The sequence below is a fragment of the Ruegeria sp. YTSC325 genome (assembly GCF_059609525.1).
In genome coordinates this window covers 55129-169572 of sequence record NZ_JBXWLY010000007.1, presented here as the reverse complement: position 1 = coordinate 169572, position 114444 = coordinate 55129, and the positions used below count along the sequence as shown (strand labels likewise).

At 57.7% G+C, this 114444-nt stretch carries 112 protein-coding genes (2 of these 112 cut by a window edge); 49 read left to right on the top strand and 63 right to left on the bottom strand.

What is annotated here, in order from left to right:
* Window positions 1-815: the 5' portion of a 5-aminolevulinate synthase gene (gene hemA / locus AC2FF7_RS12320; RefSeq protein ID WP_496905711.1), read on the bottom strand. It extends 409 nt beyond the left edge of the window; 815 of the gene's 1224 nt are visible here — the first part of the coding sequence; the start codon lies at window positions 813-815; its stop codon lies off the left edge, out of view.
* A 311-nt stretch (window positions 816-1126) separates the two neighbouring features.
* Between hemA and AC2FF7_RS12315 the strand changes: the two genes are divergently transcribed.
* Window positions 1127-2512 carry a M20/M25/M40 family metallo-hydrolase gene (locus tag AC2FF7_RS12315; RefSeq protein ID WP_480865766.1) on the top strand — a complete coding sequence of 462 codons (1386 nt, stop codon included), beginning with the start codon at window positions 1127-1129 and terminating at the stop codon, window positions 2510-2512.
* Window positions 2513-2649: 137 nt separating this feature from the next.
* Here the strand turns inward: AC2FF7_RS12315 and lpdA are convergent, their stop codons facing one another.
* Window positions 2650-4044, bottom strand: a complete 1395-nt coding sequence (lpdA, locus tag AC2FF7_RS12310; RefSeq protein WP_480865768.1) for a dihydrolipoyl dehydrogenase — start codon at window positions 4042-4044, stop codon at window positions 2650-2652.
* A 217-nt stretch (window positions 4045-4261) separates the two neighbouring features.
* Between lpdA and AC2FF7_RS12305 the strand changes: the two genes are divergently transcribed.
* Window positions 4262-4696 carry a hypothetical protein gene (locus tag AC2FF7_RS12305; RefSeq protein ID WP_170752621.1) on the top strand — a complete coding sequence of 145 codons (435 nt, stop codon included), beginning with the start codon at window positions 4262-4264 and terminating at the stop codon, window positions 4694-4696.
* Here the strand turns inward: AC2FF7_RS12305 and AC2FF7_RS12300 are convergent.
* The 4 genes from AC2FF7_RS12300 to AC2FF7_RS12285 all read right to left on the bottom strand — a co-directional run bounded on the left by AC2FF7_RS12300 (window position 4693) and on the right by AC2FF7_RS12285 (window position 11254).
* A complete protein-coding gene (locus AC2FF7_RS12300; protein WP_170354496.1) occupies window positions 4693-5268 on the bottom strand; it encodes a DUF924 family protein in 576 nt (191 codons plus the stop codon). The two genes, AC2FF7_RS12305 and AC2FF7_RS12300, sit on opposite strands and share 4 nt — an antisense overlap.
* A gap of 109 nt (window positions 5269-5377) precedes the next feature.
* A complete protein-coding gene (locus tag AC2FF7_RS12295) occupies window positions 5378-6661 on the bottom strand; it encodes an MFS transporter (RefSeq protein ID WP_170354497.1) in 1284 nt (427 codons plus the stop codon).
* A 109-nt stretch (window positions 6662-6770) separates the two neighbouring features.
* Window positions 6771-7820 (bottom strand): tRNA preQ1(34) S-adenosylmethionine ribosyltransferase-isomerase QueA, encoded by a 1050-nt coding sequence (queA, locus tag AC2FF7_RS12290; protein ID WP_480865770.1) that lies wholly within the window; start codon window positions 7818-7820, stop codon window positions 6771-6773.
* 44 nt (window positions 7821-7864) lie between these two features.
* Window positions 7865-11254 (bottom strand): YhdP family protein, encoded by a 3390-nt coding sequence (locus AC2FF7_RS12285; RefSeq protein WP_480865772.1) that lies wholly within the window; start codon window positions 11252-11254, stop codon window positions 7865-7867.
* 68 nt (window positions 11255-11322) lie between these two features.
* On the opposite strand from AC2FF7_RS12285, the gene AC2FF7_RS12280 reads away from it, so the two are divergent.
* The 6 genes from AC2FF7_RS12280 to aqpZ all read left to right on the top strand — a co-directional run bounded on the left by AC2FF7_RS12280 (window position 11323) and on the right by aqpZ (window position 16329).
* The gene (locus AC2FF7_RS12280; RefSeq protein WP_170354500.1) at window positions 11323-11784 is read left to right on the top strand and encodes a peroxiredoxin; all 462 of its coding nucleotides are present in this window, start codon (window positions 11323-11325) and stop codon (window positions 11782-11784) included.
* Window positions 11785-11867: 83 nt separating this feature from the next.
* Complete coding sequence (locus AC2FF7_RS12275; RefSeq protein ID WP_480866641.1) at window positions 11868-12683, top strand: ferritin-like domain-containing protein; 816 nt, start codon at window positions 11868-11870, stop codon at window positions 12681-12683.
* 181 nt (window positions 12684-12864) lie between these two features.
* Entirely contained in the window at window positions 12865-14187 is a 1323-nt protein-coding gene (locus AC2FF7_RS12270) for a DUF5930 domain-containing protein (protein WP_170354501.1), read from the top strand.
* Window positions 14177-14677, top strand: a complete 501-nt coding sequence (locus AC2FF7_RS12265; protein ID WP_170354502.1) for a bactofilin family protein — start codon at window positions 14177-14179, stop codon at window positions 14675-14677. The genes AC2FF7_RS12270 and AC2FF7_RS12265 overlap by 11 nt, the downstream gene beginning before the upstream one ends.
* A gap of 89 nt (window positions 14678-14766) precedes the next feature.
* Window positions 14767-15576 (top strand): M90 family metallopeptidase, encoded by an 810-nt coding sequence (locus AC2FF7_RS12260; protein WP_496905692.1) that lies wholly within the window; start codon window positions 14767-14769, stop codon window positions 15574-15576.
* A gap of 66 nt (window positions 15577-15642) precedes the next feature.
* Window positions 15643-16329, top strand: coding sequence for an aquaporin Z (gene aqpZ, locus AC2FF7_RS12255; RefSeq protein ID WP_170354504.1), 687 nt, complete (start codon window positions 15643-15645; stop codon window positions 16327-16329).
* 48 nt (window positions 16330-16377) lie between these two features.
* On the opposite strand, the gene AC2FF7_RS12250 is transcribed toward aqpZ, so the two are convergent.
* Both AC2FF7_RS12250 and AC2FF7_RS12245 read right to left on the bottom strand, forming a co-directional pair.
* Complete coding sequence (locus tag AC2FF7_RS12250; RefSeq protein WP_480865776.1) at window positions 16378-16926, bottom strand: peptidylprolyl isomerase; 549 nt, start codon at window positions 16924-16926, stop codon at window positions 16378-16380.
* On the bottom strand, window positions 16919-17425 hold the full coding sequence (locus tag AC2FF7_RS12245; RefSeq protein ID WP_496905691.1) for a peptidylprolyl isomerase: 507 nt from the start codon (window positions 17423-17425) through the stop codon (window positions 16919-16921). The genes AC2FF7_RS12250 and AC2FF7_RS12245 overlap by 8 nt, the downstream gene beginning before the upstream one ends.
* Window positions 17426-17557: 132 nt before the next feature.
* On the opposite strand from AC2FF7_RS12245, the gene AC2FF7_RS12240 reads away from it, so the two are divergent.
* The 6 genes from AC2FF7_RS12240 (at window position 17558) to AC2FF7_RS12215 (ending at window position 23398) form a co-directional block, all read left to right on the top strand.
* Window positions 17558-18748, top strand: a complete 1191-nt coding sequence (locus AC2FF7_RS12240) for a phosphoglycerate kinase (RefSeq protein WP_480865779.1) — start codon at window positions 17558-17560, stop codon at window positions 18746-18748.
* A gap of 123 nt (window positions 18749-18871) precedes the next feature.
* The gene (locus AC2FF7_RS12235; protein ID WP_170354508.1) at window positions 18872-19171 is read left to right on the top strand and encodes an FtsB family cell division protein; all 300 of its coding nucleotides are present in this window, start codon (window positions 18872-18874) and stop codon (window positions 19169-19171) included.
* A 149-nt stretch (window positions 19172-19320) separates the two neighbouring features.
* Complete coding sequence (gene pdhA, locus AC2FF7_RS12230; protein ID WP_170752606.1) at window positions 19321-20310, top strand: pyruvate dehydrogenase (acetyl-transferring) E1 component subunit alpha; 990 nt, start codon at window positions 19321-19323, stop codon at window positions 20308-20310.
* A gap of 15 nt (window positions 20311-20325) precedes the next feature.
* Window positions 20326-21696: a pyruvate dehydrogenase complex E1 component subunit beta gene (locus AC2FF7_RS12225; protein WP_170752604.1), complete on the top strand. Its 1371-nt coding sequence runs from the start codon at window positions 20326-20328 to the stop codon at window positions 21694-21696.
* 12 nt (window positions 21697-21708) lie between these two features.
* Entirely contained in the window at window positions 21709-23007 is a 1299-nt protein-coding gene (locus tag AC2FF7_RS12220; RefSeq protein WP_496905690.1) for a pyruvate dehydrogenase complex dihydrolipoamide acetyltransferase, read from the top strand.
* Window positions 23008-23161: 154 nt separating this feature from the next.
* The gene (locus tag AC2FF7_RS12215; RefSeq protein WP_480865783.1) at window positions 23162-23398 is read left to right on the top strand and encodes a hypothetical protein; all 237 of its coding nucleotides are present in this window, start codon (window positions 23162-23164) and stop codon (window positions 23396-23398) included.
* A 6-nt stretch (window positions 23399-23404) separates the two neighbouring features.
* On the opposite strand, the gene cysE is transcribed toward AC2FF7_RS12215, so the two are convergent.
* A complete protein-coding gene (cysE, locus tag AC2FF7_RS12210) occupies window positions 23405-24214 on the bottom strand; it encodes a serine O-acetyltransferase (protein WP_170354513.1) in 810 nt (269 codons plus the stop codon).
* An 84-nt stretch (window positions 24215-24298) separates the two neighbouring features.
* Here cysE and AC2FF7_RS12205 point away from each other — a divergent pair, with 84 nt between their 5' ends.
* Window positions 24299-24637 (top strand): TraR/DksA family transcriptional regulator, encoded by a 339-nt coding sequence (locus tag AC2FF7_RS12205; RefSeq protein WP_496849008.1) that lies wholly within the window; start codon window positions 24299-24301, stop codon window positions 24635-24637.
* Here AC2FF7_RS12205 and AC2FF7_RS12200 read toward each other — a convergent pair.
* The 3 genes from AC2FF7_RS12200 to AC2FF7_RS12190 form a co-directional block, all read right to left on the bottom strand.
* Window positions 24618-24866, bottom strand: coding sequence for a DUF7742 family protein (locus AC2FF7_RS12200; RefSeq protein ID WP_462362596.1), 249 nt, complete (start codon window positions 24864-24866; stop codon window positions 24618-24620). The two genes, AC2FF7_RS12205 and AC2FF7_RS12200, sit on opposite strands and share 20 nt — an antisense overlap.
* A 3-nt stretch (window positions 24867-24869) precedes the next feature.
* Complete coding sequence (locus AC2FF7_RS12195; protein WP_496905710.1) at window positions 24870-27137, bottom strand: phage tail protein; 2268 nt, start codon at window positions 27135-27137, stop codon at window positions 24870-24872.
* Window positions 27138-27800: 663 nt separating this feature from the next.
* Window positions 27801-28682 (bottom strand): DMT family transporter, encoded by an 882-nt coding sequence (locus tag AC2FF7_RS12190; RefSeq protein ID WP_496848992.1) that lies wholly within the window; start codon window positions 28680-28682, stop codon window positions 27801-27803.
* 372 nt (window positions 28683-29054) lie between these two features.
* Here AC2FF7_RS12190 and AC2FF7_RS12185 point away from each other — a divergent pair, with 372 nt between their 5' ends.
* Window positions 29055-30311, top strand: a complete 1257-nt coding sequence (locus tag AC2FF7_RS12185) for a DEAD/DEAH box helicase (protein ID WP_496905689.1) — start codon at window positions 29055-29057, stop codon at window positions 30309-30311.
* 631 nt (window positions 30312-30942) lie between these two features.
* A complete protein-coding gene (locus tag AC2FF7_RS12180; protein ID WP_496905688.1) occupies window positions 30943-32232 on the top strand; it encodes a hypothetical protein in 1290 nt (429 codons plus the stop codon).
* Window positions 32233-32328: 96 nt separating this feature from the next.
* On the opposite strand, the gene AC2FF7_RS12175 is transcribed toward AC2FF7_RS12180, so the two are convergent.
* The 10 genes from AC2FF7_RS12175 to fabD all read right to left on the bottom strand — a co-directional run bounded on the left by AC2FF7_RS12175 (window position 32329) and on the right by fabD (window position 41921).
* A complete protein-coding gene (locus tag AC2FF7_RS12175) occupies window positions 32329-33186 on the bottom strand; it encodes a DUF302 domain-containing protein (RefSeq protein ID WP_496720793.1) in 858 nt (285 codons plus the stop codon).
* 9 nt (window positions 33187-33195) lie between these two features.
* Window positions 33196-33579 (bottom strand): DUF4345 domain-containing protein, encoded by a 384-nt coding sequence (locus tag AC2FF7_RS12170; protein WP_496720795.1) that lies wholly within the window; start codon window positions 33577-33579, stop codon window positions 33196-33198.
* 135 nt (window positions 33580-33714) lie between these two features.
* Window positions 33715-35277: an arylsulfatase gene (locus AC2FF7_RS12165; RefSeq protein ID WP_496720797.1), complete on the bottom strand. Its 1563-nt coding sequence runs from the start codon at window positions 35275-35277 to the stop codon at window positions 33715-33717.
* Window positions 35278-35597: 320 nt separating this feature from the next.
* Entirely contained in the window at window positions 35598-36758 is a 1161-nt protein-coding gene (gene mltG, locus AC2FF7_RS12160) for an endolytic transglycosylase MltG (RefSeq protein ID WP_496905687.1), read from the bottom strand.
* Window positions 36759-38024 carry a beta-ketoacyl-ACP synthase II gene (gene fabF, locus AC2FF7_RS12155; RefSeq protein WP_209194334.1) on the bottom strand — a complete coding sequence of 422 codons (1266 nt, stop codon included), beginning with the start codon at window positions 38022-38024 and terminating at the stop codon, window positions 36759-36761.
* 195 nt (window positions 38025-38219) lie between these two features.
* Window positions 38220-38963 carry a 1-(5-phosphoribosyl)-5-[(5-phosphoribosylamino)methylideneamino]imidazole-4-carboxamide isomerase gene (locus tag AC2FF7_RS12150; protein ID WP_170752567.1) on the bottom strand — a complete coding sequence of 248 codons (744 nt, stop codon included), beginning with the start codon at window positions 38961-38963 and terminating at the stop codon, window positions 38220-38222.
* A 117-nt stretch (window positions 38964-39080) separates the two neighbouring features.
* The gene (locus AC2FF7_RS12145; protein ID WP_496905686.1) at window positions 39081-39620 is read right to left on the bottom strand and encodes a GNAT family N-acetyltransferase; all 540 of its coding nucleotides are present in this window, start codon (window positions 39618-39620) and stop codon (window positions 39081-39083) included.
* A gap of 141 nt (window positions 39621-39761) precedes the next feature.
* Window positions 39762-39995 carry an acyl carrier protein gene (locus AC2FF7_RS12140; RefSeq protein ID WP_008756330.1) on the bottom strand — a complete coding sequence of 78 codons (234 nt, stop codon included), beginning with the start codon at window positions 39993-39995 and terminating at the stop codon, window positions 39762-39764.
* 208 nt (window positions 39996-40203) lie between these two features.
* Window positions 40204-40941 (bottom strand): 3-oxoacyl-[acyl-carrier-protein] reductase, encoded by a 738-nt coding sequence (gene fabG / locus AC2FF7_RS12135; protein ID WP_480865793.1) that lies wholly within the window; start codon window positions 40939-40941, stop codon window positions 40204-40206.
* A gap of 41 nt (window positions 40942-40982) precedes the next feature.
* Window positions 40983-41921 carry an ACP S-malonyltransferase gene (gene fabD, locus AC2FF7_RS12130; RefSeq protein WP_496905685.1) on the bottom strand — a complete coding sequence of 313 codons (939 nt, stop codon included), beginning with the start codon at window positions 41919-41921 and terminating at the stop codon, window positions 40983-40985.
* Between the two features lie 171 nt (window positions 41922-42092).
* On the opposite strand from fabD, the gene AC2FF7_RS12125 reads away from it, so the two are divergent.
* Complete coding sequence (locus tag AC2FF7_RS12125) at window positions 42093-43319, top strand: cytochrome b/b6 domain-containing protein (RefSeq protein ID WP_480865797.1); 1227 nt, start codon at window positions 42093-42095, stop codon at window positions 43317-43319.
* Window positions 43320-43387: 68 nt separating this feature from the next.
* Here AC2FF7_RS12125 and AC2FF7_RS12120 read toward each other — a convergent pair whose 3' ends face one another.
* Together AC2FF7_RS12120 and AC2FF7_RS12115 are read right to left on the bottom strand one after the other, a co-directional pair.
* Window positions 43388-43960, bottom strand: coding sequence for a YceI family protein (locus tag AC2FF7_RS12120; protein WP_170770485.1), 573 nt, complete (start codon window positions 43958-43960; stop codon window positions 43388-43390).
* 126 nt (window positions 43961-44086) lie between these two features.
* Window positions 44087-44605, bottom strand: a complete 519-nt coding sequence (locus AC2FF7_RS12115; protein WP_170724420.1) for a hypothetical protein — start codon at window positions 44603-44605, stop codon at window positions 44087-44089.
* 286 nt (window positions 44606-44891) lie between these two features.
* Between AC2FF7_RS12115 and rpsF the strand changes: the two genes are divergently transcribed.
* The 6 genes from rpsF (at window position 44892) to AC2FF7_RS12085 (ending at window position 48625) form a co-directional block, all read left to right on the top strand.
* On the top strand, window positions 44892-45245 hold the full coding sequence (rpsF, locus tag AC2FF7_RS12110; RefSeq protein WP_170354526.1) for a 30S ribosomal protein S6: 354 nt from the start codon (window positions 44892-44894) through the stop codon (window positions 45243-45245).
* Window positions 45246-45273: 28 nt separating this feature from the next.
* A complete protein-coding gene (rpsR, locus tag AC2FF7_RS12105) occupies window positions 45274-45501 on the top strand; it encodes a 30S ribosomal protein S18 (RefSeq protein ID WP_005982441.1) in 228 nt (75 codons plus the stop codon).
* 12 nt (window positions 45502-45513) lie between these two features.
* On the top strand, window positions 45514-46137 hold the full coding sequence (gene rplI / locus AC2FF7_RS12100) for a 50S ribosomal protein L9 (RefSeq protein WP_170354527.1): 624 nt from the start codon (window positions 45514-45516) through the stop codon (window positions 46135-46137).
* Window positions 46138-46286: 149 nt separating this feature from the next.
* A complete protein-coding gene (locus tag AC2FF7_RS12095) occupies window positions 46287-46763 on the top strand; it encodes a transglycosylase SLT domain-containing protein (RefSeq protein WP_170354528.1) in 477 nt (158 codons plus the stop codon).
* A gap of 212 nt (window positions 46764-46975) precedes the next feature.
* Complete coding sequence (locus tag AC2FF7_RS12090; protein ID WP_170354529.1) at window positions 46976-47677, top strand: helix-turn-helix transcriptional regulator; 702 nt, start codon at window positions 46976-46978, stop codon at window positions 47675-47677.
* A 96-nt stretch (window positions 47678-47773) separates the two neighbouring features.
* Window positions 47774-48625, top strand: coding sequence for an acyl-homoserine-lactone synthase (locus AC2FF7_RS12085; protein ID WP_480865800.1), 852 nt, complete (start codon window positions 47774-47776; stop codon window positions 48623-48625).
* A 95-nt stretch (window positions 48626-48720) separates the two neighbouring features.
* On the opposite strand, the gene tig is transcribed toward AC2FF7_RS12085, so the two are convergent.
* Window positions 48721-50052: a trigger factor gene (tig, locus tag AC2FF7_RS12080; protein ID WP_170752995.1), complete on the bottom strand. Its 1332-nt coding sequence runs from the start codon at window positions 50050-50052 to the stop codon at window positions 48721-48723.
* A gap of 204 nt (window positions 50053-50256) precedes the next feature.
* Window positions 50257-51924: an NAD(P)H-hydrate dehydratase gene (locus tag AC2FF7_RS12075; RefSeq protein WP_480865801.1), complete on the bottom strand. Its 1668-nt coding sequence runs from the start codon at window positions 51922-51924 to the stop codon at window positions 50257-50259.
* A 170-nt stretch (window positions 51925-52094) separates the two neighbouring features.
* Here AC2FF7_RS12075 and AC2FF7_RS12070 point away from each other — a divergent pair, with 170 nt between their 5' ends.
* The 5 genes from AC2FF7_RS12070 (at window position 52095) to AC2FF7_RS12050 (ending at window position 56562) form a co-directional block, all read left to right on the top strand.
* Window positions 52095-52433 (top strand): P-II family nitrogen regulator, encoded by a 339-nt coding sequence (locus AC2FF7_RS12070; RefSeq protein ID WP_170354532.1) that lies wholly within the window; start codon window positions 52095-52097, stop codon window positions 52431-52433.
* A 30-nt stretch (window positions 52434-52463) separates the two neighbouring features.
* Window positions 52464-53870, top strand: a complete 1407-nt coding sequence (gene glnA, locus AC2FF7_RS12065) for a type I glutamate--ammonia ligase (RefSeq protein ID WP_170354533.1) — start codon at window positions 52464-52466, stop codon at window positions 53868-53870.
* A 99-nt stretch (window positions 53871-53969) separates the two neighbouring features.
* Window positions 53970-54599: an MSMEG_1061 family FMN-dependent PPOX-type flavoprotein gene (locus AC2FF7_RS12060; protein ID WP_480865803.1), complete on the top strand. Its 630-nt coding sequence runs from the start codon at window positions 53970-53972 to the stop codon at window positions 54597-54599.
* Window positions 54600-54656: 57 nt separating this feature from the next.
* Window positions 54657-55448: a lytic murein transglycosylase gene (locus AC2FF7_RS12055; protein WP_480865805.1), complete on the top strand. Its 792-nt coding sequence runs from the start codon at window positions 54657-54659 to the stop codon at window positions 55446-55448.
* A 199-nt stretch (window positions 55449-55647) separates the two neighbouring features.
* Window positions 55648-56562: a hypothetical protein gene (locus tag AC2FF7_RS12050; protein WP_496905684.1), complete on the top strand. Its 915-nt coding sequence runs from the start codon at window positions 55648-55650 to the stop codon at window positions 56560-56562.
* Window positions 56563-56597: 35 nt separating this feature from the next.
* Here the strand turns inward: AC2FF7_RS12050 and AC2FF7_RS12045 are convergent, their stop codons facing one another.
* A complete protein-coding gene (locus tag AC2FF7_RS12045) occupies window positions 56598-57338 on the bottom strand; it encodes a heme-dependent oxidative N-demethylase family protein (protein WP_480865809.1) in 741 nt (246 codons plus the stop codon).
* 123 nt (window positions 57339-57461) lie between these two features.
* On the opposite strand from AC2FF7_RS12045, the gene dddP reads away from it, so the two are divergent.
* Window positions 57462-58817 carry a dimethylsulfonioproprionate lyase DddP gene (dddP, locus tag AC2FF7_RS12040; protein WP_480865811.1) on the top strand — a complete coding sequence of 452 codons (1356 nt, stop codon included), beginning with the start codon at window positions 57462-57464 and terminating at the stop codon, window positions 58815-58817.
* Here dddP and AC2FF7_RS12035 read toward each other — a convergent pair.
* Window positions 58814-58996: a hypothetical protein gene (locus AC2FF7_RS12035; RefSeq protein WP_170752544.1), complete on the bottom strand. Its 183-nt coding sequence runs from the start codon at window positions 58994-58996 to the stop codon at window positions 58814-58816. The two genes, dddP and AC2FF7_RS12035, sit on opposite strands and share 4 nt — an antisense overlap.
* A gap of 239 nt (window positions 58997-59235) precedes the next feature.
* On the opposite strand from AC2FF7_RS12035, the gene AC2FF7_RS12030 reads away from it, so the two are divergent.
* Window positions 59236-60450 (top strand): bifunctional alpha/beta hydrolase/OsmC family protein, encoded by a 1215-nt coding sequence (locus AC2FF7_RS12030; RefSeq protein WP_496905683.1) that lies wholly within the window; start codon window positions 59236-59238, stop codon window positions 60448-60450.
* 6 nt (window positions 60451-60456) lie between these two features.
* Here the strand turns inward: AC2FF7_RS12030 and AC2FF7_RS12025 are convergent, their stop codons facing one another.
* The 5 genes from AC2FF7_RS12025 to AC2FF7_RS12005 form a co-directional block, all read right to left on the bottom strand.
* Window positions 60457-60813 carry a hypothetical protein gene (locus AC2FF7_RS12025; RefSeq protein ID WP_170354539.1) on the bottom strand — a complete coding sequence of 119 codons (357 nt, stop codon included), beginning with the start codon at window positions 60811-60813 and terminating at the stop codon, window positions 60457-60459.
* A gap of 11 nt (window positions 60814-60824) precedes the next feature.
* Complete coding sequence (locus AC2FF7_RS12020) at window positions 60825-61373, bottom strand: hypothetical protein (protein ID WP_480865814.1); 549 nt, start codon at window positions 61371-61373, stop codon at window positions 60825-60827.
* 132 nt (window positions 61374-61505) lie between these two features.
* The gene (locus AC2FF7_RS12015) at window positions 61506-62093 is read right to left on the bottom strand and encodes a biotin transporter BioY (protein WP_170354541.1); all 588 of its coding nucleotides are present in this window, start codon (window positions 62091-62093) and stop codon (window positions 61506-61508) included.
* A 77-nt stretch (window positions 62094-62170) separates the two neighbouring features.
* The gene (locus tag AC2FF7_RS12010) at window positions 62171-62593 is read right to left on the bottom strand and encodes a DUF6314 family protein (RefSeq protein WP_480865815.1); all 423 of its coding nucleotides are present in this window, start codon (window positions 62591-62593) and stop codon (window positions 62171-62173) included.
* Entirely contained in the window at window positions 62590-62922 is a 333-nt protein-coding gene (locus tag AC2FF7_RS12005) for a hypothetical protein (RefSeq protein ID WP_496905682.1), read from the bottom strand. Before AC2FF7_RS12005 ends, AC2FF7_RS12010 begins: the two co-directional genes overlap by 4 nt.
* 89 nt (window positions 62923-63011) lie before the next feature.
* Here AC2FF7_RS12005 and purB point away from each other — a divergent pair, with 89 nt between their 5' ends.
* The 5 genes from purB to AC2FF7_RS11980 all read left to right on the top strand — a co-directional run bounded on the left by purB (window position 63012) and on the right by AC2FF7_RS11980 (window position 67413).
* On the top strand, window positions 63012-64316 hold the full coding sequence (gene purB, locus AC2FF7_RS12000) for an adenylosuccinate lyase (RefSeq protein WP_170752536.1): 1305 nt from the start codon (window positions 63012-63014) through the stop codon (window positions 64314-64316).
* Between the two features lie 121 nt (window positions 64317-64437).
* Window positions 64438-64590 carry an adenylosuccinate lyase gene (locus AC2FF7_RS11995; protein WP_170752535.1) on the top strand — a complete coding sequence of 51 codons (153 nt, stop codon included), beginning with the start codon at window positions 64438-64440 and terminating at the stop codon, window positions 64588-64590.
* A 103-nt stretch (window positions 64591-64693) separates the two neighbouring features.
* The gene (locus AC2FF7_RS11990) at window positions 64694-65236 is read left to right on the top strand and encodes a tetratricopeptide repeat protein (protein ID WP_480865819.1); all 543 of its coding nucleotides are present in this window, start codon (window positions 64694-64696) and stop codon (window positions 65234-65236) included.
* Between the two features lie 68 nt (window positions 65237-65304).
* Window positions 65305-66396, top strand: coding sequence for a flagellar motor switch protein FliG (locus AC2FF7_RS11985; RefSeq protein ID WP_496905681.1), 1092 nt, complete (start codon window positions 65305-65307; stop codon window positions 66394-66396).
* Window positions 66397-66489: 93 nt separating this feature from the next.
* Complete coding sequence (locus AC2FF7_RS11980) at window positions 66490-67413, top strand: lysophospholipid acyltransferase family protein (protein ID WP_480865823.1); 924 nt, start codon at window positions 66490-66492, stop codon at window positions 67411-67413.
* Here the strand turns inward: AC2FF7_RS11980 and AC2FF7_RS11975 are convergent, their stop codons facing one another.
* Window positions 67414-68115 (bottom strand): DUF1223 domain-containing protein, encoded by a 702-nt coding sequence (locus AC2FF7_RS11975; protein ID WP_480865825.1) that lies wholly within the window; start codon window positions 68113-68115, stop codon window positions 67414-67416.
* Between the two features lie 246 nt (window positions 68116-68361).
* Here AC2FF7_RS11975 and acnA point away from each other — a divergent pair, with 246 nt between their 5' ends.
* Window positions 68362-71052: an aconitate hydratase AcnA gene (gene acnA / locus AC2FF7_RS11970; protein ID WP_496905680.1), complete on the top strand. Its 2691-nt coding sequence runs from the start codon at window positions 68362-68364 to the stop codon at window positions 71050-71052.
* Window positions 71053-71161: 109 nt separating this feature from the next.
* Here acnA and AC2FF7_RS11965 read toward each other — a convergent pair whose 3' ends face one another.
* From AC2FF7_RS11965 to yajC, 10 genes are all read right to left on the bottom strand, one after another.
* On the bottom strand, window positions 71162-71701 hold the full coding sequence (locus AC2FF7_RS11965) for a DsbE family thiol:disulfide interchange protein (RefSeq protein WP_170752530.1): 540 nt from the start codon (window positions 71699-71701) through the stop codon (window positions 71162-71164).
* Window positions 71694-71852 carry a heme exporter protein CcmD gene (gene ccmD / locus AC2FF7_RS11960; protein WP_170354552.1) on the bottom strand — a complete coding sequence of 53 codons (159 nt, stop codon included), beginning with the start codon at window positions 71850-71852 and terminating at the stop codon, window positions 71694-71696. Before ccmD ends, AC2FF7_RS11965 begins: the two co-directional genes overlap by 8 nt.
* A complete protein-coding gene (locus tag AC2FF7_RS11955) occupies window positions 71849-72622 on the bottom strand; it encodes a heme ABC transporter permease (RefSeq protein ID WP_480865829.1) in 774 nt (257 codons plus the stop codon). Before AC2FF7_RS11955 ends, ccmD begins: the two co-directional genes overlap by 4 nt.
* Before the next feature lie 61 nt (window positions 72623-72683).
* The gene (ccmB, locus tag AC2FF7_RS11950) at window positions 72684-73340 is read right to left on the bottom strand and encodes a heme exporter protein CcmB (RefSeq protein ID WP_170354554.1); all 657 of its coding nucleotides are present in this window, start codon (window positions 73338-73340) and stop codon (window positions 72684-72686) included.
* Complete coding sequence (ccmA, locus tag AC2FF7_RS11945) at window positions 73337-73951, bottom strand: heme ABC exporter ATP-binding protein CcmA (RefSeq protein ID WP_170354555.1); 615 nt, start codon at window positions 73949-73951, stop codon at window positions 73337-73339. The genes ccmB and ccmA overlap by 4 nt, the downstream gene beginning before the upstream one ends.
* Before the next feature lie 146 nt (window positions 73952-74097).
* Complete coding sequence (locus AC2FF7_RS11940; RefSeq protein WP_480865830.1) at window positions 74098-74451, bottom strand: Mth938-like domain-containing protein; 354 nt, start codon at window positions 74449-74451, stop codon at window positions 74098-74100.
* Window positions 74452-74461: 10 nt separating this feature from the next.
* The gene (locus AC2FF7_RS11935; protein ID WP_170752526.1) at window positions 74462-75220 is read right to left on the bottom strand and encodes a TSUP family transporter; all 759 of its coding nucleotides are present in this window, start codon (window positions 75218-75220) and stop codon (window positions 74462-74464) included.
* The gene (secF, locus tag AC2FF7_RS11930; protein ID WP_170752525.1) at window positions 75201-76169 is read right to left on the bottom strand and encodes a protein translocase subunit SecF; all 969 of its coding nucleotides are present in this window, start codon (window positions 76167-76169) and stop codon (window positions 75201-75203) included. Before secF ends, AC2FF7_RS11935 begins: the two co-directional genes overlap by 20 nt.
* A 2-nt stretch (window positions 76170-76171) precedes the next feature.
* Entirely contained in the window at window positions 76172-77833 is a 1662-nt protein-coding gene (gene secD / locus AC2FF7_RS11925) for a protein translocase subunit SecD (RefSeq protein WP_496905679.1), read from the bottom strand.
* 33 nt (window positions 77834-77866) lie between these two features.
* Entirely contained in the window at window positions 77867-78154 is a 288-nt protein-coding gene (gene yajC, locus AC2FF7_RS11920) for a preprotein translocase subunit YajC (RefSeq protein ID WP_170325331.1), read from the bottom strand.
* A 202-nt stretch (window positions 78155-78356) separates the two neighbouring features.
* On the opposite strand from yajC, the gene AC2FF7_RS11915 reads away from it, so the two are divergent.
* Both AC2FF7_RS11915 and serS read left to right on the top strand, forming a co-directional pair.
* Entirely contained in the window at window positions 78357-80018 is a 1662-nt protein-coding gene (locus AC2FF7_RS11915; RefSeq protein WP_480865835.1) for a mechanosensitive ion channel family protein, read from the top strand.
* Window positions 80019-80090: 72 nt separating this feature from the next.
* A complete protein-coding gene (gene serS / locus AC2FF7_RS11910; protein ID WP_496905678.1) occupies window positions 80091-81383 on the top strand; it encodes a serine--tRNA ligase in 1293 nt (430 codons plus the stop codon).
* Between the two features lie 55 nt (window positions 81384-81438).
* Here the strand turns inward: serS and AC2FF7_RS11905 are convergent, their stop codons facing one another.
* From AC2FF7_RS11905 to AC2FF7_RS11885, 5 genes are all read right to left on the bottom strand, one after another.
* Window positions 81439-82014: a helix-hairpin-helix domain-containing protein gene (locus AC2FF7_RS11905; protein WP_496848967.1), complete on the bottom strand. Its 576-nt coding sequence runs from the start codon at window positions 82012-82014 to the stop codon at window positions 81439-81441.
* A 78-nt stretch (window positions 82015-82092) separates the two neighbouring features.
* Entirely contained in the window at window positions 82093-83079 is a 987-nt protein-coding gene (locus AC2FF7_RS11900; RefSeq protein ID WP_170752519.1) for a fatty acid desaturase, read from the bottom strand.
* Window positions 83080-83244: 165 nt separating this feature from the next.
* The gene (gene der / locus AC2FF7_RS11895) at window positions 83245-84708 is read right to left on the bottom strand and encodes a ribosome biogenesis GTPase Der (protein ID WP_480865840.1); all 1464 of its coding nucleotides are present in this window, start codon (window positions 84706-84708) and stop codon (window positions 83245-83247) included.
* A 48-nt stretch (window positions 84709-84756) separates the two neighbouring features.
* Complete coding sequence (locus AC2FF7_RS11890; protein ID WP_480865842.1) at window positions 84757-86079, bottom strand: PQQ-like beta-propeller repeat protein; 1323 nt, start codon at window positions 86077-86079, stop codon at window positions 84757-84759.
* Window positions 86080-86120: 41 nt separating this feature from the next.
* Window positions 86121-86792 (bottom strand): hypothetical protein, encoded by a 672-nt coding sequence (locus tag AC2FF7_RS11885; protein WP_170354566.1) that lies wholly within the window; start codon window positions 86790-86792, stop codon window positions 86121-86123.
* 225 nt (window positions 86793-87017) lie between these two features.
* Here AC2FF7_RS11885 and AC2FF7_RS11880 point away from each other — a divergent pair, with 225 nt between their 5' ends.
* Both AC2FF7_RS11880 and AC2FF7_RS11875 read left to right on the top strand, forming a co-directional pair.
* Window positions 87018-88250: an efflux RND transporter periplasmic adaptor subunit gene (locus tag AC2FF7_RS11880; protein WP_170752513.1), complete on the top strand. Its 1233-nt coding sequence runs from the start codon at window positions 87018-87020 to the stop codon at window positions 88248-88250.
* Entirely contained in the window at window positions 88247-92008 is a 3762-nt protein-coding gene (locus AC2FF7_RS11875) for an efflux RND transporter permease subunit (protein ID WP_496905677.1), read from the top strand. Before AC2FF7_RS11880 ends, AC2FF7_RS11875 begins: the two co-directional genes overlap by 4 nt.
* A 33-nt stretch (window positions 92009-92041) precedes the next feature.
* Here AC2FF7_RS11875 and AC2FF7_RS11870 read toward each other — a convergent pair whose 3' ends face one another.
* The 3 genes from AC2FF7_RS11870 to AC2FF7_RS11860 all read right to left on the bottom strand — a co-directional run bounded on the left by AC2FF7_RS11870 (window position 92042) and on the right by AC2FF7_RS11860 (window position 95777).
* Entirely contained in the window at window positions 92042-92440 is a 399-nt protein-coding gene (locus tag AC2FF7_RS11870; RefSeq protein ID WP_170354569.1) for a DUF2147 domain-containing protein, read from the bottom strand.
* 40 nt (window positions 92441-92480) lie between these two features.
* Window positions 92481-94286, bottom strand: coding sequence for an ABCB family ABC transporter ATP-binding protein/permease (locus tag AC2FF7_RS11865; protein WP_496905709.1), 1806 nt, complete (start codon window positions 94284-94286; stop codon window positions 92481-92483).
* A 78-nt stretch (window positions 94287-94364) separates the two neighbouring features.
* Entirely contained in the window at window positions 94365-95777 is a 1413-nt protein-coding gene (locus AC2FF7_RS11860) for an Ig-like domain-containing protein (RefSeq protein WP_496905676.1), read from the bottom strand.
* 126 nt (window positions 95778-95903) lie between these two features.
* Here AC2FF7_RS11860 and AC2FF7_RS11855 point away from each other — a divergent pair, with 126 nt between their 5' ends.
* Window positions 95904-96467, top strand: a complete 564-nt coding sequence (locus AC2FF7_RS11855; protein ID WP_480865849.1) for an LOG family protein — start codon at window positions 95904-95906, stop codon at window positions 96465-96467.
* Window positions 96468-96502: 35 nt separating this feature from the next.
* Here the strand turns inward: AC2FF7_RS11855 and AC2FF7_RS11850 are convergent, their stop codons facing one another.
* Entirely contained in the window at window positions 96503-96955 is a 453-nt protein-coding gene (locus AC2FF7_RS11850) for a host attachment family protein (protein ID WP_170354573.1), read from the bottom strand.
* Between the two features lie 570 nt (window positions 96956-97525).
* On the opposite strand from AC2FF7_RS11850, the gene AC2FF7_RS11845 reads away from it, so the two are divergent.
* A complete protein-coding gene (locus AC2FF7_RS11845) occupies window positions 97526-98272 on the top strand; it encodes a calcium-binding protein (RefSeq protein ID WP_480865851.1) in 747 nt (248 codons plus the stop codon).
* 199 nt (window positions 98273-98471) lie between these two features.
* Here the strand turns inward: AC2FF7_RS11845 and AC2FF7_RS11840 are convergent, their stop codons facing one another.
* Window positions 98472-99071: a superoxide dismutase gene (locus tag AC2FF7_RS11840; RefSeq protein WP_170354575.1), complete on the bottom strand. Its 600-nt coding sequence runs from the start codon at window positions 99069-99071 to the stop codon at window positions 98472-98474.
* 100 nt (window positions 99072-99171) lie between these two features.
* Between AC2FF7_RS11840 and AC2FF7_RS11835 the strand changes: the two genes are divergently transcribed.
* Window positions 99172-99933, top strand: a complete 762-nt coding sequence (locus AC2FF7_RS11835) for an FkbM family methyltransferase (protein WP_480865852.1) — start codon at window positions 99172-99174, stop codon at window positions 99931-99933.
* 1184 nt (window positions 99934-101117) lie between these two features.
* Here AC2FF7_RS11835 and AC2FF7_RS11830 read toward each other — a convergent pair.
* The 4 genes from AC2FF7_RS11830 to AC2FF7_RS11815 all read right to left on the bottom strand — a co-directional run bounded on the left by AC2FF7_RS11830 (window position 101118) and on the right by AC2FF7_RS11815 (window position 106400).
* Window positions 101118-101684 carry a sarcosine oxidase subunit gamma gene (locus AC2FF7_RS11830; RefSeq protein ID WP_480865853.1) on the bottom strand — a complete coding sequence of 189 codons (567 nt, stop codon included), beginning with the start codon at window positions 101682-101684 and terminating at the stop codon, window positions 101118-101120.
* On the bottom strand, window positions 101677-104706 hold the full coding sequence (locus AC2FF7_RS11825) for a sarcosine oxidase subunit alpha family protein (RefSeq protein ID WP_480865855.1): 3030 nt from the start codon (window positions 104704-104706) through the stop codon (window positions 101677-101679). Before AC2FF7_RS11825 ends, AC2FF7_RS11830 begins: the two co-directional genes overlap by 8 nt.
* A gap of 43 nt (window positions 104707-104749) precedes the next feature.
* Window positions 104750-105079 (bottom strand): sarcosine oxidase subunit delta, encoded by a 330-nt coding sequence (locus tag AC2FF7_RS11820; protein WP_170756359.1) that lies wholly within the window; start codon window positions 105077-105079, stop codon window positions 104750-104752.
* A 76-nt stretch (window positions 105080-105155) separates the two neighbouring features.
* Window positions 105156-106400, bottom strand: a complete 1245-nt coding sequence (locus AC2FF7_RS11815; protein WP_170752492.1) for a sarcosine oxidase subunit beta family protein — start codon at window positions 106398-106400, stop codon at window positions 105156-105158.
* A 196-nt stretch (window positions 106401-106596) separates the two neighbouring features.
* On the opposite strand from AC2FF7_RS11815, the gene ccmI reads away from it, so the two are divergent.
* Genes ccmI through AC2FF7_RS11800 form a run of 3 tightly spaced genes read left to right on the top strand, consistent with a single transcriptional unit; the run spans window position 106597 to window position 108528 of the window.
* On the top strand, window positions 106597-107817 hold the full coding sequence (ccmI, locus tag AC2FF7_RS11810; protein WP_496905675.1) for a c-type cytochrome biogenesis protein CcmI: 1221 nt from the start codon (window positions 106597-106599) through the stop codon (window positions 107815-107817).
* The gene (ruvX, locus tag AC2FF7_RS11805; RefSeq protein ID WP_170354583.1) at window positions 107814-108278 is read left to right on the top strand and encodes a Holliday junction resolvase RuvX; all 465 of its coding nucleotides are present in this window, start codon (window positions 107814-107816) and stop codon (window positions 108276-108278) included. The genes ccmI and ruvX overlap by 4 nt, the downstream gene beginning before the upstream one ends.
* Before the next feature lie 16 nt (window positions 108279-108294).
* Window positions 108295-108528 carry a DUF1289 domain-containing protein gene (locus AC2FF7_RS11800; RefSeq protein WP_170354584.1) on the top strand — a complete coding sequence of 78 codons (234 nt, stop codon included), beginning with the start codon at window positions 108295-108297 and terminating at the stop codon, window positions 108526-108528.
* 243 nt (window positions 108529-108771) lie between these two features.
* On the opposite strand, the gene AC2FF7_RS11795 is transcribed toward AC2FF7_RS11800, so the two are convergent.
* From AC2FF7_RS11795 to AC2FF7_RS11775, 5 genes are all read right to left on the bottom strand, one after another.
* Window positions 108772-109500: a SpoIIAA family protein gene (locus AC2FF7_RS11795; protein WP_496905674.1), complete on the bottom strand. Its 729-nt coding sequence runs from the start codon at window positions 109498-109500 to the stop codon at window positions 108772-108774.
* A gap of 35 nt (window positions 109501-109535) precedes the next feature.
* On the bottom strand, window positions 109536-110318 hold the full coding sequence (locus AC2FF7_RS11790) for a hypothetical protein (RefSeq protein WP_496905673.1): 783 nt from the start codon (window positions 110316-110318) through the stop codon (window positions 109536-109538).
* Window positions 110315-111139 carry a sulfite exporter TauE/SafE family protein gene (locus tag AC2FF7_RS11785; protein ID WP_480865861.1) on the bottom strand — a complete coding sequence of 275 codons (825 nt, stop codon included), beginning with the start codon at window positions 111137-111139 and terminating at the stop codon, window positions 110315-110317. Before AC2FF7_RS11785 ends, AC2FF7_RS11790 begins: the two co-directional genes overlap by 4 nt.
* A gap of 31 nt (window positions 111140-111170) precedes the next feature.
* Complete coding sequence (gene dusA / locus AC2FF7_RS11780; RefSeq protein WP_496905672.1) at window positions 111171-112202, bottom strand: tRNA dihydrouridine(20/20a) synthase DusA; 1032 nt, start codon at window positions 112200-112202, stop codon at window positions 111171-111173.
* 106 nt (window positions 112203-112308) lie between these two features.
* On the bottom strand, window positions 112309-112911 hold the full coding sequence (locus AC2FF7_RS11775) for a TetR/AcrR family transcriptional regulator (RefSeq protein WP_170752481.1): 603 nt from the start codon (window positions 112909-112911) through the stop codon (window positions 112309-112311).
* 142 nt (window positions 112912-113053) lie between these two features.
* On the opposite strand from AC2FF7_RS11775, the gene AC2FF7_RS11770 reads away from it, so the two are divergent.
* Window positions 113054-113518, top strand: a complete 465-nt coding sequence (locus tag AC2FF7_RS11770; protein ID WP_170752479.1) for a (2Fe-2S)-binding protein — start codon at window positions 113054-113056, stop codon at window positions 113516-113518.
* Window positions 113519-113521: 3 nt separating this feature from the next.
* On the top strand, window positions 113522-114444 hold the 5' end (the start) of the coding sequence (locus AC2FF7_RS11765) for a xanthine dehydrogenase family protein molybdopterin-binding subunit (protein ID WP_496905671.1). Its footprint extends 1264 nt past the window's final position; only the first 923 of its 2187 coding nucleotides appear in the window; it begins with the start codon at window positions 113522-113524; its stop codon lies beyond the right edge, outside the window.

The following is a 114444-nucleotide window of genomic DNA, read 5'->3' as shown; positions in this document are numbered from 1 at the left end:
GGCGCGTAAGAACGCACTGCGTCACACATTTTCGCGCTTGCCGCGATATAGCCGCCCATGACGCCAAAGGCTTTTGCCAGCGTGCCGTTGATGATGTCGATCCGGTGGGCCAGACGGTCCCGCTCGGTCACGCCACCACCCCGATGGCCATACATGCCCACCGCGTGGACCTCATCGATATAAGTCAGAGCGCCAAACTCATCGGCGAGATCACAGATCTCTTCGATAGGACCAAAGTCACCATCCATCGAATAGACGGATTCGAACGCGATCAGCTTGGGTGCGGCAGGATCGTCGGCTTCAAGCAGTTCGCGCAGATGCGCAACGTCATTGTGACGGAAAATACGTTTCGCCCCACCATTGCGGCGTACGCCTTCGATCATCGAGGCGTGGTTCAAAGCATCCGAATAGATAATCAGCCCGGGGAACAGTTTGGGCAAAGTGCTCAGCGTCGCGTCGTTGGCGATATAAGCAGACGTGAACAGCAGCGCGGCTTCCTTGCCGTGCAAATCGGCCAGCTCGGCCTCAAGCTGTTTATGGTAAACTGTTGTGCCCGAAATATTGCGTGTACCGCCCGAGCCGGCACCGGCGGACTCCACAGCCTCGTGCATGGCGTTCAGGACAACAGGGTTTTGCCCCATGCCAAGATAGTCGTTGCCGCACCACACCGTGATGTTTTGCTGGGACCCGTCTGGGCGGGTGTGAACCGCATGCGGGAAATGACCATTGCGACGTTCAATGTCGATGAAGGTCCGGTAGCGTCCTTCGTCGTGCAGCATGGCAATCGCAGTATCGAGCTGAGCAGTATAGTCCACCGGTTTCTCCTTAACAGCCCAGCCAATCCACATTGACCGGACATATTCCACGACCCCGTTTTCGAACGACGCCGATGTGTTCCCAAGTGCTCGGACCATATAACCGAGTCCGGGAATGCTTATTTGATTTGCATCAAATATCGCTTCACTTGTGACGCGACAAGTAAAGTTACGGCTATCGGACGTGGGGAAACGACGCAGGGCAGCGCGCCATGTTTCCGATATTACCCAATATTCGCCGGCATATGGGCTGGACGGCGCCATCCGCGCTGATAGGGTTCGGCCATCAATCCCATTGGCAGGAGCCTTCCATGACGCTTGACGCAGTTCTGAACCGTATCGACGCCGATTTGCAAACCTCAATCGACCGCCTGATGGAGCTGTTGCGCATCCCCTCCATCTCGACGGATCCCGCGTTTGACGCTCAGGTCAGCCAGGCCGCCGATTGGTTGGTCGCCGATCTGAAAACAATCGGCATTCACGCCGAAAAGCGCGAAACCACAGGTCATCCGATGGTAGTTGGTCACATCGGAGAAGACAGCGACGCCCTTCATGTTCTCTTTTACGGGCATTATGATGTACAGCCGGTGGACCCGTTAGACCTGTGGAACCGTGATCCGTTTGACCCCGCAATCGAGGACACAGAAAACGGCCCTGTCATCCGCGGTCGCGGATCATCTGACGACAAGGGCCAATTGATGACCTTTGTCGAAGCTTGTCGTGCGTGGAAAGCAGTGCACGGTACCCTGCCCTGTCGCATCACATTTTTCTTCGAAGGCGAGGAAGAGTCTGGCTCACCTTCTCTGGTGCCTTTCCTGCGCGAGAACGCCGCCGAATTGAAAGCCGACTTGGCTTTGGTCTGCGATACTTCGATGGTGTCACGCGGAGTGCCCTCGATTGCCTCGCAACTGCGCGGGATGCTCAAGGACGAATTCACCATCATTGGTCCGCGTATCGATCTGCACTCGGGGCATTACGGCGGCCCCGGTCTGAATCCACTGCGCGAATTGTCAAGGATCGTTGCTTCTTTCTATGACGACGCGTCCGGCCGCGTTGCTGTCGAAGGCTTTTATGATGGCGTCCACGAAGTTCCAGCTGACCAACTTCGTCAGTGGCAAGGCTGCGGGTTTGACGAGGAAGACTATCTTAACTCCGTGGGCTATTCTCAACCGCACGGTGAAAAAGGGTACTCAACACTCGAACAGCAATGGGCCCGGCCAACGCTCGAAGTCAACGGCCTGTGGGGGGGATACAACGGCGCAGGTTCAAAAACGGTGATTCCGTCACGCGCGCACTGCAAGATTACTTGTCGTCTGGTTGGCGACATGGATCCTGATGATTTGCGCAACAAAATCCGCAAACATGTCGAAGACCGTCTGTCCGCCGACGCAAATGTCGAATGGGACAATGATCTGGAAGGCTCTCCAGCCTCGGTCATGAATCTAGAACGGCCTGAATTCGAAGCCGCCCGCGGCGCATTGTCTGATGAATGGGGCCGCGAAGCCGTGTTCACTGGTATGGGCGGCTCAATCCCTGTGGTCGGATATTTCAATACCGAGCTGGGTTTGGACTCGATGCTTGTCGGCTTTGCCAACGATGATGACGCAATTCACTCGCCGAATGAGAAATACGACGTCAAAAGCTTTCACAAAGGCATCCGGTCCTGGGCCCGCATCCTGGACGCGCTAACGCGCTAGGTTTTCAGCGAGGCTCTGCCTCGCGCTCCGAGGTATTTTTGGCCAGATGAATGAAGGATTCGTCTCTTCATCTGGCCGGAAATACCTCGGGGGAGTCGCCCAAAGGGCGGCGGGGGCAGCGCCCCCACCCTGGTCGATCACATGTGAATGACCTTGCCATAAGCGTCCAACACGCTTTCGTGCATCATTTCCGACAGGGTTGGATGCGGGAAAACCGTGTTCATCAGATCCTCTTCCGTGGTTTCCAACTGACGTCCGACCACGTAGCCCTGAATCAACTCCGTGACTTCTGCGCCGATCATGTGCGCGCCCAGCAATTCACCGGTTTTGGCGTCAAAGATGGTTTTGATCATCCCCTCTGGTTCACCTAACGCGATTGCTTTGCCATTTCCGATAAAGGGGAAGCGACCCACTTTGACGTCATAGCCCAGCTCTTTCGCCTTAGCTTCGGTATAGCCGACCGAGGCGACCTGCGGCTGGCAATAAGTACAACCCGCGATGCTTTCCGGTTTGACCGGATGCGCATGTTTGCCAGCGATCAACTCAGCAACCATGACGCCCTCATGGCTTGCCTTATGCGCCAACCAAGGCGCGCCCGCGATATCCCCGATCGCGTAAAGACCATCGACCCCGGTTCGGCAGAATTCATCCGTCACAACGTGGGTTCGGTCGATTTTGACACCCAAAGCCTCCAGCCCGAGATTTTCGACGTTACCAACGATTCCAACGGCCGAGATCACGGTGTCGAACTCGTGTTTTTCGACTTTACCTTTGACCTCAATATGCGCGGTAACCTTGCCCTTGGCGCGATCCAACTGCTTAACCATCGCTTTTTCCATGATGGTCATGCCCTGTTTGGTAAAAGCTTTCTTGGCAAAGGCGCTGATTTCCGCGTCCTCGACAGGCAATACGCGATCCATCACCTCGACCACGGTCGTATCAGCCCCAAGCGTGTTATAGAAGCTGGCGAATTCGATACCGATCGCGCCCGAACCGATAACCAAAAGCTTCTTCGGCATCCGTGGTGGCTGCAACGCGTGCTTGTAAGTCCAGACCAGATCACCGTCTGCTTCAAGCCCCGGCAGCTCGCGCGCGCGGGCGCCGGTGGCCAGAACGATGTTCTTGGCCGTCAGTTCTTCAGTTCCCTTTTCGGTTTTTACCGAAACCTTGCCCTTGGCGGGGATCGTCGCCTCGCCCATCACTACGGTCACTTTATTCTTTTTCAACAGGTGGCCAATGCCACCCGACAACTGGCCCGCGACTCCGCGTGATCGTTTAACCACCGCATCCAGATCATAGCCAATCTTCTCGGCCTTGAGGCCGAAATCCTTTGCCCGCTCCATCAAATGGAACACCTCAGACGAGCGCAGAAGCGCCTTGGTCGGGATGCATCCCCAGTTCAAGCAGATGCCGCCCAGATGCTCGCGCTCTACCACAGCAGCCTTCAGCCCAAGCTGCGCCGCACGAATGGCGGCCACATAGCCGCCAGGGCCGGCGCCAATTACGATAAGATCAAAAGATTTTGCAGCCATGTTTCCCTCTCGGCGCAGGTCGATGCAGAAATTAGTTCACCATTAAACTATATTTAGACATGCATCAACGAAATTGCCCGCGACATTACTAACGGCGGGTCAATTCGCGCTCATCGCGCATTTTTCAGCCTATACCGCACAGTTGCTAATGGCTAGAACATAGATACCGGGGCAACCCGACCCATTATTTTTTCACGACGAATTGGAATGACTTGTCATGGCCAGAACACTCTCCGACCTGTTGCTTGCTATGTTGAACGCAACGCTGATCCTGGTGGCTTTGTGTCTGTTTTTGGGCTGGAAACTAGCATCGACCGTCGAAGGCGTCACGACAGCCTTCGCAGAGAACCTTCACATCGTTGCCCCGCTTAAAGACGAGGTTCAGGGCGTGCGCGGAGAATTGACGGCCTTGCGCAGCGAGCTTTCCTCGCTGCGAGACAATACAATCCTTTTCGACAGCGCCACAGCGCAACAGATTTCAGCGGCACTAGGTAAACTCGACGGGCTCGAAACTAAACTGCAAGCAGCTCAGACACGCATCGCAGACCTGACCGAAGCACCGGATGAGCTGATACAAACCGCTATTACAACCACGGCCGACGTTGCCGCCGACCGAATTATCGCTATCCGTGGGTGCGTACCGGGTAGTTAACCAGCAGCCTGCAATTCCCGCACCGTCGCCCCATAGCCACCCATGTCCACATAGGCTGCTTCGTGTTCGGTCATGGGGCGCGACAGCGCCTCGTTCCTATAAGGGAAACGACCGAATTGGCGGATCACCTCACGATGGGCTCGGGCGTGCAACAGATTGCTGGCGTCGCCTTGGATGTTTTGACACATCAGTCGCACACAGCGTTCCTGATCACACAGGTTCTCAGAGTGCATCAGTGGCAGATAAAAGAACTGCCTGGCGGGTTCGTCGATCCTAAGATCCCAACCCTTGTCGACGGCACACTTCGCGGCCGACAACGCCGCACGATCAGACGCAAACGCCTTGGCGCTGCCTCGGAACATGTTGCGCGGAAACTGATCCATCAGAATGATGTAGGCCAGCGCGCCGCTGGGATAGGTAAGCCAAAGTGAGAACTTGCCCTCATTCGCGGCTTCCCACGTGGTCAGGAATTTTTCCCGGATTTCAGCATCCAGTGCCTCATCCTGCAGATACCAACCCTTGGGGCCGACTTCATCCAACCAAAAACTCAGTACGTCTTCAGGCCCTGCCATTGCCCTTAACTCCGTATGTTCGCCTCCCCAGGGACGTAACGTCATTTAAGGGCGTTTTACAGATTTGTGACAGTAACATATTGCAACATTTGCGCAATAATTCCGTGTTTTAGGCAACATTCTGCGTATCCTGCTCGGCCTCTGCCGCTTCCTCGGCAGCTTCGATGGCTACTTCCTGCGCGACCTCGAAGGCAACGGGCGAGGATGTTGGATAGATCGGAGACATTGTACCGGTCTCGTCGACGGGAATCGCAGCGCGCTGTGTCATGCGGTACATCGCATAAACAGCCGTCATGGCCAGCAACGCAGCAATGATCAGGAAAAAGCCCGGCGGTCCCAAGACTTTGTCCCCCATCAACCAACCTGTAATCAGCGGCCCCGAGATTGCGCCCATACCGTTAATGAACACCAGCCCTCCGGACGCAGCTGCCATATCTTCATGCTCCAGAAAGTCGTTCGTATGGGCGATCAGCATCGAGTAAAGCGGGTTAGACATGCCGCCAATGACAAAAGCCGAGACCAACAGGATCGGGAATGACACGCCGAACAGCATGCCACAGACCGCCCCGGCAGCCCCAGTGATCGCCACCAGCATGATCAGAAATCGCCTGTCCATCCGGTCCGAGAACCATCCCAGAGGGTATTGCAGCAGCACCGCTCCGACATAGAACGCAGCCACGAAGGTCGAGATTTCGGCCAACGACAAACCCGCCCGCGCGCCATAGACCGAAGCCATGCCAAACTGCGCCGAGAACACGCCGCCCAGAAGGAACATCCCAACACATCCCAACGGAGATTTCCCCATCAACTCGCGCAGGGTCATCGGTTTGGTGGTATCGAAGGCCGGTGTCGGCGAGATCGACAGCAGGATCGGTGCAAAAGAAACCGAAACCAGAATCGAGGCGATCACGAACGTCTCATAGCCGGACGGGTCACCAATCAGAACAAGCCCCTGCGCCGAGATGATCCCGGTCATCTGCACAATCATGTAAAGCGACAGTGCTTGCCCGCGGTTTTCGTTGTTGGCCGCATTGTTCAGCCAGCTTTCAGCGGTGACATACACGCCAGAAAAGCAAAACCCGATCACCACCCGGCCCAGAATCCACGCAATCTCGTTGGTGAGCAGTGGATACATGATCATCACTGCCGAAATGAATGAGGCCAGCGCAGCAAAGACACGGACATGTCCGACGCGCCGGATCATCTCGGGCGCAAGGCGGGATCCGCCGAGGAATCCCACGAAATAGGCCGACATCACGAATGACATTTGGAGGGTCGAAAACCCCTCGATCTCGCCACGGACACCGAGGATCGTCCCCTGCAGGCCGTTGCCGATCATAAGAAGACCCATCCCAAGAAGAAGCGCCCATGCGCTGGAAAGGACCTGAATCATTGGGGCCTCCGAATTGTGCCGACCTGACGTTTAGGTTCGTTTTGATATGAAAGCGGGTATCCGTCGTGTTTGTCTACGACATTACGATGACGTGATCCCGACACTTACGTCACTTTGGGACCAGCAGCGACGCATCCCCATACGAGAAGAAGCGATATTTCTGTTCAATCGCATGGGCATAGACGTCGCGCATCCGATCTTGCCCCATCAATGCCGATACCAGCATCAACAATGTTGATTTCGGCAAGTGAAAGTTCGTCATCAACGCGTCGGTCACGTTGAACTGAAATCCTGGGTAGATGAAAATGTCTGTCTCACCTTCCCATGCCTGAATGTCGCCACCGCGCGCCGCGCTTTCGATCAGTCGTAAAGCCGTTGTGCCGACCGGGATCACCCGGCCACCAGCAGCCTTGGTGTCACGGATTTCTTGCGCGGCCGCTTCGCTGACCCGGCCCCATTCCGCATGCATCTTGTGAGTTGTTACATCCTCGACCTTGACCGGCAGGAAAGTCCCCGCCCCGACATGCAATGTAACATGAGTGATCGCCACGCCCCGCGCTTGAAGTTCCTGCATCACCGCCGAGTCGAAGTGCAACGATGCCGTAGGGGCCGCGACTGCGCCAGAATTGCGCGCCCAGATGGTTTGATAGTCGGTCTTGTCCTGTTCATCTGCCGGGCGCTTGGCAGCGATATAGGGCGGCAAAGGCATCGCTCCGGCCTGCTCCAGTGCGGTGTCGAAATCCTCACCCGTCAGGTTGAACCGCAGGTGGGCCTGCCCGTCTTCGACCCGGTCCAGCGTCGCGCTCAACTCATCCGAAAACCTGATATCCTCACCGGGTTTGACCTTTTTCAACGGCTTGATCAAAGCGGTCCATGTCCCGTCCGCCTGCGGCTCCAGCAGGGTCGCCTCGATCGCGGCTGAGACCGGCCCCTGCGCACTGTCCCGATGACGGCGGCCGCTCAACCGTGCGGGGATCACGCGGGTGTCGTTCAGAACAAGGCGATCTCCGGGTTGCAGCCAGTCGGGCAGATCGAAAACATGCGCATCCGAAGTCACGTCACCGTTTGCAACCAACAGACGCGCCGATGACCGAGGAGTCGCAGGCCGCGTGGCAATCAAATCTTCAGGTAGGTGGAAATCAAAATCGCTCAGTTTCATGCGCGCGCCTTACAAGGCCACAGTGGATTCAGCAACAGCCCAATTTACCGATCGCCGGACGGAGACCCAAAGGTCTTTTTCGGCTTGTCGGGTCGAACGGGTTGCGCATTCGGGCCATCTGCCACGGTCGGCGCCGGTGCACGTAACAGATTACGTAAAAACAAAGGGGCCAGACCGGACAGTGGATTGACCGACACTTTAGGCGCACTCAACGGGCCGGTCAGCGTATAGTTAAAGCCGATCACCCCTTCCCCCTTCTTGGTAAAAACACTGCCGATCGCGTTGACCAAGTAGATCGGCGAGATCGCCCCCCGCAGATTCAGAAGCCCGTTTGCCAGATCAACCGTACCGTCGAACGACAGCCCCATTGAGGGACCAACGGCGCTGCCACTTAAGACCTTGATCTCGGTCGGCGTAATGCGCATCCGACTTTCGATAGTCGAGAAAAAGATGCCTTGCCCGGCCATTTCGTCGATCAAACCGACAAGGCTGATGGCGTTCAGCAGCGCCGCCATCGCCGGAGCGTCGGTTATGCGGGTGTTCGAAATTTTCAGGTTGGCGTCGTAGTCGCTGCCGTTGCCTACTGGTTCCAATGTCATGGTCAAGGTCCCGCCGCGGGCCTGCGTAATCACCCCGGCAGATCGCAACGCCTCACCGGCATCTTCTGATGTCAATTCGACCGCGCTGCGTGCACCTCTGGGCGTGATAGTACCTCGAACCGGCGCAGCACCGTTGATACGTGCCGTGAACGCACCGGCGACGCCGCCCGTGGTTCGGAAATCGCCTTTGAAACCCGTCAGGGCGATGCTGTCTGTCACTTGCAGGCGGTCCAGTACCACATCCAGGTTAGGCCCGTTTCCAGCCCCTCCGCCACCACTGCCGCCACTTCCTCCGAAGGTGGCCGCCCCAAGATTCATCACCCCGCCCTGTACCCGGATATCGGGCACGGATGCGCCGCGGCTGACCAGTTCCGCCGGAACTGCAAGCCAGTTGCCCAGATCGAACGAGCTGAATTCGACCTTATCGAACTCACCACCCTCGCGGAACGAAATCGACGCGGTGCTGCGAAGTCCAGCCGCATCCAGTTTCAACGAGTTGACCCGCAGCTGATCGCCCAAGGTCGCGTCGAGGGTCATTGCGCCTTCGATCCGACGGCCTTTGCTCCAACCCAGTTCGGGGATCGACAGGCCCACCCCCACCAGATCAGAAGTCGCGGTGAGTTCTATGGGCTCGCCCGCGCCGATGCCCAATGTGATGTCAGCCGTCCCTTCTCCGGTCAGCATCCCTTGCGGCAGCCCGGCCTTCAACTCGGTCATCAGACGTGGAGACAGCTCGATTTCGCCTGAGAGTTCGCTGCGTTGCGGAGCTGCCCCTCCGATGGGCTGTCGCCATGTTGCATGCATTGGAACGTCGCCAAACAGGCCGTACCCTCCGATCTCGACGGCAGTCTGATCTCCGGACAGGGTCAGCCGGTCGGAGCTGACGACGAACCCCGGAACCAGACGATCGCTTTCCACGTTGTCTATGTCACCGGTAAAGTGGAACTCGGTGTCTTCGAACTTTAGCCCCTTCTTCATCGGCAGCGACAGCGTGCCTGAAAGGCTGACATCTCCTGCTGCAAGGTCTATCGGCAACCCGGCTTTACTCAGCAACTCCAGTGGCGGCAGATCCAGCAGCGACAGCGCGGCAGTGGCTTTACCCTTGGCCTTGATCCGCACAATCGCGGGCGAGTTCTTTTTAAGTGTCGTGTCAGGGATGATAAACGACGTCCCCGACGCATCCACGGCGCCACCCTGATCGGCGATCACAACGCCGCTTTCTGCCGAGGCCGTAAACCGGTTTTCCAACAAACTCACCCGCCCTTGCGCGTTCTGGATGGGCGGCAAGGTCTTGGCGTATCTTATCTTTGCGTTATCGAAACCGAACCCCAAATAGATATCTGGCTTGGTTTCAGGGCGCAGGCGCAGCGAGAGTTCTACGCCCGAAAAATCGCCTTCGTACAGGTTCTCAGACACCCACAAGCGCGGCTTAGGAGCCAGAATTTCGGGCCAATAGTTTAGCAATCGGTCCGCGGTCATATTGTCCAGATCAGCATCCAGCGCCGCCACCCATCCGTCCGGGCGACCCAGCAAGCGCCCCGAGGCCCGCAGCGTATGACCAGCTTCGACAAGCGTCATTTGCCCCAGGCGCAATTCGAAAGGCAGGAGCTTCATCTGAAAGTCCAACTCAGCTCGGGCTGATTCCAACGATTCCGGGAAAAGACCACCGGGATAGATGTCGATGTCGTTCAGTTTCAACTGAGCGGTCAGGCTCTCTAGCGTACCATCTTCGATGCCCTCCAGAAACGCTTTGCCTTCAGCTTGAACCGCCCCGAGATCCGAGACCACGGATGCTTCGTTGAAGTCCAGTACGTGCTGGCTCGGGTCATAGGTGAAATATGTACGGGCCGAGTCGAACCGTATTGGGCGCGTCTCGGGCGTCGGCTGAACTGCACCCGCACCAAGGTTCAGTGTCGCGAATAGTGGGCCCAGAGACGCCTGGTCATCGACGCTGCCACGCAAAGATCCTGAAATCGGGGCTTTCAGAACCTGCAACCACGACAGGGCGAGGCTTTGCCCCGCTATATCTTCAGCTGGTAAGTCTGTGATCGAAAACCCGAAACTCGCCTGTGGGCTGCCTAGAAGGCTTGTGTAGTTTGCCTCAATCGAACTGGCATAGTCCCGCCCCGTCAGAACCGAAAACCCCGTGGCAAGGCGCATCTCGTCCCCATCGCGCGTTACGTTGATATGACCGCCATCAAACACCCAAGCCCGTCCCAGCCGCAGGTCTTGATAATCCAACGTCAGCGATTGCAGCTCGACCGAGCGCAAACCGGACAAGATCGGTGACAAGAACACGTCATCCGATTCTTCAATCAACTCGGCCAGCGTCGGCGCTTCTTGCACCGGAGAGCTGCCGGACCCGACCGTCAGCGACAGCGCTCCGTCCTTGTTACGCGTCAGCGCGATCTGCGCATCTTGCAGGATGATGCGGCGGGGCCGGATTTGCCCACGCAGAAGGCCCCGCATTGACAGGCGCGTGCGCAGATCTCCGACCTGAGCGATCTGTTGCCCGGTCGCGTCGCTGATCGTCACGTCACTTAATTTGAGGCGAGGAAGCCACTGCTCATTGACAAAAAACGTCGCCTCTCCAAACCTGACCTTCAAACCGCCCAACGTCTGATCCAGCCGATTTTCAGCCTGAGTGCGCATCCATTGCGGCGCGTGCAACTGGTGACCGATCAGAAAGAACCAACCGGCAACAGCCAACCCACCGAGTGTCAAAGTAACGCCAAGGGTCACATAGGCGGCCAACCGACGACGCGACCTGCGACGCCGAGGTGTCTGGCTCTGGTCTGCACTTTTTTCGTCGTGCTGCACCAAATTGCTATCCACGCCTTTCAACCCGCTCGTGCCGCCCTATGATCCCGAGCAGCACATAAAAACCTTTAACGGAGTTTCCAATGCCCGACGTTACAGACATCGCCCCTGATTTCACTTTGCCCCGTGACGGCGGTGGCGAGGTCACGTTGTCGGATCTGCGCGGAGGTGCCGTCGTTTTGTTTTTCTATCCCCGTGATGATACGCCGGGCTGCACCAAGGAATCCATCGGTTTCTCGGAACAACTTCAGGCCTTTGCCGATGCCGGGGCTCACGTTTTCGGCATTTCGCGCGACAGCGTCGCCAAGCATGACAAATTCGTCGCCAAACACAGCCTGACCACACCGCTTTTGTCCGACGAAGGATCAACCGTATGCGAAGACTATGGCGTCTGGGTCGAAAAGAACATGTATGGCCGCAAGTCGATGGGGATCGAACGGTCTACATTTCTGATCGACGCCGAGGGCAAGATTGCCCGCGCTTGGCGCAAAGTCAAAGTGCCCGGTCATGTGGATGAGGTGCTTGAGGCGGTGCGCGCGCTCTGACGGCTCTTTCCTGCGGTTGCCATCCGGTTTAAGACCCGCCCAAACCTGAACGGAGCGGACCTGTGCCCAAAACACTGACCCTGATGGCAACCGAAGTTCTGACCACGGCGGATGGGCGGGCCAAGACCGCCCTGTCCAAACGCTATGCTGCCGAATGGTTCGCTGCGCGAAAAGGCGATGCACCCGAGATCAAGGTCGGTACCTCGACGCCTCCGCTACAACCGGCGCGGCCGGAACGGCCTGAACTGCTGTCTCCCCGCGAAGTACCCAAACGCAAACCTGGCACCGTAGCTGGACGGATCGCGTTGTTGCACGCAGTCGCCCATATCGAGTTGAATGCGGTTGACCTGCATTGGGACATCATTGCGCGGTTCGGTCATGTTCCCATGCCAATTGGTTTCTATGACGACTGGGTCAAATGCGCCGAAGAAGAATCGCGCCATTTCGAAATGGTTTGCGATTGCCTTGAACGCATGGGCAGTCACTATGGCGCCCTGCCCGCCCATGCCGGCATGTGGCGTGCCGCTGAAGACACGGCCGAGGATCTGATGGGGCGTCTGGCCGTTGTCCCGATGGTGCTTGAGGCGCGCGGGCTGGACGTTACGCCGGGCATGATCGACATCTTCCGCAAAGCCAACGACGACCACGCCATCGCCGCGCTTGAGGTCATCTATGCCGAAGAGGTGGGACATGTCGCCTATGGATCAAAATGGTTCCACTTTTTGTGCGGAAGAGAGAATGCAGATCCCAAGGATGTGTTTCATGAGCTTGTACGGCGCTATTTCCACGGGGTCCTTAAACCTCCGTTCAACGAGGAAAAACGCGCTGAAGCCGGGTTGCCACCCGACTTTTACTGGCCTCTGACCGAAGACCTGCCTGCGCCAGGACAAGCCCATTAAACATGCGCAAGTTGACGCTATCGGCAACTTCCCGCCTAAAACTGGCGGGAAAAAACCGGTTTCATGTGTGAACTGGTTAACAAACTTGCCCAAATCACATGTCCCCTCTATGCAGTTGCCTCAAGGGACGGAGATCACTCACAACCGGTCCCGAATTTGGGGATGGACAGAGGGAAGACGCGTGCGAACACGTCTGGCAATCAAACTACACTCACTGCTCGAGCGGCACTTTCCGGAACGCCGGGTTTTTCTGAAATCTGACAATGATACGCGGTTTATCCGTCTCAGTTCCGAGACGCAGGTGATTGCCGTTGCGGGCGTCGCCGTCTTCGTTGGCTGGACTGCCGTCGCAACCGCAATCCTGCTGATGGACAGCATTGGATCAGGTAATTTCCGCGAGCAGGCCAAGCGGGATCAGGCAACCTATCAGGAACGTCTGAACGTACTTTCAGCCGAGCGGGATATGCGTGCCTCTGAGGCGCTAATGGCGCAGGACCGTTTCAACACGGCGCTTGAACAAATTTCGACGATGCAATCCGAGCTTCTGGCGTCGGAAAACCGCCGCCGCGAGTTGGAAACGGGCATTGAAGTCATTCAAACCACTCTGCGTGCGACGATGAAGCAGCGCGAAGACGCGCGGCTAGAGTTGGCCAGCCTCAAGCAGGAGGATGGCGCGGACGCTTACATGGCAAACGTGAGCAACCCGGCTCAGATGGATTTCATGACCCAGGCTTTGGCCCGCACGGCCTTGGAACGGGACCAGATCGCAGCCGACGCCAAGGACGCGCTTGAACAGCGTGATGACCTTGAGCTGGAAATCCGGCTCATGCAGGAACGAAGCGACGAAATTTTCCGTCAGCTGGAAGAGGCGATGGTTATCTCGGTCGAGCCGCTCGACAAGATGTTCCGTCAGGCAGGAATGCCCACAGACCGTATCATTGAAGAAGTACGGCGCGGGTACAGCGGCATGGGCGGCCCCCTAACCCCCATATCCTTCAGCACGCGCGGCGAGGAACTGACCCCCGACGAAGTCCGCGCGAATACTCTGCTGCAGCAGATGGACCAGCTGAACCTCTATCGCATTGCCGCCGAAAAGGCGCCGTTTGCAAGCCCTGTGAACGCGGTCGTGCGTTACACCAGTGGCTTCGGCACCCGCCGGGACCCCAAGACCGGTGGCCGGCGCATGCACAACGGTGCCGATTTCGCTGGTGCGCATGGAACGGATATCTTCGCGACCGCCGATGGTGTGGTCACCCATGCTGGCTGGCAATCAGGGTTCGGACGATTGGTAAAAATTAAGCATGCCTTTGGAATTGAGACACTTTATGCTCATAACACCAAGATACGCGTAAAGGTTGGTCAAAGGGTCTCGCGCGGGGATCATATTGCTGATATGGGTAGCACCGGACGGTCGACCGGCACGCATCTTCATTACGAGGTACGCGTGAATGGAAAACCTGTTAACCCAATGACTTACATCAAGGCTGCGAGAAATGTTTTCTAAGAGCAAAATCAACGAGCCCGGAACCAAAGACACAGAGGCCGCAAAACCGGCTGCCCCCGCGACGCCTGCCGCGCCTGCGCCGTCAGAAGCCAAGGCCAGCACTGCGCCCAAGCCCAAGCCCCCGGCATCGGTTCTGTCGTCAGATCTGCACATCACCGGCAACCTGAAAACATCCGGCGATATTCAGGTGGAAGGCACTGTCGAAGGTGACATTCGCGCCCATCTGCTGACCATCGGTGAAACTGCGACCATCAAGGGTGAGGTCACCGCAGATGATGTCGTGATCAACGGCCGCATCGTAGGCCGCGTGCGCGGTCTGAAAGTCCGCCTGACCTCGACCGCACGTGTCGAAGGCGACATCATCCACAAGACCATCGCGATCGAAAGCGGCGCGCATTTCGAAGGTTCGGTTCAGCGTCAGGACGACCCGCTGAACCCCGGCCGCAGCGCCAAGGGTGGTGCAAACCCGGCTGCAGAGGTCAAACAGTAAAGCAGGCTCTGCCTTATTCTATGAACGCCGCGGGGAAACCTGCGGCGTTTTTGGTTTCAAGCCCCGGCTGCGCATAGTAGTCTTTGCGAATGCTGATTTTTTTCTCGGTTCTGCTGTTGGTCATCGGCTTTTTTGCCTATCGTCATTGGTCCAAGACTCAGGCGCGCAATGCGCTGCTGGCCGCCCCGCTGTCCGATCATCAGCGTCGTGTGATCGACGCTCAGGTGCCTCTGATACGCCGCCTACCGAAAGATCTGAGGGCCAAGCTGGACGGCAAGGTCAATCTGTTCCTAGACCAGGTCCGCTTTTTTGGTTGTGACGGGCTGGACGTCACCGAAGATATGGAATTGGCCATCGCCGCACAGGCCAGTCTGTTACTGGTCAATCGGGATATCTGGTACGACAACCTGACCACCATTCTGATCTACCCCACTGCATTTAAGTCGCGTCAGCGCAGGCAGGATGGCTACGTTATCAGCGAGAAAGAGATCGTGCGCACGGGCGAAAGTTGGGATCGCGGCCCGGTGATCCTGTCTTGGACGCACAGTCAGCAAGGCGCGCTGAATGATCGCGACGGGCAGAATGTCGTGTTGCACGAGTTCGCGCATCAAGTCGACGACCTCTCGGGGGGCACAAACGGAGTGCCAATCCTCAGCAACGGTCAGAGCTTTGCAGAATGGGAACGGGTGTTCCTGAGCGCCTACGACGCGCATGTCAGCGCCGTCGAACATGGTCGACACACCGTTATCGACCCCTATGGCGCTACCGGGCATGAAGAGTTCTTTGCAGTCTCGGTCGAAGTTTTCTTCGAGCGGCCCGTCGCGCTCAAGTCCAAGGCGCCCGAGGTCTACGAACAACTGGCCAAATTATTCCAACTGGACCCTGCAAGCTGGGCCTGACAGTACAGTTTCACAAAAATTCATTTTTGAATTATAGTGAACCCATTGTTTTTGGGAGGGCTTTTCATGTCATCAAAACTCATGGCCGAATTCTTCGGCACGTTCTGGCTGGTTCTGGGCGGCTGCGGCAGCGCCGTTCTGGCAGCTGGTGTGGCCGATGTGGGCATCGGCTGGCTGGGTGTATCCTTTGCCTTTGGCCTGACGGTTCTGACCATGGCCTATGCGGTCGGTCAAATCTCGGGCGGGCACTTCAACCCGGCAGTCAGTCTCGGCCTTGCGGTTGGTGGCCGGTTTTCACCAAAGCTTCTCATCCCGTATTGGATCGCTCAGGTTGCGGGCTCTGTCGCTGCCGCTGCCGTCCTATACGTGATCGTCAGCGGCGCGCCGGGTTTCGAAGGGGTCGGCAGTTTTGCCACCAACGGTTTCGATGAGGCCTCGCCACAGGGATATTCGATGGCATCGGCGCTGGTGATCGAAATCACGCTGACCGCTTTCTTCCTGTTGATCATTCTGGGTTCGACGTCGAAATTTGCGCCTGCCGGGTTTGCGCCGATTGCCATCGGGCTTGGCCTGACACTGATTCACCTGATCTCGATCCCGGTGACAAACACTTCGGTCAATCCGGCCCGATCAACCGGAGTTGCCCTGTTTGCCGAAGGCCCCGCGATGGAGCAGTTATGGCTGTTCTGGGCGGCCCCATTGGCGGGGGGCATCATTGGCGCAATCATCTGGAATGTGATCGGCGACGATTGAGCCATTCAAAGAAAAGCCCCGAAGCGCATTGCCACGGGGCCTTTTCTGTTAATCGGTCACTGTGACCTTTTTCATTACATCAGGCTGTCCGATCACTGCGCCGTTAGGTCCGTCACCACGCTTGATCGCATCGACGACGTCCATCCCGCCGGTTACCTGACCTACAACCGTGTATTGGCCGTTCAGGAACGGCCCCGGCGCAAACATGATGAAGAATTGCGAATTTGCACTGTTAGGGTCCTGGGCTCGCGCCATACCGATCACGCCACGATCATAATTGTAGTCCGAAAACTCGGCTGCCAGATCGGGACGATCCGACCCGCCTGTCCCGGCGCGGCGCAGGTCACTGCCCAGACGGCCATGTTCAACATCGCCGGTTTGCGCCATGAACCCCTCGATCACGCGGTGGAAGACCACCCCGTCATATTTGCCTTCAGCCGCCAGAGCGCTGATCTGCTCGACATGTTTCGGGGCAAGGTCATCAAACAGATCGACAGTCACGGTGCCATTGGCGCCCTCACCTTCAATCTCGATCTCAAGGCCAGTGGCCAGCGCGGGGCTGGCCAAAACGGCAAAGGCGGCGGCTAGCTTATACATCGGCCGCCACCTTGACGCTGATCATCCGGTCGGGGTTCATCGGCGGCTCGCCGCGAACAATCGCGTCTACATGCTCCATCCCGTCGATGACGCGCCCGTACACGGTGTATTGGCCGTTCAGGAAGTGATTGTCCTTGAAGTTGATAAAGAACTGAGAGTTGGCTGAATCCGGGTTCTGCGACCGCGCGGCACCCAGCGTGCCCCGGTCATGCGGCAGTTTCGAAAACTCAGCCGGAACGTTGGGCAGCGACGACCCACCTGTGCCTGCCATACGGATGTTGAACCCGTCTTCCATGTCGCCGTGCTGAACGTCGCCGGTTTGCGCCATGAAACCGTCGATCACACGGTGGAAGGCCACGTTGTCATACTCACCGCCACGGGCCAGTTCCTTCATCCGGGCCGAGTGCTGAGGGGCCACGTCGGGCTGCAGCTCGATGACGACATTGCCGCCTTTGAGTTCGATGATGATGGTGTTTTCGGGATCCTTGATCTCGGCCATGAGGCCCTCCTGTCGTTTGTCTTGCGCAAATACCTATGCGGCATGGGCGTGAATGCCAAGTGACGCATTGACCTGAGGGCAAAATGCAGGAAAAGAACCGCCTAAATCGTATTTAACGGCAAGGATGGAACGATGGGCTGGAAAACGCTGGACGATATGGACCTGAACGGCAAGCGCGTGCTGGTGCGCGTGGATATCAACGTGCCGGTCGTTGACGGCGTTGTGACCGACGCCACCCGTATTCAGCGCATCGTACCCACCGTGCGCGATATCCTTGCGGCGGGCGGAAAGCCGATCCTGCTGGCGCATTTCGGCCGTCCGGGTGGCGAGCGCCGCGAGAACCTGTCGCTGAAACAGCTGATCCCCACCCTGACCACCGCTTTTGACGCAGATGTTCTGTTCGCGGCCGATTGCGTCGGGACCGAGGCCGAACTGGCCGCTGAACAACTGCAGCCCGGCCAGGTGCTGCTGTTGGAAAACACTCGCTTCCATGCGGCTGAAACCAAGAATGACGCCGATCTGGCCGCAGGTATGGCGCGTCTGGGCGATGTCTATTGCAACGACGCGTTTTCCGCCGCGCACCGCGCCCACAGCTCGACCGAGGCCATTGCCCGGCTGCTGCCCGCCTGTGCAGGTCGCCTGATGCAGGCCGAGCTTGAGGCGCTCGAGGGCGCATTGGGCGCACCGAAACGCCCGGTGACGGCCGTGGTGGGCGGGGCCAAGGTCTCGACCAAGCTGGAGCTGCTGGGCAATCTGATCACCAAGGTGGATTATCTTGTGATCGGCGGCGGCATGGCCAACACCTTCCTCGTGGCCAAAGGCGTGAATGTCGGCAAGTCCCTCGCCGAAACCGCGATGAAGGGCACCGCGGCCGAAATCATGGCCAAGGCCGACGGCGCGGGCTGCACCATCGTTCTGCCCACTGACATCGTTGTCGCCGAAAAGTTTGAGGCCGGTGCGCCGCACCAGATCCTGCCTGCGGACCAGTGTACTGACGAGGGCATGATCCTAGACGCAGGCCCCGACAGTGTCGCAGCGATCTCGGATATCTTCGACCAAAGCCAGACGCTGATATGGAACGGCCCGCTGGGCGCATTCGAGATCGAGCCCTTTGACGCCGCCACCAATGCATCCGCCCTGAAAGCCGCCGCCCTGACCCGCTCGGGTAACTTGGTATCAGTCGCTGGCGGAGGCGACACGGTCGCGGCGCTGAACGCTTCGGGTGCCGCCAAGGACTTCTCGTATATCTCGACCGCAGGCGGCGCGTTTTTGGAGTGGATGGAAGGCAAAACCCTGCCGGGCGTCGCCGCGCTGGACCAATAAAAACTCGACCTCTGACGCATTTTTGCGAATCAGGGGATTCACAACCCGAATCGCCTGTGACATAGTACTTTCAGAGGTCCAAAAGGGCCCGTTATTGAGGCGTTTCATACGGCGGTAAACAGAGTGTCCCGTTCCCATCGGCCCGGTTTGGGCGCAGTCGCATTCTTTATGGTAGCTTTTATGCTGGGTGTGTATTTCACCTTTGCTGCCGTTCAGGGTGACTATGGCCTGTTCCGACGGGTCGAGATTGCAGCGGAACGGGACGCCCTGTCGCGCGATCTTGGGAAGCTAGAAGCCGAGATTGCTCAGATGGAAAACCTCACACGCCGTCTGTCAGATACATATCTGGATCTGGACCTTTTGGATCAGCAGGCGCGTTCAGTATTGGGCATGATCCGTTCGGATGAGATCGTTATTCAGTGACCCTTTCTACTGAGTAAACCCAAAATACCTTCGCGACGATTTCCGCAGGTTTCGACGCTGCGTCACATTTCTCCTCGCCACAAAGCGACAAATGCTTTATTGAATAGTTTAACGCTAAACTATCTTGCCGAGAGGGGGAGATCGCCGATATGGCTGCGCGAAAAACCACAAAGAAACCAAATGTTTCTGCGGAAGAGCTTACCACATATTACCGGGAAATGCTGCTGATCCGCCGATTCGAGGAGAAGGCTGGTCAGCTATATGGCATGGGCCTGATCGGTGGGTTCTGCCACCTGTATATCGGGCAAGAGGCTGTTGTCGTCGGACTTGAGGCGGCAGCCGAAGAAGGCGACAAGCGGATTACTTCCTATCGCGACCACGGCCACATGCTAGCCTGCGGCATGGATCCGGGCGGCGTGATGGCGGAACTCACCGGACGTATTGGCGGCCTGTCCAAGGGCAAAGGTGGTTCGATGCACATGTTCTCGAAAGAGAAGCATTTCTATGGCGGCCACGGCATCGTTGGCGCGCAGGTTCCCTTGGGGGCAGGTCTGGCTTTTGCCGACAAGTACAAGGAAAACGGCGGCGTCACCTTCACCTATTTTGGCGACGGCGCGGCTAACCAAGGTCAAGTTTACGAGACGTTCAACATGGCTGCCCTGTGGGACCTTCCGGTGGTTTTCGTGATTGAGAACAACCAATACGCCATGGGTACAGCGCAAGCGCGCTCCACCTCTTCAGCGGATATCTATCACCGCGGACAAGCATTCGGAATCCCGGGCGAAATGGTCAACGGTATGGACGTGCTTGCGGTCAAAGCCGCTGGTGAGAAAGCCGTCGCACACTGCCGCTCCGGAAAAGGCCCTTATATCCTTGAGGTCAAGACCTACCGCTATCGTGGCCACTCGATGTCCGACCCGGCAAAATACCGCACCCGTGAAGAGGTTCAGAAGGTCCGCGAACAAAGCGACCCCATTGAGCATGTGCGCGAACTGCTGCTGACCGGCAAACACGCGACCGAGGATGACCTGAAGGCGATCGACAAAGAGATCAAAGAGATCGTCAACCAGGCCGCCGAATTCTCGAAAGAAAGCCCCGAGCCTTCCGTCGAAGAGCTCTGGACCGACATTTACGCCTGAGAGGACGACTAAGACATGGCAACCGAAATTCTCATGCCCGCCCTTTCGCCCACAATGGAAGAGGGTACGCTGGCCAAATGGCTGGTCAAAGAAGGCGACACCGTATCATCCGGCGATATCATGGCCGAGATCGAAACCGACAAGGCGACGATGGAGTTTGAGGCCGTCGACGAAGGCATCGTCGGCAAGATCCTGATCGCTGAAGGCACCGAAGGCGTAAAGGTCAACACGCCTATCGCGGTCCTTGTGGAAGAAGGCGAAGACGCTTCCGCCCTGCCCGCGGCTGCGCCCGCAGCAGCAGCGGTGACCGAGGCCGCCCCTGCGGCGGCCCCGGCCCCCGCTCCCGCCGCCGCACCAGCGGCACCGGTCGTTGACCTGTCGCCCGATTGGCCAGCCGATGCCGAGATGAAGTCCGAAACCGTCCGCGAAGCACTTCGCGATGCGATGGCAGAAGAAATGCGCGGCGACGAAGACGTCTATCTGATGGGCGAAGAAGTCGCCGAATATCAGGGTGCCTACAAAATCTCCCAAGGTCTGCTGGACGAATTCGGCAGCAAGCGCGTCATTGACACCCCCATCACCGAACATGGTTTTGCCGGTATCGCCGTGGGGTCTGCCTTTGGCGGCTTGAAACCAATTGTCGAGTTCATGACCTTCAACTTCGCCATGCAGGCGATTGACCAGATCATCAACTCCGCCGCCAAGACGCTCTATATGTCCGGCGGCCAGATGGGCTGCCCCATCGTATTCCGCGGCCCCAACGGTGCCGCTGCCCGCGTGGCCGCGCAGCACAGCCAAGACTACGCCGCATGGTATATGCAAATCCCCGGCCTGAAAGTCGTCATGCCCTATTCGGCTGCTGATGCCAAAGGTCTTCTGAAATCGGCCATCCGCGACCCCAACCCTGTGATTTTCCTGGAAAACGAAATCCTCTACGGTCGCTCCTTCGACGTGCCTCAAGTGGATGATCTGACCATCCCACTGGGCAAAGCACGCATCTGGCGTGAAGGCTCGGACGTGACCATCGTCAGCTTTGGCATCGGCATGCAATACGCGCTGGAAGCCGCCGACAAGCTGGCCGAAGAAGGTATCAGCGCCGAGGTCATAGATCTGCGCACCATCCGCCCGATGGACACAGGCGCGATCATCAACTCGGTGATGAAAACCAACCGTCTGGTGACGGTCGAGGAAGGCTGGCCGCAAGGCTCGGTCGGTAGTTACATCAGCTCGGTCGTGATGCAGGAAGCGTTCGACTATCTCGACGCTCCGGTCATCAACTGCACCGGTAAGGACGTTCCGATGCCCTATGCTGCGAACCTCGAAAAGCTGGCGCTGATCACCACGGATGAGGTGATCGCGGCCGTCAAACAAGTGACCTACCGGTAAGGAGCGACACAGATGCCCACAGAAATTCTGATGCCCGCCCTGTCGCCGACCATGGAAGAAGGCACACTTGCCAAATGGCTGGTCAAAGAGGGCGACACCGTGTCGTCTGGCGACCTGCTGGCCGAGATTGAAACCGACAAGGCTACGATGGAATTCGAAGCCGTTGACGAAGGCACCATTGGTAAAATCCTGATCCCCGAAGGATCTGAAGGGGTCAAAGTAAACACCGCCATCGCGGTTCTGCTGGAAGATGGCGAAAGCGCTGACGACATCAGCGCAGCACCTGCCGCAGCGCCCGCGGCTGCCCCGACAGTCGCCGCGGGTAACGAGGCCGCCCCAGCGGCGTCCGAGGCACCCGCCCCTGCCCCGGCTGCTCCGGTCAAGGCCGATGGCGGTCGTATCTTTGCCTCGCCTCTGGCCCGCCGGATTGCCGCGCAAAAGGGTCTTGATCTGGCGCAGATCACCGGCTCGGGTCCGCATGGACGTATCGTCAAAGCAGATGTGGAAGGCGCAACGGCGACGGCCCCAACGGCAGCGCCCTCAGCTGCAGCAGCGGCTCCGGCGGCGGCAGCTCCGGCTGGCCCGTCGGCAGATGCCGTAGCCAAGATGTACGAAGGCCGCGACTACGAGGAAATCAAGCTCGACGGCATGCGCAAAACTATTGCTGCACGCCTGTCCGAGGCCAAGCAGACGATCCCGCATTTCTATTTGCGTCGCGATATCAAACTGGACGCGCTTCTCAAATTCCGTAGCCAGTTGAACAAACAGCTGGAAGGTCGGGGCGTCAAGCTCAGCGTCAATGACTTCATCATCAAAGCCGTCGCCAACGCGCTGCAACAGGTTCCGGCCTGTAACGCGGTATGGGCCGGTGATCGGGTGCTGCAACTGAAACCCTCGGACGTGGCCGTCGCTGTCGCGATCGAGGGCGGGCTGTTCACCCCGGTTCTGCAGGACGCCGACACCAAATCGCTGTCGGCGCTATCGACCGAGATGAAAGATCTGGCCGGTCGCGCGCGCGAACGCAAGCTGGCGCCTCATGAATATCAAGGTGGCACCTTTGCGATCTCGAACCTGGGTATGTTCGGCATCGACAATTTTGACGCCATTGTGAACCCGCCTCACGCCGGAATTCTGGCTGTGGGCTCGGGCGTCAAAAAACCGGTTGTCGGAGACGACGGAGAGCTGACCGTAGCAACCGTTATGTCCGTCACCATGTCAGTGGATCACCGGGTTATCGACGGTGCGCTTGGGGCTGAATTGTTGCAGGCCATCGTGGAAAACCTTGAAAATCCTATGGTTATGCTGGCTTGATTCCCGCAAACTTGCAGAGGCCGCGTCGGGCAACCCCGGCGCGGTTTTTCATGGCCTGACGGGATGTGAGCCGACGTGATCAGGCGTACTATTGCTCGGGGACCTGTGGGGCTCCAGATTGGTGGCACGACATTCAAGGACGCACAGGTGCCATATGACCATCACTCAAATTACACGCACATTTCTGGTTCTTCTGATGCTGGCGGCGCTTGCCCCTGCGGACGCCTACGCCAAACCAAACAGCTATCCAGGAGAGAACTCGAAGTTCAATTCCAAGAGTGCGGTTGGCAAATGGGAGGCCGAACGTGCCAAACGCATTGAGGATCGTAAAAAGCGCAGGGAAGAACGTCGTCTCAAGCGGTTGAACGAAAAGAACAACCGCTCGAACTAAGACTGTTTACTGGTTTTTACCCAGCATGTGGTCCATTGAGATCGAGGGCTGATCGCACCCGGCCTCGCCCACGATCTTGGCAGGAATACCCGCAACGGTTTTGCAGGGGGGGACCTCCTGCAGAACAACCGAACCGGCCGCTATGCGGCTGCAATGGCCGACTTCGATATTCCCAAGCACCTTGGCACCCGCACCAATCAGAACTCCGTTCCCGATCTTAGGGTGACGCTGTTCCTCTTCTTTGCCGGTTCCGCCCAGCGTCACCGAGTGCAACATCGAGACGTTGTCGCCCACCACGGCAGTTTCACCGATCACTATGGAATGCGCATGGTCGATCATGATCCCCTTGCCAATCTTCGCTGCAGGGTGAATGTCGATGCCAAAAATCTCAGATGAACGCATCTGGAAGAAGTAAGCCAGGTCATAACGACCCTTACGCCAAAGCCAATGCGCCACACGATAGGCCTGCATCGCCTGATAACCCTTGAAATAAAGAATTGGCTGCAGCAACCGGTGGCAGGCCGGATCACGTTCATATACGGCCATCAGGTCTGCGCGCGCGGCTTCGATCAGTGATGGGTCGTCGGCATAAGCCTCGTCCACGATTTCACGCAGAACCATCATCGACATCTCGTTCGAGCACAGCTTGGCGGAAACACGATATGACAACGCCCGCTCAAGACTTTTGTGATGAAGGACACAAGCATGGACAAGCCCGCCCATCAGCGGTTCATTCTCCACGGCCGCCTGAGCTTCGGTCGTGATACGATCCCAAACGGGATCGACGGGGGTCACGTGACTGCGCTTTTCCAACATGGCTTTTCATCCTTTGCTGCGCCTAAGATGCCATTTAGTGGTAAAAACGCCAAACGCAAACCCGTGATCCGCACGATAACGAAAATGAATGACTCGGAACTGGCACATTTTAGCGCTTTGATCCTCGCTCGTCTGGACGAGTTGGCAGACAGCACTGCATCGGGCAAAAGCGCGCAGGCTGTGGTTGAGTTGGATCAGCAGGCTGTTGGCCGCCTTAGCCGGATGGACGCGTTGCAAAACCAGGCTATGGCCAAAGCACATCAAGCCAGTCGCGATCTGGAACGGCGCAGACTGACCGCCGCCCTGAACCGGATTCGGGACGGCGAGTATGGTTTCTGCGAAGATTGCGGAGAAGAGATTCCTGCAGGTCGGCTAAAACTGGATCTGGCGGCCACAAAATGCGTCAGCTGCGCGTCTGGCTAAGATGAAGCCGTACCAGACTGTTCAAAACCATCGCGAAACACTGACAGTATTGTAGATCGTCAAAACTGGGTTCAACGTCCAAGGGACGGATACATGCTGCGGTTGCCAGCAATCCATTGCTGAATACCGGATGAAGATGACCGGTTCGACGCATGTACCGATCTGCCAACTCGGCCTCGGTAAGCATGCGCGCCGCAGCACTTACATCTCTGTGAAGAGCCGGACGTATGACTTAGCTTACGTCAAGGCTGACAGGTAGACCCGGACCATAACTGGCCGAGACCTGCGCAACCTGCACGGTGTATCCTGCGCTTACACCGTCGGCTGATTTCATTGCGGCCGTGTATATCCAACTTGGATTGGCTGAGATCAGTTCGCGCACCAACTCGCCTTCGGCGCGCACTTGCACCAGATAGGATTCCGTTTCTTCGCCTAATGGCACGTCGATACCCGACCAATCATCACCGTCGATGCGCGTGCGACGTATCCACGACAGCTGATCGTCACTCGCAGATTTGGCAACACGCAGGTGGGATGGCGCATAAGGGCGTAGACCATTGCCGTTGAATGCCTCGACCCTATGTACAAAGGACGGATCGTCATAACTGCGCGCCGCAGGGCCTATCCGGTAGTGCTTGGCGACACGGCGCTCAGACCTCAGCAGGTTGGTTTGATACACCCGTTGGTCCAAAAGCACAAAAGTCGAGCCTTCAGGCCATACCTCCGGGATTTTGGCGTCTGTCCCCAGTTGTCCGCGAAGACGGCCTGACAGAGTGTATACACCGCGTTCTTGCAGAGTGGCGCGTTCAAACTGAAAGAGTTCCCAGTTATCCGGTGATCCATCGCCGATTGCCGCAAGGTTTGCGCCGTTCAGCAACGCGTCGCGCGGTCGGGATTCCAGAACACCCGTAATCAGTTCGACAGTCAGGGGTGCCCCCTCATCCCACAGCCCGGCACCTGCCCGGCGCATCGGCGACTGCGTGAATCCGACAACAGCTTGCCCGCTGACCACCTCTTGCAAAGCATAGTCCTCATCAGTCGCAGAGGAGTAGACCGCTGCACTTCCCGGCCATGGATCAGCCGAGATCGCCAGATAAGGTGCGTGGGGCACCTCGGATCCTGTGATAAGCGGCAAGTCCAAGAAAACTGGAAATACGGGGACTGGTGCCACAAACGGGTTTTCCGAGACGTCGTCGTCTGGCAAATCGGAAGGCGTATAAACACCCGGTTCAACGCGAACAGCGTCAGCCATCTGCATTTCGGCCTGTTCGAGCCGGTCGATACGATACCGCGCGCCCTGTTCGCCGGACAGGGTGATGATATCACCCGCACCGACATTCAGCATCGAAGGCGGCAATGCAAACCGGACGCTCTCTCGCGACACGCGGGATTCGCTCAGCCACCGCTCGGCGGTTTGACGGCCTTCGGCGCGTGTCATCGACAACGGCATCTCATTGACGGAAACCGAATGGGTACTGGTATCCGGCAAAACGGCCTCTTCCGAGACGATATCATGATCCGCATCAGACTGGACAAATCGAAGTCGGACACGACCGGTCATCTCCGCCTCGGCTTCGCGGCGATGTTCGATGGTGCCATCGATCTCAGAACTGGTTGCAAGCAGGTCGCTATCAAGCTGAACCGGAGCCCGCCCGTTACGCATCTGAAAACGCAACACACCGTCGCGTTCGATAGCGTCAAAGCCATACCGAAGCATCAGTGGCTGCAACGCGGCGCGCCCGTCCGAAACCTGTTCGATCACGTATCCACGCACGATCCCGTGCAACTCCGTGGTGTCGATATCCGTGACGCCCGCGCCATGACAGATCTCGGCGACCACAGAGGCCAAAGTTCGCGATCCCGAGCGCCCATTCAGCCAATGGCCGCGGGCATAGTTTTCGCCATCGCTCCATTGACTGCGCTGGTTCGGAAAGGCGGGAAATGGGCGCGCGTCCCAGGCCCAGACATAGGCATTGGACATGTCCACCATCGGGCCGCCATACACGTCTGAGATCGGGTTGATCTTTGGGTCGGACCAATACCCCAGAACCGCTCGTAGGTATTGAACTTGCATAAAATCGTCACGCTGGCCGTTGGAATACACGGGCAAGCTCGACTCCGACGACTTTGGGTCCAGAAATTTGTTCGGCTGGTTTGTTCCTTTGTCTATCGCGGCACAACCCAATTCATCCACCCAGGCCGCATCGAATTGCGGGCCACGCAGCCCCTCGGGATCATGCGCCGAAAACGCCTGCGCCTCGGCCCCGTTGGGCCAGATCAGCTTGCGTTCCGATGCCTTCCAGACCGGCCGGCGGTCCGGGGGCGAGCATTGCAATATGCCGCTGTCGCCAAAAATCATCACGTCGCGCACCTGATCGAAGGTCTCACCCACCAGCGCCACCCGGCTAGCCTCACCGCGATCCAGCGGCTTGGGCCCTTCGACCATCGACCGCACCCATTCGGACCCTGCGCGCGTCTTGCCTGCGCCGCGCCCGCCCATGATCACCCAGGACCGCCAGTCGCCCTCGGGCGGCAGCTGGTGCGGCAGCGCCCAGAACTCGAAGAGGAAAGGGAGGGCACACAGCCCCCCCTCCCCGATGTCACTCAGAAACCTGTCCCGCACCGCAGCATCGGCGGAGGCGAGCCAGCCTGCACCCGATTTCAAATCGAGCGCGCTCAAGGTCGAGCGCATATCCCCCTTGGGCAATTCCGGCTTGTCTGTGATGTTGTTCGACAAAGCTTGTCTCCACTTTCTGACAACTTCGGATCAGCCCCTCTAACTGACCCAGTTGCTTGCCTGCTCCGGCAAAGTCTGCATCCTCCCCGGCGTCGATCTGCCTGCGCAGTTCTTCCGCTGCTTGGCGCAGATCGCGAATGGATCGCTCGAGCGACTGCAACAAGTCAGCCGTCTGGGAAATCCGCTCTTCCGGGGTAATCAAAGTCATGTGTGCCTGTGACCTCATGCGTGAGTTTTCTCCGCACGATAGAAACAAAAAACGGCCACCGGGGTTAACCCGGGGCCGTCGCCCATTTCTCCTAGCATGACACAAAACTACGGCATAAAGCGCGCAAAGTCAATATGTTGCGCAACACCCATGCAACGGGAACCGCACTGCCTGTTAAGACTGTTGGCGTCTGATCTGTCTACCCACCGATAACTCGCTCAGCCCCGAGCGATCTCCAGCACAGCGGCACTCACAATCAGTACCGCCCCCGCGGCCTCGCGCAGCCCAAAGGGCTCGCCCGAAAACACAGCAGCCGAAATTAGGCCGACCACAACCTCGCTCATCAATAACAACCCCACCCGAGCCGGTGTCAGTAAAGTCGCGGGCCAGATCGTCAGAAAGATCATCGGCAGAGTGTACAGCACCGACAGCATCGCAATGGGCAGCACACCGACAACAATCGCGCTTTGCTGTTGCAAGCCGCCTGCGCTGAACACCAGGCTGATCAGCGACAGCAGCAGAGCCCCGGCAATAAACGCAAAAACCTGCCCCGGAACCGAAATGCCCGAGGAGCGATACAAACCCAGCGTGCCCACCGCCCAAGCCATGCCGGACACCAGCGCCGCCCAATCTCCGACATTGCTGGGCCAAGGGATGCCGTGGCCGCTGCCAAGGACGATCGCCATGCCTCCAAGGCCACATATCAACCCCAAAACGCGGGCTCTGGTCAGACGCTCGCCAAGAAAAACCCGGCCTAAGATCGTGCCCCAAACCGGCGTCAGGTAGAACAACAGGATGGCTCGAACGACATCCGTGTAGACCAGACTGATCGTGAACAGACCAAAGGCCGCACCGGTAAACATGCCGCTGAACATCAAATCCTGCCAGCGCCGTGCCAGATCGTGCCTGTCGCGCCACAAAAGCGGCAAAAGGCCAAGCAGCGCGACCGAATACATCACAATCCCCGGCCAAGCCCCGTCCAGCCCCTGATCCACGAAGTAGCGGACAGGGATCCAGTACAGCCCCCACATCATACCGCCCAGAACCAGGGCACCGCTGGCGAGTTTCAGGCTATCGCCCTGCTGTGCACTTCCTTTCATTCCCTACCCCAAACTTCGCCCCGTAGTGTTACGAAGCGCTAAACCGCCACTCGGAAATCGATGGCTCAAACTGATTGAGAACGCCAGCAGAATTTAGAACTCCGACCGCCAGTCCATCAGACAAATACTTGACAATGCCCGCGCCAACCCTCATGTGCACGCCATCAGCGCCGCCGCGTGAGCATTCGGGCCTTAGCCCCACCGGCGCACCATATCTCTCCTGGTTCCCCTTCACGCAGGGTTCTTGATGCGACGACCGGACGGTGCAGGATACGCCTGTGCGTCCCGAGGTCTCGCTAAACCCTGCCTGTCGCGCTTTTGCGCGGCAATAAGCATCCGCGCTCAAAGTTGCGGATATTAAAGGATTATTACGTGTTCGACTTCGACATGCTGGGCCTGGCTCCGGCTTTGAACGACGCCCTGAAACGGGCGAACTTTACCCAACCCACGCCGATCCAAAACCAGGCCATCCCGATGGCGCTGAATGGACATGACATTCTTGGTCTGGCCCAGACTGGCACCGGCAAAACGCTGGCTTTTGGCCTACCGCTGATTGATCACCTGCTTGCGCAACCGGCCAAACCTGCACCCAAGACGGTCAAGGCTTTGATCCTTGCTCCGACGCGCGAACTGGTCAACCAGATCGCGGACAGCCTGCGTACCCTCACGCAAAAGACAAAACTACGCGTCGCCACCGTTGTCGGTGGCCAATCCATCGGTAAGCAGATTTCCTTCCTATCGCGCGGCACCGATATTCTGGTCGCCACCCCCGGTCGTTTGATAGACCTGATGGAGCGCGGAGCCGTCGACCTTGGTTCAGTGCGCCATCTGGTGCTGGACGAGGCCGACCAGATGCTGGACATGGGCTTTATCCATGCGCTCCGAAAAATCGCACCCGCATTGGGCACGCCGCGCCAGACGATGCTGTTCTCGGCCACCATGCCGAAACAGATGGAAGAGCTGAGCCAATCTTACCTCACCAACCCGCAGCGCATTCAGGTGTCGCCCCCGGGTAAAGCAGCGGACAAGATCACTCAGTCCGTTCACTTCCTGTCGCGGGCGGATAAGCCTCGCAAGCTGCGTGAAATCCTCTCCGCCGATATGGACGCTCTGACGTTGGTCTTCTCGCGCACCAAACACGGGGCCGAGCGGCTGATGAAAGACCTCGTCAAAGACGGGTTCAACGCGGCTTCAATCCACGGCAACAAAAGCCAAGGTCAGCGCGACCGGGCCATCAAAGCCTTCCGCGCTCGCGAGGTCAATGTGCTGGTCGCAACCGACGTTGCTGCGCGTGGCATCGACATTCCAGGCGTCGCTTACGTGATCAACTATGACCTGCCCGAAGTGCCTGACAATTATGTCCACCGCATTGGCCGCACGGCCCGCGCAGGGCGCGAGGGCGAGGGCATCGCTTTCTGCGCCCCGGATGAGTTGGACCAGCTGAAGCAAATACAAAAGCTGATGAAAATCGACATTCCGGTCGCCAGCGGAACTATGCCTGAATTCGCCGAGCCCAAGAAGCCTCGCAAACAGGGCGGCTTCCGGGCGCGTAAGCCACAAGGGGCCAAGTCCGGGCCCAAACCCGCCGCCTCTAAAAGGCGCCGCCCACGCAGGCGTCCAGCAGCATAATAAAAAAGGGCCGCGTTTCGGCAAGCCACTATAGGTAAATGTTGACGATCTATCGACCAGCAGCTAACCTGCTGGTCGTTTTCGTTTAGAAATAAGAGCTTGTGACGTGCTGGAACCCAAGAAGGCTTCGCAAAAATCTGCGAACAAAATGAGAACTCGGCTTCCTCGCCTACCTGGAGGTTTCTCAGTCAATTTTTGCCGCAATCCACTTTGTGACCTTTACGGCGTGTTACCTGACCCACGAGATGGGCGCGGCCGACCAGCTAACCCTGGTTCGAACTTGGCGCGGGGCAAGGTCTCCGGGTCTGGAGGTGAGCGCACCTATGTTTGCCCAAGTTGTGGACGGTCTAGCATCCTCAAATCCAACAGGGCATTGGCGGAAGAATACGCAAGGCTCTCCCGCCTGAATAGAAGAACAAAACGTGAAAGTTGTCCGAGTGTTGCATGTATCAATCATGGAGCGACCGTTGGGCTCATGCCGAGCCGGTATCGAAAGTTTGGTAAGACGGCCAAAGGAGATCCAAGATATCAGTGCAAAGCGTGTAAGAAGACCTTTTCGATTGGTCGGTCGACGAGGCGACATAAGCGTAGCGACCTAAATGGTAAAGTCTTTAGATCGCTGGTTAATGGCGTGACGCTTTCAGCTATCTCACGATTGCTCGATACATCACTTCCGGAAGTCTATTCGAAGATCGACTTCATCCACGAGCAATGCCAAGCCTTTGCAGCAGATCGGGAGAAGCGACTGCCCGAAGTATTTGAAGGTGACTGTCCTCACTTCGCCACGGACACACAAATCCTTCAGGTGAACTGGCCCGACAAAGGTATTCGTAAACTGGTAGAAGTGCGCCACATGTGTACCGTCCACAGCGACAGCAAGTATGTCATTGCGTCTACAACAGATGTTGATCCTGACATTCACCCGCTTGCCGTCGAAAAGGCGATGGATATCGTCGGAGACAAAGAAAAGCCTCGTTCTATGCGGGAGAACGCTCGGATTTGGTTTGCCAGTGAGTACATCGAGTACATTTGCAAACGACACGAGGCGACCAATCCAAAATCAAGTAGGTGGCACCGTAACAAAAAACCGAGAGAGCTTGATGACGATATCAGGCTCCTTGAGATGGCCGCTAGGGTTCGACAAGACGCGGCCGAGTTTGCGCATATCATGCTGCTCAAGAAGAAGATCGGTCGGAAGTATCGACTGCTGAACTTTTCAGTCGACCGCGATACGGGTGTCTCTTCAGCCTTTTTGGCAGTGTTCAAAAATGAAGTGCAGAAGAGAGTGGTACGGATTGCAGACGTCACCATGGCAAAGAATGAAAGCCATCCGCGGCGCCTGGGGTTTGTGGCTGATGGTAACAGGGAATTAGAGCGCGTGGAGTATTTGATGCGTCAGGCAGGGTTCTTGCCTGGAGACGGTGATCAGGCTGTCCCCAGACCACAGGACGGCGCCATGGAGTACCTTTTGGAAGCTTCCTTTGGCAATATGGCACGCTCCGATATCAGGGCGCTCCTAATGGATCATACCGGTCAGTCTGAAACGGCCGGCATTCACTATCCGTTCCACTTCGTCAACGAGCCGCATAAGCGGGTGATTTTCCGCACTGACCCAACACGATTAGATTTTGCCCAGATGGCCCAGTTCGCAGTTCGGGCGGGAACACATCCGGTGGACATGTATCACGCTCGGGCACGGACCAAGGTCATGGGATTTGAGCGTGGCTTGTCAACCTCGGGCCGCAAAAGCCTGTGGTACTACAAGCAGTACTACAATCCTGTCATGGTCATGAAGCTGGTGGATATCCTGAGGTTTGCCCATAACTACACCGACCTCATGGTAAAAGAACACAAGAGCCCAGCTATGAAGCTCGGTATTGCGAAAGGCTTTGTGTATGATCGGGATCTCTTCAGTTTTTGAACTCGGTAAGCAAAAAACCCGCCGTTCTTTTTTGCGTTACGCTAAGGCTGCTCTGCGGTACAAAGCTGCCTTTGACCCCGCATTTGACGAAAGCGCCTAAATCGCGTTTCTGAATGTTTCTGTCAATCGCTCGTTAAGCATGTGATGCGGTTTAGCACTTTTGCCATAGTGAAGCTCAGCCAATGCCGCGATGTCATTAAACAGAATGACGGACCCATCGTTGCCATCCGAGATAACAAGCAATTTTTGACAGAAGGCATCTAACCCGATGGCCGGAAAATCTGCCATCGCTACGCCTCCAGGTGCGGGGCCACCAAACAAAAGCAGCACGGCTTCTTCGATTTCGACACCAAGCTCTGCGGCTTCCAAAGCGAAATTGATTTCGCCGAACCAAACTGTGTCACTCTGTGATTTTATGGTCTTGGTCAAACTCGCAACCGCATCTGCTACGTTCAGCTTCGACTGAAACTCAATAATTCCAAAGTTCAAACTTAGGTCGGCGGCAGGAGCAGATTGAGCGGGTAATTCATCCAAAATTCTTGCTTGAAGATCCGCAAAGGCCCCCAAAGCGTTTGTATCTTCTAACCCATGTCGCGCCTTCAGAAATTCAGCATCGGTAAAGGAGACTTGTGCTTCCCCGCCTGCATCGTACGAGAGTACTCGGAAAGGTAAGTCCAAACCTGCCCGAACATTTTCTGAGAGTATCGCAGAGTTGACCGCCGGGTCCGAGTAAATCAGCACTCGGGAGGCGGGCATCTCCACGCCTTCAGCCAGTGCGAGACGAGAATGATCAATTGAGGCTATTGCAGGCAAACCGGCTGCTTCGACCGTCTCCGCCACAAGCGCAAAATTTGAATCGACCTCTTGCTGCACGGTTTGAGTCAGAGCAGCTTCAGCATTCACCACAAAAATGAATAGGGCAGAGAAAACTGTTGAGATTGATCGTCTAAGCATGGCCTCACCTCATTCTGCGTCCGATTTTCCAAAAAGCAAGAGAGCTGCCATGACACCAAATGCAAGTTCGGCCAAAAGGTAGAGCACCAGAACAGTATTGGGCATGCCGTCTACAAGAATGCTCAAAATGCGGCCCGCCGCTAACCCAACCATGAACAGGAACAGAACCCACAGCGCCGCATATTGCAGTTCTGGTTTATTGGCTGCGATGAGCCAAAACGCTGCATTTGCAAGGTAAAGGCCCATTATCGCGCGAAAAACGTGTGTTTGATTAGTACCTTCGACAGGAAAGCCAAGCAGGTATGAAATAGACGCGCTGGGTACGACGCCGTAGGACAAAGCAATTGGAACAAGCCCAAAAGCAGCAAGCAGAAGCAGTAGTCTGGCGGTCATCTTAATTCCTCACAAAAGAAATGGCTTCACCAATCGGCCCGAGTGCATTGAAACTTGGCAAATGGACCACCCGACCCTCAAGGTCGGATGTCCATTGGCATATTGAAGTGAGCGAAACTGGTTGCACAGGTGCCTTTACTGGGAGAGGCCGCCCTCGGTCGAAGTCTGTTCTTCGACATGTTCTTGATTTGAGACAGAAGCGCCACGCGATGGATAGGCCTCAAACGTCGCAAGATGTTCTCGTACCAAGTTGAACGCCGGGCCGAAGGCCCACATTTTTTGCCCCATCCAGCGAACATACATGCCGCTTTCATGAGCCGCCTTCTCATAAGGATCGCGACGCAGGTTGATCAGCAGTGGGGCAGTACGCTCTTCCTTAGCGCCAGCCCATCCGTGGTTTTGCACAACGAAATGCGCTTTCCAGTCCCTATACCGAACTGCTTGCAGATCTGTGCCCTCATAGTAGATGATTTCGTCACGGTTACTCTCATCCGTTTCGCCACTAAGGTAAGGAAGTTGGTTGTAACCATCCAAGTGCACATTGAAGCCTTGGTAACCTTCCAGCAACTCGGCCGGAAGATCATCTGGCCCACCAGCTGCTGCAACAATCGTAGGCATCCAATCCATGCCACTGAAAATTCCGTTCAAAACTTGGCCCTCAGGAATTTTTCCAGGCCAACGAATGATTGCCGGAACTCTGAAACCGCCTTCCCAGGTGGTTCCTTTTTCTCCATAAAAAGGCGTCGTTCCACCATCCGGCCAAGTTATGGTTTCAGGCCCGTTATCAGCGGTGAAGACTACGATGGTGTTGTCTGATACGCCAAGCTCATCAAGATGGTTGAGTACCTTGCCGACATTGTTATCTAACTCTTTCATAACGACATCTTGCAAACCGCGCCCGTCGCCTAACATCGCCTCATATTCTGGGCTGAGATGGGTCCACACATGAGCTCTGGCTGGGGCCATCCACACAAAGAACGGTGTATCCGCTTCGACTGCTCTTGAGATGAAGTCCTTGGTGTGAGCTGTTACTTCGTCATCAAGCGTTTTCTGACGTTCAGGCGGAGCCGGACCATCATCGACAATGCGCTGTTTGCCAACTTTACCAAACCGTGGGTCCACGGTTTCGTCGTCTACGTCTGTCGCAAACGAATGTATGATGTTGCGCGGCCCGTATTGCGCGTCGAATTCCGGGTCATCTGGCCAATCTGGGTCATCGCGGTACTCCATCGCGTTTAGGTGATACAGCCACCCCCAATACTCATCAAAGCCTTTGACGGTTGGGAGGAACTTGTTCAGGTCGCCCAGATGGTTTTTTCCAAACTGGCCCGTGGTATAACCCAGTTCTTTCAAGAACATTGGCAAGGTTGGGTCTTCAGGGTGCAGACCGATGGGACCGCCAGGAAGCCCGACCGTATGCATCCCGGTTCGGATCGGCATTTGGCCGGTAATGAATGCCGATCTACCGGCCGTACAACTCGGCTCGGCGTAATAGTCGGTCAATCTTGCACCGTCGGCTGCCAACTGATCCAAGTTTGGGGTCTCGATGCTCTTTACTCCACCGTGATACGCACCAAGGCTGGCCCAGCCAACATCGTCCGCCATGATGACGAGAATGTTGGGGCGTTCATTGGTATCGGCGAAAGTTGCACTGGCCGTTAGGCCAATTGCAGCAATAAAGGTATACGCAAATTTCATATGGCAGTCCGTTCAGAAAAGTAGTCTATCTCCGGAAATGACCGTAGGCCTTCTGAAATCTGAGTGTCAAATTTTTTTGGTCCACCTATGCTAACGCGTTCAAAATACCCGAAAGTATAGGTGCAATGCGCTAGATAAAGCGCAACTAAAAAAGTCTATCTTTGGTTGGTTGCGGTCTTTTGCTGCACCAAAATCGAACATCCGGAAATTGGCGCCAGTTTTCGAACGTCTCAACCTGAGTACATATGGAAGGAGGCTGAACTCTCAGCCTCCTTCAACATTTACCTATAGGGCCTTGGCGTTTCGGACGCGGCTCTTTTTTAGTTGCCCGAGCTGTTCCTCTGGGCTTCAATCTCGCGCCACTTGGCGACGTTTCGGTTGTGCTCGTCCAGCGTTTCCGCGAAAGCGTGCCCCCCTGTTCCGTCCGCCACGAAGAACACATAGTCTGTCTCCTCCGGTGCCACGGCCGCCTCAAGACTGGCCAACCCCGGATTGGCAATTGGTGTCGGCGGCAAGCCGTCAATCACATAAGTATTCCAAGGGGTTGCCCGACGAAGTTCACTCCTACGCAATCCGCGTCCCAACGTGCCTTGTCCCTTGGTAACGCCATAGATCACCGTCGGGTCGGTTTGCAGCTTCATGCCGCGCTCCAAACGGTTGACGAACACACTGGCCACCTGCCCACGCTCATGTGGAACACCGGTTTCTTTTTCGATGATCGAGGCAAGGATCAGCATTTCTTCGGGGTTCGAGATCGGTAGATCATCTTGACGGCTTTCCCAGATCGCGTTGATCCGAAGTTGCTGCTTGTCCTGCATCCCCTTCAGCACGGCCATCCGATCAGTTCCGCGCGCGATGTCGTAGCTGTCAGGCGCCAACATCCCTTCGGCAGGAATCTCAGTCACTTCGCCGGTCAAGGCGCCAATCTGTTTCAAACCTTCAACCACCTGCCACGAAGTCACGCCCTCGGCAACTGAAACGCGATAGCGCGTGTCCGCATCTTCGCTTTTCTCAGTATACGCGGCGGGCACGTCTTCATCGGTGACGTCAAAAGATGCAATTTCGTCAAAGGCCAGAGTGGCAGGATTCAGTTCACGTACACGGGTCTGGATACGGGTCACACCGATGCGATATTCGATCTCAGACCCGCAGGTACTGGCGCCACTGCTGGTGATTTCGTCGATGATCTGTTCCATCGACGCGCCTTCGCGCACCAGAAAGCTGCCAGCCTTCAACTGCTGGGACCGGTCAGTGTAATCCGCCGCCATACGAAATACCGTGGCACTACTGATTGCACCCTGATCCTGCAAAAGCTGGCTGACCTCGCCCATATTCGATCCGCGTTCGACCCTCAAACAGATCGCCGTTTCCAACGGGCCTTCGCTTTTGTACCGCGACTGCCCCCACAGGATCAGACCACCCATCAAGAACAAGCCGACCACTAGAATGGTCAGCATGTTAGATGCCAGGGCCCGCCACATTTAGCTGACCTTTCCGAAGATCACGCTGGCATTGGTGCCGCCAAAGCCGAAAGAGTTTGAAAGCGCCACATCGATCTTGCGTTCGCGCTTGGCGTTAGGGGCTAGGTCGATCGGAGTTTCAACCGCCGGGTTATCCAAGTTGATCGTCGGAGGCGCAACCTGGTCACGGATTGCGAGGATCGAGAAGATCGCCTCGATCGCGCCCGCAGCACCTAACAAGTGGCCCGTCGCGGATTTTGTCGAGCTCATCGTGGCATTCGCCGCATGATCGCCCAGCAAACGCTCGACCGCGCCCAATTCAATGGTATCCGCCATGGTCGATGTGCCATGCGCGTTGATATAGTCCAGATCCTTGGGCTCAAGGCCCGCGCTGCGCAGCGCGGCCTGCATCGAGCGTTCAGCCCCATCGCCATCTTCGCTAGGCGCGGTGATGTGATAGGCGTCACCAGACATGCCATAGCCCAGAACCTCGGCATAAATCTTTGCACCACGCGCCTTGGCGTGCTCGTATTCCTCCAGGACCACGATCCCAGAGCCTTCACCCATGACAAAACCGTCACGATCAATGTCATACGGACGGCTGGCTTTCTTGGGGTCATCGGCAAATTTAGTGGAAAGCGCCTTGCACGAATTGAAGCCCGCGATGCCGATCTCGCAGATGCAGCCTTCGCCACCGCCAGCAACCATGACATCCGCATCACCTGCACGGATGATGCGGCTTGCATCACCGATGGCATGCGCACCAGTCGAACAGGCCGTTACAACCGAATGGTTTGGCCCCTTAAACCCACGTCGGATCGACACTTGCCCAGAGGCCAGGTTGATCAGTGCACCCGGAATAAAGAATGGTGAGACGCGGCGCGGACCCTTGTCGCGGATCAGATTGGCTGTTTCCGCAATGGACCCAAGACCGCCAATCCCGGAGCCGATCAGGACTCCGGTGCGTAAGCGCGCTTCTTCATCTTCGGGCATCCAACCCGCATCTTCGCAGGCCATATCGGCCGCTGCGATGGAATACAGGATGAAATCCTCGATCTTGCGCTGCTCTTTCGGCGGCATCCAATCGTCAGGGTTAAACGTCCCATTGGTGCCGTCCCCGCGCGGGACTTCGCAGGCGTAGGTCGTTGTGACCCCACTGCCTTCGGCATCAAACTGAGTGATCGGACCAGCGCCGGATTCTCCATCCAGCAGCCGCGACCAGGTTTCCTCGACCCCGCTGGCCAACGGAGTGACCAATCCCAGACCGGTTACAACGACTCTGCGCATGAAGTGCCTCTTGCCTGCTTCGTGTTTAAGAAACGCTCATACCCCGGCCCGGGGTGTGGGGGCAAGAGCAAGGGTACATTCCGCCGGAAAGCTGTTCGCGCCATCTTGGTATCGGCACACTGGCAAACAGCATAAAAGGCGGAAAACCGCCCTTGCTATAGCTTGAAAGGGCGGCGTCCTTGGGTTGGTCTTCGATTATTGGAACTCTGCGACCGGTTCATGCGCAGCGGTCGCAACCTCCAACGCATCGGACAGTTCCAATGTCTTACGGAATAGCGCGCGCCCAACCAGCGCACCCGAGATATTCGGGATGTAGGCCAGCCGTGAGATATCGTCGGCAGAGCGCACCACGCCACTGGCAATAATCGGCGTGCGTGACTTTTCTGCCAACCCGGAAATCAGACCCAGCTGAGCTTCGACATCGTTCATATCGCTATCAATATCGGTCACCAGAATGGCCGCAAAAGGCGTGTCTGCAAATGCTTCGACAAATGCGTCCGGCGTAAAGGCGCTTTGGCTGCGCCACCCCTCTGTCATGACGAAGCCCTGCCAGACATCAACAGCCAGAACGATTTGATCCGGATACAGCTTGGCCAATTCCTTCACCAGATTGGGGTCCCAGGCAGCTAACGTCCCGATGACGATCCGGCCCGCTCCCTTGTCAATCCAGCGTTCGACCTGTTCGCGCGTGCGCATACCGCCAGCCAACTGCACCGGGATTTCGGCTGACCGGATGATCTCTTCGACCAGTTCCGAATTGGTATCACGCCCTTCGATGGCGTCGAAATCCGTCAGGTGCATCCATTCCGCCCCTGCGGCCGCCCAGCTGCGGGCTGTTTCGGCAGGGTTCACATGCCAGATCATAGCTTCGTCCAGACGGCCCTTGTCCAGCGTGACACACCGGCCGTTCTGCAATTCCATAGTGGGGTAAATCCTCATGAGCCTGATCCTCCGCTCAATCCTTTGCACATGAGATCAGCATACACGCAGTACCGGTCCGCGAAATTACCAGTTTCGGCAAACTGCGGACTTTTTGCGGCATCGCAAACCGCACTGTCAGTGCCGCGTCGGAGGACCGTTTCGCCGCAACAGGCACACGCGAGACCCCTGATAATCATCCTCGCGCATTTCGACATATCCCAACCGCGCCGCCAGTTTTTGCGAAGCCAAGTTGTCGGAATTTACCATTGCAACCAATGGACCGGGCATAATCCGGTCGAACCAGTCATGGGCGGCCTGCGCGGCCTCAAGGCCCATGCCCTGCCCTTGGGCTTCTGGGGCAAGCACCCAACCCGCTTCGGGAAAGTCGTCGAAATCCTCGCCCAGCGCGCGATTGCCATAGAAAAACCCGGCCTGTCCGATCATCTGCCGATTCGATTGCTGAATTACAGCCCATTGGCCGAATCCGGCCATCTGCCAATGCCCCGCATTGCGCAAGAACGAATCCCAGGCTTCGCCGCGCGACCGTGGCTTGCCCCCGGTATGCCGCACGACACACGGATTGCGCCAGATCTCGGCGAACCGGTTGAAATCCTCAGGCCGCATGGCGCAGAGCGTCAAGCGTGCCGTGTTTATCATCGGGGTGGATCGTATCATGCCCTGCCCGCTCTGAATTTTTTGCCTCAGTGGAAAGGGTGCGGACGAAAACAACCTCTGACAAGCCCGAATAGCGTCCACGCAACAAAAAACGGCGCCTCCGTTGCCCGGAAGCGCCGCTTTTTAGGATTCTCTAAGGTCTTAGGACGCTTCAGAGATGAATTTGACGGCGTCGCCAAAGGTCTGGATGGTCTCGGCTGCGTCATCGGGGATCTCGATGCCGAACTCTTCTTCGAAGGCCATGACCAGCTCAACAGTGTCCAAGCTGTCTGCGCCCAGATCGTCGATGAAGGAAGCGTTTTCCGCTACTTTATCTTCTTCAACACCCAGGTGCTCAACAACGATCTTCTTAACGCGATCTGCGACGTCGCTCATGTCTATTCCTCATTCCATTTCAGGGCATAGTGCCCGGTTCTGCCCTTGCCCGCTCAGGCTGGCCTTGATGTGCCCGTCTGGGCGGTTTGGGTTCCCGATTGCCGGGAAACTAGAAGGCCGACCCTACGGCCGACCCCCGAATTGATGCGCCGCCTATAGCACAGACAACGCCCAAGGCAAACGCTTTCGCGCCTGCCCCGACAGGTGGTCACAACATGGCCATACCGCCGTTTACATGCAAGGTGGTTCCGGTCACATATCCGGCCTCGGGGCTGGCAAGGTACAGAACTGCCGCGGCAATTTCCGACGCGTCCCCCATACGTCCGGCCGGAACCTGACCCAGGATGCCCGACTTCTGATCGTCAGTCAGCTTGTCGGTCATCGCCGTGGTGATAAAGCCGGGCGCCACCGCATTGGCCGTGATTCCGCGGCTTGCGACCTCGTATGCCAGCGACTTGGTCATCCCGACCATCCCCGCCTTGGACGCGGCATAATTCGCCTGACCGGAGTTGCCCGTCGCGCCCACCACGGACGAGATGTTGATGATCCGGCCCCAACGCGCCTTCATCATGCCGCGCAGCACGCCTTTGCAGAGTTTCGCGGTCGAGGTCATGTTAACGTCGATTACGCTCTGCCATTCGTCATCCGACATGCGCATGAACAAGTTGTCACGCGTGATACCCGCGTTGTTGACCAGAATATCGACCGACCCCATCGCATCCGTCGCCTGCTTTGGCAGGGCGACCACAGCCTCAGGGTCGCTCAGATTACAGGGCAGCACATGGGCACGATCGCCGAGTTCGGCGGCTAGCGCCTCCAGCGGTTCAACACGCGTGCCCGAAAGCGCCACCGTAGCGCCTGCAGCATGCAGAGAGCGCGCGATCTCACCACCGATCCCGCCCGAGGCACCGGTGATCAGTGCGTTCTTACCTGTCAAATCAAACATTCTCTTATCCTTTAGCTACGCGCCACGCGACGCGCGGTATCTTACGATTCGGCCTGGGTCACATTCTGCACGTCATCCGGCGTGCCGACAGCTTTACCCGCGATCGAACGGTCGATTTTGCGGATCATCCCGGACAGAGCTTTCCCTGCCCCGATCTCCCACGTGTCGGTAACGCCCTGCGCGGCCATATACTGCACGCTTTCGCGCCAGCGGACCGAGCCGGTGACCTGCTCGACCAGCAACTGACGGATCAGATCGGGGTCACTGACCGCCTCGGCGCGCACATTGGCAATCAGCGGCACGGCAGGCGATTTGATTTCAACCCCTGCCAAAGCTTCGGCCATCACGTCAGCAGCAGGCTGCATCAAGGCACAATGGAAGGGCGCGCTGACAGGCAGCATGACTGCGCGCTTGGCGCCCTTTTCCTTGGCAATCTCGGCCGCGCGTTCCACAGCAGCCTTCGCGCCCGAGACCACAACCTGTGTCGGGTCATTGTCGTTTGCGGCCTGACAGACTTCACCCTGTGCGGCCTCATCCGCCACGGCGCGCACGGCCTCAAGGTCCAGCCCAAGGATCGCGGCCATCGCACCTTCGCCCACTGGCACGGCGCTTTGCATCGCCTGACCACGGGTGCGCAGAAGACGCGCAGTATCCGCAACCGTCAGCGCACCAGCAGCGGCCAGCGCGGAATATTCCCCCAACGAATGCCCGGCAACAAAGGCTGCATCGGTGATCGAGACGCCCTCGGCCTCCAGCGCCCGCATCGCCGCCATGGACGTGGCCATCAGTGCAGGCTGTGCGTTTTGCGTCAGGGTCAGCTCGGCAATATCACCGTCCCAGATCAGGCTGCTCAACTTTTCTCCCAAGGCTTCGTCCACCTCGTCAAAAACCGCCTGTGCGGCAGGGTAAGCCTCGGCCAGAGCTTTGCCCATTCCGATGGTCTGGGCGCCCTGCCCCGGGAAAACAAATGCGCGTGTCATTGCAACCTCTTGGATGACGTTAGGTTGCGGCGGGGTGTAAACTGTGTGATCGCGCGGCACAAGCATTGCCTGATCTCTGCACAAAGGCACCGTATCTGTGCGCCCTGCGCCCTTGAGTCCTGCCCGCACGGCGATAGGTTGAACCCAACCACCCTTTCGCCGGAGCACCCGATGCCCTCGACCAACACGTTTTCCAGCTATGGCAGCGTCACCAAGACCTTCCACTGGCTGACCGCCCTGCTGATCTTAACCGCCTTTCCGCTGGGCTATTTCGCCAATGATCTGGCACAGGCCATCTATGACCCGAACATCCCGACGACCGAGGATGACATCACCCGCGCGGCGCGCCTGTTCTCACTGCACAAAACGCTGGGCGTGGCGGTCTTTTTCGTAGCCCTCGCGCGCATTCTCTGGGCCCTGACCCAAACCAAACCCGGCCTTTTGAACGCCGACAATAAGCCCGAGGCTTTTGCCGCGGAAACCGTGCATTGGCTGCTATACGGCTCGTTGGTGCTGGCACCGCTGACCGGTTGGATACACCACGCCGCAGCTGAAGGCTTTGCGCCGATCCTTTGGCCGTTTGGTCAAAACCTGCCGCTGGTCCCCAAATCCCAACATCTGGCCGAATTCACCGCCAGCCTGCACTGGCTGTTCGTCTGGACTCTTGGAGGTGCGCTGGTGCTGCATATTGCCGGGGCGCTGAAACACCACGTCATCGACAAAGACAGCACATTGCGGCGTATGTTGCCTGGCTCAGCCCAAGCCCCCGAGCCCCCGGCCCAACACCATTCGAAGACACCCGCGCTTGCCGCGCTCGTCGTCTGGGGTGCGGTTTTGGTCGGCGGCTGGGGCATCGGCGCGTTCAGCCATCACTCTTACGCTCAGGGCGAAGCCACGGCACTGGCCGAAGTCCAATCGGACTGGCAGGTTCAGGAAGGAACTCTGGGCCTTACCATCAACCAGCTGGGTAGCCCAGTCACCGGTAGCTTCCAGGACTGGACGGCCGCCATAGCCTTTGATGAGCCCGCCGAGCCCGGCTTGGCCGGTTCGGTCGAGGTGACGATCTCAATCCCGTCGCTCAGCCTAGGCACGGTCAGTGATCAAGCTATGGGCGCGGATTTTTTCGACGGCGCACAATATCCCACGGCGCTGTTTAAGGCAGATCTATTCAAAACCGAAACCGGGTATGAGGCACGCGGCCCCTTGACCATCCGCGACAAGTCCTTGGACGTTGTGCTGCCGTTCACTCTGGATTTGCAAGGCGACACCGCGACGGTTTCTGGTGAATTAGAGTTGAACCGCATGGATTTCGATGTGGGCACATCGCAACCCACCGAAGCTTCACTGGGCTTCGCAGTCACTGTAAGCGTCGAGCTGACTGCTACGCGCGGTGAATAGCGGCGAACAAACGAAAACCGCCGGGGCAAAAAGCTCCGGCGGTTTCGATTCTAGAATAGTAGCCTTATTTACTCGGCTTTCTGCGCCTCGACCGAGATCTGAACATTAACCTCGTCACCCACGAAGGGTGCGAATTGGCCCAGATCGAAATCGCTGCGGATCAGAGTGGTCGTCGCGTCGAAGCCAGCCCACGGCTTGCCTGCCATCGGATGCTCACCCGCCTGGTTCAGCTTGGCGTCCAGTACGACCGATTTGGTTACACCATTCATTGTCAAATCGCCGGTGATATTGGCGGTGTTCTCGCCTGTCACTTCGATGCTGGTGGACGTGAAGGTGACAAGATCGCCTTCAGCGGCACCGAAAAAATCTTCGGTCATGAAGTGATCTTCGCGCGGTTTCCAGCCCGTGAACATCTCGATAACGGGCATCGAAACCGTCACGCTGGACGCAGCCGGGTTTTCCTTGTCGAACAGGATCTCGCCTTCAAAGCCCGAGAACATGCCATAGGTGGTCGAAAAACCAAGGTGGTTATAGTTGAAAATTACCTGGCTGTGGCTTGGGTCCAGAACGTATTTCTCGGCACTTGCAAACGCCGAAGTCGCCGACACGGCCAGTGCAGCAGCAAGAAGGATGGGTTTCATGACAAACTCCGCAATGTTGTGGATGCAAACCTGTTGGGTTGCTCGGTAACGAAAATGTGCCGCCAAGGGGCGGCACACAAGCTTTATTCGCTCACAACTTCTGTTCCTATATGAACAGAATAAAATTCAGGCGAAGATTGTTACACTTCCACTCAGTTGACCCTTGAGCGCTCGGCTGACATCCGCCGATTGCAACGGCAGCTTCATCAACAAGCTGCCGTCCACGTCGAACAGCTCGACCTGGTCATCACTGAACTTGGCACCGCCCAGCGTGTCATAGCTGCGGCGCAGAACAGTCTGGGGCCGACCGTTTTCGTTCTTTTGCAAAACGCGCACCTCACGGCGGATCGGATCGAAATACGCATCAGGACGGGCATCCATCACCTGAATGGTCAGAAGACTGACACCGACAACAAGAAAGGCAAGCGACGCGGCCAGTTTGATCGGCCAGACTTCGGTAGCCATGGCAGAGCCCGGAGCGAGCCACATTGAAAATGCCATCACAATCAGGAACGCACCAACCATGCGCGCCAGGATCATGCGGACTTTCCAGTTCGGCGCGAACGCGATCAGAACTGGAACGGATTTCTCAAAACTCGCGTTTGACGCGGTCTGTTCGAGTGTATTCGTATTTATCGCGGTCATTTCTCTCACCCTGTTTCTCAGGTTGCCGACTTGGGTCCGGTGTGTCCGGTTATTGTCCCGGTATGAGAGTTAAGATCGAATTGAAAAGCGTCAGGAATTGGGCGTCGCGGTGGAAATAGCACGACTTCACCAAGGCATATGTGACGGGACTTGCCCCGTCGCAATAAACGTGTATACGGGGCCATCCTTCGCTTATCGTATGAATCGCGCAGCCTCTCGTGGCAGGGTCGCGAAGGACCAGATGGCCCCGCCTATGAAATGCGCCTTGATATAAACAGGAGTGCACATGCCACTGTATGAGCATGTAATGATCGCGCGTCAGGATCTGTCCAACGCGCAGGCAGAAAGCCTCGTCGAACACTTCGGCACCGTTCTGGCTGACAACGGCGGCAACGTCGTCGAAAGCGAGTACTGGGGTGTCAAGACGATGGCCTACAAGATCAACAAAAACCGCAAAGGCCACTACGCCTTCCTGAAAACCGACTCGCCTGCTGGCGCGGTTCAGGAAATGGAGCGCCTGATGCGCCTGCACGAAGACGTCATGCGCGTTCTGACCATCAAGGTCGACGAACATGCCGAGGGCCCCTCGGTCCAGATGCAGAAGCGCGACGAGCGCGAAGGCCGCCGCGAGCGCCGTTGATCAACGCCTGACGAAAGGACATTAAACCATGGCCGCAAAACCATTTTTCCGCCGCCGCAAGGTCTGCCCGTTCTCGGGCGACAACGCGCCGAAGATCGACTATAAGGACACCCGTCTGCTGCAGCGCTACATCTCTGAGCGTGGCAAGATCGTACCTTCGCGCATCACCGCCGTTTCGGCGAAAAAGCAGCGTGAACTCGCCCGTGCTATCAAGCGCGCCCGCTTCCTCGCCCTGCTGCCCTACGCCGTGAAGTAAGGAGAGACTGACATGCAAGTTATCCTGCTGGAACGCGTTGCGAAATTGGGTCAGATGGGCGACGTCGTTGACGTCAAGCCTGGCTACGCCCGCAACTTCCTGCTGCCCCAAGGCAAAGCCCTGAGCGCGTCTGAGTCGAACATCGCCTCGTTCGAAGCCCGCAAGGCGCAGCTTGAAGCGCACAACCTGGAAACCAAGAAAGAAGCTGAAGCACTGGCTGAAAAGCTGGACGGTCAGCAGTTCATCGTGATTCGCTCGGCATCGGATGCTGGCGCTCTGTATGGCTCGGTCACTCCGCGTGACGCCGCAGAGGCCGCGACCGAAGCTGGCTTCACCGTCGACAAGAAACAGATCGCCCTGATCGCACCGATCAAGGAACTGGGTCTGCACTCGCTCGCAGTCAAACTGCACCCCGAGGTCGAAGTCGAGATTCAGATGAACGTCGCCCGTTCGGAAGAAGAAGCCGAACTGCAAGCTTCGGGCAAGTCGATCCAGGAACTGGCTGCCGAAGAAGAAGCAGCCGCTGAATTCGAAATCGCCGAGCTGTTCGACGACATCGGTTCGGCCGCGTCGGACGACGATGACCTGGTTGCTGACGAAGCACCAGCTGCGGAAGAAGACGAAGCAAAAGCCTGATCTTCTTCACTGGATTTGAGAAAGGCCGCGTCATCATGCGCGGCCTTTTTTCATTCAAGGTCCCAACGGCATATTTCAGCCGGAATCTTCCGCTACCCTTGCGGACGAAACCAAGTTTCCTAGTATCGCGACAAACGCCGGAGATCTCGATGACCAAAATCATGCGCCGTAATCTGATTGCCCTGTTGCTCGCCGCGCCTCTTGCTGCATGCGGAAGCCCGGACACCCCGACACGTGCCGCATTTGATCCTCCGCTTTATCCCAATGAGACGCCCGAGTTGCGGGCCTCGATCAACAAATGGGCCGATCACTACGAGCTCCCGCGAGAGTTGGTTCACAAGCTCGCCATCCGCGAAAGCACGCACCGGCCGTGGGCGGTGAACCGTCCCTATTACGGACTGTTGCAGATCCTTCCGGCGACAGCCCGGTCCATGGGTTACAGTGGTGACCCACAGGGCCTATTGGACGCCGATACCAATCTGGAATTCGCGGGCAAATACCTACGCGGAGCATGGTTGTTGTCCGACGGCGATCAGCAGCGCGCGATTTTCCTGTATGCCAAAGGCTATTGGCCTGAGGCCAAGGCCCGCGGATTGCTCGTCGAGACTGGGTTGAAACCCGAGTGAGACAACTTGTCCTGCAGTCGGCAACAATCCGCAAAATACCGCTGCAAAAACAGGCCAATTCCTACGTATCTATTGCCATTTCACTGCATTAACACCATGCAAAGCGAACTATTTGCTTGCGTCACATCATCAAGGTGACGCAACGTATGCTTTAATTTGGACAGATACGACTATGCTCTGGGGAGAGGGTAGTCATCACGAAGGTTAGACACTTGAAACTCATCGACCTAGCCAGGATCGAACAGGAAGAAAGGTCTGCGGCGGACATTATCAATGCCGTTTGCAACGAACTTGGCTTTGATTACGCATCCTATGCAACTTTCAACCCCGTCAAAGGGGATGTTCAGGGCTATGCAAATTACCCCGACGAATGGAAGATCCACTACGGAAGCCAAGGGTTTCATCACTTCGATCCAACTTTGTACCAATCCATGCTTAGCATCGCACCGGTGGACTGGAGTCGTTTTAGCCAAGATGAAAAGTTTCACACGGTTTTCAAAGACGCCCACGACTTTGGAATTACCCCGAGGGGGCTGACCGTTCCGGTCCGGGGTCCCTATGGCGAATGTGGCTTGCTGAACGTGACCCGCAACTGCTCGGATGAGGAATGGGAAAGACTGAAGCGACACGTTATGGGAGACCTGCAGTTGGCGGCAGTCCAGGCGCATGACACCGTCATGCAGTCCGGGCTTTTGGCAAAAGCCCTGTATCTGCCAACCCTGTCCACGCGTGAGAAAGAGATTTTGCAATGGGTGGCGGAAGGGAAGTCGCAACAGGACATCGGCGATATTCTTTCGATCTCGCACCGCACAGTTGAAGTTCACGTTAGGTCCGGCCGCGAGAAACTCGGGGCTTTGACCACGCCACAGGCGATTGGTCGCGCCATAGGACTTGGAATAATCGCCCCTGGTTAACCAAAAAACCGCTTCTCTACGGGAAACCCCCAATAGTCTCAGATCATAACTTGGTTAATTTTCCATTCACGGTAACCAATCTGTAGGGGGATGGAAATGATCATCGTGATTGATGGTATAAACCAACATAAATTCAAAGACGTCTTGGACGAAATGTATCAACTGCGCGCGCGCGTTTTCGGCGACCGCTTGGGATGGGATGTGAACATCCGCGACGGTCGGGAAGTCGACAAATTTGATACGCTTAATCCTGCACACGTGGTCAGCCTAAACGACGAGGGGGACGTCGTAGGCTGCATGCGGTTGCTGCAGACCACGGGGCCACATATGCTGGCAGACGTGTTTAACTCGATCCTGGACGGCGAACCGCCTCTGCGCAGCGCGCAAGTTTGGGAAGCAACCCGTTTTTGCGTCGACACAAAGAAACTGGGGCGTGGCAGGGGCGAAAATTCGGTCTCGTACGTAACCAGCGAGGTCATGATAGGGTCGTTCGAATACGCAAAGATGGCAGGAGTGCTGGATTCGATCGCTGTGATTGATCCTGTCATGAACCGGGTTCTGCAACGGTCTGGTAACGCTCCGTATGACTATTTAGGCTCTGCCAAACCAATGGGCAAAGTTGTTGCCATGGCCGCACTTATGGATTGCTCGGACGAAAGGATTTCCGGAATTCGGAAATATGCAGGAATCGCGCACGATGTGTTTCTAAGCGACGAACAAGCACGCACGTTGTTCGACAAGACCAAAGCGGCACCCAAGGCTGCAAACTACGACCGTAAGCCGCTCAATCAGCTCGAAAAGTACTTTGTGGAACAAATGGGTGCAGCCACCTCGAAAGACGAAGTTGACGCTGTTCTGAGGCTGATTGAAGAACTTTCGGATAAGTTTACGCCAGAGCAGAAGTTCGCTCTGCTGAGTACCCCCCGCGCTTTCGCTCATGAGGCCTGACCCCCTCACCTCATAGCGCAAGCCACTCAAGCGGAGCCGTTGTTTCCAGACGGCTCCGCATTTTATCTTGCTCGCCCGAAAGGGGCGAAAGAGAATTATTCCTCTTCCAAAGCCTCGACAGCTTTCTGCAGGTCGTCTTTGCTGACGTCCTTGTCGGTGACCTGAGCCAGCTCGACAATATAGTCGATGACCTTGTCCTCAAAAATCGGGGCACGCAGTTGCTGCTGCATCTGAGCGTTCTGCTGCACGAACTCAAAGAACTGACGTTCCTGACCCGGGTACTGACGTGCCTGGTTCATGATCGCCTGAGTCATCTCCGCATCGGTGACTTCAACTTCGGCTTTCTGCCCCAGCTCGGCCAACAGCAGGCCCAAACGCACGCGGCGCTCGGCCAATGTGTTGTGCTCGTCGGTGGGTTCGATCGGATCGTGGTCATGACCTTCAACGTCCGGGTTTTCTTCGTGCCACAGCTGGTGTGCGATCTGTTTGGCTTCCGCCTCAACCAACGACGGCGGCAAGTCGAACGAGACTTTCTCGTCCAGCGCATCCAGCAGGGCACGCTTCATGACTGCGCGCGAAGCGCCGGCATATTCGGCTTCCAAACGCTCGGCGATCTGGCCCTTCAGGGCTTCCAGGTCCTCAGCGCCAAACTTGGTGGCCAGCTCGTCGTTCACTTCTGCAGCGACGGGTTCTTTCACCTCTTTCACGGTGCAGGTGAAAACAGCGTCTTTGCCGGCCAGATGCTCGGCACCGTATTCGGCCGGGAAGGTGACGTTCACGTCTTTTTCTTCTTCGGCTTTAACGCCAACCAGCTGCTCTTCGAAACCGGGAATGAAGCTGTTTGAGCCCAGAACCAACGGGTAGTCTTCGGCCGAGCCACCTTCGAATTCTTCGCCGTCAACCTTGCCGACAAAGTCGAATACGATCTGGTCGCCATCCTTGGCTTTCGAGCCTTTACGGCGCGCTTTGAAATCCTGCGCGGTTTCGGCCAGGTTGTTCAGCGCCTCTTCGATGGCTGCGTCATCGGCTTTGACGACCAGTTTTTCCAGCTCGACTGATTTCAGGTCAACCTCGGGGATCGCGGGCAGAGCCTCATAGGACATTTCGACATGGACGTCGTCGCCTTCTTTCCAGTCCTCGTTGGTCATCTTGACCTCGGGCTGCAGGGCCGGACGATCGCCGCTGTCTTCAAAATGCTTGTTCATCGCACCGTCGATGCTTTCCTGCATCGCTTCACCCAGCAGACGCTGGCCGAACTGCTTTTTCAGCAGCGCCATCGGCACCTTGCCTTTGCGAAAACCCTTCATTTCGACTTCTGGCTGCGCTTCAACCAGTTTCTCATTCACTTTGTCGTCCAGCTCGGCGGCGGATACGACAATGTTATAGCCGCGTTTCAGACCTTCGTTCAGCGTCTCGGTAACCTGCATTATGGTAGTCCCCATAGGATTCGGGGCGCGCAAAACGGCGCGCCGGGCAAATTTGACGCCTTCTATTTGCCCAGTCCCCCGCGTGCAAGAGGCAACTGCCCGATCAGCCTTGTTTTGACCGTCTTTTGTCTAAAATTGTTGGTGACTAGGTTCCCGCGACGCGGAAGAGACAGACAGCAACACAAGCCTGCCTCCAAAGCGCGATCAGGCTTCGATCTGTTTTAAAACAGCAGGCAACTGCTCGGGCAAATCCTCGGCGATCAGACCCGGACCAAAGTTGCGCGCGCATTCCACATGCAGCCAAGCGCCCGTTTCCGCCGCCTGCATCGGACTGAACCCGCGCGCCGAAAGGCCCGTGATGAACCCTGCCAGAACATCCCCCGACCCGGCCGTGGCCAACCACGGTGCCGCACGATCATAGACAGCGGCATTGATCGAACATCGCCCATCCGGCGCGGCAATCACCGTGTCTGGCCCCTTGAACAGAATGACACACCCCGCCCGCTTGGCGGCTTCGCGCGTGGCGTCCACCTTGGAATAGGCCGGGCCTTTGGTTGGCGCAGCCGCCAATTTCTCGGCAATATCCGGGAACAGGCGCGCAAATTCGCCCCCATGCGGGGTCAGAACGCAATTCTCGTGCAACTGCCCAAACAGGGCCGCCGGATCATCTGCAAACGCCGTCAGAGCATCCGCATCCAGCACGGTCGCCCGCTTGGCGAGCAACGCAACCGGCACCAGTTCGCGCGCCCGCTCCAACCCCATTCCCGGCCCAAGACACAGCGCATTCAACCGCTCGTCGCCCAGCACATCCGCAAACCCCTCGGCCCCATCAACCCGTTGCACCATGAGGGCCGTCACCTGCGCCGCCACCTCCATCTGAGCCGAGCCCGGCACCCCAAGCGTCACCAACCCAGCCCCAATCCGCAAAGCGCCCCGCGCCGCCAACCGCGCAGCACCAGTTTTCGCAGCGCCGCCTGAGAGGATCAGGGCGTGACCGTGGGAGTATTTATGCTCGTAAAGCTTTTTGAAGAGATACTGTGGCAAGTTGCTTTGATCTGCTTCCGTACACAGCACCCGAACCAGTTTTTCCTGATCGTGGAGCTTAACCAAAGCACTTCGGGCCGCTGAATCAGGCTTTTCCAGTGACGGCAGCCCAATGCCAGCCACAACAGTCTTTCCACAATATCGTGGACCATCCGCGATTAGATGACCAATCTTTCTAGTATGAAATGAAACGGTCAAATCAGCCGAAATTGCAGAGCCTATCGCCCGACCGCTGTCTGCGCACAATCCACTCGGTGTGTCTACGGACACAACCCGAACACCTTTCTCTGTTAGCAAAGTTTTCACCGCCTCTTGAGACAAAAGGCTAAACGCCCCCCCAAAAGGACGAGTCAAACCGGTTCCAAACAAGCTATCGACAATCAGGTCCAAATGATCCGGGAAAGGCAGATACTCATCCACCAAGGGTGGTGGATCAATCTTTCGAGCTTTGACAGCCCCCAACTCCATCCACCGCTCATAATTCACTCGCGCATCCGGCGGCAGCTTCTCAGCATCCCCGTACAGAAACACCTCAAGGTTCCACCCTAACGCATGCAGCAGACGCGCAACAACAAACCCATCACCGCCATTGTTCCCCGGCCCGCACAACACCACGGCGCGCGGTGGATCCCCTTCATCTGGCCTCAAATACCTCGGGGAGCTCGAGGGGCTGGCCCCTCGATCCTTGTACTCGGGCCACTCCTCATAAATCGCGTCGACAACGCCCTGCCCGGCCCGCTCCATTAGCTCCAGTCCGGTCACCTCACCAGACTCAATCGCGGCCTGTTCGATGGCCCGCATCTGAGCAGCCGTCAGCAGTTCCGTCATCTCAAAATTCCCAGTCGATTCAATTTCGATTACTTTTTGTGCAACCTGATTAAAATTTAAACCTAAGCCTATTTTCCCAGCGGCCAAACGGGACCAAATTCGCAATCCGATTGCCGCCCGATCTTAGACGTGGTCACTGCGATCCTGACAAGAGTTAAAGGGAGCCCGGGATGAAGAAGATCGAAGCGATCATCAAACCGTTCAAACTCGATGAGGTAAAAGAGGCACTGCAGGACGTTGGCGTCCAGGGTCTCAGCGTGATCGAGGTTAAAGGGTTTGGTCGCCAGAAAGGCCACACCGAACTGTACCGCGGTGCGGAATACGTGGTCGACTTTCTGCCCAAAGTGAAGGTCGAAGTCGTTTTGGACGACGATCAGGTCGATGCTGCCATCGACGCCATCGTCTCGGCCGCTAAGACCGACAAAATCGGCGACGGCAAGATCTTTGTGTCGCCCGTTGAGCAAGCCATTCGCATCCGGACCGGTGAAACCGGCTCGGAAGCGCTGTAATCGAACACTCCAATCAGAGGAAAATAGAGTATGAGCAAGGACGCAGTTCTTCAGCTGATCCGTGATGAAGACGCAGAATACGTCGACATCCGCTTCACCGACCCGCGCGGCAAGCTTCAGCACGTCACCATCATGTCGGACCAGGTTGACGAAGACTTCCTGGAAGAAGGCTTCATGTTCGACGGCTCGTCGATCGCTGGCTGGAAGTCGATCGAAGCATCCGACATGAAACTGATGCCCGACACCGAAAGCGCTTATGTCGATCCGTTCTACGCAGAAAAGACCATCTGCCTGCACTGCTCGATCGTTGAGCCCGACACCGGCGAAGCCTATGAGCGTGACCCACGCGGCACCGCCCAGAAAGCCGAAGCCTACCTGAAAGCATCGGGTATTGGTGACGTTGCCTACATGGGCCCCGAGGCAGAATTCTTCCTGTTTGACGATGTCCGCTTCTCGAACAGCATCAACAAGGTATCCTACGAAGTTGATGCGACTGACGCGTCGTGGAACACCGACACCGAGTACGAGATGGGCAACATGGGCCACCGTCCGGGCGTTAAGGGCGGCTACTTCCCCGTGAACCCCGTTGACGAAGCGCAAGACCTGCGCTCGGAAATGCTGTCGACCATGAAGCGTCTGGGCATGAAAGTGGACAAGCACCACCACGAGGTTGCGTCCTGCCAGCACGAGCTGGGCCTGATCTTTGACAGCCTGACCAAGCAGGCCGACGAGCTGCAGAAGTACAAGTACGTCATCCACAACGTTGCACATGCCTACGGCAAATCGGCCACCTTCATGCCGAAGCCGATCGCAGGTGACAACGGCACCGGTATGCACGTGAACATGTCGATCTGGAAAGACGGCAAACCTCTGTTCGCTGGCGACAAGTACGCTGACCTGTCGGACGAAGCGATCTACTTCATTGGCGGCATCCTGAAGCACGCCAAGACCCTGAACGCCTTCACCAACCCCTCGACCAACAGCTACAAGCGCCTGATCCCGGGTTTCGAAGCACCTGTTCTGCGCGCCTATTCGGCCCGTAACCGTTCGGGTTGTGTCCGTATTCCGTGGACCGAAAGCCCGAAAGCCAAGCGCGTCGAGGCCCGCTTCCCCGACCCAGCCGCGAACCCCTACCTGGCGTTTGCTGCTCTGCTGATGGCTGGTCTGGACGGCATCAAGAACAAGATCGATCCGGGCGAAGCTATGGACAAGAACCTGTACGATCTGCCGGCCGAAGAACTGGCCGACATCCCGACCGTATGTGGTTCGCTGCGTGAAGCGCTGGAAGCTCTGGCCTCCGATCACGACTTCCTGCTGCAAGGCGACGTGTTCACCAAAGACCAGATCGATGGCTACATCGCGCTGAAGATGGAAGAGGTCGAAACCTACGAGCACACACCGCACCCTGTAGAATACGGCATGTACTACAGCTGCTGATCCAAGAATTTTCGATGAAAATTCTTTCAAGGGCGTCCAACCGGGCGCCCTTGTCTCATTCCGGGTGATCTTCCACACTAACGATTAGGAGGAGATCGCATGGACACCGAATTCACCAACTTCGTGACCACACCCGAAGAACTGGAACGGATCACCGGCGCGCCCCTGCCCCAGATCATCGCCAAAGAACTGCCGGCACTTGACCAGATGTGCCGCGACTTCATCGCGACCTCGCCGTTCTGCCTGATCGCCTCGGCCAATCCGGACGAGCATCTGGATGTATCCCCGCGTGGGGATCCATGTGGCTTTGTTCAGGTGCTGTCGGACAACTTGATCGCCATCCCTGACCGCCCCGGCAACAAACGGGTGGATACCTTTCACAACATCCTGAAAGACCCACGCGCCAGTGTTATCTTCTTCGTGCCAGGAAAGATGGAGACGCTGCGTATCCGAGGAACTGCCCAAATATGCGCTGATCCAAAACTACTGGCCTCGATGACTGTGCAAGCCCGACCGCCCAAACTTGCACTTCTGATTAAGGTGCAAACTGTTTTTGCGCACTGCCCTAAATGCGTGATCCGCGCGAACCTGTGGAGCCCCGAGGACTGGCCGGACTCGTCCAACCTTCCGAACATGAACGCCATGATGGTCAAACATGCCAAGATCAACAAAACGCCGGATGAGTGGTTTGAGGCCCTCAAGCACAGCGGAGAGTTGGACCTGTACTAAGCCCTTTGCCAGACCAAAGACGCATCGTAAGGTTGGGGTGTGTATTTTGGGATTATTATGATGTTGCGCTTGGCAATTGCTCTGACCGTTTTCCTTCCTACAGCTGGGCTTGCTGCCCAATGCGGAAACACCAGCGCCGGGTTTGAAGCCTGGAAAAAGGACTTCTCACGACAGGCAAAACGTGCTGGCGTCAAGAAAAAGGGGCTTCAGGCATTGGCCCAAACGACCTATGCCACCCGAACAATTGCCGCAGACCGCAATCAAAAAAGCTTTAAGTACTCGTTAGACAAATTCATGCAAGTGCGCGGAACAGATACAATCGTCGCGCAAGGGCGCAAACGAAAAGCACGAAACCCTCAGTTTTACGCCGCTCTCGAACGGCAATACGGAGTGCCCGCAGGTGTACTTATTGCCATCCATGGGATGGAAACGGGCTTTGGTGGTTTTATGGGCGACAGTCAGGTTGTATCGGCTATCACCACGCTGGCCTATGATTGTCGTCGGTCCGAGTTCTTTATTCCCCACGCAATTGGTGCCCTAAAACTGGTCGATCAAGGCAGCATTACGACAGCTACCAAGGGCGCGAAACATGGCGAATTGGGGCACACACAGTTTCTACCCGGCAATGCGTTGACCTATGGAGTCGACGCAACAGGTGACGGTAACGTCGACTTTTACAACATGACTGACGCGCTGGCATCGACAGCCAACTTTTTGCGCAAAAAGGGTTGGAAACCGGGGCGCGGCTACCAACCGGGGCAGCCGAACTTTGCGGTCATCCAGCAATGGAATGCCGCCACCGTGTACCAACAATCGATCGCGATAATGGCCGCCCGAATCGACGGCTGACCCTGGCCACATTTCCGCGCAACTGCCCCACATTTTGGTCACATTCTTGCCATGAACATTAAACGGCCCCCAAAATGCCTAGGTTTCCTGAGCGTAATCAATCTTTGCAATTTGTGATTTTTTTCCATTACCGCCCAAATCTGCCCTATTTTCCTTGCTAGGCTGTATTTCAACACAACATGCGGCAGAGGAATGCGCAGTGACTCCGAAGAACAGCTATCATGGTGGCCTGCAGTTTGACGGCGAGACCGATGGCGCGATCGAGCGTTTCAGCGCGATTGTGGCTGCGACTTTGGAAGATTATGGCCATCTGGTAGAGCGTAAAAGCGTTCTCGATTCCACCGAAGCCAGCATCGTTTGTAGCCAGTATCTTGTGCGGCTGACACTGGACACTCAGGTGCCAGCAAGCGAGACGCGGATCGAACGTGTGGACCGCGCGGCCGGATTGAAAACGATTAAACGCCCCGCCGTGACCTTGCCGCAAAATCGACTGACAATAACTGTGTCTCCCGTCTCAGAATTGCTGGATGACACCGAAATCTCAGAACTAATGCTGGTGGTGATCCTGTATCGCATGGTCGACATTTGCGCGACCAAACGGGTCGAGTGGCTATCGCCCAACACGGTTCTGACCATCGAACAATTCATGAGTGCATTTGACACTCTGCCCCCCGCTAAAAAAAAGCGGACTAGAAAGCAAGTTTTCGAGGCAGTTTCTGGCCCATTTGCGGAGCTGGACACTATTGAGGAAGACCCACTGGACGAGCCACAAAAAAAGGCGCCGCCTCCGGCAGCCCGGCCGATCCAGTTGTCGGATGAGCAGTTGCTCAGCATCGCTTTTCGGACAGAACCTATCGAGCAGCCAATAGATCGGGAGGACACGCCCCCCCTCGACCACGAACAACCAAGTGACATCCTGCGACTGACCAGTTGGGGACTAACCGGTGCCGTGGCCAGTGTGTCTGTCCCGATCGCGGCCTCAATGGCCGCTGTGAACCTGATAAGGGGCGAAGACTTTCGCCTGAACACCCAGGTACTTGCCTATTCCGTAACGATCTCTGCTCTCAGCACAAGCGGGGCTTTCGCGGGCGTTGCCAACGCTTTGGGCATGTAACTCACAAAACAAGACCCTCCTAGGAGGCCCCGCCATCAGGCGGGGTTTTCTATTTTGCGCAGACGCTCTGCTGCCAAAACGTATGTGTGGATCGAAAATATGACTGCCTGCGATTTGGGAAGACGCAGCAGGGTTTGGCGCTCGCTTCGTAAGTAAGGTGCAGTACCGAGGTCCTTGATGTGGCGTTGTTCTTGAGCACTGCGCGGCTGGTACAACTCGGCGTTGTCGTACCACAAAGCATTATAACGCCACAGTGGTCGGCCGGGTTGAATTCCATCAAACAGGCGTTGCACGCGGCGCGCAACGTTTTCGTCATATCTGTCCACTGGCAGGTGGATGTCGATCAACGGACGCATGAATTTCTCGGACAATCGCCAACTGGCCGGAAAGCACAGGATTGCACCGGTCAGAACGTGCTCTTCGCCCCGCTTTAGCAGGATGCAAATATCCTCTTGCACCAAATTGCAAAGAGTCTCCAACGGGTGTTTGCGATCAATGCAAACCTCTTGCCCATCCGGTCGAATGACAGTGCCAGAACACCCCGGATAAGCGTGGTGAAGCACCAGATCCAACACTTCTTGCGCGGCAGGCTCGGCGGCGGGATCCAGCGCCAAAACGTCAGCGCGACGATCACGTAGCAACGCCCCTCGATGTTGCATCTGTGCGGCGAAGGCATCATCACGATGCAGCCACGTCTCCATGCTGGCAGGTTGGATGCCCGGCAGGGGCCTTTCCGAAAGAGGGTCGTACGGGATCGAGCTTTGCAAAATCGTCATGAGGTCGACTTACCACCACGCCATTCTGTTGTCGGTCAAAAAGCGACGGGCCGACCGTCGCAAAATATCAAGACGACAGCGCAATGATTCTCCACGCTTAATAAATAGGCAGGGAGGGCCGCCATGAACACTCACTACCGCGATGGTCGAAAGATCGACCCGACAAAGGGCGCGACCCTTGGCGACGGTACGCCAAACGACTTGGACCGGATTGAGATAGGCCCAACACAACTGGCCTTTGCCGAATGGGAGGCCGCTGGCCTGACCCTGCCCAATCTGGCATCAATGCGCGAATATCGATGGAAACGTCTGACCCAAGCTGTCGTTGATCGTGGTTACGGCGGCTTGCTGATGTTTGACCCGCTCAACATCCGCTATGCGACCGACAGCACAAACATGCAGCTGTGGAACACACATAACCCGTTTCGTGCCGTGCTGCTCTGTGCGGACGGCTACATGGTGATCTGGGACTACAAGAATTCTCCGTTTCTTTCGACTTTCAACCCCTTGGTACGCGAACAGCGCTCGGGCGCGGATCTGTTCTATTTCGACCGTGGCGACAAGGTGGATGTGGCGGCAGATGTGTTCTCGAACGAAGTACGCGCCCTGATCGAAGAACATAGTGGTGGCAACATGCGGCTGGCTGTCGACAAAATCATGTTGCACGGGCTGCGCGCTTTGGAAGCGCAAGGGTTCGAGATCATGGAAGGCGAAGAGGTCACCGAAAAAACCCGCTCCATCAAAGGACCGGATGAGATTCTGGCGATGCGCTGCGCGAACCACGCTTGCGAAACAGCCGTCGCCGAGATGGAGAAATTTGCCCGTGCCAATGTGGGCGACGGCAAGACGTCCGAGGACGACATCTGGGCTATTCTTCACGCTGAAAATATCCGGCGCGGCGGCGAATGGATCGAAACCCGACTGCTGGCCTCGGGGCAGCGTACGAATCCTTGGTTTCAGGAATGTGGCCCGCGCATTACGCAAGCCAACGAGATCATCGCCTTCGACACGGATCTTATCGGCTCGTACGGGATTTGCATCGATATTTCACGCACATGGTGGATCGGTGATCAAAAACCGCGACCCGACATGATCTATGCCATGCAGCACGCCCATGAGCATATCATGACCAATATGGAGATGCTGAAACCCGGCGTCATGATCCCAGAACTGACCGCCAACAGTCATCGGCTGGACGACAAGTTTCAGGCGCAGAAATATGGTTGCCTGATGCATGGGGTGGGGCTGTGTGACGAATGGCCTCTGGTCGCTTATCCGGACAAGGCAGTGCCGGGCGCGTATGATTACCCTCTTGAGCCCGGCATGGTCCTTTGCGTCGAAGCCGCCGTCGGCGAAGTGGGCGGGGACTTCTCGATCAAACTGGAAGATCAGGTTCTCATCACCGAAGACGGGTATGAGAACCTTTCGACCTATCCCTTTGATGCCCAATTGATGGGGCTCGTTTGTTTGACCTTTTAATCCGGCCAGGTCGAACGCTTGACGTTACCATGCCAGTCCTCGGCCATCACTGCGCTGGCCGAGTGCGTGTTCGGCCAGTTCTGACCGGCTGAAAAACCGATAACCCCCGCCAACGCGATAACGATCAGAATGTCTGGGCGCGGTGTTGCGCCACGGGGTGCGGAAGTGACATGTGCCATGATTGCCTCCTTGGCTGCTTTGCTTCACAAGCCCAAGATGGGGAAGGTTCTTCCTTTAATAAAACGAATATTTGAAAGTCTATTCATCACAATCGGTGATTCTTCAACTTCTCTGCTTTAACTGCCATGATCTATAGGGGCGATCTTTCCTCACCTTCCCGTGACGGCCACGACAAATGGGTTGAGCGACCCCAAGTAAGCCCACAGTATTAAGGCAACTCGCGACGTAAGGAACTGCCATGCCCACCGAACGTATTACTTTTGCCGGTCACGACGGCAACCAACTTGCTGCGCGCTTTGACCTGCCGGACGGTCCGGTTCTGGCCACCGCTTTGTTTGCACACTGTTTTACCTGTTCCAAAGACATCCCTGCAGCCCGCAGGATCGCTGCGCGTCTGGCTGGGATGGGTATTGCTGTTCTGCGCTTCGACTTCACCGGGCTGGGCCATTCCGATGGCGAGTTTGCCAACACCACGTTCTCATCCAATGTCGAGGACTTGATCGCGGCGTCGCAATACTTAGCAAGGCGCGACATGCCACCGTCTCTGCTGATCGGACATTCGCTGGGCGGCGCCGCTGTTCTGCGCGCGCGCGCAGGAATTCCCAGCGTTAAGGCCGTAGTTACGCTGGGTGCGCCTGCCGATCCGGGCCATGTATCGCACCATTTCCAAGCAGCGCTGCCCGAGATCGAACAAGAAGGCTCGGCCGAGGTGACATTGGGTGGGCGACCCTTCCGCATTGGCAAGGCGTTTGTTGACGATATCTCGGAATCCGCAATGACGCCGGCCATCAAAGAGCTGAAGGCCGCGCTGCTGATCTTGCACGCTCCACTGGACGAAACGGTCAGCATCGACAACGCCAGCAAGATTTTCCTGACTGCCAAGCATCCCAAAAGCTTTGTCACGCTGGACGACGCCGACCACTTGATCACCCGCGCCTCAGACGCTGAATATGCTGCGGACGTTATCGCAGCCTGGGTGACGCGCTGTGTCGCGCTCCACCCGCCTGCCCCACCGCCCGGCGCGCCCGAAGGCATCGTCCGCGTGACCGAGGCTGATCCGAATGGCTTTTTGCAGGATATTCAGTCCGGCCCCCGACACCACGCAATCGCGGATGAACCCGCGTCCTATGGCGGCACTGACCGCGGCATGTCGCCCTACGGTTTCGTGTCTTCAGGTTTGGGGGCCTGCACCTCGATGACAATACGGATGTATGCGCGTCGTAAACGGTGGCCCTTGACGGGTATCACGGTCGATGTCTGTCACAACAAGGTCCACGCACAGGACGCCGGATTGATAGGCGACGGCAAAGTCGATCTGTTCCGGCGCAAAATCCGGTTGGAAGGCCCACTGGATCAGGAACAACGCGCAAGGTTGCTAGAGATTGCCGACAAGTGCCCCGTTCACAGGACACTTGAAGGAACGGCTCAGATCACCACCGAATTGCTGGCTTGACGCCCGTTACCGTCGCGGCGACGGGCGATGAATCGGTGGGCGCGCGGTTGGCGGTCGCGCGACCGGCGGGCGCGGTCGGGCCGGCGGTTTCGCAACCGGCGGACGGGGCCGCGCGGGTGGTTTACCAATTGGCGGCACGGGTCGCGCAGGGGGGCGCCCCTCTGGCGGTCTTGGACGAACAGGGCGATCAACATCAATATCGACGTCGACATCGTGATAATAGTCGTTCCATAGCAGCGAGTCATAAAACGGGTCATACCCGTAGCCGACACCTACGGTGACTCCGTCGCAGGCCGAGAGCGTGAAACTGGCGGCGCCCAGGCTCAGCGCCAGAAAGGTTCTTCTGATCAGTTTACTGGTCATGTCCACTCTCCTCACCGCGCTGCCCGGAACGAGTCGAACACCGCGTTCAGGTCGTCCACGTAAGCCGGATCCGCGCCGTCGCGCAGAACAGCGACAGCAACGGCCACACGGTCACGCGGCAGATCGATTACCGTTGCGGTAAAGTTGACCCCCCGTCCTTCACGGGTTCCGGTGCCACGGATAACTTGTGCCGGCAGCCCGCCGATCCGCGTCGAGACGGTATCGGATACAACCGGGGACTTAACCAGAAACTTGTCAATGTCCTGCAAATACCGCAGCCCGCCATCTATAGAGGCGACCCCGGCCGGGGATACGAACCCGATCCAGACCGTATCATCGGTCACAGGCCGGACGCCCATCACCCGCGCGACAGCACGCGGATCACCCAGTTCGGTATCCTCGATCTCGCGCGGGCCACCGGTGCGGACCGCCCAAAAGTCGGGCACAGAAAAGCTGAACAGCGCGCGCCCGTTATCGGTATACGTGACCGGCGTTTCGGCCAAGGCCGGAACAGCGCTTAGCCATATCGCCGCAAAAGCAGAGCTCAATCGCAAAAACATATCCAAATAACCTATTGTTTCTTTTAACGTAGACTGACCTGTGATCTTCGGGTTTGTCCAGTCTTGGCACAACAAAAAACCCGCGCCAGGATTGCTCCTAGCGCGGGTCGTAAATGTGAGTTGCGCTGAAAATCAGGCGCGGGCGTCGCCCACCAGCTTCCACAAAGCGGGGATCAACAGGGCTGCAAGCGCCAGTTTAACCGCATCGCCCACCAGGAACGGAGTCATACCCCACTCCAGAATCGGTTGGTCCCAGCCATAAAGCTGACCCAGCCACAGCAGGCCCGGAACGTAGATCAGGACGTTCGCCAGAACCAGCGCCAGCGCCAGCTTTCCGACCGAACGGTCCCAACCGCGTGCTGCCAAAGCGCCCAACAGAACGGTCGCCATCAGATAGCCGACAAGGTAGCCGCCAGTGCCACCCATCATGTAGGTCAGGCCAAATTTCTCGGCCGACGATCCCGCGAATACATCAAAGCCCAACGCACCAATCAGCAGATAGCCCAGCATGGTCACAAGACCCAGACGCGCGCCATATGCGGTGCCGATGCTCAGCACTGCAAAAGTGCCCATTGTCATCGGTACCGGAAACATCGGTACTTTGATTTTCGCGGCAACGGCCAGAGCAACGATGCCCAGCGCGACCAGAACCACTTGCTTGACGCGCAGTGCTGTGCCCTCACGCGGGCCAATCGCGTTGGCCAGTACGTTTGCATTCATCTTCACTTCTCCCCAATTCGGATCGGAATTCCGCAACAGCAATGCCCAATCCGGGCGATCACTTCAAGGTGAATACGTTATCGCGGGACGTATTGCGTGTCCATTTCATATGATTTTCGCGGCCCGGATACGACCCAACGCACGTTCCAGCGCGGCCAGTCCTCGAAATCATAGGTCGCGTCATAGCTGTCAGGTGTGCAATCATGGTGATCGGCAACCTGCTGCAAACCTAGTTTCAACCGATGAAAATACCGTCCGTCGTCGAAATGTATCGCGATCCCATCACGATCCGCGTGCCACATATAGCGCCGGGTCCCCTTCATCTCGGCCTGACCGGGAATGCGCAGCGTGACCTCTTCGTCATAGACCAATCCGTGATCGGCGCGGCGCAGAACGGCTGTTCCGTCAGCCTGCACCACCTGCCCTGCCCGCGCATCGCGGATTGTCCGGGTTAAGGTCCATTGGCCTTCAAAATCAAACAAATCGCCGGGTGCGTTCATTCGGACAGATACCCATCCGTGATTTCGCCATTGTCATCAATGGAGCGAATGATCAAACCACTTTGCAAAACGTCATAACAAGCCCACAGCTCGGACGGGGGCCAGGTCGAGCAATACCTGTCCTCTCGCACCGCCCAACGTCCAGCACTGGGTCGCCCCGAGAAGTAATGCGTCACTCCGCTTGCTTCGAAGTTCTGCGTTACGCCCTCTGCGTAGCTGAGTGTCTGCCCGGCCAACGTCGACTGAATCTCATCTCCGGTCAGCGGCCAGAACTCGGTCGCGGCGGCAAAACCGGGCCAGAGAGCCAAAATCAGGGCAAACCGTCTCATCTGCGCACTCGCACCTTGTTCCTGTGGCGGGTCGGGTTTAAACCCCGCCGCAACGCCTCCTGCCAAATCACAATAAGGTGCCGCTGCCAATGATTCCACGTTATTCCCGCCCTGAAATGGTTGCCATCTGGTCGCCCGAAAGCAAGTTCCGCATCTGGTATGAGATCGAAGCCCATGCCTGTGACGCCATGGCCGATCTGGGCGTGATCCCGCGCGAAAACGCCGAGGCAGTGTGGAAAGCCAAGGATGTGGAGTTCGACGTAGCACGGATTGATGAAATCGAAGCCGTCACCAAACATGACGTCATCGCCTTTCTGACCCACCTGGCCGAACATGTCGGCAGTGAAGAGGCACGCTTTGTGCATCAGGGCATGACCTCGTCCGACGTGCTGGACACCTGCCTGAACGTGCAGCTGACTCGCGCCGCCGACCTGCTGATCGCCGATCTCGAAGGTCTGCTAGCCGCCCTGAAACGCCGCGCGATCGAACATAAGAACACCGTACGCATCGGCCGCAGCCACGGCATCCACGCCGAGCCCACCACCATGGGTCTGACCTTCGCGCGTTTCTACGCCGAGATGGACCGCAACCTGTCCCGGATGCGCGACGCGCGGGCCGAGATTGCAACCGGCGCAATCAGCGGCGCGGTCGGCACCTTTGCCAATGTCGATCCCGCAGTCGAGGAACATGTCTGCGACAAGCTTGGTCTGGTGCCCGAGCCGATCAGCACGCAGGTCATCCCCCGCGACCGACACGCGGCCTTTTTTGCCACGTTGGGCGTGATCGCCAGCAGCATCGAAAACATCGCTATCGAAATCCGCCATATGCAGCGGACCGAGGTGCTGGAAGGGGCCGAGTTCTTCTCGATGGGCCAAAAAGGCTCGTCTGCTATGCCGCATAAGAAGAACCCTGTCCTAACCGAAAACCTGACTGGTCTGGCGCGCATGGTCCGCGCCGCCGTGATCCCCGCGATGGAGAACGTAGCGCTTTGGCACGAACGCGATATCTCACATTCCTCGGTTGAGCGAATGATTGGCCCGGATGCGACGATCACGCTGGACTTTGCGCTGGCCCGTCTGACCGGTGTGATCGACAAGATGCTGATCTTCCCTGAAAACATGCTGGAGAACATGAACAAGTTCCCCGGTCTGGTCATGAGCCAACGGGTTCTGCTGGCCCTGACCCAAGCGGGCGTCAGCCGCGAAGACGCCTATGCCATGGTTCAGCGCAACGCGTTGAAGGTTTGGGAACATCGCACTGATTTCAAAGAAGAACTTCTGGCCGATGCGGATGTCACTGCTGCCCTCAGCCCCGCCGAGATCGAAGAGAAATTCGACCTTGGTTATCACACCAAACATGTAGACACGATCTTCGCCCGCGTCTTCGGCGAGTAAGCTGACTATTATCAATCCTTTCAAAGGCCCGGACTGCATTGGCGGATCCGGGCCTTGTTCTTTTGAAAATTCGACCAAATTCAGATAGTATGCTTGTGTATTTCCAATCAGGAGAAACACAATGATCCGATCTCTTATCTGCGCGTTGGCGCTGGCAAGTTCGACCACCGCCGCTTTGGCTTGCGGTGCGCACACGGAACAAACACAGTCCTGTGCGCCCGGAACCTCTTGGGACGCGGTAAGCCACAGCTGTAAAGAAAACGTCAGCGGCTAAGAAATTATTTCCTACTCGTGAATAAAAGCGAGCCTGCGGTTGTTAGCTTTTTGTCAGATCGCACTATGATTGATCAGAACAGCCCAGAGAACGGAGTAGGAATATGCGCCTCGTACTAGCTTCTGCCATTGCCTTTCAGGCATTTGCATTCGCACCCGCCGTATATGCAGCGGGTGGAAACGACACCCGTCCCCCCAAAACAACGAACACGACAAAGAAATGCCTGTTTGGTCGGGTGTATGACAAAGACCGTGGCCGTTGCGTAAAGCCCGACAAAACCAGCTTTTCGGAAGACGAACTGTATAGTGCAGTGCGCGAACTAGCGTATGACGGACAATTTGAAAATGCCCAAAGCATTCTGCGCATCATGGATCAGGACGATGATCGCGTGCAGACCTATTGGGGCTTTACCTTTCGCAAGATGGGTAAGCTGGAACTGGCAAATGCCTATTACCAGGACGCCATCAAGACGAACCCTGACAACATTCTTGCTCGGTCCTACATGGCGCAGGGCTTTGTGGCCGCGGGTAAAACTGATCTAGCCATCGAACAATGGCGCGAGATCAAGGCACGCGGTGGTGAGGGTACTTGGGCCGAGGCATCCCTGCGCGAGGCGATCCGCACCGGGCTGACCTTCAACTACTAAGCTTCAGCTTTTCTTTACCCGACTCTCTGTAGTCTGCCTGCGGAACAGCAATTTGGCACCGCAGGCAGATGCAGGACACAAACACATTGATACAGGTGGCACCGGGGGCCACACCTTCCGCAAGCGACAGTGTTGACGATGCCCCGCGCGTTGTACCACGCGCACTCAGCGGCCGGGAAAAGGCTGCCGTCGTTGTCAGGCTATTGCTGAACGAAGGGGCCGACATTCCGCTGGAGGAGCTTCCCGACGAGCTACAGGAAAAACTGACTCATCAGCTGGGGCAAATGGGGCTGGTGGATCGCGTAACACTGGACGCCGTCGCTGCCGAGTTCGCCGAGGCTCTGGAAAGTATCGGCTTGTCCTTCCCTCACGGATTGGCGGGCGCATTGGACGCCGTGAACGGCAAGATCGCTCCGGCAACAGCGGCACGATTGCGCAGAGTGGCCGGTGTACGCCAAGTCGGTGATCCGTGGCAGCGTCTCAGGGAAATTCCGGCCGAAGATCTGGCTCAGATCGCGCAGGCCGAAAGCATCGAAATCGCCGCTGTCATGCTGTCCAAACTGGAAACCGCCAAGGCTGCGCAAATGCTGGGGCATCTGCCCGGCCCCGTGGCGCGGCGCATCACTTACGCCGTGTCCAAAACCACCAATATCACGCCCGAGGCTGTTGAACGGATTGGCTGGTCTCTGGCGGCGCAGCTTGATCAACGACCAGCAACCGCCTTTAACGAAGGGCCCGGAGAACGGGTCGGCGCTATCCTAAATCAATCTGCGGCCTCTACCCGCGAAGGCCTGCTAACGGCATTGGACGAAGAAGATTCCGATTTTGCCAGCCTTGTGCGACAATCGATTTTCACCTTTGCTCATATCCCTGCCCGCATCTTGCCTAGGGATGTTCCCGCAGTCTTGCGGGGTGTCGACCAAACCGTGCTTGTCACCGCTCTTGCAGGGGCCGATACCGAAGGCGACAAGGCCTCGGTCGAATATCTTCTGACCAACATGTCTTCGCGGATGGCAGACAATCTGCGCGAGGAAATGGCTGAGCGCGGCAAGGTCAAGCAGGCAGAGGGTGAAGACGCCATGACACAAATTGTCGGGGCCATTCGCGCCCTGGTAAACGACGGTGCGATCTCTTTAGTGGAAGACGAAACCGAAGAATGACCCCGCCTTCAGCGTGTTTCGCTGGACGCTTGTGGTTGCGACCGTCGGCTTGTATGTCTGACATCCAATTCGAAGCAGCCGCCGAGACCCCGAATGCCCGTTGAAAAGTCTGAACTCAGCCGTTTTGAGCTTGGCAAATACTATGTGACCGGTCTTTTTCTGAGGGGCCTAATCGGCGCAATGCGGCTGTTGCCCTACGAGCGGCGGATAGCAACCATGGGCGCACTCATGCGCGCTCTGGCACCTATGGTCGGCTTTACAAAACGCGTGAGCACCAACCTCAAGCTGACCTGCCCAGAGCTGCCGGAAGAAGAGGTCAGCCGGATCTGCAAGGCAGTACCCGACAACGCTGGGCGCGCAATCATGGAGCATTTTTCACCCGAAGGCTTCACCGAACGCCAAAGCCACGCCAAGATTTCTGGTCCTGGTATCGCCGCGTTTGACGACGCGGTTGCACATGGCAAGCCGGTGATGATGATCACGGCGCATTTTGGGCATTACCTTGCCGCGCGGATAGCCCTACAAACCCGCAGCGGGCAACCCATTGGATGCCTGTATCGCCGTATGGCGAATCCGTACTTCAACGATATGTATGTCGATGCTTTCTACAAAACCGGTGCCCCGATGTTCGAACAGGGTCGCCGAGGAATGGTCGAGATGGTTCGCACGCTTAAGAAAGGCGGGATCATTGCGATTGTGTCCGATCTCCACGCGCATGGCGGTGAAGAGTTGACGTTTTTCGGAAAACCCGCTGTCACCTCGGTACTGAATGCGGAATTGGCGATGAAATACAACGCCGTTTTGATCCCTTGTTATGCTGTACGCCAACCTAACGGTATTGATTTCGAAATCGTGCTGCACGACCCTGTCGAGCACACCGACCCCAAAACAATGACCCAGTTCACCAATGACGACCTTGAGGCCATGGTTCGCAAGAACATGGGTCAGTGGTTCTGGATTCACCGCCGGTGGAAAACCTGGAATGGGCTGGGGGTCCAGCCCGAGGACATGCCCTGATTACTTGACCTTAGCCGCCGCAACAATCGGGCCGTGACCGGCCATCTGCACCAGAACGACTGCAGGCAAATCCGATGTCAGCTGAGCCGAAAACTGCTGCGGCGCGACCCCATCCCATTTCCCGGCCATCTGCCAGGATTCGACCACATTGGCATAGTCAAGCTCATGCCCCGCCAGCTCTCCGCGACGGATCGAGGCATGGCGCATGGGTGAATACTGGACCACCCGCACGTCGTAGGTCCCGCCACCTGGCAGGTCGACTGGGGTGACATCCACAGTCACTTCGTTTCCAACACGTGCAGCTACGACCTCGGCCTCGGGCGCGGCGGTCAGATGGGCGTCGATGATCCGTTCAAGCTCTTGCGATTTCGCGCCGACAACATCTTGCTGACCGTTGATGACCATCTGCGGCGTGTAAATCATCGAGCGCCCCCCCCAACGGGCATAGGCCCGCTGGCGCAAGGTGTGGTCGGGCTTGGCATATTCATCCTCCCAACCGATGTAATCCCAGTAATCCACATGCAGGGCCAGACCGATCACATCATCGCGCTTGACCAGCTCGTGCATCAGCTTGTCGGCAGGCGGGCAGGACGAACAACCTTGTGAGGTGAACAGCTCGATCACGACCGGGTCGCTTTCGGCCGCTACAGGAGCGGTCAAAACAAGTGAAAGCAAAGAGGCAATGGCGGCGGTTCTGATCATATCTGACCTCGGGCTGATAACTATTATGTCTGGATGCGATAACCTGCGTGAATGGTGTACCATTCTTTGCGCTTCACCCACCAATCAAGGTTTCTTGAGAAACCGCAATAGAAGCCTCTTGAATTGCATACCACCGCATACAAAATAAATGAGAAGGGTTTCCTGCGCCCATACAGGAAACAATCATGCTACAGAAAACCCATAGCGAATCCCAATTTCCAAGTCATTTGAGAGGGAGGCCACCTGATGCCCATCAAAACCGGACAGGACACCGCCAAGACACGCCGCAGTCTAAGCGTGAATGGCAAGTCCATTGCCTATTATTCAATCCCCGCCGCGCAAGAGGCCGGGCTTGGCGATTTCTCGCGCTTGCCTGCCGCTCTGAAAGTGGTGCTGGAAAATATGCTGCGGTTCGAGGATGCGGGCTTTTCCGTCTCGGTCGATGACATCAAGGCGTTTGGCGAATGGGCCAGCAATGGCGGCAAAAACCCTCGCGAGATCGCCTATCGCCCGGCCCGCGTGTTGATGCAGGATTTCACCGGCGTTCCCGCGGTGGTCGATTTGGCTGCGATGCGCGACGGGATCAAGGGCTTGGGCGGTGACGCGCAAAAGATCAACCCGCTGAACCCGGTCGATCTGGTCATCGACCACTCGGTCATGATTGACGAATTCGGCAACCCGCGCGCGTTCCAGATGAATGTGGACCGCGAGTATCAACGCAATATGGAACGCTACCAGTTCCTGAAATGGGGCCAGTCGGCGTTCAACAACTTCCGCGTTGTACCCCCCGGCACCGGCATCTGTCATCAGGTGAACCTTGAATATCTGGCCCAAACCGTCTGGACGGACACCGACCAAAACGGGGATGAGGTCGCCTACCCTGACACGCTGGTCGGCACCGACAGCCACACCACGATGGTCAACGGCATGGCCGTTTTGGGCTGGGGCGTCGGCGGGATTGAGGCCGAGGCCGCGATGCTGGGTCAGCCGATCTCGATGCTGATCCCCGAGGTTGTGGGCTTTGAGCTGACCGGCGCAATGGTCGAAGGCACCACCGGCACCGATCTGGTTTTGAAAGTCGTCGAGATGCTGCGCGAAAAGGGCGTGGTGGGCAAATTCGTCGAGTTCTTTGGCGAAGGTCTGGACCGTCTGCCGCTGGCCGACCGAGCGACCATTGCGAACATGGCGCCGGAATATGGTGCGACCTGCGGGTTCTTCCCGATCGACGGCGAGACCCTGCGCTATATGCGTAATACCGGCCGGGATGAAGATCGTCTGGCGCTGGTTGAAGCCTATGCCAGGGAAAACGGGCTCTGGCGGGATGAGAATTACAACCCGATCTACACCGACACGCTGAGCCTGGATATGGGCACCATCGTTCCGGCAATCTCGGGGCCCAAACGGCCGCAGGACTACGTCGCCCTGACCGACGCCAAATCTGCGTTCGAGCGTGAAATGGCCGAGACGTTCAAGCGCCCGATGGGCAAGGAAGTGCCTGTCAAAGGCGAAGACTACACGCTGGAATCGGGCAAGGTCGTGATCGCCTCGATCACCTCTTGTACCAACACCTCGAACCCCTATGTGATGATCGGCGCGGGACTTGTGGCGCGTAAGGCCGCCGCGCTGGGGCTGGACCGCAAGCCATGGGTCAAAACTTCCCTCGCACCCGGGTCGCAGGTTGTGTCGGCCTATCTTGAGGCCGCCGGTCTACAGGCCGATTTGGACAAGATCGGCTTTAACCTTGTAGGCTATGGCTGCACCACCTGTATTGGCAACTCGGGGCCCATCCAGAAAGAACTGTCCGAGGCAATTGCCGAGGGCGATCTGGTCGCCACCTCGGTCCTATCGGGCAACCGCAACTTTGAGGGGCGGATTTCGCCGGATGTGCGCGCCAACTATCTGGCCTCACCGCCGCTGGTGGTGGTCTATGCGCTTGCAGGAACGATGGATATCGACCTGACCTCGGAACCGATTGGACAGGACAACGACGGCAACGACGTCTTCATGAAAGACATCTGGCCAACCCAAAGCGAGATTGCCGAGCTGGTGCAGCAGACCGTCACCCGCGAGGCGTTCCAATCGAAATATGCCGATGTCTTCAAAGGCGATGAGAAATGGCAAGACGTCGAGGTGCCCCAGCAGGAAACCTATGACTGGCCGCCCACATCGACCTATATCCAGAACCCGCCCTATTTTCAGGGCATGAGCCCAGAACCGGGAACAATCTCGAACATCGACGGGGCCAAGGTGCTGCTGATCCTTGGCGATATGGTGACGACCGACCACATCTCGCCCGCCGGGTCATTTGCCACGCAGACGCCTGCGGGCAAATATCTGACCGACCGTCAGGTGCAACCGCGCGAGTTCAACTCCTACGGGTCGCGCCGGGGTAATCACGAGGTCATGATGCGCGGCACCTTCGCCAATATCCGCATCAAGAACGAGATGCTGGATGGCGTCGAGGGCGGCTACACCAAGGGGCCGGATGGTCAGCAGACCTCGGTCTATGAGGCGTCGATGGCCTATCAGGCGCAGGGAACGCCGCTGGTGGTCTTTGGCGGTGAGCAATATGGCGCAGGCTCCAGCCGCGACTGGGCCGCCAAGGGGACTGCTTTGCTGGGTGTTAAGGCGGTGATCGCCGAAAGCTTTGAGCGTATCCACCGCTCGAACCTTGTGGGGATGGGTGTTATTCCGCTGGAATTCACCGGCGGCGATACCCGCAAGTCGCTGGGTCTGACGGGGGATGAGACGGTCTCGATCACCGGGCTGGACAGTGTTGAGCCGCTGCAAGAGGTGCCCTGCACCATCACCTATGCGGACGGGTCCGAGAAGACCATCACCTTGAAATGCCGCATCGATACCGCGCCCGAGATCGAATACATCGAGAACGGTGGTGTGCTGCAATATGTGCTGCGGAACCTCGCCAAAGTGGGGTGATCTAAGGCCAGGTTTGAAACCAGAAAGGACGCCAGCAGGCGTCCTTTTTTGCTTTACGAGGCTCTGCCCCCCGCTCCGAAATGTTTTTGAGCAGAAGAAGGGGCGGGTTCTAGTTGGCTGCCGCCTTTTCCAAAGCCGGGCGGATCGTACTTTCGATCACCCGCTGCGTGATCGGACCGGCAAAGCGCAGGATGATCGTACCCTCGCCGTTGATCACATAGGTTTCCGGCACGCCGTAGACGCCCCAGTCCAGCCCCATGCGGCCCTGTTCATCTCGTCCAATCCCCGCATAGGGATCACCCAGTTCAGCCAGGAAACCTTCGGCATTGTCCAACTGGTCCTTGTAGTTGATGCCGTAGACCGGGATGCCTTCGTCGGACAGCGCCTGCAGGTTCGGATGCTCAACCCGGCAGGGCGCGCACCAACTGGCCCAATAGTTGACCAGCTTGACTTCACCATCGCGCAGGGTGGCATCGTCGAAATTTGGCTTGCCCTCGAACTGTGTCAATACAACCGGCGGCGCGGGTTGTCCTTCGCGGGCTGAGGGGAGCGCGTTCGGATCGTCGCGAAACATTCCTACGGCGGCCAGCACGGCGAACGCCCCAAAGATCAGCGGTGGCGCAACCATCAGAGGTGAGATTTTAGCCATTGCGCGTCATCCTTTGCTCGACCTTCTCCATTTCGGCGCGGACTTTTCGGCCTCGCATCACGCTGAACACGATCAACGCGACCAGCAAAGCAATCGAGACGACATAGGACCACATCACCGTGTCGGCGTATTTTCCAAGATCAGGGATCATCCGTTTACCCTTTCTCGCGCCAGCAGCGCCTTAATCCGGCGCGCGCGGATCTCCGTACCCGTGCGATACAGCACCAGCGCGATGAACAGCAGGACAAATCCGATCATACACAGAAGCAGCGGATAGAAATATATATTGCTGACCTTTTCCTCGGTATCTGCACCGGTCACTGCGGCAGCCCGCATCACGGACGCACCCTGATGTAGCCCCTGATTCCAGAAATTCACCGCATAGCGGCTGAGGAGCGCAAAGACGGATCCCACTAGACACAGAACCGAGGTCAGATCGGCGGCGGTATCCGGGTCTTCGATCGCTTCCCACAAGGCGACGTAGCCCAGGTAGAACAGGAACAGGATCAGGAATGAGGTCAGGCGCGGATCCCAGGCCCACCACGTGCCCCACATTGGCTGACCCCAGATTGCACCGGTTGCCAACGCGATCAGCGTCATGACGATACCGATGGGGGCGGCAGCGCGCGCAGCCAATGCGCTGACATGGTGGCGACGCACCAGCCAAACCAGCGAGGTCGCCAACATCATCAGCCAGCAATTGATCGCCATCAGCGCTGCGGGAACATGCAAGTAGATGATCTTGACGGTTGATCCTTGCTTGTAATCATCAGGTGTGAAGAAGAACCCCCAGATCAGCCCCACGACGATGCAGGCGATGGACGTGATCCAGAAAAACGGCATCACCCGTTCACTGGTGGAAAGGAATTTGCGCGGATTGGCGTATTCCCAGAGGGCGTTGGCTTTGGCTGCGATAGACATGGGCCTTATCTAGTCCGAGTCGGGCGTGTTCTCAATTGACCTCAGTCAAAGTTTGAGCACGTCACCGAAGGTTGATACGCAAAACGGCGGCGCTGGCAAACGGCAGCAGCGCAATAGTGGCGGCAGTGATCCCCGCCAGCATGAGCAGTGGGGTCTGGGTTTCCATCCCCGTGGCGCCTCGACGGGCGACTTCGGCGCCGAAGATCAGCGTGGGGACGTACAGCGGCAGGACCAGCAGCGACAGCAGCAAACCGCCACGCTTCAGGCCGACGGTCAGCGCGGCGCCGAAGGTGCCGATGACGCTCATGGCCGGGGTGCCGATCAGCAGCGAGATCACCAGCCACGAGAACCCCGGCACCGGCAGGTTCAGCAGCACGCCCAGAAAAGGCGCGGCCAGTACCAGTGGCAGGCCGGTGGTCAGCCAATGGGCCAACGCCTTGATCGTGACCACCGATTCCAGTGGCAGTGGTGCCGTGGCCAGCAGGTCGAGCGAGCCGTCCTCCCAATCCAGCGCCAGCAGGCGGTCCAACGACAGCAGGCAGGCCAGCAGAGCGCCCAGCCACAGGATACCCGGAGCGATGGTCGAGAGCAGCGAGGATTGCGGCCCCACTGAGAACGGCACCAATACGGTGACAATCAGGAAGAAGGCTAGACCAAGGCCGAACCCGCCGCCCGCACGCAGCGCCAGTTTAAGGTCCCGCAGCAGAAGGGCTATCACAGGAAACCTCCGTCGAAGTCGTCGATGGGTTTGGGTTTGGCCTTGTTGGGGCCGACATCCAGAACTTCTCCGTCCAGGCCGAGGTCGATATGGGTGGCAATCAGGGCCGAGCCCCCTTGCCCCAGATGCGTGCGTACCGCGTCGGCGAACATCTTCACCGCGTTTTGGTCCAGCGAGACGGTCGGTTCGTCCAGCATCCAGATCGGCCGCCCCGTAACCAGCATCCGCGCCAGCCCGAGACGCCGCTTCTGCCCAGCCGACAGGTTGCCCGCGTGGCGGTCGGCCAGATCATTCAGGGCAAAAGCGTCCAGCGCGGGCTGGATGCCTTGAGTTCCAAATACCGAGGCCCAGAAGTTAAGGTTCTCAACAACCGTCAACGTGGGTTTCAGCCCGTCGGAATGCGAGGCATAGGCGATCTGATCCTCGGCCCCTTCAATGCGCCCTTGCAACGGAGGCTGTAGCCCGGCCAGCGTACGCAGAAGAGTGGTCTTGCCGATTCCGTTTGGCCCACGCAGGATCAGCGCTTTGCCGGCAGGCAGCGTAAAGCTGAGCCCTTCGAGCACGGGAATGCCGCCACGGGTGATGGCCAGATCGGTCACGGTCAGTGTCATAGCGCCCGCTTAACGGATTGTGGAGGCGGACAAAAGGTGGGAATTGCCGCAGAGCTTTGACGGTGGCTTTGTGTGGTCAGGTCAGGAGTGAGGGGCCAGCCCCTCACGCTCCCCGAGGTATTTATGGCCAGATGAAGGAGGATCCTTCAGACAGGGAGTGCGGCCATCGCGATACGGCGACCCTCAGAAAGCAACACATTGTAGCTGCGGCAGGCGGCCGGAGAATTCATGATCTCGACGCCGATGCCTGCGTCTTCGAGCGTACGGCGCAGGGTGGCCGAGATATGGGTCAGCTCGGCACCGGTGCCGATGAACAGCACGTCGATATGATCGGCAAGGTTTAGCAGAGGTGTTTGGTCGTCATACCCGTTCCACCCGGTTGTTCCGTTTGGGCCGGTTAGAACCGGACCATCGTGGACCTGTCCGCCGATGCGAAAAAAGCCGGGGCCGTAGCCGTCTATCGGGGTGGCGTTGGTATAGGTGATCTCGTTAAGGCGCATAGAGGGTTTTTTAGCCCCAAACTGGCAGGCCCGACAAGGCGGCAAGTGCAATCGCAACATATGCGGCGGCGCGGTATAGCCGCTCGTATTCGGGGCGGAACAATTTCCCGCCCAGCCAGTTACCGATCAGATTGGGGATGGCAAGCATGAGGCCCAGCAGCGCGGCCGCGAGGGTTACGCGGCCCATTCCGGTCAGATAGCCGAACAGCAGGAAGTCAAACGCGAACAGAAATAGCAGGATCGTTGCGCGGATGACGGTAACTGGCAGAGGGCGCGACATGTAGAACAGGATCACGGCGGGGCCTGGCAAGCCCGCTACTCCGCCCAGGAACCCCGCCGCGCAGCCGATCCCGACCACCATCGCGCGGCCGACAGGACCGTGGTAGCGCAGGCCCAGGATCAGGATGGCCAGCATCGCGAGGGCCAACAGGCTGACAGCGTATCGAAACACATCCGGGTCGACCTGCGTCAGCACCCAAAGGCCAACGGGCAAGATCAGCGCGCATCCGGCCACAAGGCGGATCAGATCGCCCCGCTCAACCTCGCGCCACGCGCGGCGCAGGTTGGGGAGCGGCCCGAAGATGTCCATGATGGTCAGGCCGATCAGCGCGCCGAACGGGCCGAGATAAGGTGTCGCGATGGGCAAGAAGATCAGAGCGGTGCCAAAGCCGGAAAACCCGCGCACGATACCGCTGAGGAAGGCCGCAAAAAGAATAACGGCCAGCCCCGCCGGGGACTGGCCGATAAAATCAGGCGTCGACGTTTGCAAACTGGTTGCCCGCCGTATTCGACGGCTTGGACCAGTCGCGTTTGACACCCAGCCACAGCAGGATGGTCGAGGCCACAAAGACCGAGGAATACGTCCCCACGATCACGCCCCAGATCATCGCGAAGACAAAGCCACGGATGACGTCTCCGCCCAGCACATAAAGCGAGATCAGCGCCAGCAAGGTTGTGACCGAGGTCATGACCGTCCGGCTGAGGGTCTCATTGATCGAGATGTTCAACACCTCTTTCAGGTCTTTCTTCTTGTACTTCCGCAGGTTTTCACGCACCCGGTCAAAGACAACCACCGTGTCGTTCAGCGAATAGCCCACGATGGTCAGCAGAGCGGCGATGATCGCCAGATCGAAGCGGATTTGCAGTTCCGAAAAGATGCCGATGGTCAGGATCACGTCATGCACAAGGGCCGCAACCGCCCCCAGGGCAAACTGCCATTCGAACCGTAGCCAGATATAGACCAGCACGGCCCCGATCGCGAGGACAACGGCGATCACGGCGGTCTGGATCAACTCACCCGAAACTTTGGGGCCGACGGATTCGACCGACACGAATTGAATATCGGGGGTTGCCGCCTTTAATGCCTCTTCCACAGCCGTTACCGTCGCGGCCGAGACCGCCTCGGCGTCGGCTTGCGCCTGAATGCGGATCATGGCGACGTTTTCGTCCTCGCCAAAGGTCGGGTCGAAAATCTCGGTGATGGTGACATCTCCCAATTCCAGCGGCGCGATGGCGTCGCGATAGGCACCGACGTCTATCTCTTGCGCGGATTGGGTGCGGATCGTGGTGCCGCCCCGGAAGTCGATGCCGAAGTTCAGACCTTGCAGCATGAAGGACGTGAAGGCCACGACCATCATCAGGCCGGAAATGCCCAGCCAGACCTTCCAGCGGCTGAAGAAATCGAACGAAGTTTCCTGCGGGACAAGTTTCAGTCTCATGATCAAACCTCGATCGTTTTCGGGCGGCGGCGTTCGAACCACATCACGATCATCAGGCGCGTCACGAAGATCGCGGTGAAGACCGAGGTGAGGATACCCAGACCCAGAGTAATGGCAAAGCCGCGTACCGGGCCGCTACCCATGGCAAACAGGATCGTCGCCGTGATGAATGTGGTGACGTTCGCGTCCAGAATGGCCGACAGTGCCTTTTCATAACCCAGTTCAATTGCACGGGCCGGACCTCGGGCGGATTTCAGTTCCTCGCGGATACGTTCAAAGATCAGCACGTTGGCATCCACCGCCATGCCGACCGTCAGCACGATCCCCGCGATCCCCGGCAGGGTCAGCGTGGCCCCTATCAGCGACAACAGGCCAAAGAGCAGCCCGACGTTCAGGATCAACGCGATATTGGCGAAGATACCGAACAAACCATAGCTGAGCGCCATAAAGACCAGCACAGCCACAAAGGCCACGATGGTCGCCACTTTGCCAGCGTCGATGCTATCTTGCCCAAGCTCTGGGCCGATGGTGCGCTCTTCCAGGAAATCCAACCCAGCAGGCAGCGCGCCTGCGCGCAGCAGGACGGCCAGATTAGTGCTTTCCTCGACGGTAAAATTACCGGTGATGATGCCCGACCCGCCCGGAATGTGGCTCTGGATCACAGGGGCCGAGATCACCTCATCATCCAGCACAATCGCAAACGGCGCACCGATGTTTTCCAGCGTATAGTCGCCGAATTTACGCGCGCCCGAGGTGTTGAACCGGAAGCTGACCGCCGGGCGGCCGTTCTGGTCGAACGCGGGCTGGGCATCGACCAGCTCCTCACCCGTTACAACAGGGGCCGAGTCGATGATGTAATACACGCCCTCTTCGTCAATCGAGGGCACAACTTCCTGCCCGATACCCGGCGTTGCATCTGCGTCGGTGGTGCGACCGCCGACGGGATTGAAGGTCAGTTGGGCGGTCGTGCCGATGATGTCCTTCAGCTCACCCGCCGAGCCGATGCCTGGCACCTGAATCAGGATACGATCCGCGCCTTGGCGTTGAATCGTGGGCTCGCGGGTGCCGACCTCGTCAATCCGGCGGCGGATGATCTCAAGCGATTGGCGCACGGTGCGGTCGTCTGAGGCCAGCTTTTCGGCATCCGACAGTTGCACAACGATGGTGTCACCCTCGGCGCGGGCTTCGATATCCGTCGCGCCAACGCCCGAAAGCGTCTGGACCTGACGGGCTAAACCGCGCACGACCTCAAGAGCACGGGTCATCCCCTCGGGCTGGCTGATGCGCACGCGAATCTCATCGGGCGCCGAGTTCTGACGGCGGATGGTTCCCACGGTGGCGCGCTCATCCCGCAGTGCGTCGCGGATTTCCGGCCACATGGCATCCATGCGGGATTCGTAGACATCGCCGACCTTAACCTCGGCCAAAAGATGCGCGCCGCCGCGCAGGTCCAGCCCCAGATTGACCAGCGAGGACGGCAGCCAATTCGGCCACTGCGCCGCCTCAGCCTGCATGTCTGGGGTGTCGATGCCAAGCTCGATCGCGGCTTTGGCATCGTTGGATTGCTCGACGCGCGTGTAGAACGCATTCGGCAGGGCCATGAGCAAGCCGATCACGCAGACCGACCAGATCAGAACCCGATTCCAGGTATCAATTTGCAGCATTACCCTGCCTTTTCAACGAGATATCGCGCGAAATTACTTCGCAGGCTCGGTCTTGTTCAGAACCTGAGCGATGGTCGATTTAACAACACGGACCTTGACGTTTTCAGCCAGCTCGACCTCAATCTCGTTCTCGCCTTCCTTGACCTTCGATACTTTGCCGATCAGACCACCTTGGGTGACGACCTGATCGCCCCGGCGCACGGCCTCGACCATGGCCTGATGTTCCTTCATCTTTTTCTGCTGCGGACGGATCAGCAAGAAATACATGATCGCAAAGATCAGGATCAGCGGGAGAAACTGGGCGATTGCGCCACCTTCCATGGGATATTCCTTTTGGTTTGGTGTTTGCGGAAAGGCCCGCAAATTTTGCGAGAACCTATTCTTTGAACTGACTGTTTGCAAGGAATGGCGGTACAGGTTTTTGCACCCAAACTTAGATAATGCGCAAAGATTTGGCCAAGCGTTGCAGTTAAGTCCTAGAAACAAGCGCTTGCGTCGATATAGTTGAACCGCGGGGGGTCCAATGGCGCACATTCATCTGAAACTGGGATTGCTACTTCAGATACTGGTCACGACAGTATGGGTTTGCCTTTGTGCGGTGCCTGCTTCTGGTCAGGAAACGGTCGAAGTCCCTGTCGAAAATGAAGAACAATCCGAGACTTTCAAAGCACCCGTTATCGTGGACGGTGATACTCTGTTTTTCTTACGTGGTTCCAGTGCACTACCAGCATCGGAACGCGCCGAAGCAGTACAGGAAAAAATAATAGAAGCGGCCGAAGCTTCGGATAGCCTCGAAGTCACAATCACTTATGAGGATACTGAACTCGGCACACGCATACTGGTCGACGGACTGTCGGTATCGGTTGTGACAGTCGCCGACGCGGAACTGGAGCAAATTGAACTGGAAGTTCTCGGTTTTCTCCATGGCGAGGCCATTGAGCAAGCGATCCAGGCCTACAGGTCCAATCGAACTGATCAAGCGCGAGTTTCCGGAGCGATCGAAGCCACCGCATGGACAATCGGCTTTGCTATCTTTGTTGCAATAATCCTTTGGCTGCATCGCAGGATCAGACGCAAGACGCTGAAATTCGTACAACGGCATCTGAAGGACGTGGAGACTGCCACCGCCAAAAGCGTTCAGGCTGAAGCAATTGCCGCACTGGTTCGATATGGCCTGAATTTCGTTCTGCTGGTGATCTTCTTTCTGGGTTTCTACTATTATCTGTCCTTCGTCCTGCTCGCCTTTGCAGAAACCCGGTACTTTGCGCAGCTTCTGCTGACTTACCTGACTGAGCCTGTTCTACTGATCTTCAAGGGCATCCTTAGTTACATACCCAACTTGATCATGCTGGGTCTAATCAGCTGGGTCACGCTTTATATCATTCGGGGCATGCGAGTGTTCTTTGACGCCGTCGAGGCCGGGTCATTCGATCTGGGGGATTTTGAAAAACACTGGGTGAGTCCAACTTTCAACATCGCACGCGTCGTCGTCATCCTGATCGCGCTGGTCTTTGCCGTTCCTTACATTCCGGGATCAGATTCCGCTGCTTTTCAAGGCTTGACCATTCTTGTAGGCGCGATGCTGTCACTAGGTGCGAACTCGGTCGTGTCGAACATGCTGGCCGGGCTGTTCGTCATTTACCGCCGCTCGACCTCAATCGGGGATCGCATTCAGATTGGCGACCACATTGGCGACGTGGTTCAGATCAAGCTGATGGAGACACATCTGAAATCCATCAAGAACGAACTGATCTCGATCCCCAACGCGCAGCTGATGAACTCGGACGTGGTGAATTTCTCAAAGAAAACCGATGGCAGCGGGCTGCTGCTGCACACCACCGTCGGCATCGGATATGAAGAACCGCCCGAAAAGGTCGAGGCCATGCTGATCGAGGCCGCCCGCCGAACCAAAGGGATCAAAGCCAAGCCCGAACCCTTTGTTTTGTGGACGGCTTTGGCCGATTACGCGATCAATTACCAGATCAACGGCTATAGCACGCGGGGCAGCATCATTCCCAAGATCCGATCCGACCTGCACCGCAATATCGTGGCCGTTTTTAATGAAAACGGAGTACAGATCATGACCCCATCTTACATGGCTGATCCACCCGAACCCAAGATCCCGGTCGGAGAATGGGATGGCCATCTGGCGCATGAATCCCACGAGGGAGCGGATAAGTCGTAACCGGTGCTACACCCTGCGGTTCAGATGGTGCATAAGCGGTCTCAGTGATTCACGCATTCAAGGATCTGAGACATGCACGACATCCGCGCCATTCGCGAAAACCCTGCCGCCTTCGACGCCGCCCTTGCGCGCCGTGGGGACGCGCCGGTGTCGTCGGACCTGCTGCGGTTGGACGAAAGCCGCCGCGCTAAAATTTTGGCCGCTGAGACCGCACAGGCCGAACAGAACAAGGCCAGCAAAGAGGTCGGTGCTGCCAAAGCGCGCGGTGATGAGGCCGAGTTCGAACGCCTGCGCGCGCTGGTAGCCGAGAAAAAGGCCGAGATCGCCCAAATGCAGACCGAGGCCAAGGACCTGGACGCTCTGCTTGCGGATCAACTAATCCGCATCGCCAACCTGCCCGCCGAGGACGTGCCCGAAGGCGCGGATGAAAACGACAATGTCGAGGTCAACCGCTGGGGCAACCCGCGCGAGCTGGACTTTAACCCGAAAGAGCATTTTGAGATCGACGCCGTTCAGACCGGTATGGATTTTGAAACTGCCGCTAAACTGTCCGGCTCGCGTTTTGTGCTGCTATCCGGCGGCGTCGCCCGCATCCACCGCGCGTTGGCGCAGTTCATGCTGGACACGCATATCAATGAAAACGAACTGACCGAGGTGAACGGCCCCGTACTGGTTCTGTCGGAAATGATGCAGGGCACCGGCCAATTGCCGAAATTCGGAGAGGACAGCTATCAGACCCGCGAAGGCTGGTGGCTGATCCCGACGTCCGAGGTCTCGCTGACCAATATCGTCAACGACACGATGATCGAGGAAAACTACCTGCCCCGCCGCTATACCGCGCATTCGCTGTGCTTCCGGTCTGAGGCCGGTTCGGCAGGCAAAGACACACGCGGGATGCTGCGCCAGCACCAATTCGAAAAGGTCGAGATGGTCTCGGTCACGCATCCGGACAATTCGGACGACGAGCAGAAACGCATGCTGCGCTGCGCCGAAGGGATTCTGGAGGAGCTGGGCGTGCCCTATCGCACTGTGATCCTCTGCACCGGCGACATGGGCTTTGGCGCGCGCCGCACTTATGACATCGAAGCGTGGCTGCCCGGTCAGAACACGTATCGTGAGATCAGCTCGGTTTCGAGCTGTGGTGATTTTCAGGCTCGTCGCATGAACGCACGATTCCGTCCCGAAGGCGGCGGTAAACCGGAATATGTCCACACGCTGAACGGCTCGGGTCTGGCGGTCGGGCGTTGCCTGATTGCGGTGCTGGAAAACGGGCAGAACGCCGATGGCACCGTCACCCTGCCCGAGGTGCTCTCGCCCTATCTAGGAGGCAAGCTGACGCTGCAAACGGACGGAACGCTGGCATAAGAAAACCGGCGCGCCGCAGCCGCAGGTTACAACAAGATCAAGGGGCGAAGAGGTCTTACTTCTTCGCCTTTTTCTTATCCTTTTTCTTGCCACTCTTCTTGTCATCTTTTTTCTTACTGTCTTTGGCTTTGTCGTCCTTTTTGGACTTTTTGCCCTTCTTCGTCTTGGCCTTCACCTTATCCTTGGCTTTCGAGAACACGGCTTCCATCTCTGCCCGTTTCTTCGCCGCTTTTTCAGCCTTGGCCTTAGCTTTGGCCTTTTTCTTTGCCTTTGCTTCGGCAGCTTCTGCTGCTGCTTTCTCCTCGGTCGCTTTACGCGCCGCCTCTTGCGCACGTTTTTCAGCGGCGGCAGCGGCCACGGTCTTGCGAGCCGCAGGTTTACGCGTGGCCGGTTTGCGTACGGCCGTCCGACGTGCGGCAGGTTTTGCAGTGGGTTTGGTTGCAGGTTTGGACGACACCGCCTCTTTCGCGGCGGCAATCAACAAAGGAGCGCGCGCCGCCCCAATTCGCGGGACCTTGACCAGATCAGCGGGGTTTGCTTTGGCAATGGCTTCGGCTGTTTTGAAGCCATTGGCTACAAGCGCTTTTCCCAACGCTTCGCCTACACCTTTGACATTGGTCACTGCGGTCATTCTTTGTCCTTTCTTCATCGCCCAATAAATTGTATATACACAGAATATACAATTCCGCAAGCGAATATGATCTATACGCTAGCTGCTATGGGCCAGATTTGTTGTCCGCGTCTTCTTTGGGAACGGTACCAGTCGTTTGGCATCCTCGTCCCACAGCTTGAGGTTCAGTGCCGCGACGGCCTCGGGGAACTTGATCCGGCGGGGCGTATATTCGGCAGGAAGGTTATAGTGGCATTCGCGCAGCCGATAGGATGGGATACGCGCATTGAAATGATGGATGTCGTGCAACGTGATGCAAGCGACAGCATTGTCGAACCACCAGCCGAAATCCAGCGCAGAGGAACCATGCAAAGCTGCCAGCTTGGGGTCAAGGTCGGGACGGCGGTCCCAGTAGGTGTCCTCGAAATTGTGCTGGAGGTACACAAGGAACACACCCAGCATCCCGCCCAGAAATGAGAACACAATCCACACCAAAACGCCGGTACCGCCAGCGATGAGGTAAAGCAGACCCAAAAATACGACGATCGACAGGTTGTGCAGTACCACCCCCGCCACCCCAAACCGGACAGTGTTTTTGGGCCAGCGATAACGAATGAAATAGGTAAACAACGCACCTACTGGAACCAGAATGAACGGATTGCGATAAAGGCGATAGAAAAAACGGGTTTTCCAGTCTGCCTCATTCCATTCACGCAGGGTCATGGTGTGGATTTCACCGGTTTCGCGATGTTCCAGATTGCCTATGCCCGAGTGGTGAAGGTTATGGTTCTGCTTCATCACTTCAAAAGGGGCAAATGTGAAGGGGGACAGCCCGTGCCCCGCCCACTCGTTTTGCTGGCGCGTCTCGAACAGTGAGTGATGCCCGCAATCATGCTGCAAGACGTAAAGCCGCACAGCTGAGAAGGCAAAAACTACTCCGGCAGGGATCATGATGAACCATTGATCCACATATGCAATCGCCAGCGCCAGCGACGTAAAATAAACGGCAAAAGTTCCAAAGTAACTCAGTGCAGCCAGGCGATTGTCCTGGACTGCGTATTGTCGTGTGTATTCCCTAAGATCCATCCAGCCCGCCCCTCACGATGGCCCGGTTCAATATCAACATGAAATTAAGCGCGGAATCTCCGCATGCAACCCGTGCGTGCAAAAACAGATGCACGCGCTTGAATGCTAGCGCGCAGTTCGAGGCATGTCACGCCCTACCGCTGAAAATGCTGAAAATTGGCGCAGTTACGCGCGACCTTTGAGATGCTTGGCTAAAGCACCAGCGTTTTTCTTGCGCCGTCCCTTGTATGGGTTCTTGTCACCCTGCCCGCGCAGCGTCAGGCGGATGGGTGTGCCGGGCATGTCAAAATCCTCTCGCAGACCATTGACCAGATAGCGGTTATAGCTTTCGGGCATCTTGTCAGGGTGCGAGCACATCACCACAAATCCCGGCGGGCGGGTTTTGGCCTGTGTCATATAGCGCAGTTTGATTCGGCGACCTTGCGGCGCTGGCGGCGGGTGCTGCTCCAGCATTGCGGTCAGCCACCGGTTCAGCGCCGCAGTCGGTACACGGCGGTTCCACACATCATGGGCCCGCAGGATGGCAGAGCGCAAGCGCTCCAGTCCCCGGCCTGTTTTCGCAGACACGGTGATCAGAGGCGCGCCGCGCAACTGCGGCAGCAGACGTTCGAAGGATTCCTTGAGGTCGCGCAGTTTCTCCTGCTTGTCCTCTTCGATATCCCACTTGTTCACCGCGATCACGACCGCACGGCCCTCACGCTCGGCCAGATCGGCGATGCGAAGGTCTTGCTGTTCAAACGGAATCGCCGCGTCCAGCAGGACCACCACGACCTCGGCGAATTTCACCGCGCGCAGGCCGTCCGAGACGGATAGCTTTTCCAACTTTTCCTGAACTTTTGCCTTTTTGCGCATACCCGCCGTGTCGAAAATCCGCATCGGCGTGCTATCGCCATCCGGGTCAGCCCAGTCAATACGTAGGCTGATCGCGTCGCGGGTAATCCCGGCCTCGGGGCCTGTCAGCAAACGGTCCTCGCCCATGATCTTATTGATCAGCGTAGATTTGCCTGCATTTGGGCGACCTACTACGGCCACCTGCAACGGCTTGGCCGCAGTGATCAGAGGCGTTTCGCCCTCACCATCCTCATCCAGTTCGATATCGGTTTCCGGGGCCTCATCCTGCGCCTGCTCTTCGGCCGCGTCGGCCAGAGGCATCAACTGGGTATAAAGGTCTGTCATCCCCTCGCCGTGTTCACCCGACAGGCGGACAGGCTCGCCAAGGCCAAGGTTATAAGCCTCAAGCACACCGGCATCGGCGGCCGAGCCTTCGGCCTTGTTCGCCGCAAGGATCACATGTTTCGAACGTTTGCGCAGGATATCAGCGAAAAGCTCGTCGGTCGGTGTCACGCCAACCCGCGCGTCGATCATGAAAAGGCAGACATCGGCCATGTCCACCGCACGCTCGGTCAGACGGCGCATCCGGCCCTGCAAGCTGTCATCGGTCGCGTCCTCAAGCCCGGCGGTGTCGATCACGGTAAAGCGCAGATCCGCCAGACGCCCCTCGCCTTCGCGCAGGTCTCGCGTCACGCCTGGCTGGTCGTCGACCAGGGCCAAGCGTTTGCCCACAAGGCGATTGAACAGGGTGGATTTGCCCACATTGGGGCGCCCCACGATGGCGAGGGTCAGCGACATAACATTCAACTTTCAAGACTCAGACGCGCCCTTTAGCGCATCTTCGCGTCAACGGAAAGCGTGTAGATCACCTTTGCTCGATACGACATACAGCGTCTGCCCCGCTACAACCGGCGCAGTTGTCGCCCCGCCAGGCACTTCCACACGGTTTAACAGCGTCCCGTCAACGGGATTGAAGAACCGTACAAAGCCGTCATTCGAGGCAACAACAATGCGCCCCCCAGCCAGAATGGGCCCATAATGGGCAACGATCGGTCCTCGGCGATTGGGCTTGTCCTTGACAAAACCCGGCAGATCCTGCGCCCATATGACCGCCCCATCGGATGAGTCCAGACGCACCAACTGGCTGCGGTCGCTGATCTGAAACAGGCTTCCGCCAACCGGCCATACAGTGTCAATTGCACCTTCATCGGCGGTCCATTTCCGCTCGCCCGATCCGATCTCGAACGCCACGGTCCGACCCGAGTGGTTGCCAATATAGATAGTGTCCCCGGCCACCATCGGCCCACCGGTAACATCCACGATCTGGGCCGCCGCCCGTCCTCGACGCCCTCCGGCGACCGAAGCATTCCAGCGACGAATTCCGCCCTTGCGGAAAGTGGCCGCCACATCGCCGGATCCAAATGCAAACACCGCAAAATCCTGCGCGATCACAGGGGCCGGAGCCCCCAGAACATTACCCACGCTCGGTGTGCCTTGAATCTGCCAGGCAATGCGTCCGTTGCTGGTATCCACGGCCCAACCTGTTTCGTCCCCTGCGACCAGATAGAGCAGCCCATCGTTGACCAGTGGCGCGCCACTTCCTGTCGCGTTCAAGCGCTTTTGCCAGCGGATTGCCCCAGTCTTGCCATCCAGTGCTGTCAGACGGCCAAACCCGGACGACACGTAAAGCACCCCGTTCGCATACGCCATTCCGCCGCCGGTTGCGTCCTCGTCACCATCATTTGCGGGAATAAGGTTCGTGCTCCAAGCTTTCTGACCCTGGGTCGAGGTCGCGGTCACATTAGCCTCGGAATCCAGCGTGTAGATCAATCCGCCTGCGACGACGGGCTCTGCTGTGATCCGTTGTTTACGCGAATCCCCTTTCCCAATCGACGCCGACCAAACCCGTTGAGGGGTCGCACGCAGTTGCGGGTGCGTTGTACGATAGGCAACAGTGCCGGGACTTTGCGACCAATTGGCGTTGGCCTGTTGTGCAGGCAGGCTGATCGGTTTCGATCCGCGTGTCTCGACTGCTTCATTGTCCGAGGCTGGACGAATATCCTCGCGGACGCCGGGCAGGATGACCTGAGGTTCCTCACATGCCGCCAAAAGCGTGACAGAGGCCAATGCGACCGACACTCCAACGCGAGAAAAGAGACTTGTTACCATGATGATCCGAACTCGTCTGTCAGTGTTGTTTGCGCCGCAGGTCAGCCCTGACGGGCCACCAAGGGTTCCGGTACGCCCCCAAGGGCCACAATCAGTTGCGCAGCGCGCTGCTGCAGGTCAGCACCGATCTCGGCATCCTGGCGCAATGTCTGCAACCGTTCGATAGCCGCATCGGTGTTACCCTCGGCGACGTCTATCAGCGCCAGTTGTTCTTCAGCCAGCAACCGCAGCGGTGCACCGGGCGCAGCCAGCGCCTCGAATTGTTGGCGGCGGTCTGCCGCGGGCATCGTATCGCTTTGCAACAGCAGCGCTTTGAAAGCGGCAATTGCACGGTAGATTTCTGGCAGGTCCCCCTGAACCGCAATCGTGTTCAGGCTATCCACTGCATCCTGCTCGGATCCGGCTTCAACCTGTGATGCGGACAGCAGCATGTTCAGAACAGCGTCACCACCCGGCGAGGCACTCTCGACTGCTGCAAGATCAGTCGCGCGTTCACCCGAGTCGTTCTTGGCCAGCGCTGCAAGAATCGCGTCGCCTAAATCCTGAGCCTGCGAAGTTGCCCGCGATTTGCGGATTTCGTTGAACGCGGCACCGCCGACGATAAGAACCACAAGCAGGACACCAATCCACCCCCACCGGCGCAACAGCAGGTAAAGGCGGTCTCGGCGCACCTCTTCGGTCACCTCATCAATAAAACTGTCGACGTCGCTCATCCCTGCCCTCCGGGCTGTGTCAGTGGTGTATGGCGCCATGTCATACCCCGGCACCCTTGCCAAGCCAAGGGCCGGAATTCGCACATTTTCACCCTATCCCGTCAGGGTTGCGCAAAAATGTGAACCAAACTATTCAGTTCAGCGTAGAAAAGATACATAATCAGGCCCACATTTATGCCTGAGCGCCGAAGAAATCTTGGCGAAGAATTCTGGGAGAAATTCTACATGCGTTTGATTTCACTGGTAAATGCCTTGCTCGTTGTCGTCGCGCTGTTTCTGCTAGTCTTCGAACGCGACGCCCTTTTCGCTTTGGCTGGCCGTGCGGAAGCCGACGAAAATGTCGCTTCTGACGCACAAGGTGAGGCTGTTTCGGGGGCTTCTCAGGCCGTCGTCGGTGTTGTTGCCGTTAGGTCATCCGCACGCGAAATTGACAGTGCTGTTCTGCTGCGTGGGCAGACGAAAGCCAACCGGCAGGTCGAAGTTCTGGCCGAAACAACCTCGACCGTGATCTCAGATCCCAAACGTAAGGGCAGCTTTGTGAAAGCCGGCGACTTGCTGTGTGAACTTGATCCGGGCACGCGTCCAGCCAGCCTGGCCGAGGCCATGGCGGGCAAGCTGGAGGCCGAAAGCCGTATCCCCGAAGCCGAAGCCCGTCTGGAAGAGGCGCACGCCCTGGTCGCAGAGGCCGAGATCAATCTGACCGCCGCCGAGCGCCTGTCTGAAACCGGGTTCGGCTCGGAAACGCGCAAAATTTCAAGCCAGGCGGCCATGCGCACAGCCGAGGCAGGGATCAAGACCGCCGAGGCGGGGCTTGAGGCGACCCGCGCAGGCATTGAAGCCGCCATCGCCGAAGTCGAAGCCGCGCGGCGCGAAATTGATCGTCAGACCATTGAGGCACCTTTTGACGGTCTGCTGGAAAGCGATACGGCTGAACTGGGGAGTCTCATGCAACCGGGGTCTTTGTGTGCGACCGTGATTCAGCTGGACCCAATCAAGTTGGTTGGGTTTGTCCCCGAAGCCGAGGTCAACCGTGTGATTGTCGGGTCCGAGGCCTCGGCAACATTGGTGACCGGGCTGCAGGTCGCCGGTCGCGTCACATTTCTGAGCCGATCGGCCGACGAAACCACGCGAACCTTCGAAGTTGAAGTTACCGTTCCCAACCCCGATCTTTCGATCCGCGACGGTCAGACTGCGGATATCCGCATTGCCGCGGAAGGCGCCAAGGCGCATCTGCTGCCGCAATCGGCCCTGACCCTGAACCACGAAGGAAAAGTGGGCATACGGACGATCGGCAGTGGCAACGTGGTCGACTTCAAGCCTGTCAGTCTGCTGCGCGACTCGTCAGAGGGCGTGTGGTTGGGTGGGTTGCCCGAAACCGTTGACGTGATTGTTGTTGGTCAGGAATTCGTAACCAGCGGTGTGACGGTTGAGCCTACATACAAGGAACCCTCCGAATGACCGGTATCGTCAGTTGGGCCGCTGGCCGGGCCCGCATGGTCCTCGCCTTTATCGCGATTTCGCTGGTGATCGGTGGTTTTGCCTATGTTGGCCTGCCCAAGGAAGGCGAGCCGGACATCGAAATCCCTGCCCTGTTCGTTTCGGTTCAGTTTCCAGGGATCTCGGCCGAAGACTCTGAGAACCTTCTGGTCAAACCGATGGAGACCGAGCTGGCCGACCTGGACGGCCTGAAAGAGATGACCTCGACGGCGGCAGAAAGCTACGCCGGGGTCGCGCTCGAGTTCGACTTTGGCTGGGACAAGACAGCCATCATGGCCGATGTGCGCGACGCGATGAACAGTGCTCAGGCCGAGTTTCCGGACGGGGCCGAACAGTATTCCCTGACCGAGATCAACTTTTCCGAATTCCCGATCGTGATCGTCAACCTGACCGGAGCAGTCCCCGAACGCACGATGGCGCGCGTTGCCAAAGATTTGCAGGACGATCTTGAGGCCATGGACTCGGTTCTGGAAGCCGGCATTGCGGGCAACCGGGACGAACTGCTTGAGGTCATCATCGACCCGTTGCGGCTTGAGGCTTATGACGTCACGGCCGCTGAATTGATCAACGTCGTCCAGAACAACAACCAACTGATTGCAGCCGGTGAGGTCGAAACCGAACAAGGTACCTTCTCGGTCAAGATTCCTTCATCGTTCAAAACGGCTCAGGACGTGTATGACCTGCCGGTCAAGGTGAACGGTGACCGCGTCGTCACGATGGGAGAGCTGGCGCAGATCAATTATACGTTCGAGGATCGCGAAGGCACTGCCCGGTTCAACAGCGAATCCACCGTCGCCTTGCAGGTAGTCAAGCGCAAGGGCTTCAACCTGATAGACACGGTTGAAGACGTCAAAAAGACCATTGCCGAGGCTCGCACCAAATGGCCGCCCGAGATGCAGGCCGCGATCCAGCTTGGCACATCGAACGACCAAAGCCGCATCGTCGGATCAATGGTTAGCCAGCTCGAAGGCTCGGTCCTGACGGCGATTGCACTGGTTATGATCGTGGTGCTGGCCGCATTGGGTACACGTGCAGCCCTGCTGGTTGGGTTCGCCATTCCGACCTCGTTCCTTTTGTGTTTCGCCTTTCTTGCAGTTATGGGTGTCAGCATCTCAAACATCGTTATGTTTGGTCTGATCCTTGCGGTGGGCATGCTGGTCGACGGCGCGATCGTTGTCGTGGAGTATGCTGACAAACGCATCAAGGACGGCGTCGGGCCAATGCACGCCTATGTCGAAGCCGCCCAGCGGATGTTCTGGCCCATCGTGTCCTCGACCGCGACAACGCTGTGCGCGTTTCTGCCCATGCTGTTCTGGCCCGGTGTACCGGGTGAGTTCATGGGCATGCTTCCGGTCACCCTGATCTTTGTTCTGTCAGCCTCGTTGATCGTTGCCCTAATCTACCTGCCGGTCATGGGCGGTGTTTCGGGCCGTCTGAGCCGTATGTTTGACCGCGCCTCGCACTGGCTACGTGCGAGGTTCTCATGGAACATGCGCGCCCTGATGGTGCCGCCCGCCCTTCTGCTGATGTTCCTGGGCGCGATGCAAATGTTGAACCCAGCCTTCCTGATTCCTGCGGGTGGCCTTTTGTTGGGCGCGGTTCTGTTCATCCTCGGAGCTTTTGCCGGGTCGATCACGCTGAGCGCGATCAAGATCGAGCGCGCTCCGGATCAGCACGTGCATACTGTGCGCGAACACACTCGGTTCGGGCATTTCATCAAGTTTCTGGTTGGCAACCCGATCATGCCGGTCGTTTCCATCGTCGTCGTTGCCATTCTGGTGATGGCGGTCATGTTCGCCTACGGCAATAACAACCGCGGGGTCGAGTTCTTTGTCGAAAGCGAGCCAGAGCAGGCCACGGCCTATGTCCGCGCACGGGGCAATATCTCGTTGGCGGAAAAAGACGAGATGGTGCTGGCTGCCGAGCAAATCATTGGTGCCCATCCTGCGGTCATCAATGTGTTTTCGTTTGCGGGTGAAGGGGGGCTGAACCAGAACAACGGTGGCGCACAGGCACCGGCCGACACGATCGGTCGCGTACAGTTCGAGATTATCCCGTGGGAGGACCGCCCTACCCTGTCCGAGCCGATCCTCTTTGGCCTTTTGGACCGCCAGACGATCGCTCCGGAGTATGACGGTGACTTCGTTCTGGATCAGTTGAACGCGGAACTGGCGACGTTGCCAGGGATCGTGGTCGAGATCCTGCCCTTGGAACAAGGCCCGGCTTCGGCCAAACCGGTGCACCTGCGCCTCAAGGGCGACAACCGAGAGCAGCTGACAGCCGCCACGACTGCCGCGCGGGCGGTGTTCGATAGAACTCCCGGCCTGATCAAGATCGAGGACACCCTCCCGCTGCCGGGTATCGACTGGCAGATTGACGTCGACGTCGCAAAAGCGGGCCGGTTTGGCGCGGATGTAGCGACCGTTGGCGCGATGGTGCAACTGGTCACACGCGGCCTTTTGCTGGGGGAAATGCGCCCCGAAACGGTCGATGAAGAGATCGAGATCCGTGTCCGCCTGCCCGATGAAGATCGCGTCTTGTCGACGCTGGATACTCTGAAAGTCCGGACAGCCGACGGACTGGTCCCGCTTTCCAACTTTGTCACCCGCCAGCCGGTTGCAAAACTGGCCGAGATCAACCGTGTCGACCAGCAGCGATACTTCGATGTGAAGGCGGATGTGGAACCGGGCCTCAGCAAGGTTACAACTCAGGCCGCTGACGGTACCTCCACAAGGTTGGCCGTGCTGCGACAGGTCGCTGCAGACACGACCGCAACCGATCTAAGCCTGACTGGCACCAACGGCGTTGAGTACGATGTTGTGTTGCTGACCGGGTCTGAAAACGTGGGCGCCCTTCAGGCGTTGATCGACGAAGGGTCCGCGTCGATCTCGCCGGTGAACCCCAACGAACGCATTGCAGTGCTGACAGAATGGCTGGACACGAACCCCTTTGGTCCGGCGATCTCTTGGGAATGGACCGGCGACCAAGAGGAACAGGCCGAATCCGGGGCTTTCCTTGCCAATGCATTCTTGGGTGCACTGGGGTTGATGTTCGTGATCCTGTTGGCGCAATTCAACAGCTTCTACAACTCGGTTCTGGTGCTGTTGGCGGTGGTGCTGTCGACCACCGGAGTGTTGCTGGGCATGATGGTGATGCAGCAGCCCTTCTCGATCATCATGACGGGTACAGGGATCGTAGCTTTGGCCGGGATCGTGGTGAACAATAACATTGTTCTGATCGACACCTATCAGGAATACAGCCGCTACATGCCTCGGATCGAGGCGATCATCCGCACCGCCGAGGCCCGTATTCGCCCGGTTCTGCTAACCACCCTGACCACTATGGCAGGTCTGACCCCGATGATGTTCGGCCTGTCGCTGGACTTTATCAACGGTGGTTATTCCATCGACAGCCCGACTGCGCTGTGGTGGAAGCAACTTGCAACAGCCGTGGTCTTTGGTTTGGGAATTGCAACCATCCTGACCCTGATCGTCACGCCATCATTCCTAGCCCTGCGCGTCTGGGTTTCGACCTATGCAGTGTTGCTTGCGAAACTTGTGGTTCGTGCGTCTAGCGGTCAGTCCAGCCAGGTCGCCCAGGACATGGAGACAGACAAGGCTGCACTTGAAGCACAATCGGCCGAAGTGATCTGGGACGACAAACCCGAAGACCCGCGCAAGGACACTCCACCGGGGTCACCTCTTAGGGCCGCTGAGTAATACATCGGGGTCGGCAGTGCCGGCCCCGCTTCCTTACAGGCGCGTCCAGGATTGATGAGCGCAGATATGATGCTCGCAGCCCTTCACCCGCAAAGTATCGCCCTCAAGCGTCATCTGCGGCACGGCATCCACGTCAATCAGGGGAACCCAGAATTCGCCCCCTCCGTATTTGCCATTGCCTTCGCTGGTCACATCCCAAAACAGTTTCTTACCGATGTTGGGCGTCTGAACCTCTTTGCCCGACGCGTCATACGCCGACAGGATTTGCCCGCAAAACGCATCGCCACACGCGGTAATCTTGATGTGCGACGTCAGGTTCTTGCGATCCGGCTCGGTCTTCCAGACGCCTATGATCGGGTCATCTCCGGCCCAAGCTGCACTGCATGTCAGCGTTGCCACGCAAACAAAGGATATCCACGAAAACTGACGCATTCCAACACCTCCGGAGAATATCCCGAAGTCTAGCACAAGATTACGCTGCTTGCGCGTCCGATTGCTGCCGGTTCCACAATTGCGCGTACCGCCCTTCACGCTGCAGCAATTCGTCATGAGTGCCTTGTTCGATGATCTCGCCACGTTCCAACACAACAATACGATCGGACTCGGCGATTGTGCTAAGACGATGGGCAATGGTCAGCACCGTGCGTCCTTTGCCAGCTTGGGCCAACGCGTCCTTGATCTCTTGCTCGGTGTCGGTATCCAGCGCCGATGTCGCTTCGTCCAGCAAGAGGATCGGAGGGTTCTTGAGCAACGTGCGCGCGATCCCAACCCGCTGCTTTTCCCCGCCTGAAAGTTTCAGCCCACGTTCCCCAACCTTGGTGTCATAGCCTTCAGGCAACGTAACGATAAAGTCGTGGATTTGCGCCGCTCTTGCGGCGGCTTCGACATCCTCTTGCGTGGCACCATTGCGGCCGTACGCGATGTTGTAGCGGATCGTATCGTTGAACAATACGGTATCCTGCGGGACAACTCCGATGGCCGAATGCAGGCTGGTTTGCGACACGTCCCGTACGTCCTGCCCGTCGATTTTCAATGCCCCGCCGGTCACATCATAGAACCGAAACAGCAGACGCCCTATTGTGGATTTACCCGACCCTGTTGCCCCCACGATTGCCACAGTCTGCCCCGCAGGAACGGTCAACGACACGCCCTTCAGGATTTCACGGTCAGGATCATACCCAAACCGGACATCCTGTAGCGTCACCTCGCCGCCGGTCACATCCAGCGCGGGCGCATTGGGCTTATCCGTTACCTCGGCCGGCTGCTCTAACAGATCGAACATCTGCCCCATATCAACCAGAGCCTGCCGGATCTCACGATAGACCGTTCCCAGAAAGTTCAAAGGCACTGTAATCTGGATCATGTAGGCATTCACCATCACGAAATCGCCCACGGTTAATGTACCCGCTTGCACGCCCAGCGCGGCCAGCACCATGACCCCGATCAACCCACAGGTAATCAGGAAGGACTGCCCGAAATTCAGGAAAGCCAATGAGTACGCCGTTTTGAGCGCGGCCCCAGCGTAAGCCTTCATCGACACGTCATACCGCTCAGCTTCGCGTTCTTCCGCATTGAAATACTTGACGGTTTCAAAATTCAGCAGACTATCGATGGCGCGTTGGTTGGCTTCGGTGTCCTGATCGTTCATCTCACGGCGCAATTTTACGCGCCATTCTGTCACCGCAAAAGTGAACCAGATGTACAGCGCGATGGTGACCGCGACCACAACCAGATACCACACGTCGAACAACCACATCAGGATGATCGCAACCAATAGCAGCTCAAGGATCAAAGGCCCGATAGAGAACAATAGGAATCGCAGTAGAAAATCGACCCCCTTGACGCCACGCTCGATGATCCGGCTAAGGCCACCGGTACGGCGGGTCACGTGATAGCGCATCGACAATTGGTGTATGTGCTGAAAGGTCTCAAGCGCCAAGGCCCGCAATGCCCGCTGACCGACAGGTGCAAACGCCGCATCGCGCAACTGCTGGAACCCCACCGTCATCATCCGCGCAACACCGTAAGCGACCGTCAGCCCAACGGCTCCGAGTGCGAGCGGAGGCACCCCCTCGGCGGCAAGGCTGTCAACCGCGCCCTTGTAAAGGATCGGCGTGTAGACAGCGATCAGCTTGGCGATAACCAACATACTCATGGCGATAACGACACGTCGTTTCACCCATGGCTCATCCTCGGGCCATAGATAGGGGGCGACCTTGCGGATCGTTCGCCAGCCGGAATGGCGTTCGTCGACCTGGGGCATGTCGTCGGAATGCATATGGGCTGCTCGTCTCATCACGTACCAAACCTGCGGTCAGAGATTGGCCCCTGACCCAAGAGGGTCAGAAGTACAGGATTACTCGGGAATGGTGAAGACCTGCCCTGGATAGATCAGATCAGGATCACGGATCGCATTGCGGTTGGCTTCGAACACACGCACGAACAAAAGCCCATCCCCATAGCGATCACGCGAGATTGCCCACAACGTGTCGCCCTCCTGAACAGTGACCGAACGGATGACCGGCGCATCGGGTGCGGCAGACCCATTGGCGGCATCAGCGGCACGCAGAACTTCTAGAGGTTCGCGTTTGAAGGGCGTCTCAAGACGGCTGACGACGGTTCCGTCCGTACCGACCTCATCCACCCGCAAGGTGTAAACACCGGGGTCGACCCCCTCAAGCTCGCTGCGCCACTTACCGTCATCGGTTGGCGGCAAATCCGCAACCAATCGGTTGTTCAAGTAAAGGCGCACCACCGAACCATCAGGCACGCGGCCCGTCAACTCGACATCACCGGCGTCAGAATACCCGATAGTGTCCAGTGCAACCTGATCCGATGCGCTGTCCTGCGGAGACGCAGGTTGCACCAGCTCAACCCCGTCTTCACCCGAACGCAGTATCGCAACCTGTTGATTTTGGGTTTCTTCCTGCACAGGCTCTTCCGGAGCGTCAAGCACAGCATCCGCGGTCGGAGCGGTTTCCGCTTGCGCGGTGTCTAGCTGTTCGCCGCCCTGTGTCGGGGCGCCCGTCTCGTTCTGTTCATCGTCGGACTGCTGACTGGCGCTCGCGACCTGATCATCCTCGGGCACTGACGTCTCAGTCTGCGCAGTTTCAGCACCTGCCGAAGAGGATTCCCGCGCTTCGGGCGTTGCCGGTGCGTCTTCAGCGGGTTCAGCCGCCGTAATTTCGACCTTGGGCTCGGGTAAGGCAGCGATCAAGTAGTCATCCGACCGGACCGGCTGATCGTCTTTGTCTGTCTCCAACACAAGCCCCCGCGCGGTGTTGGCGAACGGGATCGTGACGAATACGGCAAACTGGCCGCTGCCGTCGACCGTAAAGCTGTGCAGAGTTTCCCCATCCAGCAGGACGCGCACCAAAGCACCTGGCTCAGCCGAGCCGGACAGAACCGCGTTCCCGTCCGGTTCAACGAATATCTGATCAAGAGTCGGCGGTGACACTTCGGGCGCCGCTTCAGTTTCTGCTTGGGCCGTTTCTACTTTCGGCTCTGCGGGAGCCTCGGTCTCAGCCGCTTCTGTGTTTTCCGAAGGGCTTGGTTTGCTGCCTTCACCCTCGGACACGGCCGCGCTTTGCTCTGTTGCGGTGTCTTGAACCGGCTGATCTGCCACATCCGTTTGAGCGCCCGACCCTTCGGGCTCTTGGTCAAACACCCCGGACATATAGGCCCCTGTGGCCCCGACCAGAACCAGTATCCCGATGATCACCCCCCAGGTGACAGGACCGGTGCTTTCGCTTCCCGACTTGGCGTCCATTTTTTTCCTTTCACTCCGCAGCGCAAATGCTTTGACTTCCACACATTCTGCGTGACGGTTGAGCCAATCTATCAATCCCGCTACCAGGGGTCAAAACCGCAGTTACAACCCCGGAGAGCCTATATAATGACCCAGAAATCCGTCTGTGTGTATTGCGGGTCACGCAATGGTGTTAATTCGGCCTATGCACAGGCTGCGCGCACATTCGGGCGGCACCTTGCCAAAGAAGGCTGGCGTCTGGTCTACGGCGCCGGAGATGTGGGGCTGATGGGAGAGGTCGCCCGCGCCACACAAGACGCAGGAGGAGACACGTTCGGCGTCATCCCAGTTCACCTGTTACAGCGCGAGGTTGGCAAGACCGACCTGACCCGTTTTGTGATCACCGAAACGATGCACGAGCGTAAGAAGGTCATGATCATGAACGCGGATGCGGTTGTCGTCCTTCCCGGCGGCCCCGGATCGCTGGACGAGCTGTTCGAAGCGTTGACATGGCGCCAGTTGGGCCTGCACGACAAACCCATTCTGGTGATGAACGTGGACGGGTATTGGGACGCCCTGCACGATCTAGTGCAGCAGGTCATTGGTCAGGGCTTTGCCGACGCTTCGCTGGGCGATTTCATTACGTGGGTCGACGGGCCGGAGACGGCCATGGCAAATCTGCGGACACTGTTGGCCGCCCGCATGGGATAAGCAGGCGAGCGTGTCGCCTGCTTTCGGAATTTAGTCTAAGTTGCAGGCTTCAAACGGTTAATCAAAACCTGCTCGACCTTATGGAGTGGGTGGTTGGTCAAAGTCTTGTCAACTTCGGCCACGACCTTGCCCAGCACTTCGCTGTGCAGACGCCGACGCAAAAGGCCCAGGACATGAGGGCTGGCGACCAGGACAAGCCGTTTATACGCTCCCTTCAACCCCTTTCGGTTCAACAGGTTAGCAACGTCTTGCACGAACAGAGACTTTGCCTGCGCTTTCCACTTGGGTTCTTCAACCGCGGATTTCTGGTTCGGACCAGCATCAGCGCGCCGCCCTGCCCGATCCGATGGTCGGCCTGCCGGCCCGTCGGTCTCTTCGACGGAAACAATCATCAAATTCGGGTCTTCCGCGTCCGTAATGTTCTCCATGAACAGTGCTTTTTCGCCGTCAGCAATGACAATCCAAGTTCCCTGTGAAAGTGCGACCATCGTGATCTCCTGTTGTGGTTTTATGTGACCATCCCTTGTTCAACGGACATAGGTATCCCTTTGCGCGCCAACGGTTTTTCAGCGCGCTGCTCGAGCTTTTTTAGTAGATTGGCGGTTCTCTCCCTCCGCCTAATATAGCTAGGGACGACCGGGGCCCGTACAATACTCATTCAGATTAATTCGAATTTATCGGCGGGAAACTACCGATGGGTACGCTAGCGAACCAGAAGCGGATGAAGATGCTAATATGCGAACCGGCAAATAAAGTTTGCCGCACAGTGCAACCAATTCAATTTCTGCCGAGCGGGACAAAGCTGCCGTTGGCCGCACCGCAGCACGCCTTACCCGAATGAACGTCCGGTTGGCGGACATTGGTGCCATTCGAGGAAAGCCTTTAGCCCACGCTCTCAAAATTCCACTTGCTAATTCTGAGCTTTGACGGGGACGCGAAACCCTCAAGCTCGGGTCGACCGAAATCAATGGCGGTAGACGTAGTCAAACCGATGCTGTACCGTGAACCGACGGCAGATCAGGCAGAAGCAATTCCTTTCCATCTTTGAGGGAAGTATAATGCCGCGAAAACCACCGAAAAACGATAGCGAAAGCTCTGTAGTCGACTTGGGCGTGCTTGCGTCCAAAAAAAACTTCGATAGCTATATAGATCACCTTTATACTGAAGAGGAGAATGTTCCTCACTTCGATTTTTATTCCGCCAAGGGAAAACAGGCTCCGGTTCATGTTGTTGGCAGTGATGTCAGTGAGGATGTTATTCTCACTGACTTGGACGATGTCGCCGAAATGGGTGACGGCAACGACGTGGTCGTCGGTCTGTATGGGAATGATACAATCTCGGGTGGTGATGGTGGCGACTATTTGTTCGGAGATACGGATTGGGCAGTTGGCTTCGGCCAGAACTCCGACGATGTTTTGAACGGCGGAGCAGACGATGACCTGATCGTAGGCGACGCTCCGAACCTATACGGCGACACTGTCGGAGGGAACGATATCATTGTCGGAGGGACTGGGAACGACGACCTCTGGGGAGATGGTTCTCTCTTTGAACAGGCCCAAGGAGGAGCCGACAGCTTCGTTTTTGAACCGGACAGTGGGCTAGATACCATCCATGACTTTGAAGTGGGAAAAGATAAGCTGGATATTTCCGGGTATGGTATTGCCGAGACAGAGTTCTTGTCGCTGGATATTCAAGAGATAAACGGTAACACGATCATCGACCTTGACAGCACCGCTTTGGACTTGAACGAAATTACACTTCTAGGAGTCGTCGGTGTAAGTGCTGATGATTTCGTCTTTGCCTAGTGTGGAAAGTCGCGTGAACCACCATTGATGCAGTCATTCGCTGCGCTTTATCCAAACGTCTTCTTTGGGCTCAAAGCGGTCATAGAAATGAAGAATGCTGCCGATTCCTCAACCTCCTGCAGCAACTGTTTACTTCAAAAGAAAAAGGCCTGCTCACTCACGCAAGCAGGCCCTCAAAAACGTACTACCGGTCAGCCGATCACATCCGCGAGGCGACGTTTTCCCAGTTGACCAGATTGTCCAGGAAGTTGGTCAGGTAGGCCGGACGCTTGTTGCGGAAGTCGATGTAGTAGGAATGCTCCCACACATCGCAACCCAGCAACGCTGTCTGACCAAAGCACAGTGGGTTCACGCCGTTTTCAGTCTTGGTGACAGCCAGCGAGCCGTCTGCGTTCTTGACCAGCCACGCCCAGCCCGAGCCGAACTGGCCAGCACCTGCCGCGCTGAACTGCGATTTGAATTCGTCAACCGAACCAAAGCTTTCGACCAGAGCCTTCTCCAGCTCACCGGGCATGGCGTTATCGCCGGGGCCCATCATCTCCCAGAACTGGTTGTGGTTCCACAACTGGCTGATGTTGTTGAAGATACCGTTCTGGGCGACAGCATTTGCGTCATAGGTCCCCACGATGATCTCTTCCATCGACTTGCCGTCCCATTCGGTTCCGGCGATCAGCTTGTTGCCGTTGTCGACATAGGCCTTGTGGTGCAGGTCGTGGTGATATTCCAATGTTTCCGCGGACATGCCCTTGGCTGCCAGCGCGTCATGTGCATAAGGAAGATCAGGAAGTTCAAAAGCCATCTCGGCCCCCTGTTGAAATGATTGTTGCGGTTCCAAAGGTTAAATGCTTTGGCAACGGCCATAGGTCAAGGGCAGAGACAAGAAAACCCGGAGGTCCGCGATGCTGACACAGGCGCGCAAGATGTTTTACCGCGCCCGCGGATACTATTCAGGCAGCCTGAATGGAGAACGGTTTCGACTGGACCCCTACCATTCGAAATTCTGGCGCAAGGCCACTGCTGGCCTGTGGGAGCCCGAGACTTTTGCCGTGTTGGATGCTCATCTGAAACCCGAAAGTGATTATTTGGATATAGGTGCATGGATCGGCCCTACCGTTCTTTACGGCGCGCGGCGCGCGCGACATGTATGGTGCTTTGAGCCTGACCCCACCGCTTACCGGTACCTGGCCTGGAACATGGATTTGAACAACGTCCGCAACGTCTCGGCCTTTGGCGTAGCCCTGTCGGATCGGTTCGGCGTTGCACGTATGGCCTCGGTAAGGGGAGAGCCCGGTGATTCCACCAGTTCCCTTTTGCATGACGCGGCTCATGGCAGTGATGCGCTGACCATTGCCTGGGATCAGTTCGAAGCCGCGACCGACCTGTCCAGTGTATCACTCGTTAAAATGGATATCGAGGGGGCAGAATACATGGTTCTGCCCAGCCTTATTCCGTTTCTGAAAGTGACCCGCCCCGCGCTTTATCTTTCTACCCACGCGCCGCTTTTGCCCGAGGCGCAACGTCAGGATCGAATGGCCAAACTGGCGGATTTGTTGTCGTTTTACCCATCTTGCCGCAATGCCAACGGCGAAGAGGTCGGGGTGCAAGCCCTGACTGCGCCAACGTCGTTGAACGGTTTTCAGTCGTTTGTCTTAAGCGGTTAGGCTTTTTCCCAGCCGCTTGTAGGTCTAAAACAAGGTAGGCGCGGATATCGGCTGGCAGCGCCCAATTCCACTGGGTCGGTTTCCCAAATTGGCCTGCGGGAAACTTGCCGACATCTTTAACTTGTTCGTCTCGGGGTCGACTGTCGCAGTATACGACACACGGTATTGGCGCGTAGAGTTTGAGGACAGTGTAAGGCGCCATGACAATCGGTATTCGCCTTTTCGCGTGAGTTTCAACTTGGCATTTGCTGGTGTGTTTTCATCAATCCGCGCAAGCTCATTGGCAGAGCGGATTGCGCCATCGAATGCCCGCGCGCGCTTAGTGTCAGCATCGACACTCAGCAAGACAACCGGAGGAATCCATCCTTGCGCTTCCAAGCTGTGTAACTCGCACTCATAATTCACGATGCCCGCCTGAGCAGACGCCGTACACATCACAGCCGCGATCGAATACAAAAACTGTTTCAAAATCCTAGTCTCCTAAATCAGGATTTGGGGGTTCCAATACCTTTGCAACGTCCTTTTGCAAAACCGTCGCGCGCCGCTCATGCGGATACAGTGGAAGGCTTTGTAATCGCTTTCATCGTTCTGCGATCCAAAGAAATCGAGAACTCCTGATCCCTCAAATCGATTGCATCAATACGCGATTCATTACCTGCATACGTTCTTCCCGTAGCCGCATAAAAACAGGTCTGACCGACCCACGCGATCGACAATTTGATCGGAGAATCTCGTCGGATTCGGCCCGGCCCTGTGTCAGTTACGATGCCCGGAATCTCGACCTCATGCAGCAGAGCGGAACGCCCGAATTCGTCCACTGGAAACACCACTTTCTCAGGTGTCGGACGATTCGCCAGGCCTTTGCCGAATGTGCACCCCAAAGTTTCTTTATATGTCTCAGCCAAAACCACAGCTGGCGAGACGATCAATGCGGCACAAACCGCAATCATTCTTAGTGAAATCATTAATTCCGTTTACCCTAGCAGCACTGTTGAACACTATCGGCACTCCACACGTCATACGTGATAATATCAGCCAACACTCTAACAATGAGTGTCGCTTGAAGGAAATCCATTCTTACGTCACGAACCAAGCTGATCGGATCAATCACAACTGTGCTGTCGCAGCAACAAAAAGGGCCACCAGGTTCCCCGGCAGCCCAAAAATCTAGCGTTTTAAAATGCTTAGTAAACACCAACCTCACTGCCCGGTTGCGCCGCAACCTTAAGCAGTTTGAACGCGTAGTCTGCGACTGATCGGAAGCAAACCACGCGGAAGGTCTCGGCGTCGTCCATCCAGAACGCGCCCGCAACCTGCGCCAAACGCGAGCGGCGGATCTGGCCGGGCTGGAAGGCATCTGCCGACAAATCAACCGGAGCCAGCTTGCCCATTACCTCACGCGCAGAAGATCCCGAAACGCAGAACACCGCCCTGGCATCCGAGACGTTCACGGCCAGCGCATGTGTGCCGCTAAGCGTTTCGGTCATCTGCGCCAGTTTGGCGTTCACCTCTGAATAGGGCACCAGCACCAGCAATTCGTCCGGAGACATCCAGCACACGCCGGTATCCCCGTTGACGCTTGCCTCGCGCTGACCGGGCACTTTCTGCCCGGTAGCGTCCTTGACGGACTTGGCCAGTACCTTGTCGGACAGATCGCCGCGCAGGGTGATCATTCCTTGCAAGCCGCATTCCGCTACCTTGGCGATGCCGTCATAACTGGCGTGGTTCAGTGCGCTGATGGGTTCAGACATTCTGCTTCTCCCCGTCCTTATCGTAAAAGATCGGATCGACGATCTTGGCCTTGTAGGTTTTGCCGTCGGTTCCCGGAAACTCGACAATCTCGCCCATTCGGTCAGGACCGTGCTTGATCAGGCCCATGGCGATGCCCTTGCCCAGATTGGCCGAGTAATAGGTCGAGGTGACGCGCCCGATCATGTTGCGCTGACCGTTGGCATTGACGCCCTCGCCCACCGCATAGGCACCATCGGGAAGGACAGAACCATCCACAGTCTCAAGTCCGACCAGTTTCCAACGGTCCGGATCGGCCATATGGCTGCGCGTGTGGGCGCGCTTGCCCAGATAGTCCTCTTTCTTTTTCGACAGCGCCCAGTGTAGCCCCAGATCTTGCGGGATCACGGTGCCGTCTGTCTCGTCCCCGATCATGATAAAGCCCTTTTCGGCCCGCAGGATGTGCAGACATTCAGTGCCGTAAGGCATCACGCCGAACTCTTTGCCCGCGTCGATCAGAGCATCCCAGAACGCCTGACCCTGAGACGCGGGAACCGCGATTTCATAGGACAGTTCACCCGAGAACGAGATGCGGTAGGCCCGCGCATCGAACGCGCCGATCTTGCCGTCACGCCATTCCATGAAAGGCAGCGCTTCTTTCGAGACATCCATGCCGCCGCCTGCTTGAGCGTTCAGCTTCTCCAGCACCTTGCGGGCGTTGGGGCCAACAACAGCAACCTGCGCGTATTGCTCGGTGACGTTCGCGACATAGATTTTCCAGTCCCACCACTCCGTCTGCAGCCATTCTTCCATGTGACCATGGATACGCTCGGCACCGCCGGTGGTGGTGTGGCACAGCCATGTATCTTCGTCGATCCGCGCGACAACACCGTCGTCGATCAGGAAGCCGTTCTCTGAACACATCAGGCCATAGCGGCATTTGCCGACCTTCAGCGTGGACATCATGTTAGTGTACATCATGTCCAGGAACTTGCCCGCATCGGGCCCTTTGACGATCAGCTTACCCAATGTCGAGGCGTCCAGCAGGCCGAGGTTTTCACGGGTATTCTTCACCTCGCGATTGACCGCGTCATGCACGGACTCACCGGGACGGACATAGGCATAGGTCCGACGCCAATGGCCGACCGGCTCCCAGTCTGCACCGTTCTTGTCGTGCCAGTTGTGCATCGGGGTTTGGCGGATCGGCTGGAACACCTCACCGCGCGCTTCGCCACCGATCGACGCCAGCGAGATGGGCGTATAGGGCGGGCGGAAGGTGGTGGTGCCGACCTTCGGAATCTCTGAATCCAGGGCATCAGCAAGGATCGCTAAACCATTGATGTTACTCAACTTACCTTGGTCGGTCGCCATGCCCAGCGTGGTGTAACGCTTGGTGTGTTCGACGCTTTCGTAACCTTCGCGCGCCGCCAGCTGAACGTCGGAGACTTTGACGTCGTTCTGGAAATCCAGCCAGGATTTCATCCGCAAACCGATCTCGGCATTCGCCGGCATCAGCCAGACCGCCGCCATCGGAGCCTCAGCCGTGGTCTCACCGACCGGGGCCTTGGTGCGCTTCGCTGTGAACCCGGCCGCCTTGGCCGCTGCTTTACCCGCCGCATCCGCGTCGGTCAGAACATCGCCCAGCGCCAGCGGACCATTCGACGAGCCCGCGGCCAGCACGAACCCTTCGCCATCAGCACCAAGCGGAGGTCGCGACGGGTCAGGACGGAAATGCGCCTGCGCCTCGTCCCAGATCAACTTGCCGCCGCAATGCGACCACATGTGAACGACCGGAGACCAGCCGCCCGACATGGCGACCGCGTCGCATTCGACCTCTTCACGCGCGCCACCGATGCCTTCTTGATTGCACAGCTCGACCTTTTTGACGCGCTTGCCGCCTTTGACCTTGGCAATCGCTTTGCCGGGGTCAACGCGGATACCAAGTTCGCGCGCCTCATTCGCCAGCGGACCAGCCGTGTCGCGTGCATCGACCACGCGCAGCACATCCACACCGGCTTTCTTGAGGGTGATCGCGGTGCGATAGGCGTCGTCGTTATTGGTGGCCACAATCACACGCTCGCCGGGGGTCACGCCCCAGTTCACCACATAGTCGCGCATGGCCGAGGCCAGCATCACGCCCGGCACATCGTTGCCCGCAAAGGACAACGGACGCTCGATCGCGCCGGTGGCAGTTACCACCTGTTTCGCGCGGATGCGCCACAGCCGGTGACGTGGGCCTTGGGTGCCCGGTTTGTGATCGGTCAGGCGCTCATATCCCAGCACGTAACCGTGGTCATAAACCCCGGCCCCCATGCAACGATTGCGCATCGTGACGTTGTCCATTGCTTCGAGTTCGGAAACCAATTGTTCCACGAACTTATCCACAGGCTCGTCATTGATCGTGCCGCCATCAACCGGAGCACGCCCTCCCCAATGCGCTGTCTGCTCGATCAGCATGACTTTGGCACCGGACGCGGCTGCCACCTTCGCAGCCTGCAGACCCGCCACACCGCCGCCGATCACCAGAACATCGGTGAAGTGATAGAAGTGCTCATAGGTGTCCGCATCGCGGTTGTCCTTGTCGGGCGCTTTGCCCAGACCGGCGGACTGACGGATGAACGGCTCGTAGACGTGTTTCCAGAACGGTTTCGGATGGATGAACGTCTTGTAGTAGAAGCCAGCCGGCAGGAACCGCGCCAGCGCCGTGTTCACGGCACCAATGTCGAACTCGAGATTCGGCCAGTGGTTCTGCGAGATCGAGGTCAAGCCATTGAACAGCTCGGTCGTGGTGGCGCGCTGGTTCGGCTCGAACCGGTTGCCCTGTCCCAGGCCGACCAGAGCGTTCGGCTCTTCCGCGCCGCTGGCGACAACGCCGCGCGGACGGTGATATTTGAACGACCGGCCCATCATCATCTGATCATTGGCCAGCAGGGCCGAGGCAAGCGTGTCGCCCTCGTAGCCCTGCATCGAGGTGCCGTTAAAGGTGAATGTGACCTGTTTCGACCGGTCGATCAGCCGGCCTTGGTTTGCGAGACGGGTGCTCATGTTGCGGACCTTTCGCAGGCGGAATTACGGGTGGCTGGGCGGATCATTCGAACTCTCTCCAGGTCCAGCCGGGGCGCTTGGCGGTTATCGCTTCGCGGATTTCTTTGGGCGGCTCGGTGGTCTGGGCCGAATAGGTGCCAAATACCTCTAGCGTGTCGGTCGCACGCGCGGCGTGGAACCACTTGCCACAGCCATTCACGTGACGCCAGCGTTCAAAGTGCACACCTTTGGGGTTTTCACGCATGAACAGATAGTCGTGGAACTCGTCATCAGACGCGCCGGGACCAAAGCGCTTCAGATGCGCTTCGCCGCCAGCGGCCAGTTCAGTTTCTTCGGCATCGACGCCGCAATAGGGGCAATTCAGGATCAGCATATGGTCATCCTTTTCTCGGTTGGTCGACACTCGGGCCGACCAGAATTCTGTGTTGTGGTCACTTCGGGCAGAGCCCTTAGTGTGCCACCCCGGCGGCGACGCTTTCGTCGATGAAACGGCCTTCCTTAAAACGCTCCAGCGTGAAGGCTTCGGTCAGCGGCGAATGGCCCGTGGCCATCAGTTGCGCCATACCCCAGCCCGAACCCGGAATGGCCTTGAAGCCACCCGTGCCCCAACCTGCGTTGATGAAACAGCCCTGCAGCGGCGTTTTCGACAGGATCGGAGACCGGTCGCCGGTCATGTCCACAATACCGCCCCACTGGCGCAACATCTTCAGGCGCGAAATCATCGGGAAGGTCTCGACCAGCGCCCGCACAGTTTCCTCAATATGATGGAACGAACCGCGCTGGGTGAAGTTGTTATAAGCGTCGGTGCCGCCACCGATGACCATCTCGCCCTTGTCGGATTGCGACATATAGCCATGCACGGTGTTGGCCATTACGACCACGTCCATGCAGGGTTTGATCGGCTCGGACACCAGCGCTTGCAGCGCTACGGCCTCAAGCGGCAGACGGAAGCCCGCCATCTCAGCCAGTTGACCGGAATGGCCCGCGACCACGATGCCTAGTTTTTCACAGTCAATCGCACCTTTGGTGGTGTCGACGCCGACAACGCGGCCATTGTCCTGACGTACGCCAGTGACTTCGCATTGCTGGATGATGTCCATCCCCATAGCCGAACACGCACGGGCATAACCCCAGGCCACCGCATCGTGACGCGCGGTGCCACCGCGTTCCTGCCAAAGACCGCCCAATACCGGATAGCGCGGCCCGTCCAGATTGATGATCGGCACCAGCTCTTTGACGCGCTCGGGCGTGATCCATTCGGTCTTCACGCCTTGCAACGCGTTGGCATGGGCCGTGCGCTGATAGCCACGGATCTCGTGCTGGGTTTGCGCCAGCATGATCACCCCACGCGGACTGAACATCACGTTATAGTTCAGATCCTGGCTCAGGTCCTCGTAAAGGCTGCGCGCCTTTTCATACAGCGCCGCCGACGGATCCTGCAAATAGTTCGACCGGATGATGGTCGTGTTCCGGCCGGTATTCCCACCACCCAGCCAACCCTTTTCGATCACCGCGACATTTTGAATGCCGTAGTTCTTTCCAAGGTAATACGCCGTGGCCAGTCCATGGCCGCCAGCACCGACGATGATCACGTCATATTTCTTCTTTGGCTCGGGCGAGCGCCAAGCGCGCTCCCATCCTGTGTGATAGCGCAGCGCTTCGCGCGCCACAGCAAAGGCTGAATAGTGTTTCATAAGCGAATCCATCCGGTTCGGTGATTGTGCGCAGATATGCCGTGTAACGACAGTATACCCCTGCCATCCAACGCCGTAATAGCGCACTATTGCGACATAGCCCTCAATATTGCGACATGAAGTCGTCTCGCGGCCATTTGCCCCTTTTTTCCGACTGCTCGCGGGTCTAAGTCAAGGCAGCCATTTAGGAGCTAACATGACTTTCTGGGCCCTCTTGATCCTGACCGCGCTGCTGATCGCAGTGTTCCTTGGATATTCCATGCTGAAGGGACGCAAAGACCGCGAACCCGCAGCCGCTTTTGACCTTCGCGTTTATCGCGAGCAGTTGGCTGGTGTGGACCGTGATCTTGCACGTGGTGTGATCAGTGAGGCCGATGCGGAACGGGTGCGGACCGAAATCTCGCGCCGGATTCTGTCTGCTGACGCGCAGATGCGTGCGCAGGGGACACAGGATGGCCCTCCAGTCTGGGCCAATACGGTGGCTATTGTCGTGGTTGCCGCTGTCCTGATCGGCGGCGGTTTTTGGATCTACCGCCAAATGGGCGCCGCCGGATTGCCGGACCAGCCCTTGTCGCTACGTAAGGAGTTGGCCGAAACAATGCGGGCCGAACGCCCCAGCCAGGCCGAAGCCGAAGCCGAAGTTCTACCTGACTTGCCCGAGCAACTGGACGAAGGATACGCCAACCTGTTGCAACAGCTGCGCAATACGGTTGCCGAACGTCCCGACGATTTGCAAGGGCACGTACTGCTTGCCCAGCACGAGGCGAATGCTGGCAATTTTGCAGCGGCATACAAAGCGCAGCAGCGGGTGATTGAACTCTCGGGTGGAGCGGTTCCTGCAGATGCTTACGCACATCTGGCCGAAATGATGATCCTGGCCGCTAACGGCTATATATCACCCGAAGCCGAAGACGCACTTCGGCAGTCCTTGCAACGTGATCCCCGAAACGGCCCCGCGCAATACTATCTTGGACGGATGATGACACAGGTTGGCCGTCCTGACATCGGATATCGCATCTGGGTCGAGGCGCTGCGCACATCGCCCGCAGACTCGCCCTGGGCACAGGCCATGCGCGCCCAGTTGGAGGAGTTGGCGTTCCGCGCCGGTGTCTTCAACCCACCAAACATCCCGGCCCCGTCCGGACCGTCTCAGGAAGACGTGGAAGCCGCCGCAGACCTGACACCTGAAGAACGCCAACAGATGATCATGGGCATGGTCAACCAGCTTTCGGATCGACTGGCGACCGAAGGCGGACCACCCGAGGACTGGGCGCGGCTGATCAGTGCACTGGGCGTTTTGGGTGAAGGTCAGCGCGCGATCGACATCATGCAAGAGGCAAACGCGGTCTTTGCCGGGGATGCCGAGGCGTTGGAGATCATTGACGCCGCCGCATTGCAGGCCGGGATCGCGCAATGATCCATGACGCGTTCGAGGATTTCGCCGCTTCGCTCACACCGATGACCGCATTGATGGGATTGGATTTGGGCGAAAAAACCATCGGTGTGGCCGTCTCGGACCGGATGCGCGGTGTGGCCAGCCCTTTGGAAACCGTTCGGCGCAAAAAGTTCACTCTGGACTCTGCGCGCCTGCTGGAATTGATCGCCGAGCGCGAGATCGGAGGGGTCATTCTTGGCCTGCCGAAAAACATGGACGGATCAGAAGGTCCGAGGTGCCAATCCACGCGCGCGTTTGCCCGCAACATGATGCGTTTGACCGAAATTCCCATCGGGTTCTGGGACGAGCGCCTCAGCACGGTTGCGGCAGAAAAGGCACTGCTCGAGGCGGATACGACACGAAAACGTCGCGGACAGGTTATCGACCACGTTGCAGCAGGCTATATTCTGCAAGGAGCGCTGGACAGATTGCGCTTTCTCTAAGGATCGGATGACACCAATGACAAACATGGTCTGGAAACGGAACGAGGTCGAAAGCCCCTGCGTCCAGATTTGTGTCGTTCACCCGACCGAGCGGATCTGCACTGGTTGCTATCGGACCATCGACGAGATCACACGTTGGTCCAAGATGGACAGTTCCGAACGCGCCGAGATCATGGAAGCCCTGCCCGCACGAAAGCCGCAGCTTGCGAAACGGCGTGGCGGTCGTTCGGCCCGCCTGAACAAATCCTGAGCCACAGGCTGAGCCTGCGCCGTTGCAGGTTGGTCTGAACTCCGAGGGGGTCAAGTTCGAAGACAAGTGGTGAGTGAGTGGCAACCCACAACGGCGCGCTTCAGCATTGGTGTTTTCCAGACGTGGCAAGACCGGAAAACCCTTGAACCCTATTTCTTTTTTGACTGACTGATCAAGAAATAATCAGAGGCGAGCGTGCTTACCTTGCGTCAACCTAAGGGCGATCCAACTTGATGGTGCCGGTTATCCTGCAGCCAGCCAAGTTTTCGCGTGTTCAATATCTTCCGACGGGAAATATTGGGTTCGGGTGCCCAGCACATGACCGGCCACGCGTTGCGCCATATGCTGCCAGGCCTTGTCGCCAACAATCGCCGCACGATCCAGCAACCCGATATGACCGCGTGCCAGTCGGAAATGCGCAGCCAGAGCAGACAATCCCTGCCATCCGTCAAACTCCCGCAGGTCGATCAGCAGGCGAAAACCGGTTTTCCCTGCAAGCATCTGGTCCAGATGCGCCTCGGCCTTTTGATACACTTCGGGGTCAACCTTACCCAACAGGCTGATCTGAACGCATGGCCCACCAAGATCGGTCACATGGATCAACCCGAGGGATTCGCGGATCCAACGACGCGCTGTTTCGACCTCGGACAGTTCAAATACCTGGACCGGACAAGGCAAAATCGGAGCCGCCAATCGCACACTGGTCTGAACCCAACTCTGATCGGCCACCACGGCAATCCGGTCGAACCCGCGCCAATGGCTTAGGCCCAACTTAGTGTCCGCCCAAGCAGCACCCAGGTCGTACCCTTTGAATTCGGGCTGAACGATTGCCATCAATCGAACGGTTTCATGTTCGATCAGCGCGGCCTCGATGGCGGGAATTAAAGTATCGCTGTAATCCGCGCTGGTGACTTCGCCGGACAGCTCGACTTCGATCTGTGCTCCGTCGGCGAGTGTGTGGACCGTAATCATGACCCCATACCTCCTAACCAATACATGGCTGTAGGTTACGGGAATTCGATCCACTCGGCCACACCGCCTTGGAATTCCGGGCGGAAATAGGCGATCATCCGACCATCTGGCCCAGCCGAAGCACTGTCCGACCAAGGGGCCACCCCATGCAGGCAGTGACGGTGCAAAAGATACGTCTCACCAGGACTGGCGGGCAATTCCAGGCGAGTGCAGGTCTCGAACACCTCGCGTCGGGCAGACTGATAGATGTCTGTAACATCCACCTCGTGCAACGTATCACGCGGTCTACCATGCAGAGCCTTTTCGAAAGCTGCCCGCAAGACCTTATGGCTGCCTTCCCATAAAACCATCGGCGAAGCATCAGCGCTCACTTCGGTCAGCGGAAGGCCAAGTATCCAGGCGTGCGGCTCGTCCACTCTGCGGTGACGGTCAGGACCCGTAGGGCGCAACCCATCCACATGCGCTGCATCACGGTTGCGTCGGTAACGCCCGGCTGCCTCGCTTTCGCCGCGGCGTGGCTTGGGGTAGCCGGGATACATCACAGACACCTGCCCCTTGTGCAACGGCAGAGTTCCATAATGCTCGGTCACGAATTCCAGCGCCTGGCCCTGCAGCGGCCCTGATCGCCCCACCCTGCCCTCTACATCGTTGTCCAGCGCATCCACACCGATGAACCACGTGCCTTCGCAGTCTATCCACTCGCCATGGGCCGGATCAACGACTGCAGCCCGAGCAGCTGGCAGAACGTGTGCTACCCATTCAGCGACGGCGGGGTCGTAGGGAAACTTTACCCAGCCTTTCTGCCAAAACGTCGTCAAAGGCCCATCGCTTTGCGCAGCATATTAAGGGCCACCAGCGTCAGGAAAACGGCAAAAACACGTTTGAGCGGTTTGGGGTCCATCGCGTGGGCCAGCTTAACCCCCCAAGGGGCGGTGATCATCGTCATCGCCACAACAATCGCAAATGCCACCAAATTCACCGCGCCAACGGTCATTGGCGGGCGGTGTTCAGGCGCGATATTCAAAAACAGAAACCCGATGACGGACGGAACCGCGATGATCACCCCAAAGCCAGCTGCCGTCGCAACGGCCCGGTGAATGGGCGTGTTGAACAGGCTCATCAAGGGCACACCAAAGCTGCCGCCTCCGATCCCCATCAATACCGACAGAAACCCTACACCCGGTGACAAAGCGGCCCGGCGGAGCCCCTTGGGCATCGCGTCCCCAAGCCGCCATTCAGATTTTCCGAAACCCAAATAAGCACCAATCACCATCCCCAGAATGCCGAACAGCGCCTGCAGTGCCTCGGTGCGTAGGGCCGAAGCCACGGTAACTCCGATCACTGCCCCAATTGCGATCCCCGGCCCCCAGCCGCGCAAAATTTCCCAGTCTACGGCCCCTTTTTTGTTGTGGGCCATCACGGACCGGACCGAGGTCACGATGATGGTCGCCAGAGACGTCGCCAGACACAATTGCATCAATTGCGGGCCGCCATAGCCAAGGGTTTGAAACGCATAGAAAAATGCAGGCACCAATACGATGCCACCGCCAACCCCTAGCAAGCCCGCCAGAACTCCGGCCAATGCGCCGATCACCAGCAATAGGCCCAGCATCTGGGCCAGCAAAAACGTTTCGGGCATTCCCCCCCCATATCGGCCGGTTGGCCGCTTTTTAACTCACTTCGACCTGCGCGTCGGGCGCGATCCGATCCAGCGCCTGCAGCAGAACCTCAGGGCCTGCCCCCTCGTGAACGGCACCTTCGGACAAGACGCGCCGCCATGCACGCGCCCCTGGCCGCCCTGCAAACAGCCCAAGCATATGACGGGTGATCTGATGCAAACGCCCGCCGCTGGCAAGGTGTTGTTCGATGTAAGGCACCATCTCATGAACCACCTCGAACGGGTCCGCAGGTTGCCCAGCCTCAAAGATCAAAGGATCTGCCCCTGCCAGGATGTCTGCAGGCTGGTGATAGGCAGCGCGTCCGATCATTACCCCATCAAGGCCGGCATCTAAATGCGTGCGCGCCTCCTGCAAAGAGTTTATTCCACCGTTGATCGAGATATGCATGTCGGGAAACAACGCCTTCATGCGGTGCACCAAGTGATAGTCCAGCGGAGGGATATCGCGGTTTTCCTTTGGACTCAGCCCTTGAAGCCACGCTTTACGTGCGTGGATTGTAACCCTCTGGCAACCCGCAGCGTGGATCGCATCCAGAAACGCTGGCAGCACGAGGTCAGGATCCTGATCATCTACTCCGATCCGGCACTTCACGGTGACCTCGACGCCTACAGCCTCGCGCATCGCCGCAACACATTCGGCTACACGCGCGGGATCTTTCATCAGCACCGCACCAAACGTGCCAGATTGCACCCGGTCGGACGGGCAGCCGCAATTCAGGTTGATCTCATCATAACCTACCTCGGACCCCAACCGCGCGGCTTGCGCCAGCTCTTGCGGGTCCGAGCCGCCCAGTTGCAACGCCACAGGGTGTTCCTGCGGGCTGTAGTCCAGCAGATGCAACGCCCCACCCCGAACCAACGCCGGGGCCGTTACCATTTCCGTATAGAGCAAAGTCTGACCGCTCAGCAGTCGATGCAGAAACCGGCAATGACGGTCCGTCCAATCCATCATCGGCGCAACCGAGAGCCGCGCCGCCCGCCGAGTTGTGGCGTGGTTTGAATGTGCGATCTGAACCTCTGGCATTTTCCTGGCTTTTACCTCGAAACACATCTTACGAGGGGGGCGTCTAGCACTGTTTAGACCATAAACGCCACAGGCAAAGCCATCCAAGCGGACAGCGAAGGGGGGGTCAAATGCCATAACGGCTAAGTATCATCTCAACACTGCTGTCAATCGTAGCCGTCATTTCGGCCTCACTCAGGACGCTGCCAGTGAAGACCATCGGCCAGAATGCCTTGGCCTTGATCAACCCGATGAACTCCTGCCCCGCACTTTGAGGGTCGTCTATCCGCAACTGCCCGTCTTCTGCCGCGTCCTTCAGCATCGACACAAATATCGCAGTCTTATCCAGTTTGCCCTGCGCCGCTGCCGCCAGATCGGGGTTGCGCAAAGTTTCGCTGATCACCATACGCGACATCGCCATCACCTCGGGCAACATCAGGATGCGCCCTTCGGCCCATGCCAGTTCGATCAGTTGCTCCCGGATATCACGGCCTTTTTCATAGCGGATATCCAGTACACCGGCAAAGCGGTTTGATAGCTCGACCACAATAGAGCGAAACAGGTTTTCCTTGCTTTCGAAATACTTATACAGCGTCCGCTTGGACACTTCGGCGCGGGCGGAAACACGGTCCATGCTGGCGGCGGCGAACCCCTTTTCCTGGAACTCGGCCACCGCAGCCTCGATGATCTGAGCGTGTTTGGCCGCATTCGGCGCGCTGCATTCGTTCATGTCTGAAAGCTATAGTCCCATTGACATGACAAGGTCAAACACTAGGTAAACCCACGGGTTTACACGATTGACAACGTCACTTATGGTAAACCCGCAAGTTTACCGATTCAGGTAGCCAGCCCAACATGGAGTATCCCCCCTCATGTCACTGACCTTGAAACTGAACGGCCAGACCCACACGGTCGACGCCGAACCCGGCACCCCCCTGCTTTGGGTGATCCGGGATGAGCTTAAGCTGACCGGAACAAAATTCGGCTGCGGCGTTGCGTCCTGCGGGGCCTGCACCGTACATCTGAACGGCGAGCCCGTACGGTCGTGCCAAACTTACATCGAAGACGTCGAAGATGCCGAGATCACCACGATCGAGGCCGTGGGCGACGACAAAATCGGCGCCGCAGTCCAGCAAGCCTGGGTCGAACTGGACGTGGTTCAGTGCGGCTATTGCCAGTCGGGTCAAGTTATGTCGGCTGTCGGGCTGTTGTCTGAAAACCCCAAGCCCTCGGCCGAGGAAATCGACGAGTACATGTATGGCAACGCCTGTCGCTGTGCCACCTATCAACGCATCCGCGCCGGCGTCCAGCGCGCATCCGAGATTCTGGAGGCCTGATCCATGACCATCAACACCTCTCGCCGTGGATTTCTGAAAGGTGCCGCTGCTGCCGGTGCCGTGCTGCTGGTCGGTGCCCGCCCCGATGGCGCGCTGGCTGCGGCTTCGTCCGAGACCGCTCAATTCAACCCCTTCGTGAAAATCGACGCGGATGGCACCGTAACCGCCATCGTAAAGCATTTTGAAAAGGGTCAGGGCCCGGCCACCGGCCTGCCGACGCTGATCGCCGAGGAAATCGGCCTGACCATGGATCAGATCGAATATGAATTTGCGCCGTCGAACCCGAATGTCTATAACAACCTGCTGTTCGGCCCGTTCCAGGGTACAGGCGGATCGACCGCGATGGCGAATTCCTGGCTGCAATATCGTCAGGCCGGTGCTGCCGCACGCGAGATGCTGATCAAGGCCGCCGCCCAAAGTTGGGGCGTGGACGCATCGGGCATCACTATCGAGGAAGGCATCGTCAAGGCTGGTGACAAATCCGCTCCGATTGCGGAGTTCGTGGCGGCCGCTGCGCAGCTAGAAGCGCCGGCCGAGCCGCGCCTGAAAGACCCGTCCGAGTTCCGCCTAATCGGCAACGCAGCCGTGCGCCGCAAGGACTCGGCCATCAAGGGCAACGGTCAGGCGATGTATGCGATGGATGTGCATCTGCCGAACCAGATGGTCGCGATGATCAAGCGGCCTGAATCCAAGGGCGGAATCGCACTTGGCTTTGATGACAGCGCATCAAAAGAGGTCAAAGGCTATATCAGTGCCGCTGTTCTGCCCAATCAGGCGGGTGTTGCGGTCTATGCCGAAAACACCTGGGCCGCGATCCAGGCCCGCGACGCGCTTGAGGTCGATTGGGACATGTCGGGCGCGGAGACCCGCGATTCAGATCAGATCAGGTCCGAGATCATGGCCGCGCTGGATGCAGAGCCCACCTA

Coding starts and splice junctions, on each gene's coding strand:
- AC2FF7_RS11860 (WP_496905676.1), bottom strand. CDS start 95,777: ATGGACGCCAAGTCGGGAAGCGAAAGCACCGGTCCTGTCACCTGGGGG.
- serS (WP_496905678.1), top strand. CDS start 80,091: ATGCACGACATCCGCGCCATTCGCGAAAACCCTGCCGCCTTCGACGCC.
- AC2FF7_RS12030 (WP_496905683.1), top strand. CDS start 59,236: ATGCCCACCGAACGTATTACTTTTGCCGGTCACGACGGCAACCAACTT.
- AC2FF7_RS11865 (WP_496905709.1), bottom strand. CDS start 94,286: ATGCATTCCGACGACATGCCCCAGGTCGACGAACGCCATTCCGGCTGG.
- ccmD (WP_170354552.1), bottom strand. CDS start 71,852: ATGATCCCTGATCTTGGAAAATACGCCGACACGGTGATGTGGTCCTAT.
- AC2FF7_RS11795 (WP_496905674.1), bottom strand. CDS start 109,500: ATGATTACGGTCCACACACTCGCCGACGGAGCACAGATCGAAGTCGAG.
- AC2FF7_RS11835 (WP_480865852.1), top strand. CDS start 99,172: ATGCTGACACAGGCGCGCAAGATGTTTTACCGCGCCCGCGGATACTAT.
- AC2FF7_RS12205 (WP_496849008.1), top strand. CDS start 24,299: ATGAATGACTCGGAACTGGCACATTTTAGCGCTTTGATCCTCGCTCGT.
- AC2FF7_RS12305 (WP_170752621.1), top strand. CDS start 4,262: ATGGCCAGAACACTCTCCGACCTGTTGCTTGCTATGTTGAACGCAACG.
- AC2FF7_RS12145 (WP_496905686.1), bottom strand. CDS start 39,620: ATGATACGATCCACCCCGATGATAAACACGGCACGCTTGACGCTCTGC.
- AC2FF7_RS11900 (WP_170752519.1), bottom strand. CDS start 83,079: ATGGATCTTAGGGAATACACACGACAATACGCAGTCCAGGACAATCGC.
- AC2FF7_RS12315 (WP_480865766.1), top strand. CDS start 1,127: ATGACGCTTGACGCAGTTCTGAACCGTATCGACGCCGATTTGCAAACC.
- AC2FF7_RS12220 (WP_496905690.1), top strand. CDS start 21,709: ATGCCCACAGAAATTCTGATGCCCGCCCTGTCGCCGACCATGGAAGAA.
- secF (WP_170752525.1), bottom strand. CDS start 76,169: ATGAGACTGAAACTTGTCCCGCAGGAAACTTCGTTCGATTTCTTCAGC.
- rpsF (WP_170354526.1), top strand. CDS start 44,892: ATGCCACTGTATGAGCATGTAATGATCGCGCGTCAGGATCTGTCCAAC.
- AC2FF7_RS11870 (WP_170354569.1), bottom strand. CDS start 92,440: ATGCGTCAGTTTTCGTGGATATCCTTTGTTTGCGTGGCAACGCTGACA.
- AC2FF7_RS11800 (WP_170354584.1), top strand. CDS start 108,295: ATGACAAACATGGTCTGGAAACGGAACGAGGTCGAAAGCCCCTGCGTC.
- rplI (WP_170354527.1), top strand. CDS start 45,514: ATGCAAGTTATCCTGCTGGAACGCGTTGCGAAATTGGGTCAGATGGGC.
- AC2FF7_RS11890 (WP_480865842.1), bottom strand. CDS start 86,079: ATGGTAACAAGTCTCTTTTCTCGCGTTGGAGTGTCGGTCGCATTGGCC.
- glnA (WP_170354533.1), top strand. CDS start 52,464: ATGAGCAAGGACGCAGTTCTTCAGCTGATCCGTGATGAAGACGCAGAA.
- pdhA (WP_170752606.1), top strand. CDS start 19,321: ATGGCTGCGCGAAAAACCACAAAGAAACCAAATGTTTCTGCGGAAGAG.
- AC2FF7_RS12240 (WP_480865779.1), top strand. CDS start 17,558: ATGGGCTGGAAAACGCTGGACGATATGGACCTGAACGGCAAGCGCGTG.
- AC2FF7_RS11775 (WP_170752481.1), bottom strand. CDS start 112,911: ATGAACGAATGCAGCGCGCCGAATGCGGCCAAACACGCTCAGATCATC.
- AC2FF7_RS12035 (WP_170752544.1), bottom strand. CDS start 58,996: ATGGCACATGTCACTTCCGCACCCCGTGGCGCAACACCGCGCCCAGAC.
- tig (WP_170752995.1), bottom strand. CDS start 50,052: ATGCAGGTTACCGAGACGCTGAACGAAGGTCTGAAACGCGGCTATAAC.
- AC2FF7_RS12085 (WP_480865800.1), top strand. CDS start 47,774: ATGATCATCGTGATTGATGGTATAAACCAACATAAATTCAAAGACGTC.
- AC2FF7_RS12075 (WP_480865801.1), bottom strand. CDS start 51,924: ATGACGGAACTGCTGACGGCTGCTCAGATGCGGGCCATCGAACAGGCC.
- AC2FF7_RS12045 (WP_480865809.1), bottom strand. CDS start 57,338: ATGACGATTTTGCAAAGCTCGATCCCGTACGACCCTCTTTCGGAAAGG.
- AC2FF7_RS11965 (WP_170752530.1), bottom strand. CDS start 71,701: ATGGCTAAAATCTCACCTCTGATGGTTGCGCCACCGCTGATCTTTGGG.
- AC2FF7_RS11990 (WP_480865819.1), top strand. CDS start 64,694: ATGCGCCTCGTACTAGCTTCTGCCATTGCCTTTCAGGCATTTGCATTC.
- AC2FF7_RS11785 (WP_480865861.1), bottom strand. CDS start 111,139: ATGCCCGAAACGTTTTTGCTGGCCCAGATGCTGGGCCTATTGCTGGTG.
- yajC (WP_170325331.1), bottom strand. CDS start 78,154: ATGGAAGGTGGCGCAATCGCCCAGTTTCTCCCGCTGATCCTGATCTTT.
- AC2FF7_RS12060 (WP_480865803.1), top strand. CDS start 53,970: ATGGACACCGAATTCACCAACTTCGTGACCACACCCGAAGAACTGGAA.
- AC2FF7_RS11995 (WP_170752535.1), top strand. CDS start 64,438: ATGATCCGATCTCTTATCTGCGCGTTGGCGCTGGCAAGTTCGACCACC.
- AC2FF7_RS12115 (WP_170724420.1), bottom strand. CDS start 44,605: ATGACCGCGATAAATACGAATACACTCGAACAGACCGCGTCAAACGCG.
- AC2FF7_RS12170 (WP_496720795.1), bottom strand. CDS start 33,579: ATGACCGCCAGACTACTGCTTCTGCTTGCTGCTTTTGGGCTTGTTCCA.
- acnA (WP_496905680.1), top strand. CDS start 68,362: ATGCCCATCAAAACCGGACAGGACACCGCCAAGACACGCCGCAGTCTA.
- AC2FF7_RS12215 (WP_480865783.1), top strand. CDS start 23,162: ATGACCATCACTCAAATTACACGCACATTTCTGGTTCTTCTGATGCTG.
- AC2FF7_RS11885 (WP_170354566.1), bottom strand. CDS start 86,792: ATGAGCGACGTCGACAGTTTTATTGATGAGGTGACCGAAGAGGTGCGC.
- fabF (WP_209194334.1), bottom strand. CDS start 38,024: ATGCGCAGAGTCGTTGTAACCGGTCTGGGATTGGTCACTCCGTTGGCC.
- AC2FF7_RS11825 (WP_480865855.1), bottom strand. CDS start 104,706: ATGAGCACCCGTCTCGCAAACCAAGGCCGGCTGATCGACCGGTCGAAA.
- lpdA (WP_480865768.1), bottom strand. CDS start 4,044: ATGGCTGCAAAATCTTTTGATCTTATCGTAATTGGCGCCGGCCCTGGC.
- AC2FF7_RS12005 (WP_496905682.1), bottom strand. CDS start 62,922: ATGAGACGGTTTGCCCTGATTTTGGCTCTCTGGCCCGGTTTTGCCGCC.
- AC2FF7_RS11840 (WP_170354575.1), bottom strand. CDS start 99,071: ATGGCTTTTGAACTTCCTGATCTTCCTTATGCACATGACGCGCTGGCA.
- AC2FF7_RS12195 (WP_496905710.1), bottom strand. CDS start 27,137: ATGGGCGGGCGCGGCGCAGGCAAGACGCGCGCAGGGTCCGAATGGGTG.
- AC2FF7_RS12020 (WP_480865814.1), bottom strand. CDS start 61,373: ATGTTTTTGCGATTGAGCTCTGCTTTTGCGGCGATATGGCTAAGCGCT.
- fabD (WP_496905685.1), bottom strand. CDS start 41,921: ATGACACGCGCATTTGTTTTCCCGGGGCAGGGCGCCCAGACCATCGGA.
- ccmI (WP_496905675.1), top strand. CDS start 106,597: ATGACTTTCTGGGCCCTCTTGATCCTGACCGCGCTGCTGATCGCAGTG.
- AC2FF7_RS12095 (WP_170354528.1), top strand. CDS start 46,287: ATGACCAAAATCATGCGCCGTAATCTGATTGCCCTGTTGCTCGCCGCG.
- AC2FF7_RS12150 (WP_170752567.1), bottom strand. CDS start 38,963: ATGAGGATTTACCCCACTATGGAATTGCAGAACGGCCGGTGTGTCACG.
- AC2FF7_RS11905 (WP_496848967.1), bottom strand. CDS start 82,014: ATGACCGCAGTGACCAATGTCAAAGGTGTAGGCGAAGCGTTGGGAAAA.
- AC2FF7_RS12125 (WP_480865797.1), top strand. CDS start 42,093: ATGCCCTCGACCAACACGTTTTCCAGCTATGGCAGCGTCACCAAGACC.
- AC2FF7_RS11955 (WP_480865829.1), bottom strand. CDS start 72,622: ATGTCTATCGCAGCCAAAGCCAACGCCCTCTGGGAATACGCCAATCCG.
- aqpZ (WP_170354504.1), top strand. CDS start 15,643: ATGTCATCAAAACTCATGGCCGAATTCTTCGGCACGTTCTGGCTGGTT.
- AC2FF7_RS12250 (WP_480865776.1), bottom strand. CDS start 16,926: ATGTATAAGCTAGCCGCCGCCTTTGCCGTTTTGGCCAGCCCCGCGCTG.
- AC2FF7_RS11980 (WP_480865823.1), top strand. CDS start 66,490: ATGCCCGTTGAAAAGTCTGAACTCAGCCGTTTTGAGCTTGGCAAATAC.
- AC2FF7_RS11875 (WP_496905677.1), top strand. CDS start 88,247: ATGACCGGTATCGTCAGTTGGGCCGCTGGCCGGGCCCGCATGGTCCTC.
- AC2FF7_RS12055 (WP_480865805.1), top strand. CDS start 54,657: ATGATGTTGCGCTTGGCAATTGCTCTGACCGTTTTCCTTCCTACAGCT.
- AC2FF7_RS12140 (WP_008756330.1), bottom strand. CDS start 39,995: ATGAGCGACGTCGCAGATCGCGTTAAGAAGATCGTTGTTGAGCACCTG.
- queA (WP_480865770.1), bottom strand. CDS start 7,820: ATGAAACTGAGCGATTTTGATTTCCACCTACCTGAAGATTTGATTGCC.
- AC2FF7_RS11815 (WP_170752492.1), bottom strand. CDS start 106,400: ATGAAACACTATTCAGCCTTTGCTGTGGCGCGCGAAGCGCTGCGCTAT.
- der (WP_480865840.1), bottom strand. CDS start 84,708: ATGTCGCTGACCCTCGCCATCGTGGGGCGCCCCAATGTGGGCAAATCC.
- AC2FF7_RS12015 (WP_170354541.1), bottom strand. CDS start 62,093: ATGAATGCAAACGTACTGGCCAACGCGATTGGCCCGCGTGAGGGCACA.
- AC2FF7_RS12275 (WP_480866641.1), top strand. CDS start 11,868: ATGGCAACCGAAGTTCTGACCACGGCGGATGGGCGGGCCAAGACCGCC.
- AC2FF7_RS11845 (WP_480865851.1), top strand. CDS start 97,526: ATGCCGCGAAAACCACCGAAAAACGATAGCGAAAGCTCTGTAGTCGAC.
- purB (WP_170752536.1), top strand. CDS start 63,012: ATGATTCCACGTTATTCCCGCCCTGAAATGGTTGCCATCTGGTCGCCC.
- AC2FF7_RS11915 (WP_480865835.1), top strand. CDS start 78,357: ATGGCGCACATTCATCTGAAACTGGGATTGCTACTTCAGATACTGGTC.
- AC2FF7_RS11940 (WP_480865830.1), bottom strand. CDS start 74,451: ATGCGCCTTAACGAGATCACCTATACCAACGCCACCCCGATAGACGGC.
- AC2FF7_RS12245 (WP_496905691.1), bottom strand. CDS start 17,425: ATGGCCGAGATCAAGGATCCCGAAAACACCATCATCATCGAACTCAAA.
- AC2FF7_RS12300 (WP_170354496.1), bottom strand. CDS start 5,268: ATGGCAGGGCCTGAAGACGTACTGAGTTTTTGGTTGGATGAAGTCGGC.
- AC2FF7_RS12120 (WP_170770485.1), bottom strand. CDS start 43,960: ATGAAACCCATCCTTCTTGCTGCTGCACTGGCCGTGTCGGCGACTTCG.
- AC2FF7_RS11770 (WP_170752479.1), top strand. CDS start 113,054: ATGTCACTGACCTTGAAACTGAACGGCCAGACCCACACGGTCGACGCC.
- cysE (WP_170354513.1), bottom strand. CDS start 24,214: ATGTTGGAAAAGCGCAGTCACGTGACCCCCGTCGATCCCGTTTGGGAT.
- mltG (WP_496905687.1), bottom strand. CDS start 36,758: ATGTGGCGGGCCCTGGCATCTAACATGCTGACCATTCTAGTGGTCGGC.
- AC2FF7_RS12025 (WP_170354539.1), bottom strand. CDS start 60,813: ATGACCAGTAAACTGATCAGAAGAACCTTTCTGGCGCTGAGCCTGGGC.
- AC2FF7_RS12070 (WP_170354532.1), top strand. CDS start 52,095: ATGAAGAAGATCGAAGCGATCATCAAACCGTTCAAACTCGATGAGGTA.
- AC2FF7_RS12295 (WP_170354497.1), bottom strand. CDS start 6,661: ATGATTCAGGTCCTTTCCAGCGCATGGGCGCTTCTTCTTGGGATGGGT.
- AC2FF7_RS11830 (WP_480865853.1), bottom strand. CDS start 101,684: ATGTCTGAACCCATCAGCGCACTGAACCACGCCAGTTATGACGGCATC.
- AC2FF7_RS12175 (WP_496720793.1), bottom strand. CDS start 33,186: ATGCTTAGACGATCAATCTCAACAGTTTTCTCTGCCCTATTCATTTTT.
- AC2FF7_RS12265 (WP_170354502.1), top strand. CDS start 14,177: ATGTTTTCTAAGAGCAAAATCAACGAGCCCGGAACCAAAGACACAGAG.
- AC2FF7_RS11985 (WP_496905681.1), top strand. CDS start 65,305: ATGCAGGACACAAACACATTGATACAGGTGGCACCGGGGGCCACACCT.
- AC2FF7_RS11820 (WP_170756359.1), bottom strand. CDS start 105,079: ATGCTGATCCTGAATTGCCCCTATTGCGGCGTCGATGCCGAAGAAACT.
- dddP (WP_480865811.1), top strand. CDS start 57,462: ATGAACACTCACTACCGCGATGGTCGAAAGATCGACCCGACAAAGGGC.
- AC2FF7_RS11855 (WP_480865849.1), top strand. CDS start 95,904: ATGACCCAGAAATCCGTCTGTGTGTATTGCGGGTCACGCAATGGTGTT.
- AC2FF7_RS12190 (WP_496848992.1), bottom strand. CDS start 28,682: ATGAAAGGAAGTGCACAGCAGGGCGATAGCCTGAAACTCGCCAGCGGT.
- secD (WP_496905679.1), bottom strand. CDS start 77,833: ATGCTGCAAATTGATACCTGGAATCGGGTTCTGATCTGGTCGGTCTGC.
- AC2FF7_RS12260 (WP_496905692.1), top strand. CDS start 14,767: ATGCTGATTTTTTTCTCGGTTCTGCTGTTGGTCATCGGCTTTTTTGCC.
- AC2FF7_RS12010 (WP_480865815.1), bottom strand. CDS start 62,593: ATGAACGCACCCGGCGATTTGTTTGATTTTGAAGGCCAATGGACCTTA.
- rpsR (WP_005982441.1), top strand. CDS start 45,274: ATGGCCGCAAAACCATTTTTCCGCCGCCGCAAGGTCTGCCCGTTCTCG.
- dusA (WP_496905672.1), bottom strand. CDS start 112,202: ATGCCAGAGGTTCAGATCGCACATTCAAACCACGCCACAACTCGGCGG.
- ccmA (WP_170354555.1), bottom strand. CDS start 73,951: ATGACACTGACCGTGACCGATCTGGCCATCACCCGTGGCGGCATTCCC.
- AC2FF7_RS11975 (WP_480865825.1), bottom strand. CDS start 68,115: ATGATCAGAACCGCCGCCATTGCCTCTTTGCTTTCACTTGTTTTGACC.
- AC2FF7_RS12165 (WP_496720797.1), bottom strand. CDS start 35,277: ATGAAATTTGCGTATACCTTTATTGCTGCAATTGGCCTAACGGCCAGT.
- AC2FF7_RS11880 (WP_170752513.1), top strand. CDS start 87,018: ATGCGTTTGATTTCACTGGTAAATGCCTTGCTCGTTGTCGTCGCGCTG.
- AC2FF7_RS11850 (WP_170354573.1), bottom strand. CDS start 96,955: ATGGTCGCACTTTCACAGGGAACTTGGATTGTCATTGCTGACGGCGAA.
- AC2FF7_RS12225 (WP_170752604.1), top strand. CDS start 20,326: ATGGCAACCGAAATTCTCATGCCCGCCCTTTCGCCCACAATGGAAGAG.
- AC2FF7_RS12280 (WP_170354500.1), top strand. CDS start 11,323: ATGCCCGACGTTACAGACATCGCCCCTGATTTCACTTTGCCCCGTGAC.
- ruvX (WP_170354583.1), top strand. CDS start 107,814: ATGATCCATGACGCGTTCGAGGATTTCGCCGCTTCGCTCACACCGATG.
- fabG (WP_480865793.1), bottom strand. CDS start 40,941: ATGTTTGATTTGACAGGTAAGAACGCACTGATCACCGGTGCCTCGGGC.